The sequence below is a fragment of the Desulfomicrobium macestii genome (genome assembly GCF_014873765.1).
Classification (GTDB): Bacteria; Desulfobacterota; Desulfovibrionia; order Desulfovibrionales; family Desulfomicrobiaceae; genus Desulfomicrobium; species Desulfomicrobium macestii.
Window position 1 is genome coordinate 57,672 of sequence record NZ_JADBGG010000005.1, and the last position, 114,578, is coordinate 172,249.

General features: G+C 61.7%; 109 protein-coding genes and 1 tRNA gene (1 of these 110 only partly in view). 71 read left to right on the forward strand and 39 right to left on the reverse strand.

The window, feature by feature from the left end; all coding sequences use genetic code 11:
- The 4 genes from H4684_RS04730 to dut form a co-directional block, all read right to left on the reverse strand.
- Positions 1-165, reverse strand: the beginning of a protein-coding gene (locus H4684_RS04730; protein ID WP_092190888.1) for an endonuclease III domain-containing protein. It extends 534 nt beyond the left edge of the window; 165 of the gene's 699 nt are visible here — the first part of the coding sequence; the start codon lies at positions 163-165; its stop codon lies off the left edge, out of view.
- The gene (prmA, locus tag H4684_RS04735; RefSeq protein ID WP_192623002.1) at positions 162-1,016 is read right to left on the reverse strand and encodes a 50S ribosomal protein L11 methyltransferase; all 855 of its coding nucleotides are present in this window, start codon (positions 1,014-1,016) and stop codon (positions 162-164) included. Before prmA ends, H4684_RS04730 begins: the two co-directional genes overlap by 4 nt.
- Before the next feature lie 101 nt (positions 1,017-1,117).
- Positions 1,118-2,311, reverse strand: coding sequence for an aspartate aminotransferase family protein (locus H4684_RS04740; RefSeq protein WP_192623003.1), 1,194 nt, complete (start codon positions 2,309-2,311; stop codon positions 1,118-1,120).
- A gap of 26 nt (positions 2,312-2,337) precedes the next feature.
- Positions 2,338-2,814, reverse strand: a complete 477-nt coding sequence (gene dut, locus H4684_RS04745) for a dUTP diphosphatase (protein WP_192623004.1) — start codon at positions 2,812-2,814, stop codon at positions 2,338-2,340.
- 75 nt (positions 2,815-2,889) lie between these two features.
- On the opposite strand from dut, the gene glgP reads away from it, so the two are divergent.
- The 6 genes from glgP (at position 2,890) to H4684_RS04775 (ending at position 9,668) form a co-directional block, all read left to right on the forward strand.
- Complete coding sequence (glgP, locus tag H4684_RS04750) at positions 2,890-5,478, forward strand: alpha-glucan family phosphorylase (RefSeq protein ID WP_192623005.1); 2,589 nt, start codon at positions 2,890-2,892, stop codon at positions 5,476-5,478.
- A 4-nt stretch (positions 5,479-5,482) separates the two neighbouring features.
- Positions 5,483-6,229, forward strand: a complete 747-nt coding sequence (locus H4684_RS04755; RefSeq protein ID WP_092190448.1) for a TlyA family RNA methyltransferase — start codon at positions 5,483-5,485, stop codon at positions 6,227-6,229.
- A gap of 76 nt (positions 6,230-6,305) precedes the next feature.
- The gene (locus H4684_RS04760) at positions 6,306-6,911 is read left to right on the forward strand and encodes a TrmH family RNA methyltransferase (protein WP_092190886.1); all 606 of its coding nucleotides are present in this window, start codon (positions 6,306-6,308) and stop codon (positions 6,909-6,911) included.
- A gap of 25 nt (positions 6,912-6,936) precedes the next feature.
- Positions 6,937-8,001, forward strand: a complete 1,065-nt coding sequence (aroC, locus tag H4684_RS04765) for a chorismate synthase (RefSeq protein WP_192623006.1) — start codon at positions 6,937-6,939, stop codon at positions 7,999-8,001.
- The gene (locus H4684_RS04770) at positions 7,998-8,780 is read left to right on the forward strand and encodes a YdcF family protein (protein WP_192623007.1); all 783 of its coding nucleotides are present in this window, start codon (positions 7,998-8,000) and stop codon (positions 8,778-8,780) included. Before aroC ends, H4684_RS04770 begins: the two co-directional genes overlap by 4 nt.
- Positions 8,781-9,668, forward strand: a complete 888-nt coding sequence (locus tag H4684_RS04775; RefSeq protein WP_192623008.1) for a rhomboid family intramembrane serine protease — start codon at positions 8,781-8,783, stop codon at positions 9,666-9,668.
- Between the two features lie 44 nt (positions 9,669-9,712).
- On the opposite strand, the gene H4684_RS04780 is transcribed toward H4684_RS04775, so the two are convergent.
- Genes H4684_RS04780 through rfbB form a run of 5 tightly spaced genes read right to left on the reverse strand, consistent with a single transcriptional unit; the run spans position 9,713 to position 13,577 of the window.
- Positions 9,713-10,078, reverse strand: coding sequence for a CoA-binding protein (locus tag H4684_RS04780; RefSeq protein ID WP_192623009.1), 366 nt, complete (start codon positions 10,076-10,078; stop codon positions 9,713-9,715).
- A 4-nt stretch (positions 10,079-10,082) separates the two neighbouring features.
- Complete coding sequence (gene grpE, locus H4684_RS04785) at positions 10,083-10,628, reverse strand: nucleotide exchange factor GrpE (RefSeq protein WP_092190884.1); 546 nt, start codon at positions 10,626-10,628, stop codon at positions 10,083-10,085.
- 50 nt (positions 10,629-10,678) lie between these two features.
- Positions 10,679-11,695, reverse strand: a complete 1,017-nt coding sequence (gene hrcA, locus H4684_RS04790) for a heat-inducible transcriptional repressor HrcA (protein ID WP_192623010.1) — start codon at positions 11,693-11,695, stop codon at positions 10,679-10,681.
- Positions 11,692-12,555: a dTDP-4-dehydrorhamnose reductase gene (gene rfbD / locus H4684_RS04795; RefSeq protein ID WP_192623011.1), complete on the reverse strand. Its 864-nt coding sequence runs from the start codon at positions 12,553-12,555 to the stop codon at positions 11,692-11,694. Before rfbD ends, hrcA begins: the two co-directional genes overlap by 4 nt.
- A complete protein-coding gene (gene rfbB, locus H4684_RS04800) occupies positions 12,552-13,577 on the reverse strand; it encodes a dTDP-glucose 4,6-dehydratase (RefSeq protein WP_192623012.1) in 1,026 nt (341 codons plus the stop codon). Before rfbB ends, rfbD begins: the two co-directional genes overlap by 4 nt.
- 122 nt (positions 13,578-13,699) lie before the next feature.
- Between rfbB and H4684_RS04805 the strand changes: the two genes are divergently transcribed.
- Complete coding sequence (locus H4684_RS04805) at positions 13,700-14,176, forward strand: tRNA (cytidine(34)-2'-O)-methyltransferase (protein ID WP_092190432.1); 477 nt, start codon at positions 13,700-13,702, stop codon at positions 14,174-14,176.
- Between the two features lie 15 nt (positions 14,177-14,191).
- Entirely contained in the window at positions 14,192-15,163 is a 972-nt protein-coding gene (gene cbiB / locus H4684_RS04810; RefSeq protein WP_192623013.1) for an adenosylcobinamide-phosphate synthase CbiB, read from the forward strand.
- A gap of 70 nt (positions 15,164-15,233) precedes the next feature.
- On the opposite strand, the gene H4684_RS04815 is transcribed toward cbiB, so the two are convergent.
- The 5 genes from H4684_RS04815 to ndk form a co-directional block, all read right to left on the reverse strand.
- Positions 15,234-16,097, reverse strand: a complete 864-nt coding sequence (locus H4684_RS04815; RefSeq protein WP_192623014.1) for a class I SAM-dependent methyltransferase — start codon at positions 16,095-16,097, stop codon at positions 15,234-15,236.
- Between the two features lie 61 nt (positions 16,098-16,158).
- Positions 16,159-16,234: transfer RNA gene (locus tag H4684_RS04820), tRNA-Val, on the reverse strand.
- A gap of 68 nt (positions 16,235-16,302) precedes the next feature.
- The gene (locus H4684_RS04825) at positions 16,303-16,833 is read right to left on the reverse strand and encodes a GNAT family N-acetyltransferase (RefSeq protein ID WP_092190426.1); all 531 of its coding nucleotides are present in this window, start codon (positions 16,831-16,833) and stop codon (positions 16,303-16,305) included.
- 23 nt (positions 16,834-16,856) lie between these two features.
- Positions 16,857-17,648, reverse strand: coding sequence for a pyrroline-5-carboxylate reductase (gene proC, locus H4684_RS04830; RefSeq protein WP_092190423.1), 792 nt, complete (start codon positions 17,646-17,648; stop codon positions 16,857-16,859).
- Positions 17,648-18,064, reverse strand: coding sequence for a nucleoside-diphosphate kinase (ndk, locus tag H4684_RS04835; RefSeq protein ID WP_192623015.1), 417 nt, complete (start codon positions 18,062-18,064; stop codon positions 17,648-17,650). Before ndk ends, proC begins: the two co-directional genes overlap by 1 nt.
- Before the next feature lie 190 nt (positions 18,065-18,254).
- Between ndk and H4684_RS04840 the strand changes: the two genes are divergently transcribed.
- The 16 genes from H4684_RS04840 to H4684_RS04915 all read left to right on the forward strand — a co-directional run bounded on the left by H4684_RS04840 (position 18,255) and on the right by H4684_RS04915 (position 33,727).
- Positions 18,255-18,815 (forward strand): GAF domain-containing protein, encoded by a 561-nt coding sequence (locus H4684_RS04840; RefSeq protein WP_092372970.1) that lies wholly within the window; start codon positions 18,255-18,257, stop codon positions 18,813-18,815.
- A gap of 10 nt (positions 18,816-18,825) precedes the next feature.
- Positions 18,826-19,845 carry a type I glyceraldehyde-3-phosphate dehydrogenase gene (gene gap / locus H4684_RS04845; protein ID WP_192623016.1) on the forward strand — a complete coding sequence of 340 codons (1,020 nt, stop codon included), beginning with the start codon at positions 18,826-18,828 and terminating at the stop codon, positions 19,843-19,845.
- A gap of 243 nt (positions 19,846-20,088) precedes the next feature.
- Positions 20,089-21,996 (forward strand): molecular chaperone DnaK, encoded by a 1,908-nt coding sequence (gene dnaK, locus H4684_RS04850; RefSeq protein ID WP_092190415.1) that lies wholly within the window; start codon positions 20,089-20,091, stop codon positions 21,994-21,996.
- Between the two features lie 136 nt (positions 21,997-22,132).
- Complete coding sequence (locus H4684_RS04855) at positions 22,133-24,067, forward strand: type 1 periplasmic-binding domain-containing protein (RefSeq protein ID WP_192623017.1); 1,935 nt, start codon at positions 22,133-22,135, stop codon at positions 24,065-24,067.
- A gap of 2 nt (positions 24,068-24,069) precedes the next feature.
- Positions 24,070-24,354 carry an Asp-tRNA(Asn)/Glu-tRNA(Gln) amidotransferase subunit GatC gene (gatC, locus tag H4684_RS04860; protein WP_092190411.1) on the forward strand — a complete coding sequence of 95 codons (285 nt, stop codon included), beginning with the start codon at positions 24,070-24,072 and terminating at the stop codon, positions 24,352-24,354.
- A gap of 41 nt (positions 24,355-24,395) precedes the next feature.
- On the forward strand, positions 24,396-25,862 hold the full coding sequence (gene gatA, locus H4684_RS04865) for an Asp-tRNA(Asn)/Glu-tRNA(Gln) amidotransferase subunit GatA (RefSeq protein ID WP_192623018.1): 1,467 nt from the start codon (positions 24,396-24,398) through the stop codon (positions 25,860-25,862).
- A 30-nt stretch (positions 25,863-25,892) separates the two neighbouring features.
- The gene (gene mnmA, locus H4684_RS04870; RefSeq protein ID WP_192623019.1) at positions 25,893-26,936 is read left to right on the forward strand and encodes a tRNA 2-thiouridine(34) synthase MnmA; all 1,044 of its coding nucleotides are present in this window, start codon (positions 25,893-25,895) and stop codon (positions 26,934-26,936) included.
- Positions 26,926-28,215 (forward strand): MiaB/RimO family radical SAM methylthiotransferase, encoded by a 1,290-nt coding sequence (locus H4684_RS04875; RefSeq protein WP_192623020.1) that lies wholly within the window; start codon positions 26,926-26,928, stop codon positions 28,213-28,215. Before mnmA ends, H4684_RS04875 begins: the two co-directional genes overlap by 11 nt.
- Positions 28,212-28,775, forward strand: coding sequence for a DUF4416 family protein (locus H4684_RS04880; protein ID WP_092190403.1), 564 nt, complete (start codon positions 28,212-28,214; stop codon positions 28,773-28,775). Before H4684_RS04875 ends, H4684_RS04880 begins: the two co-directional genes overlap by 4 nt.
- The gene (locus H4684_RS04885; protein ID WP_192623021.1) at positions 28,760-29,641 is read left to right on the forward strand and encodes a YicC/YloC family endoribonuclease; all 882 of its coding nucleotides are present in this window, start codon (positions 28,760-28,762) and stop codon (positions 29,639-29,641) included. The genes H4684_RS04880 and H4684_RS04885 overlap by 16 nt, the downstream gene beginning before the upstream one ends.
- A gap of 3 nt (positions 29,642-29,644) precedes the next feature.
- Entirely contained in the window at positions 29,645-29,902 is a 258-nt protein-coding gene (locus H4684_RS04890) for a DUF370 domain-containing protein (RefSeq protein WP_028576869.1), read from the forward strand.
- A complete protein-coding gene (gene gmk, locus H4684_RS04895; RefSeq protein ID WP_192623022.1) occupies positions 29,895-30,542 on the forward strand; it encodes a guanylate kinase in 648 nt (215 codons plus the stop codon). The genes H4684_RS04890 and gmk overlap by 8 nt, the downstream gene beginning before the upstream one ends.
- Entirely contained in the window at positions 30,539-31,252 is a 714-nt protein-coding gene (pyrF, locus tag H4684_RS04900; RefSeq protein ID WP_092190882.1) for an orotidine-5'-phosphate decarboxylase, read from the forward strand. The genes gmk and pyrF overlap by 4 nt, the downstream gene beginning before the upstream one ends.
- Before the next feature lie 18 nt (positions 31,253-31,270).
- Complete coding sequence (locus tag H4684_RS04905) at positions 31,271-32,056, forward strand: tetratricopeptide repeat protein (RefSeq protein ID WP_192623023.1); 786 nt, start codon at positions 31,271-31,273, stop codon at positions 32,054-32,056.
- Between the two features lie 27 nt (positions 32,057-32,083).
- Entirely contained in the window at positions 32,084-33,091 is a 1,008-nt protein-coding gene (locus H4684_RS04910) for a LuxR C-terminal-related transcriptional regulator (protein ID WP_092190394.1), read from the forward strand.
- Between the two features lie 90 nt (positions 33,092-33,181).
- Positions 33,182-33,727, forward strand: coding sequence for a hypothetical protein (locus H4684_RS04915; protein ID WP_092190392.1), 546 nt, complete (start codon positions 33,182-33,184; stop codon positions 33,725-33,727).
- Positions 33,728-34,086: 359 nt separating this feature from the next.
- Here the strand turns inward: H4684_RS04915 and H4684_RS04920 are convergent, their stop codons facing one another.
- Both H4684_RS04920 and H4684_RS04925 read right to left on the reverse strand, forming a co-directional pair.
- Positions 34,087-35,181, reverse strand: a complete 1,095-nt coding sequence (locus H4684_RS04920; RefSeq protein WP_192623024.1) for an SPL family radical SAM protein — start codon at positions 35,179-35,181, stop codon at positions 34,087-34,089.
- Positions 35,178-36,155 (reverse strand): hypothetical protein, encoded by a 978-nt coding sequence (locus H4684_RS04925; RefSeq protein WP_192623025.1) that lies wholly within the window; start codon positions 36,153-36,155, stop codon positions 35,178-35,180. Before H4684_RS04925 ends, H4684_RS04920 begins: the two co-directional genes overlap by 4 nt.
- A 268-nt stretch (positions 36,156-36,423) precedes the next feature.
- Here H4684_RS04925 and fusA point away from each other — a divergent pair, with 268 nt between their 5' ends.
- From fusA to rpe, 22 genes are all read left to right on the forward strand, one after another.
- On the forward strand, positions 36,424-38,484 hold the full coding sequence (gene fusA, locus H4684_RS04930) for an elongation factor G (protein ID WP_192623026.1): 2,061 nt from the start codon (positions 36,424-36,426) through the stop codon (positions 38,482-38,484).
- A 133-nt stretch (positions 38,485-38,617) separates the two neighbouring features.
- Positions 38,618-40,270: a ribonuclease J gene (locus H4684_RS04935; RefSeq protein ID WP_192623027.1), complete on the forward strand. Its 1,653-nt coding sequence runs from the start codon at positions 38,618-38,620 to the stop codon at positions 40,268-40,270.
- A 126-nt stretch (positions 40,271-40,396) separates the two neighbouring features.
- The gene (gene rpsB / locus H4684_RS04940) at positions 40,397-41,182 is read left to right on the forward strand and encodes a 30S ribosomal protein S2 (protein ID WP_092190382.1); all 786 of its coding nucleotides are present in this window, start codon (positions 40,397-40,399) and stop codon (positions 41,180-41,182) included.
- Positions 41,183-41,186: 4 nt separating this feature from the next.
- Positions 41,187-41,990, forward strand: coding sequence for a translation elongation factor Ts (gene tsf, locus H4684_RS04945; protein ID WP_092190380.1), 804 nt, complete (start codon positions 41,187-41,189; stop codon positions 41,988-41,990).
- 176 nt (positions 41,991-42,166) lie between these two features.
- Positions 42,167-42,886: a UMP kinase gene (pyrH, locus tag H4684_RS04950; RefSeq protein WP_092190880.1), complete on the forward strand. Its 720-nt coding sequence runs from the start codon at positions 42,167-42,169 to the stop codon at positions 42,884-42,886.
- Position 42,887: 1 nt separating this feature from the next.
- Positions 42,888-43,442, forward strand: a complete 555-nt coding sequence (gene frr / locus H4684_RS04955) for a ribosome recycling factor (protein ID WP_092190378.1) — start codon at positions 42,888-42,890, stop codon at positions 43,440-43,442.
- A gap of 9 nt (positions 43,443-43,451) precedes the next feature.
- The gene (uppS, locus tag H4684_RS04960; RefSeq protein ID WP_192623028.1) at positions 43,452-44,153 is read left to right on the forward strand and encodes a polyprenyl diphosphate synthase; all 702 of its coding nucleotides are present in this window, start codon (positions 43,452-43,454) and stop codon (positions 44,151-44,153) included.
- Positions 44,150-44,944, forward strand: coding sequence for a phosphatidate cytidylyltransferase (locus H4684_RS04965; RefSeq protein ID WP_092190374.1), 795 nt, complete (start codon positions 44,150-44,152; stop codon positions 44,942-44,944). Before uppS ends, H4684_RS04965 begins: the two co-directional genes overlap by 4 nt.
- A gap of 11 nt (positions 44,945-44,955) precedes the next feature.
- Positions 44,956-46,167 (forward strand): 1-deoxy-D-xylulose-5-phosphate reductoisomerase, encoded by a 1,212-nt coding sequence (gene dxr / locus H4684_RS04970; RefSeq protein WP_192623029.1) that lies wholly within the window; start codon positions 44,956-44,958, stop codon positions 46,165-46,167.
- Positions 46,161-47,228: an RIP metalloprotease RseP gene (rseP, locus tag H4684_RS04975; protein ID WP_092190370.1), complete on the forward strand. Its 1,068-nt coding sequence runs from the start codon at positions 46,161-46,163 to the stop codon at positions 47,226-47,228. The genes dxr and rseP overlap by 7 nt, the downstream gene beginning before the upstream one ends.
- Positions 47,203-47,949: a tRNA (adenosine(37)-N6)-threonylcarbamoyltransferase complex dimerization subunit type 1 TsaB gene (tsaB, locus tag H4684_RS04980; RefSeq protein ID WP_192623030.1), complete on the forward strand. Its 747-nt coding sequence runs from the start codon at positions 47,203-47,205 to the stop codon at positions 47,947-47,949. Before rseP ends, tsaB begins: the two co-directional genes overlap by 26 nt.
- Positions 47,950-48,096: 147 nt before the next feature.
- Positions 48,097-49,050, forward strand: a complete 954-nt coding sequence (locus H4684_RS04985) for a flagellin N-terminal helical domain-containing protein (protein WP_092190366.1) — start codon at positions 48,097-48,099, stop codon at positions 49,048-49,050.
- 138 nt (positions 49,051-49,188) lie between these two features.
- Complete coding sequence (fliD, locus tag H4684_RS04990; protein ID WP_092190364.1) at positions 49,189-51,243, forward strand: flagellar filament capping protein FliD; 2,055 nt, start codon at positions 49,189-49,191, stop codon at positions 51,241-51,243.
- Between the two features lie 18 nt (positions 51,244-51,261).
- Positions 51,262-51,672 carry a flagellar export chaperone FliS gene (gene fliS / locus H4684_RS04995; protein WP_092190362.1) on the forward strand — a complete coding sequence of 137 codons (411 nt, stop codon included), beginning with the start codon at positions 51,262-51,264 and terminating at the stop codon, positions 51,670-51,672.
- A gap of 84 nt (positions 51,673-51,756) precedes the next feature.
- On the forward strand, positions 51,757-53,640 hold the full coding sequence (gene asnB, locus H4684_RS05000) for an asparagine synthase (glutamine-hydrolyzing) (protein ID WP_192623031.1): 1,884 nt from the start codon (positions 51,757-51,759) through the stop codon (positions 53,638-53,640).
- 51 nt (positions 53,641-53,691) lie between these two features.
- A complete protein-coding gene (locus H4684_RS05005) occupies positions 53,692-54,627 on the forward strand; it encodes a zinc-ribbon domain-containing protein (protein WP_192623032.1) in 936 nt (311 codons plus the stop codon).
- Positions 54,627-54,800 carry a hypothetical protein gene (locus tag H4684_RS05010; RefSeq protein WP_192623033.1) on the forward strand — a complete coding sequence of 58 codons (174 nt, stop codon included), beginning with the start codon at positions 54,627-54,629 and terminating at the stop codon, positions 54,798-54,800. The genes H4684_RS05005 and H4684_RS05010 overlap by 1 nt, the downstream gene beginning before the upstream one ends.
- Before the next feature lie 144 nt (positions 54,801-54,944).
- Positions 54,945-56,138, forward strand: coding sequence for a 12,18-didecarboxysiroheme deacetylase (gene ahbC / locus H4684_RS05015; protein WP_192623034.1), 1,194 nt, complete (start codon positions 54,945-54,947; stop codon positions 56,136-56,138).
- A gap of 9 nt (positions 56,139-56,147) precedes the next feature.
- Complete coding sequence (gene hemB / locus H4684_RS05020; protein ID WP_092190354.1) at positions 56,148-57,125, forward strand: porphobilinogen synthase; 978 nt, start codon at positions 56,148-56,150, stop codon at positions 57,123-57,125.
- Positions 57,125-58,327 (forward strand): heme b synthase, encoded by a 1,203-nt coding sequence (ahbD, locus tag H4684_RS05025; protein WP_192623035.1) that lies wholly within the window; start codon positions 57,125-57,127, stop codon positions 58,325-58,327. Before hemB ends, ahbD begins: the two co-directional genes overlap by 1 nt.
- Before the next feature lie 11 nt (positions 58,328-58,338).
- Complete coding sequence (gene ahbA, locus H4684_RS05030) at positions 58,339-58,797, forward strand: siroheme decarboxylase subunit alpha (RefSeq protein WP_192623036.1); 459 nt, start codon at positions 58,339-58,341, stop codon at positions 58,795-58,797.
- Positions 58,794-59,462, forward strand: a complete 669-nt coding sequence (gene rpe / locus H4684_RS05035) for a ribulose-phosphate 3-epimerase (RefSeq protein ID WP_192623037.1) — start codon at positions 58,794-58,796, stop codon at positions 59,460-59,462. The genes ahbA and rpe overlap by 4 nt, the downstream gene beginning before the upstream one ends.
- 81 nt (positions 59,463-59,543) lie before the next feature.
- Here rpe and crcB read toward each other — a convergent pair whose 3' ends face one another.
- Positions 59,544-59,918 (reverse strand): fluoride efflux transporter CrcB, encoded by a 375-nt coding sequence (gene crcB, locus H4684_RS05040; protein WP_092190350.1) that lies wholly within the window; start codon positions 59,916-59,918, stop codon positions 59,544-59,546.
- Positions 59,919-60,234: 316 nt separating this feature from the next.
- On the opposite strand from crcB, the gene H4684_RS05045 reads away from it, so the two are divergent.
- The 7 genes from H4684_RS05045 to H4684_RS05075 all read left to right on the forward strand — a co-directional run bounded on the left by H4684_RS05045 (position 60,235) and on the right by H4684_RS05075 (position 70,819).
- Complete coding sequence (locus H4684_RS05045) at positions 60,235-61,020, forward strand: LytR/AlgR family response regulator transcription factor (RefSeq protein WP_192623038.1); 786 nt, start codon at positions 60,235-60,237, stop codon at positions 61,018-61,020.
- Positions 61,021-61,029: 9 nt separating this feature from the next.
- On the forward strand, positions 61,030-62,736 hold the full coding sequence (locus H4684_RS05050; RefSeq protein ID WP_092190346.1) for a LytS/YhcK type 5TM receptor domain-containing protein: 1,707 nt from the start codon (positions 61,030-61,032) through the stop codon (positions 62,734-62,736).
- A gap of 245 nt (positions 62,737-62,981) precedes the next feature.
- Positions 62,982-64,442: a carbon starvation CstA family protein gene (locus H4684_RS05055; RefSeq protein ID WP_092190344.1), complete on the forward strand. Its 1,461-nt coding sequence runs from the start codon at positions 62,982-62,984 to the stop codon at positions 64,440-64,442.
- Between the two features lie 464 nt (positions 64,443-64,906).
- A complete protein-coding gene (locus H4684_RS05060) occupies positions 64,907-65,872 on the forward strand; it encodes a carbohydrate kinase family protein (RefSeq protein WP_192623039.1) in 966 nt (321 codons plus the stop codon).
- A complete protein-coding gene (locus H4684_RS05065; RefSeq protein ID WP_192623040.1) occupies positions 65,869-68,025 on the forward strand; it encodes an HAD family hydrolase in 2,157 nt (718 codons plus the stop codon). The genes H4684_RS05060 and H4684_RS05065 overlap by 4 nt, the downstream gene beginning before the upstream one ends.
- The gene (locus H4684_RS05070) at positions 68,022-68,855 is read left to right on the forward strand and encodes an HAD-IIB family hydrolase (protein ID WP_192623041.1); all 834 of its coding nucleotides are present in this window, start codon (positions 68,022-68,024) and stop codon (positions 68,853-68,855) included. Before H4684_RS05065 ends, H4684_RS05070 begins: the two co-directional genes overlap by 4 nt.
- An 11-nt stretch (positions 68,856-68,866) precedes the next feature.
- Entirely contained in the window at positions 68,867-70,819 is a 1,953-nt protein-coding gene (locus tag H4684_RS05075; RefSeq protein ID WP_192623042.1) for an alpha-amylase family glycosyl hydrolase, read from the forward strand.
- An 87-nt stretch (positions 70,820-70,906) separates the two neighbouring features.
- Here the strand turns inward: H4684_RS05075 and H4684_RS05080 are convergent, their stop codons facing one another.
- Entirely contained in the window at positions 70,907-71,851 is a 945-nt protein-coding gene (locus tag H4684_RS05080) for a prenyltransferase (protein ID WP_192623043.1), read from the reverse strand.
- Entirely contained in the window at positions 71,848-72,267 is a 420-nt protein-coding gene (locus tag H4684_RS05085) for an HIT family protein (RefSeq protein ID WP_192623044.1), read from the reverse strand. Before H4684_RS05085 ends, H4684_RS05080 begins: the two co-directional genes overlap by 4 nt.
- A gap of 406 nt (positions 72,268-72,673) precedes the next feature.
- On the opposite strand from H4684_RS05085, the gene H4684_RS05090 reads away from it, so the two are divergent.
- Positions 72,674-73,843, forward strand: a complete 1,170-nt coding sequence (locus H4684_RS05090) for a Fic family protein (RefSeq protein WP_192623045.1) — start codon at positions 72,674-72,676, stop codon at positions 73,841-73,843.
- 29 nt (positions 73,844-73,872) lie between these two features.
- Here the strand turns inward: H4684_RS05090 and eutC are convergent, their stop codons facing one another.
- From eutC to H4684_RS05120, 6 genes are all read right to left on the reverse strand, one after another.
- Positions 73,873-74,688 carry an ethanolamine ammonia-lyase subunit EutC gene (gene eutC / locus H4684_RS05095; protein WP_192623046.1) on the reverse strand — a complete coding sequence of 272 codons (816 nt, stop codon included), beginning with the start codon at positions 74,686-74,688 and terminating at the stop codon, positions 73,873-73,875.
- On the reverse strand, positions 74,685-76,043 hold the full coding sequence (locus H4684_RS05100; protein ID WP_192623047.1) for an ethanolamine ammonia-lyase subunit EutB: 1,359 nt from the start codon (positions 76,041-76,043) through the stop codon (positions 74,685-74,687). Before H4684_RS05100 ends, eutC begins: the two co-directional genes overlap by 4 nt.
- Positions 76,044-76,115: 72 nt before the next feature.
- Positions 76,116-77,336: a glycoside hydrolase family 3 protein gene (locus H4684_RS05105; protein WP_225940251.1), complete on the reverse strand. Its 1,221-nt coding sequence runs from the start codon at positions 77,334-77,336 to the stop codon at positions 76,116-76,118.
- Positions 77,337-77,416: 80 nt separating this feature from the next.
- Complete coding sequence (locus tag H4684_RS05110; protein WP_092190317.1) at positions 77,417-78,742, reverse strand: TRAP transporter large permease; 1,326 nt, start codon at positions 78,740-78,742, stop codon at positions 77,417-77,419.
- A complete protein-coding gene (locus tag H4684_RS05115) occupies positions 78,739-79,275 on the reverse strand; it encodes a TRAP transporter small permease subunit (RefSeq protein ID WP_092190315.1) in 537 nt (178 codons plus the stop codon). Before H4684_RS05115 ends, H4684_RS05110 begins: the two co-directional genes overlap by 4 nt.
- Before the next feature lie 153 nt (positions 79,276-79,428).
- Positions 79,429-80,484 (reverse strand): TRAP transporter substrate-binding protein, encoded by a 1,056-nt coding sequence (locus H4684_RS05120; RefSeq protein ID WP_192623048.1) that lies wholly within the window; start codon positions 80,482-80,484, stop codon positions 79,429-79,431.
- Between the two features lie 715 nt (positions 80,485-81,199).
- On the opposite strand from H4684_RS05120, the gene H4684_RS05125 reads away from it, so the two are divergent.
- From H4684_RS05125 to H4684_RS05145, 5 genes are all read left to right on the forward strand, one after another.
- Complete coding sequence (locus tag H4684_RS05125) at positions 81,200-82,183, forward strand: BMP family protein (RefSeq protein ID WP_192623049.1); 984 nt, start codon at positions 81,200-81,202, stop codon at positions 82,181-82,183.
- Positions 82,184-82,227: 44 nt separating this feature from the next.
- Positions 82,228-83,757 carry an ABC transporter ATP-binding protein gene (locus H4684_RS05130; RefSeq protein WP_192623050.1) on the forward strand — a complete coding sequence of 510 codons (1,530 nt, stop codon included), beginning with the start codon at positions 82,228-82,230 and terminating at the stop codon, positions 83,755-83,757.
- Positions 83,754-84,803 (forward strand): ABC transporter permease, encoded by a 1,050-nt coding sequence (locus H4684_RS05135; RefSeq protein WP_092190307.1) that lies wholly within the window; start codon positions 83,754-83,756, stop codon positions 84,801-84,803. Before H4684_RS05130 ends, H4684_RS05135 begins: the two co-directional genes overlap by 4 nt.
- A 1-nt stretch (position 84,804) precedes the next feature.
- Positions 84,805-85,746, forward strand: coding sequence for an ABC transporter permease (locus tag H4684_RS05140; protein ID WP_192623051.1), 942 nt, complete (start codon positions 84,805-84,807; stop codon positions 85,744-85,746).
- A gap of 126 nt (positions 85,747-85,872) precedes the next feature.
- Positions 85,873-87,141, forward strand: coding sequence for an amidohydrolase family protein (locus H4684_RS05145; protein WP_192623052.1), 1,269 nt, complete (start codon positions 85,873-85,875; stop codon positions 87,139-87,141).
- A 23-nt stretch (positions 87,142-87,164) separates the two neighbouring features.
- Here H4684_RS05145 and H4684_RS05150 read toward each other — a convergent pair whose 3' ends face one another.
- On the reverse strand, positions 87,165-87,518 hold the full coding sequence (locus tag H4684_RS05150) for a GrlR family regulatory protein (RefSeq protein ID WP_192623053.1): 354 nt from the start codon (positions 87,516-87,518) through the stop codon (positions 87,165-87,167).
- Between the two features lie 239 nt (positions 87,519-87,757).
- Here H4684_RS05150 and H4684_RS05155 point away from each other — a divergent pair, with 239 nt between their 5' ends.
- From H4684_RS05155 to H4684_RS05170, 4 genes are all read left to right on the forward strand, one after another.
- Positions 87,758-88,894, forward strand: coding sequence for an MFS transporter (locus tag H4684_RS05155; RefSeq protein WP_192623054.1), 1,137 nt, complete (start codon positions 87,758-87,760; stop codon positions 88,892-88,894).
- A 7-nt stretch (positions 88,895-88,901) separates the two neighbouring features.
- Complete coding sequence (locus tag H4684_RS05160) at positions 88,902-89,798, forward strand: DMT family transporter (RefSeq protein ID WP_192623055.1); 897 nt, start codon at positions 88,902-88,904, stop codon at positions 89,796-89,798.
- A 121-nt stretch (positions 89,799-89,919) separates the two neighbouring features.
- Entirely contained in the window at positions 89,920-90,513 is a 594-nt protein-coding gene (locus tag H4684_RS05165; protein ID WP_092190289.1) for a MarC family protein, read from the forward strand.
- Positions 90,514-90,517: 4 nt separating this feature from the next.
- Positions 90,518-91,642: a (Fe-S)-binding protein gene (locus tag H4684_RS05170; protein WP_192623056.1), complete on the forward strand. Its 1,125-nt coding sequence runs from the start codon at positions 90,518-90,520 to the stop codon at positions 91,640-91,642.
- Here H4684_RS05170 and H4684_RS05175 read toward each other — a convergent pair.
- The 4 genes from H4684_RS05175 to H4684_RS05190 are packed head-to-tail and all read right to left on the reverse strand — an operon-like array spanning position 91,587 to position 97,513.
- Positions 91,587-92,621, reverse strand: a complete 1,035-nt coding sequence (locus H4684_RS05175) for a glycosyltransferase (protein ID WP_192623057.1) — start codon at positions 92,619-92,621, stop codon at positions 91,587-91,589. The two genes, H4684_RS05170 and H4684_RS05175, sit on opposite strands and share 56 nt — an antisense overlap.
- Positions 92,618-93,235 (reverse strand): methyltransferase family protein, encoded by a 618-nt coding sequence (locus tag H4684_RS05180; RefSeq protein WP_192623058.1) that lies wholly within the window; start codon positions 93,233-93,235, stop codon positions 92,618-92,620. Before H4684_RS05180 ends, H4684_RS05175 begins: the two co-directional genes overlap by 4 nt.
- A complete protein-coding gene (locus H4684_RS05185; protein WP_192623059.1) occupies positions 93,235-96,348 on the reverse strand; it encodes an efflux RND transporter permease subunit in 3,114 nt (1,037 codons plus the stop codon). Before H4684_RS05185 ends, H4684_RS05180 begins: the two co-directional genes overlap by 1 nt.
- Positions 96,349-96,388: 40 nt before the next feature.
- Positions 96,389-97,513 carry an efflux RND transporter periplasmic adaptor subunit gene (locus H4684_RS05190; RefSeq protein WP_192623060.1) on the reverse strand — a complete coding sequence of 375 codons (1,125 nt, stop codon included), beginning with the start codon at positions 97,511-97,513 and terminating at the stop codon, positions 96,389-96,391.
- A 264-nt stretch (positions 97,514-97,777) separates the two neighbouring features.
- On the opposite strand from H4684_RS05190, the gene H4684_RS05195 reads away from it, so the two are divergent.
- From H4684_RS05195 to H4684_RS05220, 6 genes are all read left to right on the forward strand, one after another.
- Positions 97,778-98,290 carry a lipocalin family protein gene (locus H4684_RS05195; protein ID WP_192623061.1) on the forward strand — a complete coding sequence of 171 codons (513 nt, stop codon included), beginning with the start codon at positions 97,778-97,780 and terminating at the stop codon, positions 98,288-98,290.
- A gap of 170 nt (positions 98,291-98,460) precedes the next feature.
- The gene (locus tag H4684_RS05200) at positions 98,461-99,999 is read left to right on the forward strand and encodes a PAS domain-containing protein (protein ID WP_192623062.1); all 1,539 of its coding nucleotides are present in this window, start codon (positions 98,461-98,463) and stop codon (positions 99,997-99,999) included.
- A 42-nt stretch (positions 100,000-100,041) separates the two neighbouring features.
- The gene (locus H4684_RS05205) at positions 100,042-101,472 is read left to right on the forward strand and encodes a phospholipase D-like domain-containing protein (protein WP_092190273.1); all 1,431 of its coding nucleotides are present in this window, start codon (positions 100,042-100,044) and stop codon (positions 101,470-101,472) included.
- Between the two features lie 140 nt (positions 101,473-101,612).
- Positions 101,613-101,831, forward strand: coding sequence for a hypothetical protein (locus H4684_RS05210; protein WP_092190271.1), 219 nt, complete (start codon positions 101,613-101,615; stop codon positions 101,829-101,831).
- 30 nt (positions 101,832-101,861) lie between these two features.
- Positions 101,862-102,032, forward strand: a complete 171-nt coding sequence (locus H4684_RS05215) for a hypothetical protein (RefSeq protein ID WP_192623063.1) — start codon at positions 101,862-101,864, stop codon at positions 102,030-102,032.
- A 199-nt stretch (positions 102,033-102,231) separates the two neighbouring features.
- Entirely contained in the window at positions 102,232-102,549 is a 318-nt protein-coding gene (locus tag H4684_RS05220) for a TusE/DsrC/DsvC family sulfur relay protein (protein WP_015775122.1), read from the forward strand.
- Positions 102,550-102,624: 75 nt separating this feature from the next.
- On the opposite strand, the gene malQ is transcribed toward H4684_RS05220, so the two are convergent.
- From malQ to H4684_RS05255, 7 genes are all read right to left on the reverse strand, one after another.
- Entirely contained in the window at positions 102,625-104,133 is a 1,509-nt protein-coding gene (gene malQ, locus H4684_RS05225; protein ID WP_192623064.1) for a 4-alpha-glucanotransferase, read from the reverse strand.
- Complete coding sequence (gene glgB / locus H4684_RS05230) at positions 104,130-106,031, reverse strand: 1,4-alpha-glucan branching protein GlgB (protein WP_192623065.1); 1,902 nt, start codon at positions 106,029-106,031, stop codon at positions 104,130-104,132. The genes malQ and glgB overlap by 4 nt, the downstream gene beginning before the upstream one ends.
- Before the next feature lie 129 nt (positions 106,032-106,160).
- The gene (locus H4684_RS05235; RefSeq protein WP_167364135.1) at positions 106,161-106,304 is read right to left on the reverse strand and encodes a hypothetical protein; all 144 of its coding nucleotides are present in this window, start codon (positions 106,302-106,304) and stop codon (positions 106,161-106,163) included.
- 120 nt (positions 106,305-106,424) lie between these two features.
- Positions 106,425-107,507 carry an aminofutalosine synthase MqnE gene (gene mqnE, locus H4684_RS05240; protein ID WP_192623066.1) on the reverse strand — a complete coding sequence of 361 codons (1,083 nt, stop codon included), beginning with the start codon at positions 107,505-107,507 and terminating at the stop codon, positions 106,425-106,427.
- A 92-nt stretch (positions 107,508-107,599) separates the two neighbouring features.
- Entirely contained in the window at positions 107,600-109,381 is a 1,782-nt protein-coding gene (locus H4684_RS05245) for a 30S ribosomal protein S1 (protein WP_092190263.1), read from the reverse strand.
- Between the two features lie 159 nt (positions 109,382-109,540).
- Positions 109,541-110,866, reverse strand: coding sequence for a 30S ribosomal protein S12 methylthiotransferase RimO (rimO, locus tag H4684_RS05250; RefSeq protein ID WP_192623067.1), 1,326 nt, complete (start codon positions 110,864-110,866; stop codon positions 109,541-109,543).
- The gene (locus H4684_RS05255; protein ID WP_192623068.1) at positions 110,863-111,897 is read right to left on the reverse strand and encodes an elongator complex protein 3; all 1,035 of its coding nucleotides are present in this window, start codon (positions 111,895-111,897) and stop codon (positions 110,863-110,865) included. The genes rimO and H4684_RS05255 overlap by 4 nt, the downstream gene beginning before the upstream one ends.
- Before the next feature lie 179 nt (positions 111,898-112,076).
- On the opposite strand from H4684_RS05255, the gene H4684_RS05260 reads away from it, so the two are divergent.
- The gene (locus tag H4684_RS05260; RefSeq protein ID WP_092190258.1) at positions 112,077-112,370 is read left to right on the forward strand and encodes an integration host factor subunit alpha; all 294 of its coding nucleotides are present in this window, start codon (positions 112,077-112,079) and stop codon (positions 112,368-112,370) included.
- On the opposite strand, the gene H4684_RS05265 is transcribed toward H4684_RS05260, so the two are convergent.
- Positions 112,357-113,130: a septal ring lytic transglycosylase RlpA family protein gene (locus H4684_RS05265; protein ID WP_192623069.1), complete on the reverse strand. Its 774-nt coding sequence runs from the start codon at positions 113,128-113,130 to the stop codon at positions 112,357-112,359. The two genes, H4684_RS05260 and H4684_RS05265, sit on opposite strands and share 14 nt — an antisense overlap.
- Complete coding sequence (locus H4684_RS05270; protein ID WP_192623070.1) at positions 113,127-113,735, reverse strand: hypothetical protein; 609 nt, start codon at positions 113,733-113,735, stop codon at positions 113,127-113,129. The genes H4684_RS05265 and H4684_RS05270 overlap by 4 nt, the downstream gene beginning before the upstream one ends.
- A gap of 106 nt (positions 113,736-113,841) precedes the next feature.
- Here H4684_RS05270 and H4684_RS05275 point away from each other — a divergent pair.
- A partial coding sequence (locus tag H4684_RS05275) for an aldehyde ferredoxin oxidoreductase N-terminal domain-containing protein (RefSeq protein ID WP_318779613.1) occupies positions 113,842-114,578 on the forward strand: 737 nt, incomplete at its 3' end.

Genomic DNA, 114,578 nt, shown 5'->3' on the forward strand with positions numbered 1-114,578 from the left:
GCGCAGGTTGTGCATCGCCTTCTCCACGTTGGCCCAGGCCGTGTTCTGGGTCAAGATGGCGCCAAGGGCGATTTCAAAAGGCGTGTCTCCCGGCCACCACCGGCTTGGGCCCAGCTCGGCCCGCATCGCGCGGTAGTAGTCAAGCAGCACGGCTTCCCGGTTCATGTCCGAAAAACGAGCAAGGTCCATTCCCCGGAGTAGGAGATCTCGGGGGCCGCAAGACCCTGCCCGATGTAGGCCTGCACGACGCGGTCCGCCTGCTCGCGCAGGATGCCGGACAGGATGAGCACTCCCGGCCGGGCCAGACGGGCACTTATGTCCTCGGCCATGTCGATGAGCGGATTGGCCAGGATGTTGGCCAGGATGCAATCAAAGCGCTGCTCCGAGGGGATGTCCGTGACGCTCCCGGTGGCGGCTGTGAAAGCGCCCCCCACCGCGTTCAGGACCGCGTTTTCGCGGGCGTTGTCGATGGCCACGGGGTCGATGTCCAGCCCCTGGCCGACGAGTCCGAGCTTGACGGCGGCGATGCCCAGAATACCCGAACCCGTGCCCAGGTCGAGGAAAGACTGCCCCGCCGCCAGCACGCCCTCCGTCGCCAGGCGATCCAATGCCTCAAGACACAGGGCCGTGGTCTGGTGATGCCCCGTCCCGAAGGCCATCTTGGGCTCGATCAGGATGGGCTGGGCCGTGCAGGGCTCGTCCTTGAGCCAGGCCGGCAGGACCACGAACCGCGACCCGATGGGGATGGGCGTGAAATATTTTTTCCAGGCGCTGGTCCAATCCGCGTTGTCCACGCTGGACCTTTCGAGCCGCACCTCGGGGCACGCGGCCTGAAGCGCGGCCTCGGTCTCGGCGGACTGCTCAGGGCGGTCGAAGTGCACGGTCAGGTGGCGCAGGCCGTCCTTTATGCCGCCGTCCTCCCAACCCCACGGGGTGTGCAGAAACAGCAGGCCGGTGACAAGATCCTCGTTTTCCGGGGCAAAGGCGAGGGCAAGGCGGGCGAGTTTGTTTGACATGTATGAACCTGACAACGGGATAACACCGTTGGAATTTGAAGTTTGAAAAAAGGGCCCGCTCCCCTCGGGAAAAGGGCCCAAGAACAAAAACTCGGCAAGGACTAACCCTTGGCCAGGATGGATTCCAGAGCCAGGCAGAACGCCTCAAGCTCTTCCTCGGTTATGACCAGCGGCGGCAGCAGACGCAGTACCGTGTCCTGGGTCAGGTTCAGGACAAAGCCCTGCCCGAGCAGTTCCTTCCAGACCTCGGCCCCGGGATGGGTCAATTCGATGCCGACCATCAGGCCATGCACCCGCACCTCGGCGATCTTCTCCGGGAACCTGCTCCTGATCCCTTCCAGCCGCCCGCGCAGCCAGTCGCCCATGCGCGCGGCCCGACCGCAGAGATCGTCGCGTTCGATGATCTCGATGACCTTGGACGCCACGGCGGAGATGAGCGCGTTGCCGCCGAAGGTCGTGCCGTGGCTGCCCGGAGGAAAACCCTTGGAGACCTCTTCGGTGCACATGACCGCGCCCATGGGCAGGCCCCCGGCCAGGCCCTTGGCCACGGTGACGATATCCGGCTTGAGGCCCGCGTGCTGGTGCGCCCAGAATCTTCCGGTCCGGCCCACGCCGGTCTGGATTTCATCGACGATCAGCAGCACGCCCTTGGCGGCGCAAAGAGCGGCCAGTCCACGGACGTAATCATCGGGCAGGGGTTTGACCCCGCCCTCGCCCTGGATCATCTCGATCAGCACCGCGGCTGTGCGCTCGTTCATGACCGCCTCCATGGCCGCCAGATCCGCAAAGGGCACGGTGATGAAACCCTCGGGCAGCGGCCCGAAACCGGTCTTGATCTTGTCCTGGCCCGTGGCCGTAAGAGTGGCCAGGGTCCGGCCATGGAAGGACCCGCCCAGGGTGATGATCTCGTAGCGTTCCTCGCCCCGGCCCTCGCGCATGTAGCGCCGGGCCAGCTTGATGGCCCCTTCGTTGGCCTCGGCGCCGGAGTTGCAGAAAAAGACCCTTTCCAGGTGCGAGGTGCCGAGCAGCCTTTTGGCCAGGGCGACCTGCTCTTCCTGATAGAAAAGATTGGAAACGTGAATGAGCTTGCCTGCCTGCGCGCAGATGACCTCGACCAGCTCGGGATGGGAATGCCCCAGGTTGCAGACGGCGATGCCTGCCAGAAGGTCGGTGTAGACGCGCCCCTCGGGGGTGTAGAGTCTGGTCCCCTCGGCCCGGCTCACGGCCAGGGGATAACGTGCATAGGTCCGGCACAGGGCCGAGGCTTCGCCTTGTTTTATATCTTCGCTGTTCATGAAATTCTCCTCGCAAATGAGTTGGATCAGATCGTGCCGGTGTGCCCGAATCCTCCGGCGCCGCGCGCGGTGTCCGAAAGAGTGTCCTGCGCAATGATCTCTGCGCGCACGACAGGCTGAAAAACGAGCTGGGCGATGCGCTGTCCCCGGGTCACGGTGCGGGTCTGGTCCGAAGTGTTCAGGAGGCTGACCAGGATCTCGCCGCGATAGTCCGGATCGATGACCCCAACCCCCTGACTGACGACCAGTCCATCCTTGGTTCCCAGGCCGCTTCGGGAATAGACAAAACCGGCCACTCCCGGCATCGTGCATTCCACGGCGATGCCCGTTGGAAAGCGGTGCCTTCCTCCGGGGGGGATCAAGACCTCCGCTTCCGCCATACAAGCCCGCAGATCAATACCGGCCGATCCCGAAGTGGCATAGTTGAACTTCTCCGGCGGGCACGTTTCCGATAAAAAACGGACCTTGACCGGCATGGTGACAATTCCGGAACAGGGATTCATTTCTTCTCCTTGGCATGCTAGCTTGTACTCCAAGCGCATGCAGGGATGCGTTACAAATTTATGACAGGGGGATTTATGCAACCATTGCATGTCTATACAGTTGTGCCCAAGCTTCCGGAAAAACTTCTGCCGCTCAAGACGCTGGCAAGCAACCTCTATTTTTCCTGGCAGCATGAAATCGAGGAGTTCTTTGCCCAGATAGACCGCGAACTGTGGGAAAAAAGCGAACACAATCCGGTCTGGTTCCTGAACCATCTGCCCCAGAGCACACTGGAAGAGCTGGGCGAGGATGAATTCTTTCTGGACCGTCTGTCAACCATTGCGGCGGGTTTCGAAAAATACATCTCCAAGCGCGGCCCCATGACCGGACTCGACGCCCTCGACAGCGGGCCGGTGGTCGCCTATTTCAGCGCCGAATACGGCATCGCCCAATGCCTGCCCGTGTATTCGGGAGGGCTTGGCGTGCTGGCCGGAGACCATCTCAAATCCGCCAGTGACCTGAACATTCCCCTGGTCGGCATCGGCCTTTGCTACCAGCGCGGATTTTTCCGCCAGTACCTGACCCACGACGGCTGGCAGCAAGAGCGCTACCAGCCCAACGATTTCGACCAAATGCCCCTCTTTCCCGTGCTCAACGAGGAAGGGCTGCCGCTCAAGGTCCGCTTCCAGATGCAGGGCAAGCCCCTCTATTTCCGCGTCTGGCGGGCCGACGTGGGCCGCGTGCCGCTGTTCCTGATGGACACCAACATCCCCGAAAATCCGCCCGAGCGCCGGGAGCTGACCTCCCAGCTCTACGGCGGCGATCTGGAAATGCGGCTCATGCAGGAATACCTGCTCGGCATCGGCGGCATCAAGGCCCTGGAGGCCATGGGCCTCTCGCCCCGGGTCATCCACATGAACGAAGGGCACTCGGCCTTTGCCGGTCTGGAAAGAATCCGCGTGCTCATGCAGGACCGGCACCTGTCCTTCGAAGCGGCCCTTGAACTGGTCGCCCAGAGCTCGGTCTTCACCACGCACACTCCTGTTCCGGCGGGCAACGACCGTTTCTCCCCGGACCTTATGGCCAGATACTTCCAGGAATACTCCGCGGACCTGGGACTCTCCTGGAAGGTTTTCCTGGCCCTTGGCCGTGAAAACACGCGCGACGATGCCGAGCACTTCTGCATGACGATCCTGGCCCTGCGCCTATCCCGGTTCAACAACGGCGTAAGCCGGCTGCACGGCAAGGTCTCACGCAAGATGTGGGCCAAGGTCTGGCCCCAGTACCCGGAAGAGGATGTGCCCATCGGCTGGGTCACCAACGGCATTCATTTCCCGACCTGGGTGGCCCCGGAAATGTCCGTCCTTTTCGACCGCTTTCTCGGCCAGTCCTGGCGCGAGGATCCGGACTGCGAGCGCGTGGGCGAAAAATTCGGGACCATCCCCGACATCGAGCTCTGGCGCACCCACGAACGCCTGCGCGAGCGGCTCGTGGACTTCGTCCGGCGCAGGCTGCAGCAGCAGATCATGTCCCGCGGCGGCCGGAGCTGGGAGCTGGAAGTGGCCGACAACGTCCTCAATCCCGAGGCCCTGACCATCGGCTTCGCCCGCCGCTTCGCGTCCTACAAGCGCGCCTACCTGCTCTTGAAGGACGATGACCGCCTGAAACGCCTCGTCACCGACCCGGCCCGCCCGGTGCAATTCGTCTTTGCCGGCAAGGCCCATCCCCGCGACAACGAGGGCAAGAAAATCATCCAGGAGCTCATCAGCCTCTGCCAATCCCCCGAGAGCCGCGCGTCCATGGTCTTTCTGGAAGACTACGACATGCAGGTCGCCCGCTACCTGGTCCAGGGCTGCGACATCTGGCTCAACAACCCGCGCCGCCCCCTTGAGGCCTGCGGCACCAGCGGCATGAAGGCCATGGCCAACGGCGTCCTGAACCTGAGCACCCTCGACGGCTGGTGGGACGAGGCCTGGTGTCCGGACAATTCCGTGGGCTGGGCCATCGGCAACGCCGAGGAATACGACGACGTCGAGTACCAGGACTTCGTGGAGAGCCAGACCCTCTACAACATCCTCGAAAAAGACGTCATCCCGCTCTTCTACGATCGCGTGCAGGGCTCTTTCCCGAGACGCTGGGTGCAGAAAATGAAGCAGGCGCTCAAAACCCTGGGTCCGGTCTTCAACGGACACCGCATGGTCGAGGAATATTCCAAGCGCGCCTACCTCCCGTCCAACATCAGCTACGGCAAGCTCTCGGCCAACGAGTACCGCCCGGTCGTGGAACTGGCCGAGTGGCGCATGAACCTGCTCACCCACTGGGGAGCGCTCGACATCCGAAACGTGCAGTGCATCACGGCCCACGAGATGTTCGTCGGCGAGAACCTGGAGGTCAGCGCCGAGGTCAAGGTCGAGGGACTCGGCATCCAGGACATCCGCGTGGAGATCTACACCGGCCCCCTCGATCACACCGGCAAGTTTGCCAGCAGGTCCACCTTCCTCATGAGCCCGGATGAACGCACTCCGGACGGCTGGTACGTGTATCGCGGCAAGGCCATGCCTATGGCCACCGGCAAGTTCGGCTTCACCGTGCGCATCCTGCCGCACCACCCATTGCTGCGCGATGCGCACAGCCTGGGTCTGATATTCTGGGCCGACGAGCCCGCGCCGAAACTCCAAGGGTAGAGGGATGGCCAAGAAAGTCGATCGGGCCGACGTGGTCCTGGCCGAGCAGGGGCTGGTCGAGAGCCGCGAGAAGGCCAAACGGATGATCATGGCCGGTCAGGTTCTGCTGCTCCAGGGCGAGGCCCGGACACCCGTGGCCAAGCCCGGGCAGCAGATTCCGCGCGATGCGCGGCTGGAGCTCAAGGAAGCGGAGCGTTTCGTGTCGCGCGGCGGCTACAAGCTGCTCACGGCTCTTGAGCATTTCGCCCTGGACGTGAGCGGCATGGTCGCCCTGGACGCAGGGGCCTCCACCGGCGGATTCACGGACTGCCTGCTGCAATTCGGGGCCGCGCGGGTCTACGCCGTGGACGTTGGGCACGCCCAGCTGCACTGGAAGCTGGTCACGGACCCGCGCGTCGTGAATCTGGAGCGGGTCAACCTGCGTCACGCCACCGCCGACCTCCTTCCCGAAAAAGTGGACCTGGTGGTGGCCGACTGCTCCTTTATCTCCCTGCGGCTCATCCTGCCCCCCTGCCTGCAATTCCTGAAGGACGAAGGACAGATCCTGGCCCTGGTCAAGCCGCAGTTCGAGCTGGGCCCCGAGCATGCGGTCAAGGGCGTGGTCCGTTCGGAGGAATTGCAACTCAGGGCCGTGGACGAAATACGGGAATTCGCCCGGGAGGAGCTCGGACTGCACGTCCTGGGCTCCGTCGCGGCAGGGATCAAGGGCCCCAAGGGCAACCAGGAATACCTGCTCCATTTGCGGCGCTGAGCTCAGACTTTGCCAAGAGAGGCCGATGCGGGTACAGACCGCGTTCATCGTCAACACTTCAACCAAATTCGAGCCCATGCCTGACAGATTTCTGACCGAAGACCGCAAAACCAAGCTCAGAAACGTACTGGCCAAACGCCAGCCCGACCTGACCCTGGTACTGAACAATATCCACGACCCGCACAACGTGTCCGCCATCCTGCGCAGTTGCGACGCCTTCGGGGTGTTCGGCGTGCACCTCTATTACACCAAGGAAAAATTTCCTTCCCTGGCCAACAGCTCATCCGGCTCCGCCAAGAAGTGGATCGACCTGACCCGCCACCGCGAAGCAGGAACCATGATCCAGGGCCTGCGCGACCGGGGCATGCAGATCGTGGGCACGGGCTTCAGCTCCACGGCAAGGCCCATCATGGATATCGATTTCACCAAACCCACGGCCATCATTCTCGGCAACGAGCACCGGGGCATGGACCCCGACGTCAAGATTCATGTGCCGGACGAAATCTACATCCCCATGTTCGGCATGGTTCAGAGCCTGAACGTGTCCGTGGCCGCCGCGACCATCCTCTACGAGGCCATGCGCCAGCGCCTGGCCGCAGGGATGTACGATCAAAGCCCCCTGGACGAGGAAGAGTTCGAAAACGTATACGCCGACTGGTGCAAGCGCGGCAAAGACTACTAGCCGGGGCCGGGCCCCTGGAGAACTGATGGCGGGAAACACTTTCGGCAGCATCTTCAAACTGACGACCTTCGGCGAATCCCATGGCCCGGCCCTGGGCGGGGTGGTGGACGGATGTCCCGCCGGGATCGCCCTCAATGAGGCCGCCATCCAGACGGAACTCGACAAGCGCAGACCCGGTCAGGGCGGCCTGGCCGTCACCGCCCGCAACGAACCGGACCGCATCCGGCTCTTGTCCGGCGTCTTCGAGGGCCGCACAACAGGCACGTCCATCGGCTTCGCCATCGAGAACACGGACCAGCGCTCCCGCGACTACGGCGAGATAAAAGACGTTTTCCGGCCGGGTCACGGAGACATGACCTACGAGGCCAAGTACGGGCTGCGCGACTATCGCGGCGGAGGCCGCTCCTCGGGCCGGGAGACCGTCTCGCGCGTGGCGGGTGGAGCCGTGGCCGGGGCGTTTCTGGAACCGCTCGGGATCACTGTCCGGGCCGCCGCCGTGGAACTTGGCGGCATCGCGGCCGAGAGCCTGGACATCAAAGGTGCGGAACACCGCCAATTCTTCGCGGCTGACGACAATGCTGTCCTGCGCTGGCAGGAACTGGTCAAAAAGGTCGCGGCCCAAAGCGACACGCTGGGCGGCATCGTCGAAATCCGCGCCCAGGGCGTGCCCGCGGGACTTGGCGAACCGGTCTTCGACAAGCTCGACGCCCGCCTGGCCGCCGCGCTCATGAGCGTGGGCGCGGTCAAGGGAATCGAGATCGGAAGCGGCTTCGCTGCCAGCCGCATGCGCGGCAGCGAAAACAACGACGCCATGCTGGATACGGGCTTTGCATCCAACAACGCCGGTGGAATCCTGGCCGGGATCTCAAGCGGCCAGGAGATCGTACTGCGCGCCGCCATCAAACCCATCCCGTCCATCGCGCTCGACCAACACACCCGCGACCGCTTCGGGGCAGCCCGGACCATCCGCGTCGGCGGACGGCACGACATCTGCGCCATCCCGCGCGTGGTCCCGGTGCTCTCGGCCATGGTCCGGCTGGTCCTGGCCGACATGGTTCTGCTGCAACGGCGCATGGGGGGCGGCACATGAGCGTCGGCGCGGGCTTTATCCTCAAGAAAGCCCTGGGCACGCTTTTCATGCCCCTGTCGGTCTGTCTGATTCTTTTCGCCCTCGGCATGGTCTACGTGCTGCTGCGCCGCTCCAAGGACGCCATCGCCCCCTTTGTCATGGGCGCGCTCCTGCTCTACGCCTTTTCCCTCAACTCCGTCTCCGGATACATGATCAGTCCCCTTGAGGACGCCCACCCGCCCCTGGATCTGACCAACGCGGAAATCGTCAGAAGGCCCGTCAAATGGGTGGTCGTGCTCGGCTCGGGGCATTGGACGGACAAGCGCCTGTCCCCCGGGTCCATGCTCGAAGAGGCGGCCCTGTACCGGCTCACCGAAGGCATTCGGGTGGCAAACCGGTTTCGGGGCTCCATCCTGGTTCTTTCGGGCGGAAAATACAAAGACGAACAGTCAAGCGCACAGGTCATGGCCGCCGCAGCCGTGGACCTGGGCTTCGACCCGGCCCGGATCATGCTCTCCGACAAGGCCCTCGACACCCACGACGAAGCGATGCACATAAGGGCCCTGGCCGGTTCCGACGCCTTTGTGCTGGTTACTTCGGCCTCGCACATGCTGCGCGCCGTAAAGCTGTTCGAAAACCAGGGCCTAAAGCCCATCCCCGCTCCGACCTGCTACCGTGACAAGGGCGAGCCCGAGAATTTCCTGCCCGGCGCGGACAACATCAAAACCTGCAACATGGCCGTGCACGAATACATGGGTCTGGCCTGGTCCTTCGTGCGCGGGCAGATATCAGTTTTCTAGGTGATCGACATCCTGCCCACCCTGGCCCTGGCCACCTCGAAGCACAGCCCGGACAAGGCCACCATCCGCGCCTGGGCCCTGGTCCTGTCCAGTCGAAGATTCCTGCACCGTTTCGATAAAGGAACGCTGCTGGTCGCGCCCGCCTTGGCGCCGCTCGCGGTGCGGGAAATCATCGCCTACGAAGAGGAAAACCGGCCCAGATCCCGCCCGGCTCCCCTACCCGACAACTCCTGGGTCAGCCTGCTGGTCATCGCCATCTTTCTGGGCCTGACCATGTGGTTCGACGCCCAGGGGCTCGGCAGGCGCATCTCGTGGCATGTCGCGGGCCGGGCCGACGCCGGACTCATCCTTGAAGGACAGTGGTGGCGCTGCGTGACCGCCCTGTTCCTGCACGCCGACGCCGGGCACCTGCTGGCCAATGCCGGAGCGTTGGCGGTGCTCGCCTCGCTCCTGGCGCGCCGCATCGGATCGGGTCTGACCTGGGGTCTCTTTTTGCTCTCGGGTGGCCTCGGCAACGCCCTGAACGCCTGGGCGCAAGCGCCTGATCACCTGAGCGTGGGCGCGTCCACGGGCGTATTCGGGCTGATCGGCGTTCTGGCCGGAGGTGCGGGCCGGGCCGAACGCGGCTCACGGGGACAGGTCCTTCTACTGGCCCTGGGCTTCGGTTTCAGCCTGCTGGCCATGCTTGGCGCGGGAGAGGAACGCGTGGACCTGGGAGCGCATTTTTTCGGGATGTGCTGTGGTCTGCCCTTTGGATTGCTGGTCGGCGACTGGCACGGGGCAACGGGATGGAAGGCGAGGGTCGGGGCTGTGTGCGGCGCGGCGGGGCTGGCCCTTGCGGTCTGGGCCTGGACCTTGGCCCTGGAAAACGGCGCGCTTGCGGGATGAGGGGTCGAGGAGCCGCAGGGGCTCCCCGATCAGAGATGTGTCGTCTAGAACTGTCCGGTTCTGAGCATGACCAGAGTGCAGGCGTGCTCCCAGGGAATGCCCGCTTCGGTCAGGGCCTGCTCCAGGGTCGCCGATTCCGTGCCGGGATTGAGGATCACACGCCCGGGCCTTAGCGCCAGGATGGAATCCTGCAGCTGCGCGCTGCGCTCCGGCCCGACATAAAGGGTCAGGGTGTCCACCTTGCGATCGATGGCGTCCAGACTGGACACGACGGGCAGATCCTCGATGACGGATCGACCCGGCGTGACCGGGATGACCGAATGCCCGTGCTCCTTGAGCATGCGCACGGCCTTGTTCGAGTAACGTTCCGGCTTGTGGCTCGCTCCGAGCACCGCGACAATCTGTGCCATGGCCTCAGGCTCCCGCCTTGCGGCTGACCATGACCTTGGCCGGACGCAGCAGTCTGTCCTTGAGCATGTAGCCCTTCTGCAGCATCTGACAGACCGTGTTTTCCCCGACATCGTCCCGCTCGACCTGCCCCAAGGCCTCGTGGCGCGCGGGATCGAAAGGCACATCCACTTCGGCGATCTGCTCCAGCCCATGCTTCTTCATCGTGTCGAGAAAAATGTTCATGGTCATCTCGACGCCCGTGACCAGATCCTTGCAGGCCTCGGTCTGCTTGCCGTGGGCCAGGGCCAGGTCGAGGTTGTCCATGACCGGGATAATCTCCTCGAGGATGGCGGAGGTGGCAAATTTGAAATAGTCTTCCTTTTCGCGCAGCAAACGCTTCTTGAAATTCTCACTGTCCGCCAGGACGCGCAGGTTGTCTTTTTTGAGCTCCTCCACGTCGGCCAGGGCCTGGGCGTACTTCTCCTCCAGGGTCAGCTCCGGCGTTTCTTCGGTCTGCATTTCGGTCTGCACTTCTTCCGGGTTCTGGCCCTCTTTTTCCTTATTGGACATGAAAAACTCCTGATCCTTGAAATATTTGATAAAACGCTTCACGAATATCCTTAGAAGCGGGATTTGAGGCACTGACTAAGTATTTGAGCGGCAAAGTCAACCACGGGCATGATGCGTGCGTAGTTCATGCGCACCGGCCCAAGCACTGCCAACGTTCCGTGATTGGTGGAAAAAGCGCTGTAGGGAGAGGCCACCAGCGAGCATCCCGCGAGTCCGGGCATGTCCTGGGACAGGCTGACCGAGACGGACTGGCTGGCCGAGGTCTTGTCCAGGAGTTCAAGCAGGCGCGAACGCTCCTCGATGAGTCGCAACAGCTCCTGGATGGTCTCCAGCTCCGTGAATTCGGGCTGATCCGTGAGATGGCTCGCGCCACCGACGAAAACCTCGGGCTGTTCTTCCTCGGCCAGGGCTTGCGCGGCCAGCTCCCAGGCCCGGCGATAGGCATCCAGCGTTTTGCGCACGTTGTGCAGCTGACGCTCGATCTCACCGCGCACCTCATAGGTGGTGCGCCCCTCGAACAGGCTGTTCAGGTAATTCCCGTAGCGCACAAGCTCGTCGGCGCTCAGGCTCTCGTCCATCTGCACCAGACGATTGCTGACCAGCCCGCCCTGCATGACCAGCACCGCCATGATCATGCCCGGCCGCAAGAGGACGAAATCTATCTGCCGCCAGCGGGCCAGATCCTGACGCGGAGCCATGATCACGCACACCTGACGGGTCAGGGACGAGAGGGTCCGGACGGCGCGACGCAGGACCTGGGGCAAATCCCCCGCACCCGGCTGGATGTGGTCGTGCAGGCGGGACTGTTCCCTGCGCGGCAGGGGCCCGAGCTTTAATACCTCATCGAGATAATAGCGAAAAGCCGGAACCGTTGGAGCCCGCCCGGCGGACGTATGCGGCTGTTGCAGATATCCTTTCTCGGTCAGGGCGGCCATGGTTGACCGCAGCGACGCGGGGCTCAGTCCAAGGCCCACGGCCAGAGCCTGGGACGACACGGGCAGGGCGGTCTCCACATAGGTCTCGACCACTGCGGTGAGGACTGCGGTTTCGCGCTTGCTCAGGATCATGACAGGCAATCTTCCCGGGAGAAAAGAAATTCGCGCAGGGCCTGCACCCACGGACGCGGAGCAATGCCCGTCACGGCCGTGAAGGCGCTCAGGTCCAGGACCGAATACGCCGGACGGCAGGCCTTCTGAGGGTATTCGGACGAAGGGATGGGCTTGATCCGACAGGCCAGATCCGCCCCCCGGACGGCCTCCGTGGCCAGTTCGCACCAGCTTGCCTGTCCCGCGTTGGCCAGATGAAAGATGCCCGTCGCGCCCTTGTCCAGCAGCGCCAGCGAACCGGCGGCCAGATCCGGGGTGTAGGAGGGGCTGCCGATCTGGTCGTGGACCACGGAAAGCTCCGGCCGCGTCGCGGCCAACTCCAGGATGCGGGTCACGAAATTGGTCTTGCACGGTCCAAAAAGCCACGAGGTGCGGATGATGAGCAGATTCGGCAGATCAAGAGCCAAAAGTTCCCGCTCGCCCAGCAGCTTGGTCTGGCCGTAGACCGAACCTGGCGCGGGCTGATCCCCGGGGGTGTAGGGACTTGTCTTTCTGCCGTTGAAAACGAAATCCGTGCTGTAGTGGACCAGGGAAACCCCGGCGTTCTGCACGGCCTTGCCCAGAACCAGCGGCAGCTGCCTGTTCAGTCTGGAAGCCTCGGCCGGTTCGTCCTCGGCCTGATCGACCTTGGTGTAGGCCACCGTATTGAAAAGCACCGTGGCTCCGGTCCGGGCCAGGTATTCCTCCACGGCCGGACGCTCGAACAGGTTCAGCTCGTCGCGCCCCGGTGCATTCACGGTCCATCCCTGCCTGGACAGGGCCAGACACAGCGCCTGCCCGAGCAGGCCGGTCTTTCCGCCCAGCACGACCGCGCTCTTCATGCCTGCCTCGTTTGGTACCATGCATCCATGAACTGGCGATAGGCGCCGCTCTGCACTTCGTCAAGCCAGGCCTCGTTGGCCTTGTACCAGGCCAGGGTGCGGGCCATGCCGTCCTCGAACGAGTGTTGCGGGGTCCAGCCCAGATCCGCCGTGGAGCGCTCGAAAGCCATGGCGTAACGGCGATCATGGCCGGGCCGGTCGGTGACATGGGTGATGAGCTCCTCGCTCCTGCCCGTCAGCCGCAGTATGAGGCGCACCACTTCCAGATTCGTCCGCTCGGCGTCCCCCCCGAAATTGTACACCGCGCCGGGCATGCCCTTGAAAAGCGTGGCCTCCACGCCCCGGCAGTGATCCATGACGTAGATCCAGTCCCGAACGTTCAGCCCGTCGCCGTAGACGGGGATGGACTCGTTGCGGGAGGCCTTCAGATAGACCAGGGGGATGAGTTTTTCCGGAAACTGGTAGGGACCGTAGTTGTTGGAGCAGCGGGTGACCATGACGGGCATCCCGTAGGTGTGGAAATAGGCCCGGGCCAGAAGGTCCGAGGAGGCCTTGGACGCAGAGTACGGGGAGTTGGGCGCCAGGGGGGTGTCCTCGGTGAACTGCCCGGTGGGTCCCAGAGTGCCGTAGACTTCGTCGGTGGAAATGTGCACGAAGCGCGGAATTTCAGCCCGCCTTGCGGCCTCCAGCAGGTTCTGCGTGCCCAGTACGTTGGTCGTGACAAAGGGAAAGGGGTCGCTTATGGAGCGGTCCACGTGCGACTCGGCCGCGAAATTGAGCACCGCATCGAAGGCAAAGCGCTTCATGAGCTCCGGCACGAGCTCCTGGTCGCAGATGTCGCCGTGCACGAAATGATAGCGGCGGCCCATGTGCCGGGCCTCTTCCTCGGCCAGATTGCGGCGGTTGCCCGCATAGGTCAGTTTGTCGAGGTTGACGATGACCACATCGTCGTGCGTGGCAAGCATGTGCTGGATGAAATTGGAACCGATGAAGCCGCAGCCTCCGGTGACGAGCAGATGCATGTGTTCTCCTGACTTCGCGGTTCTTGACGGAAGCGGGTTTGAAAGCCAAGTGGATGACGAGTCGGCGGCGCGTCAGTGCACCGACCGTGACAGCCATGAAAAATACTTAAAGAGACTCCAAGATGCAAATCGCCCTTTACGAGCCGGAAATCCCGCCCAACACCGGAACCATCGCCCGGCTCTGCGCCGCCTCCACCACCCGTCTGAATCTCATCGAGCCGTTGGGCTTCAGCCTGGACGACAAGTACCTGAAGCGGGCGGGCCTTGACTACTGGCCCCACGTGGACAAGCGCATCTGGCCGTCCTGGGCCGCCTTCCTGGAGGGCCGGGACCCGGGGCGGCTGGTTTTCACCAGCGCGCGCCAGGGAGTGGCCTATCACCGTTTTTCCTTCAGGACCGACGACATCATCGTGCTCGGCCCCGAGACCCGGGGCCTGCCCCCGGAAGTCCTGCATGACGCCACGGACATCATCCGCATCCCCATCTGGGGAGAGGTCAGAAGCGTCAACCTGGCCAATGCCGCAGCCGTGCTTCTTTACGAGGCCTATCGTCAGACCGGGGAGCTGGACCTGCGCGAGGACCGGCCGGACGCCCCGTAACCACCGGAGACGCGCATGCCCGAAACGCTCTACAATCTGCCGCTGAACCTGTCACTGCTTGTCTTTCTGCTGGGCTGCGTGGCCCTGGACCTGCTCTTCGGCGATCCTCGGGACTGGCCGCACCCGGTGCGACTCATCGGCAAGCTGTTTGAACGCCTCGAAGGCTGGGCAAAATCCTTTTTCCTCGGGCCGCGCATCGGCGGAGCACTGAGCGTCGCCGCCGTGGCCCTGGGCTGCGCGCTGATGGTCCGGCTGCTGACCGGACTGCCCCTGGTCGGCGAAATCCTGGCCCTGTATCTCGGCTATGCGGGCCTGGCCCTTGGCTGCCTGGTGCGGGAAACAAACACCGTTCTGGCCCTGCTCGAAGGCGGGAGGCTGGCGGCGGCCCGCGCGCATCTGGCCGGACTGGTCAGCAGGGACACGGAAGACATGACCGAGGACGAGGTCTGCCGCGCCCTGGGCGAAACCCTGGCCGAAAACTTCAATGACGGCTTCGTGGCCCCCCTCTTCTGGCTCTGCTTCATGGGTCCCGCCGCGCTGTGGGCCTACAAGGCCGTGAGCACCGTGGACTCCATGTGGGGCTACCGCACGCAGCGCTTCGAGGAACTCGGCAAGGCCGGGGCGCGGGCCGACGACATCCTGGCCTGGCTGCCCGCCCGCCTGGCCGCGATCTCCATCTGGGCCACGGGGTGGCTGCTGCTGCGCCCCGCCGCCTGGGAGCGCATCGCGCGGGACGCCCGAAGCATGGACAGTCCCAACGCGGGCTGGCCCATGAGCGCCGCCGCCCACGTGGCCGGAGTGAGCATGGGCGGTCCGACCCGCTACTTCGGGGAAATCAAGGACAAGCCCTTCCTTGGGCCGCTCGGAGTGAGCTGGTCCCCGGCGCGCATTCGCGGCATGCTGCGCACCCTGCTGCCCGCAGCCCTGCTGTGTACCGTGTTCCTGACCATCACCGGCAGCTATCTTGGCTGGTGGAACCTGGGCTGACGCGATCCGCGATCCGTGACCAAAAGCCGGGGTCTTGACCCACCGGATTTCAAATCCCGAAACTGAAATCTCAAATGTCGGAGCGCTTTGCTTCCCATCGTCCCCATGTGCCGCTGGGCAGATCCAGAACCTCCTCTGCGCCATGCAAAAGCATTTCTCCGCACGCCAGCCTTCCTTTTCCAAAAGTCTGCTCCAGCAGATTCCTGAGCACGATGGGCGAAAAACCCGGCGTGTGCGATGTCAGGATGACGAAAAGCGGCTCGTCGCTCAAAACCTGGCGCACCAGATCAAGAGTCTCCTGCACGTTTTTTTCGACCTTGTAGAGTTCCCCGCGCTTGCCGCGCCCGAATGAAGGCGGGTCGAGAAGAACGCAATCGTATTTGCGTCCGCGCCGCACCTCGCGTTTCAGGAAGGCACCGACATCGTCAACGATGAACCTGGTCCCCGAATCCTGAAGACCGTTCAGGGCCGCGTTGCCGCGCGCCCATTCGACCATGCCCTTTGACGCGTCGAGGTGGCAGCACTGCGCCCCGGCCAGGGCCGCCGCCAGGGTCGCGCCTCCGGAATAGGCGAAGAGGTTCAGAAAACGCGGCGCCTCCCTGCGCTCGGCAGCGCCCTGCCGCACGGCGTCGGCGATCCACTCCCACAGATCAAGCGTCTCGGGAAAAATGCCGAGGTGCCCGAAATCCGTGGTCGAAAGACGCATGCGCACCCCGCGCACGGTCACGATCCATTCCTCGGGAAGGCGTTCCCGGCCGTGCCAGTTGAGCCCGTCCTTGCGGTCGAAGGTGGCGCTGGCGGACTCCCAGAGCGCGGGCAGTGAAGGCTCCCATACGGCCTGGGCGCATGGGCGAGCCAGGATTACGGGCCCGAAGCGTTCCAGTTTCTGTCCATTTCCACTGTCGAGAAGTTCGTAATCGTCCTGTGTCTGCATGGATGCTCCATAAGCGAAAAAACCCTTCCGGGCGGGTGCCTGAAAGGGTTTGTGCGGTCGGTGGTGGGCGATACAGGATTTGAACCTGTGACTTCCACCGTGTGAAGGTGGCACTCTCACCGCTGAGTTAATCGCCCGAGGAGTTGCGTTTAGCCCCGCCCCCCGTGTCATGTCAAGATATTACCGCCGACTGATCCGTCCGGGATCACAGATTTTTCTGCAGTTCCAGGAAAGCGTGTCTGCCGGGGCCGAAAAAACGGTCGCCGCTCATCCCGGTCACGTGCATGAAACCAAGCCTGATCCAGAACCTCAGGGCATTCCAGTTCTTGAGCCCCACCCCCACCCGCACCCGAGTCATGGGCCCCGGACGCAGCATGGCCTCAAGGCTGAGATAAGCCTCCCGGCCCAGACCGATGCCCTGAAATTCGGCGCTCAGAAACAGTTCGCCGACATAGGCGACATCGCCCTTGGGATATCCGGTGTACAGGCTCAAGAGCCCGATGACATCGCTGTCCATGGGTTCGCGCAGAATGAGATTGTGCAGGGAGGACGGACAGCCGCGCGGCGGCAGGTTCTGGTGCTCGACAAAGCGGCGGGCCAGGACCGGAGGATCGTTTTCGCGGTCCAGAAGGAGCAGCAGCTCCCTGTTTCCGGCATAGACAGCCTCTATTTCCGGAGTCTCGGCCCTGGTCACGGGCTGGGCGAGGATGCGTGCGCTACGGAATGAATACGGCATAGAAAAGGCGGCTCGTGGCCGCCCTAGTCCGCAAGTTCCTTGCTGCGCTCGGCGGCCGCCCGGACCGCCCGGCCGATCGCGAACTTGAAGCGGTGTTCGTCCAGGGCGTTGAGGCCCGCGATGGTCGTCCCGCCGGGCGAGGTGACCATTTCCTTCAAGAGCGTCGGGTGGGCGCCCTCGGCCTCGGCCATGAGCGCCGACCCCGAGACCAGCCCCGCGACCATGCTGGTGGCCTGGGCCCGTGTCAGCCCCAGGGTGACGCCGGCGTCGATGAGGCCTTCCATGAAAGCGTAGACGTAGGCGGGGCCGGAACCGATGAGGCCGGTATAGGCGTCGAAGAGCTTTTCCGGCAGCACGTGGGCCTGGCCGATGGAGGAAAAAACGTCCAGCATGGCCTGCCTGCGGTCCTCGTTCAGGAGTTCATGGTCGAAGCACAGGGCGTACACGCCCTTGCCGACCATGGCCGGAGTGTTGGGCATGACGCGCACCACGGGACATTTCCTTCCCGACCATTCAACCAGCTGGTCCAGGGTGACCCCGGCGGCGATGGAGACAAGACAGGTTTCGGGTCCAAGGGCCGGGACCAAGCCGGTCAGCACCGGACGCATGACCTGCGGCTTGACGGCCAGCAGGACATAGTCCGAATTCCTGGCCAGCTCCAGGGCAGTCGGATGGATGGTCATGATGTCCGCATTCCTGCGGCACATGCCCTCGCTGGGATCAAATCCGTGCAGGGCGAAAGCTCCGCCCGAGGCCAGACCCCTGGCGATGGCCCCGCCCATGTTCCCAAGCCCGATGAACCCGAATCTGTTCATTATCCCACCAGCTCCAGTGCGTTGAAGAAGTATGCGATTTCGACCGCTGCGGTATCCTGACCGTCGGAACCGTGGCAGGAGTTCTTTTCGATGTCCAGCGCGTATTTCTTGCGGATGGTGCCTTCGGCGGCGTTGTCCTTGTTGGTCGCGCCCATCAGGTCGCGGTACTTCTGCACGGCGTTCTCGCCTTCAAGACACATGACCACGCACGGGCCGGAGCACATGTACTCGACAAGACTGCCGAAAAAGGGGCGCTCGCTGTGCACGGCGTAGAAGCCTTCGGCCTGGGACTTGGTCAGCTGGATCATCTTCATGCCCACGATGCGCAGACCCGCGCCTTGGATCATGGCCATGATTTCGCCCTGAAGGTTGCGGGCGACGGCGTCGGGTTTGATGATGGAAAAGGTGCGTTCCATAAATACTCCTGTAAAAGATTTTGGGGCCTCGTATCCTCTGCATGTGGAAAACTCAATACACGCCGGGAAAAAGTCACTCTTGTTTGATCGTTCAATTCGCAATTTTGATCCACAAGCGAAAAGGTGTTGTTCTCTTGCGCATTTGTCATGTATGGCTTTCGCGAAGTTTCAGACATGAACGGAGGAAATCATGAGTAAAAAACGCCTCTATGAAATTATTTACGAAGTCAGCCGGACAGTGAACTCGAGCCTCGACCCGAGCGAGGTCTTGAGCCGGATCGCGGAACAGGTGACCCGGGCCATGGGCGTCAAGGGATGCTTCATCAGGCTCCTCGACCGCAGCGGCAAGGTCCTGAAGCCCGCAGCCTATTTTGGCCTGAGCGAACGCTACGCCAAGAAGGGCGTGGTCGAGGTGGCCAAGAGCGGCCTGGACCGCGAGGCCTTCACAGGCAAGGTGGTCCAGATTGCCGACGCGGGCTCCGATCCGCGCTTTCAGTACGGCGACGAAGCGGCCAAGGAAGGGCTGGTTTCCGTACTGGTGGCCCCGCTTTTCGTTGAAGGCAGCCGCCCCATCGGAGTGCTTCGGGTCTACACGGGAGAGCGCCGCGAGTTCGACGAGGAAGAGATCGGCTTTTTGCAGGCCATCGCCAACATTTCGGCCATCGCCATCGAAAACGCGCGCATGCACCAGACATTGAAGCGCCAGATGGAACTCATAAACGCTTACGACTACCAGGTTTTTGAAGACTAGGGAGCACCTTATGGAAAAAACACGAATAGGAATAAACGGCTTCGGACGCATCGGCCGGCAGGTGCTCAAGACCATCTGGCAACGCCACCGCGACACCCTGGAAGTCGTGGCCATCAACGACCTCTTCGACACGCAGACCAACGCCCACCTGCTCCGTCACGACACCTCCTACGGGCACTTCGCGGCTCCGGTGGAGGCAGACGCGGACACCATCCGGGTGGGCGGCGAGTGGGAGATGAAGAGCTTCGCCCAGCGCGATCCCAAGCTCATCCCCTGGAGGTCGTGCGGCGTGGACATCGTCATCGAATCCACGGGCATTTTCCGCACCGGGCCCACAGCAGGGCAGCACCTTGAAAGCGGAGCCAAAAAGGTCATCATCACCGCGCCTTCCAAAGACGAGGATCTGACCGTGGTCATCGGCGTGAACGAGGACAAGTACGATCCGGCCATCCACCACATCGTCTCCAACGCCTCCTGCACGACCAACTGCCTGGCTCCTGCGGTCAAGGTCATGCATGCCAAATTCGGCGTGGCCAAAGGCGTGCTGACCACGGTCCATGCCTACACCAACGACCAGCGCATCCTCGATCTGCCGCACAAGGATCTGCGCCGGGCCAGGGCCGCCGCCTGCAACATGATCCCGACCTCGACCGGCGCGGCCAAGGCCGTGGCCAAGGTCATCCCCGAGATGGCCGGGCGCTTTGACGGCTATTCGGTGCGCGTGCCCGTGCCTGCGGTGTCCCTGGTGGATTTCGTGGCCGTGCTCGAACGCGACACGACGGCCGAGGAGCTTAAGGCCGCTTTCAAGGAAGCCTCCGAAAATGAACTCAAGGGCATACTCGGCTACGCCGAAGAGGCCCTGGTCTCCTCGGACTTCATCGCCGACCCGCATTCGGGCGTGGTGGACGCGGACTTCACCACGGTCCAGGCCGGGAACCTGGCCAAGGTGCTGATCTGGTACGACAACGAGTGGGGCTATTCCTGCCGCGTGGCCGACTTGGCTCATCTCATGGCGCAAAAAGGCCTTTGATCCATCCGGCCTGAACGATCCAAATCAAGGCTCCTGCCGCAATGCGCGGCAGGAGCCTTTTCACGTGCCGCCCACGCGCCCACTTTCGCCCCCTTGAACATCTTCCAGAACGCGCGCCCTTTCACGCCCGCGAACCCTTCGGTCCAAAAAAAATGCAGCCCCTGCCCTTTACAAGCAATTTTTAGGCGTTAATTTGTGCCCGATTTTTACATAATTATTTCAAATACCGCAGAGGAGACCACAATGGGTAAGATTATCGGAATAGATTTGGGTACGACCAACAGCTGTGTCTATGTCATGGAAGGCAAGGAAGCCAAATGCATCACTAATCCCGAAGGCGGGCGCACGACTCCTTCCATTGTGGCGTTCACCGATCAGGATCGTCTGGTGGGTGAGATCGCCAAGCGCCAGGCTGTCACCAACTCCGACAAGACCATTTTCGCGGTCAAGCGTCTCATGGGCCGCCAGATCGACGATCCCAAGCTCAAGAGCTGGATCGCCAAGAGCCCCTACAAGATCGTGGCCGGAGCCAACAATGACGCCTACGTGGAAATCGGAGACAAGAAGTACAGTCCGGCCGAAATCTCCGCGCTCATCCTGCAGCGCCTGAAAAAAGACGCCGAAACCTACCTGGGCGAGACCGTGACCGAAGCGGTCATCACCGTCCCGGCCTATTTCAATGACTCCCAGCGTCAGGCCACCAAGGACGCCGGCCGCATCGCCGGCCTCGAAGTGAAGCGCATCATCAACGAGCCCACCGCCGCCTCCCTGGCCTACGGCTCCGACAAGAAGGCCAACGAGAAAATCGCCGTGTTCGACCTCGGCGGCGGCACGTTCGACATCTCCATCCTCGAAGTGGGTGACAACGTGGTCGAAGTGCGCGCCACCAACGGCGACACCTTCCTGGGCGGCGAGGATTTCGACCACGAGATCATCACCTACCTGGTGGCAGAGTTCAAAAAGGAAAACGGCATAGATCTGTCCAAGGACAAGATGGCCCTGCAGCGTCTGAAGGAAGCCGCCGAAAAGGCCAAGAAGGACCTGTCCTCCTCCATGGAGACGGACATCAACCTGCCCTTCATCACCGCCGATCAGAACGGTCCCAAGCACATGACCATGAAGCTGTCCCGCGCCAAGCTGGAATCCCTGTGCGAAGCGCTGGTAGGCCGCACCATCGAGCCCTGTCGCAAGGCCCTGGCCGACGCGGGCCTCAAGACCGGCGACATCAACGAAGTCATCCTGGTCGGCGGCATGACCCGCATGCCGCTGGTGCAGAAGAAGGTCGGCGAATTCTTCGGCAAGGAGCCCAACCGCAGCGTGAACCCCGATGAAGTCGTGGCCATGGGCGCGGCTATCCAGGGCGGCATCCTGGCCGGCGACGTGAAGGACGTGCTGCTCCTCGACGTGACCCCGCTGTCGCTGGGCATCGAGACCCTGGGCGGCGTGTTCACCAAGCTCATCGACCGCAACACGACCATCCCGACCCGCAAGAGCAACACCTTCACCACGGCCGCCGACAACCAGCCGTCCGTGTCCATTCACGTGCTGCAGGGCGAGCGTCCCATGTGCTCCGACAACATGACCCTGGGCCGCTTTGAGCTGACCGGCATCCCGGCCGCTCCCCGCGGTGTGCCGCAGGTCGAGGTCACCTTCGACATCGACGCCAACGGCATCGTCAACGTCTCGGCCAAGGATCTGGGCACGGGCAAGGAACAGTCCATCCGCATCACGGCCAGTAGCGGCCTGAGCGACGCCGACATCGAGCGTCTGGTCAAGGAAGCTGAAGCCAACGCCGAAGAGGACAAGAAGAAGCAGAAGCTCATCGAAGTCCGCAACAGCGCCGACACCCTGATCTACACCACGGAGAAATCCATCCGCGATCTGGGCGAGAACATCGACGCAGCCATGAAGGCGGACATCGAAGGCAAGGCCGAGGCCCTGAAGAGCGTCCTGCAGAGCGAAGACACCGACGCCATCCAGAAATCCATGGACGAACTGGCCCAGGCCTCGCACAAGCTGGCCGAAAAGCTCTACGCCCAGAAGACCGACGCCGGAGCCCATGAAGGCCCGCAGGACGCCGGACAGGGCGGGGGCGCCAAAAACGACGACGAAGACGTGGTGGACGCCGACTACACGGAAGTGAAAAAGTAAGTACGAAGCACGGCAAGCATTGGCTTGACACGGCAATTTGCCGGTCCCTATACTCCACGCCTGGCCCTTGACGGGGCCAGGCTTTTTTTTATTCAACCGGGACACCCCGTCAGACCCGTGTCAGGCTCCATACCTTATGAAAATCCGACCACTTTATTCCTGCATTCTCATCTTGGCCCTGCTTCTCGGCTCCGCCTCCTGCGCCAAGAAAATCGTGTACTCCACTCCAGGCGCAAAGCCCGCCTCCGGGCTGCCCGGACACAAGGCGGCGGACCCGCAGAAAGCTCTCCAGCGCTACACCAAATATCTTGAGACAAGCCGCGTGGGCGATCCCGGCCGAAGCGAGGCCTGGCGCAATACCGTCGGCAGCGCGGTGCAGCTCGGGGAATACGATTTGGCGGAAAAGAACCTGCAAGCCTGGCAGGCGGAAAACAAAACCGCCACGTCCTCCTGGGACTGGAACCAGGCCAACGCCCAGCTTCTCCTGGCGCGCAAGGGCAAGGACGCCTATGTCGGCTACCTCATCGACCTCGCCGGTCGCACCGACCTTGACTGGACCACGCGCGAGGCGGCCGGGATGGAGCTTGTCGACCATTTCTGGGCCATCCCCGAATACGGGCTGGCCTTTGACACCATGAGCTTTATCTACAAGGCCGCTCCCGACGACGGAACCAAGAGCGCGCTGGAAGCAGACGCCCTGCGCCGGGCGGAATCCTTGCAGGCAGATGAGCTGCACAAGATCCTGGCCGGCGCCCTGGACGCCGACCCGAGCGCCTATCCCTGGTCCATGGTGGTCTGGGCGCGGAGCATGAAACTTCTGACGCAGGACAGGGACAACTGGCCGGCCGTCTGGCCCAGCCTGTCCACCATCGTCCGCGGCGGAGGTCTTGCCAACAAGGAGTTCTTTGCCGCCCAGCTGCGTGCCCTGGAGCAGCAAATGGGCGTGGTCAGACAGAGTCTGGTCCTGCTCCTGCCCCTTTCCGGCCCCTACTCGCAGGTAGGCTGGAAGATCGCCAAGGGAGCAGACACGGCCTGGCGCGAAAGCCGGGCCCAGACCGAGGCTCCGGCGATCAAGCTCATCAACACCGAATCTCCGACCTTTCTGGAGGAACTGCGCGCCGTGAGCGGCGTGCCCATCATCGGCGGACCGCTGCGCAAGGAAATCTGGGGCCAGATCCGTCTGGCGGGCCTGCACCGCACATCCAGATTCCTGACCTTTATGCCCAGCGTCGAAGACGAGGGCAAGGAGGCCTGGCGTTTCTTCAGCACCCCCGCCGACCAGGTCCGGGCCGTCATCCGGGGCTGCGAGCAGCTGGGAATCACGTCCTACGCGATCCTGCACCCCCAGGACCGGTTCGGCACGGCCATGGCGGACATTTTTCGCGAGCAGGCCGGAATTCTGGGCGCGCGCATAGCCACGACCAGAGGCTACGACATCCAGAATCCGCCGACCTGGGGCAAGGCAGTGGCCGCCATTCTGGGCGCCAGCGGAGCCAAGGACACCCTGAATCCCGAACCTCCCTTTCAGGCGGTTTTCCTGCCCGATTCCCTTTTTCGCGTGCAGCAGCTGGCCCCGCTCTTCCATTATTACGAAGAGACGCGGCTCATTTTCCTGGGACCGCAACTGTGGGGGCAGAGTCTGAACGAGTCCAACCTGGAAACGCAATACTTCGATCTGACGCTCTTTCCCGGAGCCTGGAGCACGGACCTTGCCTCGCAGAGCGCCCAGAGCCTGAAACGCGGCATGGAAGAGAGCGGCGGGGAAGAGGCGGACATGTGGGCGGCACTGGGATACGACTTCGTGCGCTTCACCGCCCTGCTCGGAGGAGGCCAAAGCTCCGTCTCGGCCTTCAATCAGGCGCTGGCCGAAGCCGCCAGCCGCATGCCCTGGACCCTGGCGCCCATGCATTGGGACGCAGGCCAGGCTTCCCAGGACCTGTTCCTGTTCCAGCCAACACGCTCGGGCATGATCCGGGCGGACATGGACAAGATTCGTCAGGCCAGGGAGCAAAGGCAGATCCGCCGCGAAGAACGCCGGATCCAACTTCAAAACAAGAAGCAGCAAGGATGAGCATGAAAATAAGCCCTGAAAAAGCCCTGGCCATCGCCACCCTGTCCCGGCTCGAAATCAGCCCCGAGCAGGCCGCCGGCCTCAGCGTCCAGATGGATGACATTCTTGGCTACATGGACAAGCTGAACGAACTGGACACCAGCAGCATCGAGCCCATGTACACCCCCGTCGAGCAGCCCGGCTTCCTGCGCGAGGACGAAGTCCGCAAGGATTTCGAACGCACCGAGATCCTGCGCAACGCTCCCGAGACCGACGGCGAATACTTCATCGTGCCGCGCATCGTCTGATCGGCGGCGCATTTCCGAACAGCTCCAAGAGGAAATTTTTCATGTCACAGCTTTTCCATCATTCCCTGACCGAGGTCCGCGATCTCCTGCGCGCGGGTGAAGTCACCGCCCAGGAGGCGACCGCCTCCTGCCTGGAGCGCATCGCCGCGACCGAGCCACGGCTTGAAGCCCTCCTGCACGTCTCCGGGGAAGAAGCCCTGAGCCAGGCCGAAGCCATGGACAAAAAAGGACCGGACGCAGCCAGGCCCCTGTGGGGAGTGCCCGTCATCATAAAGGATGTCCTGGCTACCGTGGGCATGCCCACCACCTGCGGCTCCAGGATTCTCGAAAACTTCGTTCCGGTCTACGACGCCGACTGCGTGACCAGACTTAAAGACGCCGGGGCCATCATCCTCGGCAAAGCCAACATGGACGAATTCGCCATGGGCTCGTCCACGGAGAATTCCGCCTTCAAGGTCACCAAGAATCCCTGGGACACGTCACGGGTTCCGGGCGGCTCCAGCGGCGGCTCGGCGGCCAGCGTGGCGGCGGGGCAATGTTTCGCCTCCATCGGAACGGACACGGGCGGCTCCATCCGCCAGCCCGCCAGCTTCTGCGGCATCGTGGGCCTGAAACCCAGCTACGGGCGCGTCTCGCGGCGCGGCCTCATCGCCTACGGCTCCTCCCTGGACCAGGCCGGTCCCATGACCCGCACCGTGGCCGATGCGGCGGAAATCCTGCAGGTCATCGCCGGTCACGATCCCAAGGACTCCACCAGCGTCAACGCGCCGGTGCCCGACTATCTTGCAGCCATGGGCCAGGGCGAATCCCTGAAGGGCCTGCGCCTGGGACTGCCCGAGCAGTACTGGGGCGAGGGCCTTTCGGCCGAGGTGGACGCGGCCTGTCGAAGCGCCGTCGAACTGGCCGCCTCCCTGGGCGCCGAGATCGTGCCCGTGTCGCTGCCGCACACCGAATACGCCATCGCCACCTACTACATCCTGGCCATGGCCGAAGCCAGCTCCAACCTGGCTCGCTTCGACGGGGTGCGCTACGGCCGCCGCAGCAGCCAGACCCAGGACCTTGCGACCATGTACACCCGCTCCCGCTCCGAAGGCTTCGGAGAAGAGGTCATGCGCCGCATCATGCTCGGCACCTACGTGCTCTCGGCCGGATACTACGACGCCTACTACAGGAAGGCAGCCCAGGTCCGGCGCCTGATCCGCCAGGATTTCCTGAACGCTCTCGGCCAGTGCGACCTGATCTGCGGTCCGGCCTGTCCGACCACGGCCTTCGCCATCGGAGAAAACACCTCCGATCCGCTGCAGATGTACCTGACGGACATCTTCACCATCTCCCTGAACCTGAGCGGATTGCCGGGGCTCTCCCTGCCCGTCGGGCTCGGGAAGGACACCGGCATGCCGGTCGGCCTGCAACTCTTCGCCGGCAACATGGAAGAAGCTGGCCTTTTGAGTGCGGCCCAGACTCTGGAAACGCATCTGCCAAAGCTGCCCGAACCGCCACTTGCTTAACCCGGGCCGGATCTTCCGGCCTTTTTTTACATGCACAAAACCGCGATCGCACTGAGCGGAGGGGCCGATTCCCTCATGAGCCTGCTTCTGCTCCGGGAAACCGGGGCCGAGGTCATGGGAGTGCACGCCCGTTTTCTGGGCGCGGACGACGAAGCCCTGCACGAACGGCTGCGCGATCTGTGCGCCACCCTTGCCGTGCCCTTTCATCTGGTGGACCTGCGGCGCGAATTCGAGGAACTGGTCATCGTCCCCTTTGTTCGCGCCTATCAGTCCGGGCTGACCCCCAACCCCTGCGCGACCTGCAATCCGGCCATAAAATTCGGCCTGCTGCTGGACAGGGCGCGGGAACTGGGCGCGGATCGGCTGGCTACGGGCCACTATGCCCGCCTGCTGCACACCCCGCAGGGCCCGGCCCTGTACAGGGGACTCGATGCGGACAAGGATCAGAGCTATTTCCTGTCCAGGGTGCCCCGGAAGCGCTTCGAACACGTCCTCTTCCCACTGTCCGGCTGGACCAAGAACGCCGTGCGCCTGGCCCTGGCCGAGCGCGACATGAATCCCCCGGCCGGACGGGAAAGCCAGGAGGTGTGCTTCATTCCCACTGATTACAGGGACTTTCTGCGGGAAAGAAACGTCCGGCTCGGCGGGCCCGGCCCCATCACGCTGGCCGACGGCACGGTCCTGGGCCGCCACGCGGGCCTCTGGAACCACACCCTCGGGCAGCGCAAGGGGCTCGGCATCGCCTACAGCGAACCCCTCTACGTGACGGGCAAGGACTTCGCGCACAACCGGCTTCTCGTCGGCCCCAAAGCAGAAGCCATGTCGTCCGGCTGCCGCACGGGCATCCCCAACCTGCTCCTGCCGCCCGAACTCTGGCCCCATGAGGTTCTCGTGCAGACCATCTACCGCCAGCGCCCCGAACCTGCGCACGTGACCGTGGACCAATCAGGCATGACCATCGCCTTCCCCGGGCCGCGAGCCATTCCCACCCCCGGACAGGTGGCGGCCGTGTATTCGCCGAAAGGACAGGTCCTGGCCGGCGGCGTGATCCAGGAGACAATCCATGCGGCGTGAACCCGGACAGCTATTTTTTCTGACCACCCAGGGCTGCAAGGTCAACCAGTACGAATCCCAGGCCATCCGCGAAGCCCTTGTAGCGGACGGACTGATGGAAACCGACGACCCGTCCCTGGCCGACATCGTGCTCATCAACAGCTGCGCCGTGACCGAACGCGCGGTGCTCGATCTGGCCAAGCTGGTCCGGAGCCTTGCCTCGGCCAGTCCCAAGCCGTGGATTGTCGTGGCGGGCTGCGCCGTGGAGGCCGACCGGGAGCGCATCCTGGCCATGGACGCCGTCGACGAGATCATCGCCCAGAAAGACAAGACCCTGCTTGGCAGCCCGAACCAGACAAAAGCCCCCTTTCCCGCGCTGGCCATCTCCGGCTACAACCGCGCCCGGGGCGTGATCAAGGTCCAGGACGGCTGTTCCCACGGCTGCACCTACTGCATCATCCCCACCACGCGCGGGCGCTCCGTCAGCCGCCCTGCCGAAGAGATCATAAGCGAAGCGTCGCGCCTGCTTGACTCCGGCATCCGCGAAATATCCCTGTGCGGCATCAACCTGCGCCACTACGGCCGGGATCTGCCCGCAAAAGAGGATTTCTGGGATCTCTTGACCGCGGTGGACCAGGCCCTGTCCCCCCGCTGGGCAGGCCGGGCCCGGCTGCGGCTGGGCTCCCTGGAACCGGGGGACCTGAACGCCAAGGCGCTCTCCACCCTGGCGCAAAGCCGCCTCATGACTCCGCACCTGCACATCTCCCTGCAGAGCGGCAGCCGGGAAGTGCTGAGACGCATGGGCCGGGGGCACTACGGGACGGAACAGATATTCGATTTTCTGCGAGACCTGCGTGAAATCTGGCCGGTCTTCGGCCTTGGCGCGGACCTCATCGCGGGCTTTCCCGGCGAGACCGGGGAGCACGCGGACGAAACCCTTGAGGTCGTGCGGCGCCTGCCCCTCTCCTACGCCCACGTCTTCCCCTATTCCGAGCGCCCGGGCACCCCGGCCGTGGACTTCAAGGGCTCCGTGCCCGGTCACATCCGCCGGGAGAGGGCCAAGGCCCTGCGCCGGGAGGTGTCCCTCAAACGCGCTGATTTTCTGCTCGAACTGCTCAAACTCCCGGCCATGGACGTGGCCCTGGAAGACGGCGGCACGGGCATGAACGAATTCTATGTCGAGTGCGCGGTCAGCGACGCGCCCTCCCGGGCCCGGGAGCTTTTGCGCGTCGTCCCGACGGGATTGACCTCTTCGGGACTAACGGCCAAGCTTGCCGGAGAGCAGCGGGAGGGAGCGTGAGCATCCCGACACCACCCTTGCCGGGCCGCGCCTTCCTGTCTGTGCTGAGCGCCCGCCGTGACGAGGTCTGGCCGGAGCTTCGCCCCTGCCTTGAAGAGATCATGGGCCGCATCGATTACGAGTCGCAGCCCATCCCCTTCAACCGGACCAGCTATTACGATTCGGAGCTGGGAACGCCCATTTTCCGTTACATCCTGTCCTTTGAACGCCCCCTGCCCCTCGACGGCCTGGCCGAAATCAAGCTGGGCACGAACAGGCTGGAGACTCGCTGGGCGCATGACGGCAGGAGGCTTTTCAACCTCGATCCGGGCTACATCACCCAGGAACGCCTGGTTCTGGCCACGGGCAAGAATTTCACGCACCGGGTGTACCTGTCATTGGGAATCTGGGCCGATCTGACTCTCATCTTTCAACAGGGAGACTGGTGTGACCTCCCCTGGACCTTCCCGGACTACGCCGCGCCCGAGGTCAAAAAGCACCTGACCCGCATTCGGGACATGTACAGGGACTCCCTCAAGCATTTAACATCATCAGAGGATACGCCATGCCCAAAAGTATGACCGGCTACGGCCGCGCCGGAACCCAGGAGGAAGGTTGGACCCTGTCCTGGGAAATCCGCAGTCTCAACAACCGCCACCTGGACCTGAAGTGGAAGATTCCGCCCACCCTCTACGCCCACCAGAAAACCTGGGAGAACGAGGTTCGCGCTGTCGCCAACCGGGGCGGAGTGGAGCTTTTTCTCGGACTCAAGATCAACAACCCCGAATTGCAGTCCCTGAGCCTGGACAGGACCATGGCGGCCTCCATGCTCCAGGAACTTGAGCGCCTGGCCACGTCGATGCAGATCCCGCACACACCGGACCTGAACCGGCTGCTGAACATCCCCTCCCTGTGGAAGGACTCCGGCAGCATCGACAACCCGCAGCTCATCGAGAGCCTGACCGGAACCCTGAAAAAGGCTCTTGAAGATTGGGACGAAGCGCGGGTCCGGGAAGGTCTGGCCCTGGAGGAAGATCTACGCGTGCGCTTTGCGCGCCTGACCGTGCTGGTGGAGGAGATCCGCGTCCTTGCGGCCCAGACCGCGTCGGAACGATTCGCCCTGCTGCAGGAGCGGGTCGCCAAGCTGCTCCTCGACAGCGGTGCCCAGATAGATCCGGACCGCATGCTGCAGGAACTGGCCACCATCTCCGACCGGGTCGATGTGTCCGAGGAGCTGACGCGCCTTGAGATTCATCTCAAGGGCATCGACGGGTACTTCAACCAGACCGAACCCGTGGGCCGCAAGCTCGACTTCATGGTCCAGGAGTGCTTCCGCGAAATCAACACCTGCGGCAACAAGAGCCAGAACACGAGCATCAGCCAGCTGGTGGTGACCTTCAAGGCCGAACTCGAAAAATGCAGAGAGCAGATCCAGAATCTGGAGTAGGCAGTGGAAAAGAAAAAACTCCTGAACATCGGCTTCGGCAACGCCGTGGTCATGAACCGGGTGGTGGCCATCGTCGGCCCGACCTCCTCCCCCATGCGACGCCTGCGGGAGGAGGCCAAACAGGCCGGGCGGCTCATCGACGCGACGCAGGGCCGCAAAACCCGTTCGCTCATCATCACCGATTCGAACCACTGCATCCTGTCCGCCATCCAGCCCGAAACAATCAGTCAACGCTTCACCGCCGGAGGCAGTGATGAATAGCGCAAGCACCCATCCCCCACAAACCAACGTGGGCATGATGCTCGTCATCAGCGCCCCTTCGGGCACGGGGAAAAGCACCCTCATCCGGCGCCTGACCGCTGAATTCAGCGCCTTCACCTTTTCCGTGTCCTGCACCACCCGCGCCCCCCGCCCGGGAGAGCTCGACGGCCGGGAATATCATTTTTTGACCCGCGATGAATTCGAACGCCGCCGGGACGAGGGATTTTTCGCCGAATGGGCCGAAGTCCACGGCAACCTCTACGGCACCCCGAGGCAGACCACCATGGACCTGCTGGCCAACGGGCGCGACGTCATCTTCGACATCGACGTGCAGGGCGCGCGCCAGATCAAGAGCAACATGGGGCAGGGCTGCTACGTGTTCGTCTTCCCGCCGTCACGCGAAGTCCTGGAGGCGCGCCTGAACGGACGGGGCACGGACAGCGAGGCCACCATCATCCGTCGCCTGGCCGCCGCCCGGGACGAAATCGCGGACAGCCAATGGTTCGACCACTGGATCGTGAACGACGACCTGAACCTGGCTTACGAGCAGCTGCGCGCCATCTATGTGGCCGAGAAAACCAAACCGGCCTACCAGGAATCGTGGCAAGCCGCCCTGATCCGTCAATGGGGGATCTCATGAAAACCTCACCGGCCCTTGTCGTGGCCCTGGACTTTCCCGAGACGGCCCAGGCCCTGTCCCTGGCTTCCCGTCTGCAAGGCGTCGTGCCATGGGTCAAGGTCGGCCTGGAACTGTACCTGAGTGCAGGGCGGGAGCTGATCGCCCGGCTCAAGGATATGGGATTTAAGGTTTTTCTTGATCTCAAGTTCATGGACATCCCCAACACCGTGCAGGCGGCCACGGCCCAGGCCACGCGCATGGGCGCGGACATGCTGACCATCCACGCCCTTGGCGGACGCGCCATGTGCGAAGCGGCGGCGGCAGGCCGGGATCAGGGCCTTGCGCCCGGACAGACACCGCCCAGCATCCTGGCCGTGACGCTTTTGACCAGCCTTGGACCAAAAGATCTGGCCTGGAACCCGGGGGCGACCGATGAGGATCTGCGTGATCTGACCGTTCATCTTGCCCGGAGCTCCCAAAACTGGAAACTCGACGGCGTGGTCTGTTCAGGCAGGGAAGTTCGTGTTATACGTCAGGCATGTGGAGCATATTTTCAGCTTCTCACTCCCGGAATTCGCCTGCCCGATGCCGACTCCGGAGACCAGTCCCGTGTCTGCACGCCGGCTCAGGCAGCCCTTGACGGCAGCGATTACCTTGTCGTCGGCCGGCCGATCACCCGGTCGGACAACCCTGTGCAGGCAGCTCGGGACTACTTGAAGACAATAACATAATTTCTGCGGGGGACGCCCATGTCGGAAACCGAGAATCAACGCGCACGGATCAAGGGGGTTTTTTCCTCCGAAAAAATTGCCAAGGTCGGTGCGGGTGCGACCGTCCGCAAAACCACGCAAACCATGTACTGGTTTGCAGAGGAAGATGACCAGGGCGTGATCACCATTCAACCCCTGAATCCGAACTACGTCCCCTCGGGTCCCAAGCAGGAAATCCCGAAAGAAGAGTTTCTGGAACAGTACGCTCCCGAACCCGAGTTCTATTCAAGCAAGGTTTATCCAAGCATCCGCAAACTCAACCAGACCATCGCCAAGGCCGAGCGGCATCGGGTCAACGGCGACAACTACAGCGCGGAATATGAATTCGGCAACGCCCTGCGCGTCGATGAAGAAAACATCAGGGCCAATTTCGGTCTGGGTCTGACCTATCTGGACCGGGGGGAAACAGGCAAAGCCGACAATATCTTCCAGCGTCTGATCAAGATGGAGGCGACCTTCGAGGCCGAGCACAAGCATCTCTTCAATGATTTCGGCATCAGCCTGCGCAAAAATGAAATGTACGAACAGGCCACCGAATACTATTCCAAAGCCCTGGAACTTTCCCCGGCCGACGAGAATCTGCACTACAACATGGCTCGGGCCTGCTTCGCAAAAGCCGACATCCAAAGCACCATCGAACATCTGCGCACGGCCCTGCGCCTCAACAACAATTTGGAAATTGCCAAGAAATTCCTAGCGTATCTCAAGAAAAACAATCTGTTGCCGCAAGATATCTCCGCCGCGGAAGCAAAAGTATCGGACTAACACGTTGCGAAGCCGCACGGAGGAAACATGAACAACAGTACGGCGTCCAAAAAGGATAATCGACGCGGAATTGAACGTTTTTCCATGAGCATCCCCTCGAAAGTGAGCTCGATCATGCATGATTATTCGGACCAGGAGCTGGCGACGACAAACATTTCCGCTGGCGGGGTCTTTTTCGAAACCGGACAGACATATCCCGCCGGCACGGCAGTGACGCTCAACATCTCCCTTGATTTCGGCGGAATGAAAGCAGGCCACCCGCAAGCCAGATTCCGGGTCGAGGGCACCGTGGTGCGCACGGAAAAAAGCGGCATGGCCATCGCCTTCGATCCAACCAAAGTCACTTCCATCCGCGTCAACACGGGTAAAAAACCCGGCCAGGCAGGACCGGCCATGCTCGGGATCGTCGGAGACGATCCGCTCCTGAACGACCTCTTGGCAGCCAGACTCAGCCAGGAGACCGGCGTAAGCTGCAGCCACTCCCCATCGCTGCCCAAGATTCTTGAAACCGCGCGGCCCGATCTGACCCTGCTGGACTGCACCGGCATGTCCATGGAGGAACTTCTGCAGGAGGCAAACGGCGAGGACTCACCGTTCATGTCCACGTCCGTGGCCCTCTTCAATGTCCCCGAAGACCGCTCCCTCGAACTTGAAGCCATCAATTCCGGCATTCGCGGCATTTTTTACCGCAATTCCCCGTTCAGGCTCATGGTCAAAGGCGTGAGCGCCATGCTCGAAAACGAGCTCTGGTTCTCTCGCGAGGCCATGTCCGCGTTTCTGCTCGGCAAGCAGAACCGCCCCGCCGAATTGATCGCCCCGGAAGACGGACAGGCGGAACTGAGCCAGCGTGAACAGGAAATTCTACTCATGCTCGCCGCCGGCGCCACCAATAAGGATATCGCGCAGAAGCTTTTCCTGAGCCTCAACACCGTCAAATCGCACATCTACAACATCTACAAGAAAATCGACGTGCCCAACCGGCTCCAGGCCTCGCTGTGGGCGGCCAGACACCTTGGAGCAAGAGAAAATCCTTGAGTTTCACGCGCAAGTATATCAAGGACCAATCCACGCCAAGGCCCCGACGTCCGGCTTCCCAGACACCCTAGACCACAGGTTCGAGTACCCATGAAGACTTTATCCATCACGCAACTGCCGGTGCAGCCGGAGTTCGATTTTCCCACGTTTCTTTTTCTGTCCCAGATCGACGAACTCGGCCCGCGCGACATGATCGCCGTGCTCGACGTTTGGGAAAAATGGCTGCCCATGCTCAAGGTCTACAAACTCGGCGACCGCAAGGAGCATGTGGTTGTTTTTCTTGAGAGCGCGGTGGAGGATCAGGTTGACGAAATCTGGAAGCAGTCCCCTTCCGAGGGATTCAAGCACGAGGCCATCGCCCAGACCATGATCATGGGGACCTTGAAGGCGCTGATGCCAGAGCTGGGAGAAAAGCAGTGCGCGCCGGTTCCCGAACCGACCAAGCCCCTGTGCCGGACGCTTGAGAAGATCGGCCTGAACCTTCAGGATTCAGGGGCCCTGGACCGCAAATACGCGACCATCACCCCCTATCCCCACCGCTACGGATGCGAACGCTGCCATCTTAAGGACAGCTGCATAAAGAACATGAATCTGGATCTGGGCGGCATCATGAAGCCACAACCCAAGGCGGAATGATTTTTTAGTTCCGGCGGCCCTCAAGCCCATGGCGACACAGGGCCGCGTTCCGCCAAGCAAAAAAGCCACCACCCCGGACCACACCTCACTCTTCTCCCTCTTCACCAAAAAAAACCTTCCCTCAGCGCCTCAAGGCCCGGTGTCGCCATGGTCTTGAGGCGCGTCGGCTGTCTGACTGAGCCCGGCATCGTTTGTTGAATCGTTGCCGGGCGTACTGCTCAAAATTTTTCGCTCCGCACGCAACGATTCAACTCTACGAGGCCCGCGAAGGAGTTCCGGCGGGCCTCAAGGCCATGGCGACACCGGGCCGCGTTCCGCCACTCAAAAAGCCCCCCAGCCTGACGCCCCCTTCCTCTCCTCTATTCGCCAAAAGCCTGCGCCATCAGATGCCGGTAAAGCCCCCCCAGATCCGCCGGTGTCCGACCAAATACGGCCTGCCAAACCTCGTCCGACTCCATGCACAGATACAGCTGCCGATCGAGCCCGCCCCGGCGCAGCGCGTCGGCCAGAAAACGGAACTGCTCGACCCGCAAGGGACGCAGCAGGCGCTGTTTGCCGTCGATGCCGGTTATGAACTCTCCGTGAATGTAGCCTGACCCGGGGAAATTCTCGATGATGCAGCGCTTGAGGTCCGGCATGTGCCGAAAGGAGCCCATGCTTACATAGGCGATCTCTTCGGGACGCAGATGGTCGAAGATCATCTCGACGGTGCGGGCATAGCCTTCCTGCCAGCCGGGAAAATGGATCATGGGGTCAAAATGCAGGCAGACCCGAAAACCTTCCCTGGCGCAGGTCCTCGCCGCGGCAAGGCGCTCTTCCAGGCTCGCGCACTCGCCCTGTTCCTCATGGTCGGCGATGGCCGGCGCGTTCATGGACCAGGCCGGCAGAACCCGGGACGGATCGCGCACCACGTCCATCCAGGACAGGTCCACGACCTTGGATTTGAGTTCAAGGCAGACTTGCGGATAGCTCCCCAGGAATTCGATCAGGTCCCGGCTGTAGCCGGTCAGGGCTTCAAGGACCAGTGAATCGGTAAACTCCCCGGTGCCGACCCGATAACGGCGATCCGGATTTGCGCTGAAGGCCTGGTCAAGCTCGCGCCACAGATCGTCCTGGTTGGCCCAGACCTTGAGCACGCGATCCTGAAAATAGGCCTGCAGGATGCAATACGAGCAACGCAGCGGACAATTCTCGCCGATGTGCACGATCTGGTACCCGCAACAGCGATAATGACTGGTGCCGGGACAATGACGCAAAAAACGCCCCCGGTACCGCTTCAGATAAAGAATGTCTTCGCGCGCCAGCCCGGAGGAAAGGGCTTCGCCCTCGGCCAGCACTTCCGCCGTCAGGTGGGGCAGCTTCTCGCGCACGCGCTGCGCCACGGGGGAATCGGCCACGGCCGCATCGACAACCACCCGGCTGATGCCCTGCAGATAGGTGGGCAGCGTCTTCATTTGCCACCCAGCGGAAAAAGGCCGTCCAGATCTTCACGGGCCGCGATGCGAGCAAGTTCGGCGCTGACGGCGCGCAGCCCGTCCGGGCTCGTCAGGCGCACGCTCAGTTCCACCGCGTTGCTCTCGAACACGTCCGGCTGCACAATCCTCCAGCGCGTTCCGGCCGAAACCCGGCGGACGGTGTCGATAAAATCGCGCTCCATGTCCGACAACACCGGGTAGCGCCGCAGGCGGATTTCGTGGAGGATACGGGTCATGGCGTCCTTGGGTGAGAGCCCGGCCGCCAGAATCTCCGTCAAGCCCGCGCCCTCCAGCACCTGCGCCACGGAAACGCCATCACGGGCGCGGATTTCGCGAATCCAGGTCAGCACGTTGACCGCGTTCCCGCGCGACCAGGAGAGCGTTGCAAAGAGCGCCTCAAGGGCTTCGAGGTCAGCGGCGGCAAAGGCTTCCAGCAAGTCCGAGCAGGCCAGGGGGACGGCCCCCGCGACCAGAAGCGCATCCCAGCGCGCAGGCAGCGTCAGCCAGGAACGGACCAGACGCAGCCGCTTGGAGCGAGCCTCAAGGCCGAGCGCCTCCAGAACCCGCTCCATGTTCACGTCCGGCAGGGCGTTGAAATAGCGCAGGGCACGGACGAGCTGCCCGTCTGTCAACTCCGCTCCGGCGTTGGACTGTACATAGGCCAGCCCTCTGTCCTCGGCGCTCAGGGGCCCCAGATCCATGCACAGAATTTCACGGCCAAGCTCCGCCAGGGCGGCCACCCGGGCCGCGCCCGCAACGAGCACGGGCCGCGCGCCTTTGCCATCGACCAGCACTGGCACAAGCTGCCCATGGTCCTTCAGGCTGCGGCAGAGGGCCGGGGATGGCGGATTGGACCAGAAAAGCCAGGCCCCATCGGCATCCATATCCTCGGCGCGGCAGCGCAGAAGCGTGGCGCATGCAGGATCCAGGGGCAGTGAGTCGACCGTATTCATGATTTTCTCTCAACGATTTTGAAGAATTACGCAGTGCTTAAAATCCCATTGCCCTTGACAACTTCCAAGCCCCCTCCCTATAGGGGTATTTCTTGAAAAAGTTCAGGATCGCAGACGGGTTACAAGCACCCAGAGGTTATAGAGCGTGGGACTTTCATCCAATTTCTTCTCTTTTGCAAGCGAATTCCCGTCCTTCATCCCGAAAGGCAGGAACGATCTTATACCCTGTAGCCATATGGTTGCGTAATACTTTGCATAAGGGGGCTGTATGCAGGATCAACTTCAAAAACAGAGGACTTTCGCCCTGATAGGGCATGGAGGAACCGGAAAGACTTCAGTGGCCGAAATGCTGCTGTTCGCCGCCGGTTCCATCACCAGGTTGGGCAAGATCGACGAGGGCTCGACGGTCCTCGACTACGAACCCGAAGAAATCAAGCGCAGGGGCAGTATTCAACCCGGCTTTGCACAGCTCCCCTGGAAAAAGAACCTGAATTTCCTTATCGACACGCCCGGCGACAACAATTTCATAGGCGATCTCCCCTATCTCCTGCAGGGCGCGGACAACGTGATCCTGGTCATCGACGCCATCGACGGGGTCAAGCCGCTGACCAAGAAGATCTGGTCCGAAGCCGTCAAGGCCTCGCTGCCTGCCATGGTATTCATCAACAAGATGGATCGTGAACGCGCGAATTTCCAGATGGCCTATCAAGGTCTGATCGACGTCCTGGGCATGAAGCCCGTCCTCCTTTTTCTACCCATCGGCAGCGAAGCCGACTTTCGGGGACTGGTCGATGTCCTGGCCGACAAGGCCTACGCCTTCGATGAGAATGGCGGCCTGACTCCCATCGACATGCCCGAAGACCTGGCCGACGAAGTCACCATGACGCGTGAAATCGCCATCGAGAACATCGCCGAGAGCAGCGAAGAGCTGATGGAGAAATACCTGGAGGAAGGTTCGCTCACGGACGAAGAGGTGGCCACCGGCCTGCGCGCAGGCATCGCCGCACGCATGCTGGTCCCGGTCTGCGTGGGTGCCGCCATGCAGAACAAGGGCGCGGTCACGCTCCTGGACACCATCCAGAATCTCATGACCTCGCCGCTTGAGCACGAGCCCTGGCTCGACGCCGAGGGCAACGAACGCCCGTCGAGCCCTGACGCCCCGTTTGCCGCCTTTGTCTTCAAGACCATCGCCGACCCCTTCGCCGGACAACTCTCCGTGCTGCGCGTGCTCTCCGGCGTGCTCTCCCCCGACGCCAGCGTCCTCAACGCAACCAAGGACGAAAAGGAAAAGATCGGCCAGATCCTGTTTCTGGAAGGCAAAAAGCAGACGCCGTGCAAGCAGGAGGTCGGACCCGGAGCCATCGTGGCCGTGGCCAAGCTCAAGAACACGGCCACCGGCGACACCCTGTGCGCGGAAAAGGCCCCCTTCATCCTGCCCAAGCCGGCCTTGAGCCCATCCATCATTTCCTATGCCCTGGCCGCCGAGGAAAAAGGCGAGGAAGACAAGGTTTTCGCGGCGGTTCAGAAGCTGCTGGACGAAGACATCAACCTGCATCTGGTCCGCAACGATGAAACCGGCGACATGCTGCTCACCGGCATGGGGCAGCTACACATCGAACTGGCCGTGGAAAAGGTCAGACGGCGCTACAAGACAAACATCCTCCTGAAGACCCCCAAGATCCCCTACCGCGAAACCATCAAGGGCAAGGCCCAGGTCCAGGGCCGACACAAAAAGCAGTCCGGCGGACGCGGCCAGTTCGGCGACTGCTGGATCCGCATGGAGCCCAACGCCCGCAGCGCGGGCTACGAGTTCCTGGACGAGATCGTCGGCGGCTCCATCCCGCGCAACTACATCCCGGCGGTGGACAAGGGCGTCCAGGAAGCGGCGGCGCGGGGATTTCTGGCCGGTTATCCCATGGTCGATTTCAAGGTGGCTGTTTACGACGGCTCCTACCACAACGTGGATTCCTCGGAAATGGCGTTCAAGATCGCGGGTTCCCTGGCCTTCAAGAAAGCCGTCGAGATGTGCAACCCGATCCTGCTCGAACCCATCATGCTCACGGCAGTCTTCATCCCCGACGAGTTCATGGGCGACGTCATCGGCGACCTCTCCAGCAGGCGCGGCCGGGTTCTTGGCTCCGATTCCATCGGCGGCGTGACCGAAGTCAAGGCTCACGTACCCATGGCGGAAATGATGAAATACGCCCCGGACCTGCGCTCCATGACCGGCGGCCAGGGCACCTTCACCATGGAATTCGCCCATTACGAGGAGTGCCCACCCAACGTGGCCGAACAGGTCATCGCCGACAGCAAGAAGGAAGAAGATTAATTCCGTCTTCCGCACAAAAAAGGGCCGCTTCACCGCGGCCTTTTTTTTGGTCTTGTCCTTGGGCTCCACTTCCCTTAGTTTCCGTCAGGATGCGCAAGCATCACATCACACCTCAACATACCGGAGCCCCTTAATGCCCGAATCGCACGTGACCCTGACCCCTCTTGGCGGGCTGGGAGAAATCGGCAAGAACTGCATGGCCCTGGAGACCGAGCAGAGCATGATCCTGGTGGACTGCGGGCTCATGTTTCCGGATGTCATACTCTATGGAGTAGATGTGGTCATCCCCCGCATGGACTTCATCGTCAGCCGCAAGCACAAATTGAAGGGCATCATTCTGACCCACGGGCATGAAGACCATATCGGAGCGCTGGCCTGGCTTGTTCCCTATCTGCAGGAGGTTCCCCTCTACGGTTCGGAGTTCACCCTGCGCCTGGCCCTGAAACGCCTGCAGGAGCGCAATCTCGACTCCCACGTGAAGCTGCACCCGGTGCGCGCGCGGGAGCGGGTCGATCTGGGCGAGTTCGCCGTGACCTTCATGCCGGTCTGCCACAGCATCATCGAGGGCTTTGGCCTTGGCATCGAAACTCCGGCCGGACGCATCGTGCACACCGGGGATTTCAAGATCGACCGCAATCCCCAGGGCGCGCACGCCACCGATCTTGATGCCTTCAGGAAATTCTCGGACGACGGCGTGCTGCTTCTGCTGTCCGACTCGACCAACGTGGAGCGGGAAGGCTTCTCCCTGACCGAACAGGAAATCCAGGACTCCCTGGACGAGGTCTTTGCCGATGCCAAGGGCCGCATCCTGGTGACCCTGTTCGCCACGCACATCCAGCGCATGCAGGAAATTTTCGATCTCGCCGCCAAGCATGGCCGCAAGGTGGCCTTCACGGGGCGCAGCCTGGTCACCAACATCGAGGTCGCCAAGGATCTCGGGCACCTGCGCTTCAACCGCGAAAACTCGTGCGACATGGAAGAACTGGCCTATCTGGACGACAGCCGGATCGTGATCCTGCTGACCGGCTCCCAGGGCGAACCCCTCTCGGCCCTGAGCCGCGTGGCCCGGAGCGAGCACCGGCAGATCAACATCCACAAGGGCGACACCGTGGTCATGTCCTCGCGCTTCATCCCGGGCAACACCAGGGCCATCACCCGCGTCATCAACGACCTCTACCGGCACGGGGCGAGCGTCCTCTACGAGAAGGTGCAGGCCATCCACGCCTCGGGGCACGCCCATCAGGAAGAACTCAAGATCATGCTCGACACGGTCCGGCCCAAGTTCTTCGTGCCGGTGCACGGCGAATACCGCCACCTCTTCAAGCACGCCGAGCTGGCCGTTTCGCGCGGCATCGCGCCGGAACGGGCGCTGATCCTGGAGAACGGTCAGCCCGTGACCCTTTCGTCCTCGGGCATCCGCCTGGAGGAAGCGGTCTTCGCCGAGTCCATCCTCGTCGACGGCAAAGGCGTGGGCGACGTGGGCCAGAGCGTGCTCAAGGAACGCCAGATCCTGGGCGGGGAAGGCCTTGTCATCGTGCTCCTGGTGCAGGACGAATTCGGGACCATCGTCTTCGGCCCCAGCATCCAGTCCAAGGGCTTCATATTCGAGCAGCATTTCTCCCACATCCTCGAAGACGCCAAGTGCATCATACTTGATGTCATGGAAGGCAACCCCGGCTGCGAGGCCTACAAGCTGGAAGAGAAGATCAGGTCCTCCCTGCGCCGCTTTTTCCGCAAGGTCCTGGAGCGCGACCCCATTGTCATTCCCCTCATCGCCCGGGTGTAATTTTTTCTTGCCAAGCATAAAGCTCTCGCGTACCGACTTCAGTTCCCAAACACTCCACACGTCCGCATTTTTGGTTTGGCCCATTCGGGCTCCTGCGGACGGAGGAATAAAACCAAGGAGATTACCATGCCTTATGTCAGTATGAAACAGATGCTGGAAACCGGAGTTCACTTCGGCCACCAGACCCGCCGCTGGAACCCCAAGATGCGCCCCTTCATTTTCGGCGCGCGCAAGGGCATTCACATCATCGACCTGCAGCAGACCGTAAAGCTGTACCGCAAGGCCCACGATTTCATCGCGGACACCGTTGCACGCGGCGGCAAGATCATTTTTGTCGGCACCAAGCGCCAGGCCCAGGACGTGATCAAGACCGAAGCCGAGCGCTGCGGCATGTACCACGTCACCAACCGCTGGCTCGGCGGCACGCTGACCAACTACCAGACCATCCGCACCAGCATCACCCGCCTGAAAAAGCTCGAAACCATGTTCGAAGACGGCTCCGTGAGCCGCTTCCTGAAAAAGGAAGTCGTGCGCATGGAACGCGAGGTCACCAAGCTGAACCTGACCCTGGGCGGCATCAAGGACATGGAAGAGCCGCCGGCGGCCGCCTTCATCATCGATCCGCATCGCGAAGAGATCGCCGTCAAGGAATGTCGCAAACTCGGCATCCCGATCGTGGCCGTGGTCGATACCAACTGCGATCCCGACCTGATTGACTATATCATCCCCGGCAACGACGACGCCATCCGCGCCATCAAGCTTTTTGCCGGCGCAATGGCCGATGCCTGCATGGAAGGCGCCGCCAGCACCAAGGACGCAGTGGAAGAGCCCAAGACCACCAAGGTTCCCGAAGTTGAGCTTCCGGCCGGTTCCGCAGAGCCAGAATCCGTAGATACAGACGAAGAGGTATAATACGATGAGCATTACCGCAGCGATGGTTAAGGACCTGCGCGAACGCACCGGCGTGGGCATGATGGATTGCAAAAAGGCACTGGCCGAATGTGATGGCGACGAAGAAAAGGCCATTGCATGGCTGCGCGAAAAGGGGCTGTCCAAGGCCGCCAAGAAAGCCGGCCGCGCCACTTCCGAGGGCCTGGTGACCGTTGTCGTCGCCGCTGACGGCAAATCCGCCGCCATGAGCGAACTCAAGTGCGAGACCGATTTCGTGTCCAAGAACGAGGAATTCATTGCCCTGGCTGAAGGCCTGGCCAATCTCGCCCTGGAAAAGAAGACCGACGACCTGGAAGCGCTGCCTGCCGAAGCCTCCGATCTGACCGGCCTCATCGGCAAGATCGGCGAGAACATGCAGGTCGGCCGCCTGGCCTACGTGTCCTTCACCGGCGACGGAGCCATCGGCACCTACGTCCATTCCACCAAGAAGCTTGGCGTCCTGGTCGAACTGTCCGGTCAGGCCACTCCCGAGCTGGCCAAGGATGTGGCCATGCAGATCGCGGCCGCCAATCCCCTTTGCGTCGGCCCGGATCAGATCCCGGCCGAAACCCTGGCCCAGGAGAAGGAAATCTACCTGAACCAGGCCAAGGAAGAAGGCAAGCCGGCCCAGATCGCCGAGAAGATCGTCGAGGGACGCATCCGCAAGTTCTATCAGGAAGTATGTCTGCGCGAGCAGCTCTTCATCAAGGACGACAAGAAGACCATCAAGGACCTTCTTGGTAAAAACGCCGACATTGTCCGGTTCTTCCGGTTCGCCATCGGCGCATAAGCAAAGGGCCGCAAGGCCCTTTTTTTTGGCCCTCAGATCGTCGAAACCCGCATCTGTCCCGCTTCACGCCTGCTGTTGCAGCGGATGCGCGAAATGGATATACGATCATCCGAGAAGGAGGCTTGGTCATCCCGGCCTCCTTTTCGTTCACCGCTTACCCAAGAGGTACCTATACAATGGAGAAACTCCGATACGGCAGAGTCATGCTCAAGCTGAGCGGAGAGGCCCTGGCCGGAGAGCAGGGCTTCGGCATCGAACCCCAGACCATCCAATCCATCTGCCGAGAGCTTGCCGAGGCGGCCTCCATGGGCGTGCAGCTCAGCATGGTCATCGGCGGCGGCAACATTTTTCGTGGAATTTCCGTCTCCTCCAAGGGCATGGACCGTGCCTCGGCCGACTACATGGGCATGCTGGCCACGGTCATGAATGCCCTGGCGGTTCAGGACGCCCTGGAAAAACTGGGCATCACGACCCGCGTCATGACCGCCATCGACATGAAGGAAGTTGCCGAGCCCTACATCCGGCGCCGCGCCATCCGTCATCTCGAAAAAGGCCGCGTGGTCATCTGCGCCGCCGGAACGGGTATTCCCTATTTCACAACGGACACGGCGGCGGCGCTCAGGGCCATGGAACTCAAATGCGAGGCCATCTTGAAGGCCACCAGGGTCAACGGCGTCTACGACAAGGACCCCGAAAAGCATTCCGACGCCGTCATGTTCAACAAACTGACCTACCTGGACGTCCTGCAGCGTCGTCTCAAGGTCATGGATTCCGCGGCCATATCCCTTTGCATGGACAACAAACTCCCCATCGGGGTCTTCAACCTCTTTGTACCCGGCAATATCCAGCGGGTGGTCAGAGGCGAGGAAGTCGGAACAATTGTTCAAGGAGAATGACATGGAAAAGCACACACAGGATTGCACCAACAGGATGCAGAAAAGCATCGACAGTCTGGAAAAGGATTTCTCCAAGCTGCGCACCGGCCGGGCCTCCACGGCGCTGGTGGACAGCATCCGGGTCGATTACTACGGTACCCCGACCCCGCTCAATCAGGTTGCCTCCGTATCCATCCCGGACAGCCGCACCATTTCCATTTCCCCGTGGGATCGCAGCGCCTTCAACAGCATCGAGAAGGCCATCATGAAGTCGGACCTGGGACTCACGCCCATCAACGACGGCCGCGCCATTCGCATCAACATCCCGGTTCTGACCGAAGAACGCCGCAAGGACCTGGTCAAGATGGCCAAGAAGTATACCGAAGATGCCAAGGTCGCCATCCGCAACGTGCGCCGGGACGTCAACGACGCCCTGAAGAAAATGCACACCGCCAAGGAAATCAGCGAAGACGATCTGCACAAGGCCCAGGACGAAGTCCAGAAGACCACGGACAACTTCGTGAAGAAGGCTGACGCGGTCTTTACCGAGAAAGAAAAGGAAATCATGGAGATCTAGATCCAGTCCATGCCACCGCTCAATCATCTCGCCATCATCATGGACGGCAACGGCCGCTGGGCCCGCGCCAGGGGTCTTGACCGCAGCGCCGGCCACAAGGCCGGCACTGAAACCGCCCGCGAAATCGTCAAGGAATGCCGAAAGCTCGGCATTCCTTACCTGACGCTCTACACCTTCTCCAAGGAGAACTGGTCCAGGCCCAAACAGGAGGTCGGTTTCCTCTTCAACCTGCTCAAGGATTTTTTGACCGAGGAGCTTCCTTCCCTGCTGGAACAGTCCATCCGACTGAACGTGCTCGGCGATCTGGACGAACTGCCCCTGCCCACCAGGCAGGTGCTACGCCACGCCGTGGAAAAAACCGCCTCCTGCTCGGCCATGAACCTGAACCTGGCCCTCAACTATTCGGGGCGGCTTGAAATTCTGCGTGCCTGCCAGGCTCTACTGAAGAAGCAGGTCAAACCGTCGGAACTGACCGAGGAGATGTTCGCGGGCGAACTCTACACCTCGGGCATGCCCGACCCGGACCTGATCCTGCGCACCAGCGGCGAACTGCGACTCAGCAACTATCTGCTCTTTCAGAGCGCCTACAGCGAACTCTATTTCTCCGCCGTGCCCTGGCCGGATTTTCATGTCGGCGAACTGCACGCCGCCCTGGAGGACTACGCGTCCCGTCAGCGCCGCTTCGGGACCACGGGTGAGGAGTCCGCATGACAAGTCCGCATTTCAAACGCGTCCTGACTTCCCTGCTGCTGCTGCCCCTGCTGGGCTGGGCCATCTTGAGCGGCGACCCGGTCCTGAGCATCGGCGTCACGGCAGTGGCGGGCCTCGGTCTCATGGAGTTCTACGCCATGTTCTGGCCGGGACGTGAAAAGCTTGCTTTCAAAGCCCTTGGCCTCTTCTTCGCACTGGGCATGATCTGGGCGCCTCTGTCTTGGAGCGGCGGGGCCCTGGTCTGCATGGCCATGCTGGGCGTGGCCGTCTCATTTCTGATCGCCCACGACAGGCTAAAATCTCCCGACGCTTTTAAGGACAGCCAGACACTGCTCTTCGGCCTTCTGTATCTGCCCTTTATCCTGCGTCTCTTCCGGACCATTTCCGCTCCGGAAATCGGACTTGTGCTGCTGACCACCTTTGCCGCCGACACCGGGGCCTACTATGCCGGGAGCTTCATCGGCGGTCCCAAGATCTGGCCTTCGGTCAGTCCGAAAAAAACCTGGGCCGGCAGCCTCGGGGGCCTCTGCGCGAGCGTTCTGGTCTGCACCGCCATGGGCCTTTTCTTCGGCAGCGCGCACTGGACGAGCTTCGCCCTGCTTGGCGTGGCCCTGAATATTGCCGCGCAGATCGGCGACTTTTTCGAATCCGCCCTGAAACGCTGGCGCGGAGTTAAAGACTCCGGCAAGATTCTGCCCGGACACGGCGGCATTCTGGATCGCATCGACAGTCTGCTCTTCACCCTTCCCCTGTACTGCGGGCTGACCGCCTTGTTCTCCTTTTTCGCCTGAGACAAAAAGCCATGAAGTACATTTCCGGCCTCTCTTCCCCGGTTTTCGACCGCCCCGGCCAGCGCAGCCTCGCCATTCTGGGCAGCACCGGGTCCATCGGCACCAGCGCGCTCAAGGTCGTGGCCAAGAATCGCGACGACCTCAATGTCGTGGCCCTGGCCGGAGCACGGAACATGGAGCTGCTGGCCAGGCAGGCCGAGATCTTCCGTCCGAAATACCTGGGAGTCCTGAACGAGGAAAAAGCAGACGAACTCTCCGTCCTGCTCCCTGCTGGGTACAACCCGCGCATTCTCGTTGGACAGGAAGGGTACACGGCCATGGCCACCCTGCCCGAGGCCGACCTCATCCTGGCCGCCCAGGTCGGCGCTGCCGGGTTGGTCCCGGCCCTGGCCGCTGCCGAGGCCGGCAAGGTGCTGTGCCTGGCCAACAAGGAGGCCCTCGTTCTGGCCGGAGACCTTTTCCGCAGTGCCTGCCGGACCAGCGGAGCCGCCATTCTTCCTGTGGACTCGGAGCACAACGCCCTGTTCCAGGCTTTCGCAGGCCATGAAGGCAGACAAGCCTGTCGCCTAATCCTGACCGCGTCAGGCGGACCGTTTCGCACAAGAAGCCTGCAGGAAATCCAGGCCGTAACTCCTGCCCAGGCCCTAAGGCACCCGAACTGGTCCATGGGCGCAAAAATTTCCATCGACTCCGCGACCATGATGAACAAGGGCCTTGAGATCATCGAGGCCGTGCATCTTTACGGCGCGTCCCTGGACGAGGTGGACGTGGTGGTCCATCCCCAATCCATCGTCCACTCCCTGGTCGAGTACGAAGACGGCTCGCAGCTGGCCCATCTGGGCATGCCGGACATGGAGATCCCCATCGGGTACTGCCTCGGCTATCCCAAAAGACTGCACATCGGCCTTGAGCGCCTCGATCTGGCCCGGATCGGCACCCTGACTTTCGAGGCCCCCGATCCGCTGCGCTTTCCCTGTCTGAATCTGGCGCGCGAGGCGCTTTCCGCCGGCCCCAGCCACCCCGTGGTGCTCAATGCCGCCAATGAAATCGCGGTTCAGGCATTTCTTGACGGGCGCATCTCTTTTCCGGGCATTGCCCGGCTCATCGAGATGATGCTGGGCAAACATTCCTTGACCTTGATGCATGATCTGGGGGACATTTTGGACCTTGATGCGCAAACACGAACTCGGTCCGAAGAGGCCATAGGAAAAGGCGAATGGTAACCAGTATTCTGGCTGTGGTGGTGGTCCTGGGCGGACTGATCTTCTTTCATGAACTGGGTCACTTCGTGGTCGCTCGCGGCCTCGGCATGGGGGTCAGCGTCTTTTCCCTGGGATTCGGGACGCGGCTTTTCGGCTTCACCCGGGGCAAGACGGACTACCGGGTCTGCGCCTTTCCCCTGGGCGGATACGTGCAGCTCGTGGGTGAATCTGTCGACGCCGAACTTCCCGAGGGATTTGGCCCGGAGGAATCATTTTCGCGCAGACCGCCCTGGCAACGCATGCTGGTCGTGCTGGCCGGGCCCGTATTCAACTTCATCCTGGCCTGGTTCATTTTCTGGGGCTTGGCCTACAGCCAGGGCGTGCAGGAGCTGTTACCCGTCATCGGCCAGGTGACCAACTCAAGCGCGGCCGAAGAAGCCGGCATCGTCCCCGGAGATCAGATCATCGAAATCGATGGCGTGCGGATCGAGGTCTGGGAAGACCTGGTCGATCGCATTGAGACCAATGAAGGCGATTCGATGTTCCTGACCGTGCAACGGGGCAGCGAGCTCTTTTCCGTGCACGTCACTCCGCGATTGCAGGAAAAGCGCAATTTGTTCGGCGAAATCAAGACCATGCCCATGCTCGGCATCGCCCCCAAGGGCGAAATCCTGAGTCGCGAGCTTGGATTTTTTGACGCCGCGGTTCAGGGCGCCCGTCAAATCCGGGAAGTCAGCGGGCTGATGGTCATGGGCATCGTCAAACTCATCGAGCGAGTCATCCCCATGTCGGACATGGGCGGAGTCATCCTCATCACCGAGATGATCCACAAGGAAGCGCAAAACGGCATTGTCAATCTGCTGGCCCTGACCGCGCTGATCAGCATCAACCTTGGGATCCTGAACCTGCTGCCCATCCCGGTGCTGGACGGCGGGCACATCCTCTTCTTCTTCCTGGAAACCGTCACCGGCAAACCCCTGAGCCCGCGAGTTCAGCAAGTTGCCCTGAAGATCGGCATGATGCTGCTGCTCATGCTCATGATCCTGGCCACATTCAATGATATCCTCCGACACTTCAAGTAGCCGCTATCTCGCGCTGAACTGCGCCGAGGAACGCATTCAGGTTGTCCTTGGCAGCCCCCCCGAGGTCATGTTCAGCGAAGAGATCCTCTGTCCCGGGCAATCCATCCGCCACCTGCCCACGGCCATCGCGCGCGCCCTCGGGGTGCAGGCCATGGGCGCGGGCGGGCTTTCCGGCATCGCCTGTGTGCGCGGGCCGGGATCGTTCACGGGCCTGCGCATAGCCCACGCGGCCATGCACGGGCTGTCCCGTCCGCACGCCATCCCCATGGCCGGCCTGCAATATCCGCAAATCCTGGCCGCCCAGGCCGAACCATTCGTGCGCGACACAGAACTTTGGGTCCTGACTTACGCCCGCAAGGGTCAGGTCTACATTCAGGGCTTTAAGGCCGGCATGCCTCTGGCTCCTGTCCGGCCGCTGCCGGTTCCCAAGGCTCACGAACTGCTGCAGTCACGTCCGGCGGGCATCTTTCTGCTCGGCAGCGGACTGCGCAAAAATCCCGAACTGTTGGCCTTGCCGAAGGCCACGGTCCTGCCTCAATTTCTCGATACGCCCCTGCCGTCCTCTCTGCTGGCCGCTGCATGCGCGGCGGAGTATTCAAGCCAGCCCCCCCAGCCGCTGTATCTTCGCAAGTCCGACGCCGAGGACAACCTGGAATCCATCGCCATTTCGCGCGGCATTCCGACCACCGAGGCCCGCAAGCACATCCCCGATTTCGAATAATCTTTGTCCGACATGCGATGTTGGACAAAATTCCTCTAAAGAAATTCTCCGTCCGGCCGATTTACTCATCAAGAACAATGAGCAAGGCCCGCAAACTGCTCGATTCAAAGGCAAGGACGCCGCTAATCTTTCAAGGAGGAATTTTTTATGTCACTCATTATCAACCACAACCTGATGGCCATGAACGCGAACCGCAACCTGGCATCCGCGTACGGCAACCTGTCGACATCCGTCAGCCGCCTGTCTTCGGGCCTGCGCATCACTTCGGCCGCCGACGACGCGGCGGGCCTCGCCATTCGCGAGCTCATGCGTGCGGATATCGCATCCCTGAACCAGGGTGTCAGAAACGCCAATGACGCCATCTCCATGATCCAGACCGCCGACGGCGCCCTTGGCGTCATCGACGAAAAGCTGATCCGCATGAAGGAACTGGCCACCCAGGCGGCCACCGGCACCTACGCTTCGGACCAGCGTCTGATCATCGACTCGGAGTACCAGGCCATGGCCTCGGAAATCACCCGAATCGCCAACGCCACGGACTTCAACGGAATTTACCTGCTGAACGGCAACCTCTCCGCATCCAGCACAAACGCGGCCGTTGCGAATTGGAGCAAGGAGCACTCGGGCAGCGGATTGGCCTCAACCGGCCCCCTGAAGGTTCACTTTGGCACGGGCAACGACTCCGCGGAAGATTACTACTACATCTCCATCGGCAACTCCACCGCCTCAGCCTTGGGCGTAGGCAACGCTTCAGACGCCGCCAGGGCCAACGGAACCGGCAACGCGGCATCTGGAGGCTACAGCATCTCCACCCAGCAGGGCGCCCAGGAAGCCCTGGAGGCCCTCAACTCGGCCATCACCTCCAAGGACAACATCCGAGCCAACCTCGGCGCCTTGCAGAACCGTCTTGAGAACACCATCACCAACCTGCAGATCCAGGCAGAGAACCTGCAGGCAGCCGAGTCTCAGATCTCCGATGCCGACGTCGCCACGGAAATGACCAACTTCGTGCGCAACCAGATCCTGACCCAGTCCGCAGTGGCCATGCTTTCCCAGGCCAACAGCCTGCCGAATATGGCCATGCAGCTCTTGCAGGGATAATGACAGCTTCGTAAAACCTCTTTCCCGGCCGGGTCGCGGAAGCGGCCCGGCCTTTTTAACTCGATAATGTTGATTCTGGCACCAGGATTGCTCGAAGTGTGAATAGACTCGTCCAACCCAACGCACCAGAGGAATGACATGGCTGATGACCTGACCAGTTCGCTTATTTCCGGAGCCATCCGCTTCACGGGCCTCGGGTCCGGGACGGACTTCGACTCCATGGTGACCAAGCTCATCGAAGTCGAACAGACCCGAACCAAGCGGCTCGAGTACTGGCGGTCGGGATGGGAAGCCAAGAGTGAAGCCTTTGATTCGCTCTCTTCCAACATGCTTTCCCTCAAGGCGTCGCTGGATACCATGAACACCACGGACGAGTTCCTGATCAAGAACGCCATCTCTTCCAACACCACCGCCTTGACCGCAAAGGCGGGCAGCAACGCGGAAGAAAGTACCCACCAGGTGGATGTGTTGTCCCTGGCGACCAACGACATGCACATGGGGGCGGTAATTTTTTCCTCTCCGGATGACGTCATCAGCGGCGGCGCGGACGGGACATTCGTCTTCACGGCCGGCTCCCGGCAGGTCTCCGTGAACGTAACCAGCACCACGACCCTGAGTCAGTTCGCCAGTCTCATCAACTCCGACGCGGATAATCGCAACTACGTACGAGCCAGCGTGGTCAACGACGGCAGCGGTTACAGGCTGCAGATTCGAGGCATGGATCTTGGCGCCGGCAATGACTTCATTGTCGATGCAAACTCGACCTCGGCCAATCTGCTCACAAATTTCAGCCAAAGTCAGTTCATTGAAACCCAGAATGCCGCCAACGCAAAACTCCGGGTCGATGGCTTTCCTCTTGCCCCCACAGCCACTGCGGAAATACTGAAGGCCACCTTTACCGGCAAGACCACGACGGACACAATCACCACCGCCGACGGAACCTTCAAGTTCGCCTACGGCGGAACGCTGTATTCCGTCGATGTCGCGGCCGCGGACACCTACGCTTCGCTGGCCGGAAAAATCAACACTGCGGTGGGCTCCACCATGGCCACGGCCACGGACGTGTCCGGCAATGTCGAGCTGACCCTGACCGGAGCGGCGGGATCGGACAAACAGATTTCCATCATCAATTCCCCCGGGACCACGGTCGGCGAACTTCAACCGGCAGCCTTCACACAGATCCAGGGAGCCACCGACGGCTACTTCGAGCGTAACTCAAACTCCATTTCGGACATCATCTCCGGCGTGACCCTGAATCTGGCCAGCATCGGCAGCACGACCATCACCACCAGCCTCGATCCGGAAGCGGTTACCGAGAAGGTGCAGACCTTTGTCGAGGCCGTGAATTCGGTGCTAAAGGAAATAAAAGACCAAACGCAGGTCACGACCGTCGGTGAAAATGTTTCCGGGTCCCTTTTGACCGGCAACTACGGCATGCAGATGATCCAGCAGAAGCTCAAGAATATCCTGGCGGAAAAAGGAGTCGGGTTCGACTACGACATGGACCCCATCGTTTCCCTGGGCAGCGTGGGCATCACCACGGACACCAGCCAGGGCTCCCCGACTTTCGGCATGCTCATTTTCGACCCCGGTGCCTTTTCCGCGGCGCTAAGCACCGACCCCGACGCCGTGGCCCGCCTCTTCAGCGCGGACCATTACCCGGCAACCAAGGAAATGGTGAACGGCGTCGCAGTGGAATCCTCGAATTTCAATTTCGACTCGTCCATCAAGGGCGTAACCCAAGCCGGGGAGTATTCCGTCAGCTACAGCGTGGATGCCGGCGGCAACATCAGCGCCGCGAGCATCAATGGATACCCGGCCAGCATCGACGGCACCAAGATCGTGGCCCAGGGGGATGGAAATGCGGCACGAGGCCTTTCCATCGAAGTCATCAACCTGACGGCCGGTTCCTATTCCGGCACGGTCCAGATCAAGTCCGGCAAGACCCAGGAGCTGATTGACGAACTCAAAAGGTTGACAGATTCAACGACCGGAACCCTTGAAGTCCTCAAGGACAACTACCAGGACATCATGGATTCCATCGACGACAAGATCGCCTATGAGGAGCGCCGTCTGACTCTTCTGGAAAAGAACCTGCGCCTGCGCTTTGCCAAGCTTGAAGCCGTCCTTGGTACGTACAACAACATTTCCACCCAGATCAGCTCGCAAATCAGCAGTTTGTCCGGCAAGTGATAGAAAGGAGTTCGCACAGTGCACAAAGCCGCCAACGCCTACATGCAGACCCAGGTCACCACCACAACCCCCGGCCATCTCGTGGTCTTGCTTTACGACGGTGCCATCACCTTCCTGGAGCAGGCCAAGGGAGAGATAGAGGCGAAAAACTTTGCCAAGAAGGGCATCCTCATTTCCCAGGCTCTCGATATCATAGCCGAACTCGACGGCTCCCTGAACGCGGACAAGGGCGGGGAAATCGCCCGGAACCTGCACAAGCTCTACATGTACTGCAGCACCCGCCTGCTGCAGGCCAACCTCAAGATGGATATAGACATGGTGGACGAAGTAATCGGGATCCTGTCCTCTTTCAGATCCGCCTTTTCGGAAATCTCCAAGAATCCGGCTCACCAGGCACCTCCCAGGGCGGCCGCCTATTACGCCAGATAGGCCGGGGCGCCCAGTCCTGGCCGGCATGTAAGGCACGCATTCTGCAAACGCTTTCCCAGATCACACTTCAACAGGAAAAGCGACATGTGCGGCATAGCCGGTTTTTTCAATCCGAGCGGAATCTCTCCGCAAGATAACGTTCTTTCGTCCATGGCCCAAGCCCTGGCCCATCGCGGGCCGGACCATCAGGGCCTGTTCCAGGACCGCTGCTGTGCCCTGGCCTACAGACGGCTTTCCGTCATAGATCTGGCAGGGGGCAACCAGCCCGTGGTCCATGAACCGTCCGGGGCGGTCCTGGTTTTCAACGGCGAAATCTACAATTACCAGCCGCTTCGGGCCGAACTTGCCAGCCTTGGCCATGTTTTCCGCACCCACTCGGACTCTGAAGTCCTGCTCGCGGCCTACCTGCAGTGGGGCGACAAATGCCTGCGCCGCCTGGTCGGCATGTTCGCCTTCGCGGTTTGGACCCCTCGGACGCAAACGCTGTTCCTGGCCCGGGACCGCATGGGCAAGAAGCCGCTTTTTTACACGATCCTGCCCAACGGAACCCTGATCTTCGCCTCCGAGATCAAGGCCATCCTGCACTTTCCTGGCGTGCAGCGCGCCATGAACCCCTTGGCCATGGACCGACTGCTGGACTATGGATTCAACCTGGCTCCGGATACGTTTCTGCAGGGAATCAGCCAGGTTCCGCCCGCCCACGCCCTGCTGGCCGACGGCAACGGACACCGGACCGCCCCCTACTGGGACATCCCCATGGACCGTCCCGTGGCCAAAATCTCCGAGGACGAAGCCGCCGAGGGTCTGCGCCATCATCTGGTTGAAGCCGTGCGCGATCGCCTCGTGGCCGACGTGCCCGTTGCCTCGTACCTCAGCGGAGGCATCGACTCCAGCAGTGTGACCGGCCTTTATGCGCACCTCTCGAACGCCCCCGTGCACACCCTCTCCATCGCCTTCGAGGACGCGGGCTATGACGAGCGCCATTTCGCGCGCATGGCCTCAAGCTCGTTCGGAACCAGCCATCACGAATTTCTCTGCACCATCGCCGAGAAGGAAATCGAAAAACTGGTCTGGCATCTGGAGAGCCCGATGGTCACCCTCCTGAATCTGCCGCTCTATCTTTTGTCCAAACAAATAAGGGATATGGGTTTCAAGGTAGTCCTGTCCGGAGACGGGGCAGACGAAATCCTGGGCGGATACGACTATTTCAAACTCTTGAAGCTCATGGACTTCATCGGCAGGAACGAAAGCGTCGGCCGCGCGAACCTGCTGCGCCGGGTCTTTCCCGGCATCACGTCACAGCAGCAGGCCTGGATGCAGTATGCCGCACTCAAAGGTTATCCGGCCGCGCATCCGGCTCTGCCCTACAGATTCCAGGCCTTCCAGTTCAAGGGACAGCTCATGAGCGACGCCTTCGTGAACCGCCTGCTGCCCGTGATCCAAGAGCGCGACGAAGAACTGCCCACCGTTCCGGGTGACAGGTCCCTCATGGACCAGGCCCTGTACCTGGAGACCAAGATGCGCCTGCCGAACCTGACCCTGGCTCTGGCCGACACCATGAGCATGGCCAACTCCGTCGAACTGCGCTCGCCGTTCATGGATCACCGGCTGGTGGAGTACGTCTTCTCCCTGCCCAGTCATCTCAAGATGCGCGGCCTCAATGAAAAGTACCTACTCAAAAAGAGTTTCCGCACCTTCCTGCCCCCCGCCATCAGCCAGCGCCGCAAGCAGCCTCTGGCGCCTCCGAGCAAGTGGTTCGTGCGCATGTTCAGAGACATGATCGGCGACGTTCTCTCTGCCTCCACCGTGCGCGACAAGGGCTATTTCAGGCCCGAATTCACGGACCACATGCTACGCGAGTTCGATGCGGACAGCCTCATGGACTACAGCGGCGTGATCATTGTCGCCCTCTTCGTGCATCTCTTCGACGACCTCTTCGTGTCCGCCAAATCCCCGCGCGGTTGCTAATCGAGACAAGAGCAGGTATCAGCCTTCTCGCAAGAGGAGAACGCATTTACCATGAACATCATCTGTCCCAAGTGCGGATTCGGACGCACTGTCAACGAAGAGAAGCTGCCTCCGAAAGCGGTCATGGCCACTTGTCCCAAGTGCCGGAATCGCTTCAAATTCCGTGAAATAGCTCCGCTCGAACATATCGAACCAACAACCGATTCTCCGCCTCCGGCACCAGCGTTCGCCCCTGAAAACCGGGACACGCAGGAAGAGGCCCAAGGCCCGGTGCAACCGGAGCAGACACCTTCCGGGCCCGTCGAATCGCCCGCGCCGCCGCATGACGAAGACCTTTGGAACGAACTGGCCGCGCTCAAAGAGGACGAGGACGAAGATCCCCACACCGAGCACCAGCCGGAACCGTCCCTGCCGCTGTGGGAGAGGGCCGAATCCGGCTATCCGCGCGCCTTCGCCCAGACCTTCCTTGAGGTGCTGGCCAATCCCAAGGGCTTTTTCTCGGCCATGCCCGTGGGATACGGGATGGTCAAACCGCTGCTTTTCTTCCTGATCATCGTCCAGGCCGTGGCCCTGTCCCAATCCGTCTGGCAACTCTTGGGCATCATCCCCCCGAACGCGCTGACCGAGAATCTGGACAACACGTTGCAGGCGGCTCTCTCGCTCATCCTGTACCCGATTGAAGTCTGCGTCTTCCTGTTTCTCGACACCGCCATGAACCACTTCTTTCTGCGGCTCTTCAAGGCGGACACCAAAGGCTTCGAGGGCACCTTCAGAGCCGAGACCTACAGCGCGGCGCCCATGCTGCTCATGATCGTCCCGTACATCGGCCTGCCCTTGGCCATGATCGGCGTGGTCGTGTACAAGTTTCTGGGACTGCGCCATGTGCACGGCGCCACGAACAAACAGGTGCTGGCCGTCCTGATCCTGCCCATGCTGCTGGCCATAACCGTCGCCATCGTCCTGACGCTGTTGACCGGAGGGATCTGATGCGCAACTTCAAAGCCTGGTGGCGCACGGCCCTGAACAAGCCGAAGGATCCCCGCAAGCCCCGCGGCGGCGCGGACAATCCGGCGGCAAGACGCGAGCCCATCGCCGGGGATTCCAAGGACCACACGGCATCGCTTTTAAACGCCGAGCCTCCCACCCACACCCTGCAGTAGGCGTTTTTCACCCCTTGACTTGACAATGGCAACCATTAGGACAAGCCTTCGGCTTTCTCGTTTTTTACGGACCCGGCCGCACCTTCCGGCGCGGCCGGGATCGCACATCACCCCGACGAACCCCAGCGTTCACATGAGGCAACCATGATCGGTATTTCAAAATTATACTGCGGCACGGTGGAACCTTCCGATGCACTTCGCTACGGACGCGATTCCGCCCAACTCCCCTCTCACCTGCTGCAGTTCGCCAAGGACAAGAAGCCCGTTGTGGTCTGGAACATGACCCAGCGCTGCAATCTCAAATGCGTGCACTGCTACGCCCACGCCGTGGAACCGAGCAATCACAAGGACCCCATCTCCACGGATCAGGCCAAGGCCATGATCGACGACCTGGCCAAGTTCGGCGCGCCGGTCATCCTCTTTTCCGGCGGCGAACCTCTGGTACGCGAAGATCTGGTGGACCTGGCCAAATACGCCACCTCCACGGGCATGCGCGCGGTCATCTCCACCAACGGGACGCTCATCACCAAGGCCAAGGCCCGCGAACTCAAGGAAGTCGGACTGTCCTACGTCGGCATCTCCCTTGACGGCGCCGAGACCGTGCACGACCAGTTTCGCGGCGTGACCGGCGCCTACAAACTGGCGCTCAAGGGCATGGAAAACTGTCAGGCCGAAGGGCTCAAGGTGGGACTCAGGTTCACCATCAACAAGCGCAACGCCGCCGAGATTCCGCACCTCTTCGATCTGGTCGAATCCCTGGAAGTGCCGCGTATCTGTTTTTATCATCTGGTCTATTCGGGCCGCGGTTCCGAACTGATCAAGGAAGATCTGGATCACGCCGAGACCCGCGCCGTGGTCGACCTGATCATGGACCGCACCCGCGCCCTGCATGACAAGGGCAAGCCCAAGGAAGTGTTGACCGTGGACAACCACGCCGACGGCCCCTACGTCTACTATCGCCTGCTCAAGGAAGATCCGGCCCGCGCCGCCGAGGTCATGGAACTTTTGAAGATGAACGAAGGCAACTCCTCGGGACGCGGCATCGGCTGCATCTCCTGGGACGGCGCCGTGCACGCGGACCAGTTCATGCGTCACCACACCTTCGGCAACGTCTTGGAGCGCCCCTTCTCCGAGATCTGGGTCGACGAAAAGATCGAACTTCTGCACAAGCTCAAGGACAAGCGCCCGCATGTGAAGGGCCGTTGCGCCACCTGCCGTTTCCTGAACATCTGCGGCGGCAACTTCCGGGCCCGCGCCGAAGCCTTTTACGACGACTTCTGGGCTCACGATCCGGCCTGTTATCTGACCGACGAGGAAATCAGCGGCGAAAAGCTCTAGGAGAACGGCATGAACACCTTTCATCGCGGCCGCCGGCTGCGTTCAAGGAGCGTCCTGCGGGACATGGTGAGGGAGAGCCGGCTGGGACGGGAGGACCTGATCCAGCCGTATTTCGTGGTCGAATCGGACCCGGACTTCAAGAAGCCCATCAGCTCCATGCCCGGACAGTTCCAGCTGGGCCTGAACCAGCTCCTGAGCGAAGTGGGTCCGGCCGTGGATGCGGGTCTCAAAAGCCTCATCCTCTTCGGCATCCCCGTTGAAAAAGATCCGGCCGGCACCCAGGCCTATGCCGAAAACGGCATCGTGCAGGAAGCCATCCGCCGCATCAAGAGCCGCTGGCCCGAGCTGATCGTGGTCGCGGACACCTGCCTGTGCGAATACACCTCCCACGGGCACTGCGGACTGGTCTCCCCCGAAGGCGTAGTCCAGAATGATCCGACCCTGGCGCTGCTGGCCCGCACGGCAGTGGCCCAGGCCCAGGCCGGCGCGGACATCATCGCGCCCTCGGACATGATGGACGGTCGGGTGGCTGCCATCCGGGAAGCCCTCGATGAAAAGGGTTTCCTGGACACGCCCATCATGTCCTACGCGGTCAAGTACTCCTCGGCCTTTTACGGCCCCTTCCGCGACGCGGCCGAAAGCGCGCCCAAATTCGGAGACCGCAAGACCTACCAGATGGACCCCGCCAACTGGCGCGAGGGCCTGCGCGAAGCCGCCGCCGACGTGGAAGAGGGCGCGGACATCCTCATGGTCAAACCGGGCCTGCCCTATCTGGACATCATCCGTCTGGTCCGTGACAACTTCGACCTGCCCGTAGCCGCATATCAGGTCAGCGGGGAATACAGCCAGATCAAGGCAGCGGCCATGAACGGCTGGATCGACGAAACCGCCGTGGCGCTCGAAAGCCTCATCGCATTCAAGCGGGCCGGCGCGGACCTGATCCTCTCCTACTTCACCCAAGACCTGCTCAAGGCGGGACACGTATAATGCAAAAAAATCCTCATCACGGCGCAGGCCATTCGGGTCTGGACGGGCCCCCTGCCGGGCATCCGGGTGGTCACCCGGGTGGACATCCCGGGGGCAAACCCGGCGGACACCCGGGCGGCATGGTCACGACCCTGGCCGACGGCACCCCGGCCTGCAAGCTCATCGCCTGGGAAGTGACCCGCTCCTGCAACCTGGCCTGCAAGCACTGCCGGGCCGAGGCGCACCTGGAACCCTACGAGGGCGAGCTGGACACGGCCGAGGCCAAGGCGCTCATCGACACCTTTCCGCAAGTCGGCAGCCCGATCATCATCTTCACTGGCGGCGATCCCATGATGCGCGCCGATGTCTATGAGCTCATCCGCTACGCCACCGACAAGGGCCTGCGCTGCGTCATGTCGCCCAACGGGACGCTGATCACCCCGGAAACCGCGCAGAAGATGCGCGAGTCCGGAGTGCAGCGCTGCTCCATCTCCATCGATGGTCCCGACGCGCAAAGCCACGACGAGTTTCGCGGCGTGCAGGGCGCGTTCGACGCTTCCATGCGTGGCATCGAGTACCTGAAGGAAGCTGGCATCGAATTCCAGGTCAACACCACCGTGACCCGTGCGAACCTGAGCAGCTTCAAGAAGATCTTCGACCTTTGCGAACACATAGGCGCCGTGGCCTGGCACATCTTCCTGCTGGTGCCCACGGGCCGGGCCGCCCAGCTCGGAGCCGAGGTCATCACGGGCCAGGAATACGAGGACGTGCTCAACTGGTTCTATGATTTCCGCAAGACCACGAACATGCACTTAAAGGCCACCTGCGCCCCGCACTACTACCGCATCATGCGTCAGCGGGCCAAGGCCGAGGGCGTGCCGGTCACACCCGAAAACTTCGGCCTCGACGCCATGACCAGGGGCTGTCTCGGCGGAACCGGCTTCTGCTTCATCTCCCACGTCGGCCAGGTCCAGCCCTGCGGCTACCTGGAGCTGGACTGCGGCAACATCCGTACCACCCCGTTTCCGGAAATCTGGCGTTCATCGAAGCAATTCAAGCAGTTTCGCACCCAGGAAGATTACGAAGGCAAGTGCGGCATCTGTGAATACCACAAGGTCTGCGGCGGCTGCCGTGCCCGGGCGTACTCCATGAACGACAACTACATGGGCGAAGAACCGCTGTGCACGTACATTCCCAAACTCGCCGAACGGCGCAAAGCCTGATGGGTGGAAGCATGGATGATTTTGACAAGAAGATCCTGGACATGATCCAAACGGGCTTCCCCCTCGAAGCCCGTCCCTATGAAGAGATCGGCCTCAAGGTCGGCCTGACCGAGGCCGAGACTCTGGCCCGCGTGCGGGCGCTGACGGAAAAAGGCGTGATCCGCCGCATCGGGGCCAACTTCCAGTCCAAGAAGCTGGGCTGGCACTCGACCCTGTGCTCCGCCGCCGTGCCCGAGTACAAGCTGGACGAATTCATCGCCGAGGTGAACAAGCTCCCAGGCGTTACGCACAACTACCTGCGCCAGCACCGTCAGAACATCTGGTTCACCTTCATCGGTCCGTCCTGGGAAGATGTGCAGGAGACCCTGGCCGGAATCACCCGCAAGACGGGCATCTCCATCCTGAACCTGCCTGCGACCAAGATGTACAAGATCCAGGTCGACTTCAAGATGGGCGACAGGGAGGAATGATGCGCGAATTCATCCTCTCGCCGTCCCTTTTGTCCTCGGATTTCGGCGCGCTACGCTCCGAGCTGACCGCCCTTGAAGAGGCCGGCCTCAAATGGGTGCACTGGGATGTCATGGATGGGGCCTTCGTGCCGAACATCACCTTCGGCCCTCCGGTCATCAAGCGCCTGCGCAAGACCTCCCGGCTCTTCTTCGACGTGCACCTCATGATCGAACGCCCCGAGCGCTACATCCAGGAGTTCGCCGACGCGGGCGCCGATCTGCTCTGCATCCACGCCGAAAGCACGCTGCACCTCGAGCGTACGGTCAGCGTCATCCGCGAGGCGGGCATGCAGGTCGGCCTGTCGCTGAATCCGGCCACGCCGCTGGGTGTCGTCGAGTATCTGCTGCCCCAGCTGGACATGGTGCTCATCATGAGCGTGAATCCGGGTTTCGGCGGCCAGTCCTTCATCCCGTTCTGCAAGGACAAGATCGCGACCCTGTCCGGCATGATCCGCTCTCGCGGGCTGTCGACACTGATTCAGGTCGACGGGGGCGTGACCCTGGACAATGCAAAAGAGCTCTTCGACCTTGGAGCCGACGTCCTGGTCTCCGGCTCGGCCTTCTTCGGGTTTCCCCCGTATGCCGAGCGGCACAAGGCGTTTCAGGATGCCGTGCACGCGAAATAGACGGCCTGCATCGCTCCCCGTTTCCACGCAACCCTCGCCACGGCGGGGGTTTTCTTTTTCATGCACGTGCGGGCTTTACCCCTAAACGATCCTGCCCAGTCCCGTGCCCAGGTAAAGGGCCGCGAACCCCACCACATTCTGCCCAGCCAGATTGAGGGCCAGCTTGAGCCACTGGCCGTCGTCAAGGATGCCGCCGCTTTCGAAGATGAAGGTCGAGAAGGTCGTGAACGCGCCCATGAAGCCGGTGAGAATCAGGATGCGGGCCTGCGCCGACAGGAGCCCCCGCTCCTCGGACAGAATCCAGACCAGCCCGAACAGGAAGCAGCCCGTGATGTTCACCGCCCAGGTGCCCCAGGGAAAGTCCCGCCCCATGACATTGTAGACCAGCCCCGAAAGCCAGTAGCGGCACAGTGTTCCACACGCCCCGGCCAGGGCGATCAAGGCAATTTTCGACATGAGTTTTCCTCGCGGTTGATTCGCTTGTTGCATCGACGCTCCTGGACAGTCGCATGCACAAGCGGGAACGCCATGCTGATCCGCCGTGAAAAGCCCCGGCTGATCCGGAACGCTCGGGGTTCGGCATGGCGAAGACTTCGCTTATCAAAGCCCCGGATGATTGTGGAGCGCTATCCCGCCCGGAACAATTATTTCTGCCGCAGAATCGGATGGACATCAATGCGGGCTGTATCTCATTTCAAAACAGAGAGTTACGTCCTTGATGCGTTTTGTGCACGATTCTGATAAAGGCGCGGCAAACACCATGAGAGCCCCCATGACATCACCTATCCGCTGCCTGCTTGTCGATGACGAACCGCCCGCCCTGGACGAACTGTCCTATCTTCTGTCCGGCTTTGAGGATGTGCGGATCGTCGGCACGGCCATGTCCGCATCGCAGGCCATGGAGGAAATCGTGCGACTGCGCCCCGAAGTGGTCTTTCAGGACATCCAGATGCCGGGCGCGACCGGCTTTCATGTTCTGGAGCGGGCGCTCAAATGCCCCGAGCCGCCGCTCTTCGTCTTTGCCACGGCCTATGACCAGTATGCCATCCGCGCTTTCGAGGAGAACGCGGTGGATTATCTGCTCAAGCCCGTCTCCCGCGAACGCCTGGCCAACTGCCTGGGGCGGCTGCGCAACCAGTTGCGCCACATGAACCCGGGCCGGGCCGCGCAGCCGAAGCTGGAAGAACTGCTGAAGGGCATGGGACTCGGCCAGCCGCTGGTGCGCATCTCCGTGGAGCATCGGGGGCGCGTGCTGCTGCTCGGGCACGCCGATGTCGTCCTCATCCGCACGGAAGGGCGCCGCACTTTAGTGCACACGCGCGACACGCAGTATGTGCACCACGGCCCCGGCACCTTGGATCGCCTGGAGGAAAAACTCGCAGCCCTGTCCTTCTTTCGCGCCAACCGGGGCGAGCTCGTCAATCTGGCGCAGGTCAGGGATTTCGCGCCCTGGTTCAACGGCAAATATCTTTTGACCATGCGCGATCACGCGGCCACCGAAATCACCGTCAGCAAGGCCAGGGTGCGCGATTTTCGCGACCAGCTCGGCCTTGCGTAAAGGATAACCATGAATTCCGACGCCCTCATCCTGGCCCTGGCCGAACGCCTCGGCCTCATCGTGGCCGGAGCCTTCCTGCTCCTGACCATCACCCCCATCCACAAGATGCGTCTGCGCCAGGGCCCCTCGTGGCGTTCGACGCTGCTGCAGATCCTCTTCTTCGGCGCGGCAGGAATCCTGGGCACCTACGGAGGCAACCTCGTCTCCCAGTCCGTGGCCAATCTTCGGGCCATGGCCGTGATCACGGGCGGCCTCTTCGGCGGCCCCGTGGTCGGCATCGCTTCCGGACTGATTGCCGGAGGGCACCGCATCCTCATCGATATCGGCGGATTCAGCGCCGTGCCGTGCGGCCTGTCGACCATGATCGAAGGCGCGGCCGCCGGGCTGCTGACCCTCTATCTCAAGGAACGCAGCGTGGACTGGCGCTGGGCGGCCGGACTGGCCCTGGGCGGCGAGACGCTGCACATGGGCATGGTCCTGGCCCTGTCCCACTCCTTTGCGGAAGCAGTGGAACTGGTGCGCATCATCGCCGCGCCCATGATCATCCTGAACACCCTGGGCGCGGCCACCTTCGTACAGGTCATCAACGTGGTCTTCCGCTACCGGGCCAGGCAGGATTCGGTCCAGGCCCAGGAAATCCTCGACATCGCCAACTCCACGGTCAGTCACTTGCGCTCCGGGCTGACCCCCGAGAGCGCCCTGGCCACGGCGCGCATCATCCACAGCCGGGTCGCGGTCGGCGCCGTGGCCATCACCGACGAAACCAACGTCCTGGCCCACATCGGCGTCGGCGACGACCATCACCTGGCCGGACGGCCCATCGTCACCGAGGCTACCCGGACCGTGCTCGAGACCGGGCAGCCCATGTTTCTGAGCGCAAAGGAGGGCATCGGCTGCGGACACCCGAACTGTCCCTTTGCCTCGGCCATCATCGTGCCCCTGACCAAGGGCGGAAGCGTCGCCGGGACGCTCAAATTCTATGGCACGGCCAACAAATCCCTCGACCTGCTGCTCTTCGAGCTGGGCAAGGGGCTTGGCAACCTCTTTTCCACCCAGCTCGAACTGGAAAACATCCAGATCACCGAACGCATGCTCGCCCATGCCGAAATCCGGCGCCTGCAGGCCCAGATCAATCCCCACTTCCTGTTCAACTCCCTGAACACCATCACCTCCTTTTGCCGCACCAGTCCCGAAAAGGCCCGCAGCCTGCTCCAGGACCTGTCCAGCTATCTGCGCAAGAGCCTGGAGGCCAGCCGGGGATTCGTGCCCCTGTCCGAGGAACTGGACCAGATCCGCTGCTATCTGGCCATCGAACAGGCCCGCTTCGGTGAGCGCATTCGGATCGACTTCGACGTGCAGGAAGGATGCGAATCCTGGCCCATCCCGCCGCTGATCATTCAGCCCCTGGTCGAAAACAGCGTGCGTCACGGCATTCTGGCCCACGAAAACGGCGGCGAGATCCGCGTGCAGGTGCGCAAGGAAGGCGCGTGCCTGCATGTGGAGGTCAAGGATGACGGGGTAGGGATGGATCAGTCCCAGGTGAACCGGCTGTTCGCCAAGACCAGGCTGGATTCCCGGTCGGGCGGAATCGGCGTGCGCAACTGCTTCCAGCGGCTGGAACAGATCTTCGGCCCGTCCTATCTCCCGCAGGTCGTCAGTGCGCCCGGCCAGGGCACCTGCATCGACTTCATGCTGCCCATGCCGGCCCGGGTCTAGCTCCCGTTTCTTCATCGGCGCCGACAATTCCGATCACGAACAAGACGTTTCGGCTCTCCTGGCGAACGCTTCAGGCGCTGAAAAAGACATTTTAAACGAGACTTCTTGTCCCCTTGCATCCTGTTGGCCTAAAGCGCGTCATATCCGCCGAGTTCGACCCGGCAAACCATCCCGGTCATGGCAGCATGACCGAAAGTTGATTTGAAGAGATCTGGCGCAACCAACTTTTTTCCAAGGAGGGACACTTGTTTTACTTCTTCTTCGCCGTCGCGGCGCTTATCACCGGCTATTTCGTTTACGGCAAGATCGTCGAATCCAGTTTCGGCGTCGACAGCTGCAAGGCCACCCCGGCCTGCCGACTCGCGGACGGAGTCGACTATGTCAAAATGAACCCAAAAACCATCTACATGGTGCAGCTCCTGAACATCGCGGGACTCGGGCCCATTTTCGGCCCCATACTTGGCGCCCTCTACGGCCCGGCCGCACTGGTCTGGATCGTGCTCGGCAGCATCTTCGCAGGCGCGGTGCACGACTACTTCTCCGGCATGATGTCCGTACGCTATGACGGCAAATCCATCCCCGACGCCGTGGGTCACAACCTCGGCAACTTCGCCAAACAGTTCATGAACGTCTTCTCCGTCATCCTGCTGCTCCTGGTCGGCGTGGTCTTCATCCTCGGACCGGCCAAGCTGCTGGCGGTCAAAATCGGCTTCAACCTGGACAAAAACGTGGCCGTCGTGGTCTGGACCGGCATCATCTTCGCCTACTACTTCCTGGCCACCATCCTGCCCGTGGACAAGATCATCGGCCGTCTCTATCCGCTCTTCACCGCCTGCCTGCTGATCATGGCCTTCGGCCTCTCGGCCATGCTCATCGTGGACGGCTACACCTTCTTCCCCAACGGCGTGGGCCTGGCCAACGTGCATCCCAAGGGCCTGCCCATCTGGCCGCTGATGTTCATCACCATCGCCTGCGGAGCCATCTCCGGTTTCCATGCCACGCAGTCGCCCATGATGGCCCGCTGCATCCCCGATGAAAAATGCGGCCGCCCCATCTTCTACGGCGCCATGATCGGCGAGGGCATCATCGCTCTGGTCTGGGCCACCCTGGGCATGACCTTCTACCAGACCCCCGAAGCCCTGCAGGCCACCCTGGCCAGCGGCGGCCCCGCAGCAGTGGTCGACCAGGTCGCCACCACGCTGATGGGACCCATCGGCGGTTTCCTGGCCATCATCGGCGTCATCATCCTGCCCATCTCCTCCGGTGACACGGCCTTCCGCGCCGCGCGCCTGATCATCGCCGACTTCAGCAAGGTCGAGCAGAAGTCCGTCATCAAGCGCCTCATGATCGCCGTGCCGCTGTTCGTGATCGGCTTCATCATCACCAAGACGGAATTCAACGTCATCTGGCGCTACTTCGGCTTCGCCAACCAGACCCTCGCCACCATCGTGCTCTGGGCCTCGGCCATGTACCTGGTCCGTCACGGCAAGGCACACTGGATCGCCAGCGTCCCCGCGACCTTCATGACAGCGGTCTGCTCCACCTACCTCTGCGTGGCCCCGGAATTTCCGCTGCACCTGAGCTCCGACTACGGCTATCCCATCGGCATCGCCGTGGCCGCGGCCTGCTTCGTCTGGTTCATGCTCGCGGCGCGCAACACGCCCATTGAAGAAAACCCCGTCGACTCACCCGGAGTCATCGGCTGACCTGATCAAGCATAAGACATGAAAAAAGGGAGCTCACGGCTCCCTTTTTTCATTCTTCTCCAAAGACCAACCGAGCCAAAAGCCTTCGCCAGACTTGAACCTGTCTCCCGGTCGCCCTCCAGGACATCCTTCCAGACAGGCCTCGAACATCCAGCGCCAGAACTTCCACACTTTGTCCACATCCGCATCTGTCATGCGAGAAATGGATAGTTCCTGCTTTTATTGACATCATTCGCATAAAGAATGTAACAAAAAAATTTACATCTGCTTTTTTATTGATCCGCTAGCTACACTTCCCTTAAAAAAACATCTCGAATTCATCGACATGATAAAACGTCAATCAGCTTTCCAGACATTTCACTGGATATGAAGTTACAACAGCAAATACTGATTAAAATCATTCATCAATGAGACATGAGGCACACAAACATCCTGTAAATTCGACATAATGACGAGACATCCGTATGAAACTCACGACAAGCCCTCGGCAACCCGCCGCGCATCAAGGCCCCGCCCCTGAAGGCCAAAGCCCTGCCGTCATCCTTTTCGGAGAAATTCTGGCGGACGTCTTTCCCGATCGCGCGGTTCTCGGCGGCGCGCCCTTCAATGTCGCCCGGCACCTTGCGGCCTTCGGGCTAAGACCGCTCATGATCTCCCGCCTGGGAGACGACGCCCTTGGCACCAGAATTCTTGCCGGCATGAAGGAACGGGGCATGGATGTCTCGGGAATCCAGATCGACGACAACCTGCCCACGGGACAGGTGCGGGTCCATCTCGAAGACGCGGGACACCGCTTCGAGATTCTCCCCCGGCAGGCCTATGACTTCATCGACCCGGCCGACGCCACGGCTGCGGCGATGGCGGCCGAAGCACCAGGACTCGTCTATTTCGGCACCCTGAGCCAGCGCCATCACGTTACCCGGCAAGCGTTGTCGGAGATGCTGCAAAACATCAAAGCCCCACAGTTTCTGGACATCAACCTGCGCGAACCCTGGTTTGACGAGGACACGGTCCGGTTTTCATTGCAGAGTGCAGACATCGTGAAGCTGAGCGACGAGGAATTGCGCACCCTGGCGGACATGTTCAAGGCGGGCGAAGGGTTGGCGCAAGCGCAGGGAGCCGAACTCAAGCGCATGTTCGACATCGACCGCCTGATCGTGACCTGCGGAAAATACGGAGCCTGGCAACTGGACAGGGACAATGAGCTCTTTATCGCCTCCCCCGGGAAGGAGCCCTCGCGCATCGTGGACACGGTAGGCGCGGGAGACGCCTTTTCCGCCGTGTGCATCCTTGGCATGCTGTCGTGCTGGCCAGAAACCACCGCCCTGAAGCGTGCCGACGACTTTGCCTCCGCCATCTGCGAAATCCGGGGCGCTGTTCCCGAAGATTCTGAATTTTATCAAAATTTTACCAAGGAGTGGACACGGTGAAGACACGCGGACAGCCCGTCAAAAAACCGCTTTTTATCGTGTTGATCAGCATTCACGGACTGGTGCGCGGACATGACATGGAGCTGGGCCGCGACGCGGACACCGGCGGACAGGTCAAATACGTGGTCGAACTGACCCGCGCTCTTGGCGAACGCCCGGATGTGGAAAAAGCCATCCTGCTGACGCGCAGGGTCATCGACGACGCCGTCAGTCCCGACTATGCGCAGGTGACCGAGCCCCTGTCCGACAAGGCCAGCATCGTGCGCATCGAATGCGGAGAGGAAAAATACCTGCGCAAGGAGCTCCTGTGGGACTCGCTGGATAATTTTTCCGACAACGTCTTCACCTTCCTCAAAAGCCAGGATCGCATCCCCGATCTCCTGCACAGCCACTACGCCGATGCGGGCTATGTCGGAGCCAGGCTCTCGCACCAGATGGGCATTCCCCTCGTTCACACCGGACACTCCCTGGGGCGCAGCAAGCGCCTGCGGCTTCTGGCCAGCGGCAGTTCGCGGGGACAGATCGAAGACACGTACAAGATGTCCCGGCGCATCGAAGCGGAGGAGACCACGCTCAGCGCGGCCGAGCGCATCATCACCAGCACTGGGCAGGAGATCGAGGAACAATACGGCCTCTACGATTTCTACCAGCCCGAACGCATGTGCGTGATTCCTCCGGGCACGGACCTCAGCCATTTCTATCCGCCCCGCGAGAGCGAAAAAAACACCGCCATCGCCAATGAACTGAAACGCTTCCTGCACCGCCCGGCGCGCCCCATGGTGCTTGCGCTCTCGCGGCCGGACCCGAAAAAGAACATCGTGACCCTCATCGACGCCTACGGAGAATCCCCCCATCTGCAGGAAGCCGCCAATCTGGTCATCGTGGCCGGCAACCGCGACGACATCCAGGACATGGATGAAGGTGCGCGGGGCGTCCTGAACGACATCCTCCTCGCCGTCGACCGCCACGATCTCTACGGCAAGATCGCCTACCCCAAGCATCACCGGCCCGAGGAAGTAGCCATCCTTTTCCGCTTGGCCGCCGCATCGCGCGGTGTTTTCGTCAACCCCGCGCTGACCGAGCCCTTCGGCCTGACCCTGCTCGAAGCCGCTGCCTGCGGGCTGCCCATCGTGGCCACGGAGGAAGGCGGCCCCATCGACATCATCAAAAACTGCCGCAACGGTCACCTCATCGATCCCCTCGACAAGGAGTCCATGGCAGAAACGATCCTGCGCACCCTGATCGATAAAAAAGAGTGGCGCACCTTCGCCAAGAACGGCCTGTCCGGCGTGCGCCGTCACTATTCATGGCAGGCGCACGTGGAAAAATATCTGGATGTTGTCCGTCCGCTGGTGGAAAAAACCGCACCGCTGATCCGCATGGCTCCGATCCGACGCAGGGGCATTTCCCGCAAACAGGCGCTCTTCGCGGAACTGGATCTGAGCCTCATCGGCGAAAACTACTCGCTCACGGCGCTCTTGCAGACCCTGCACGCCCACCGCAAGACCGTCCTCTTCGGCATCGTCACCGGACGCCGCCTGGACAACGCCCTGGCCACCTTGCGCAAGCACAAGATTCCCCAACCCGATGTGCTTATCTCCGGCCAGGGGACGGAAATCCATTACGCACCGAACCTCACCCAGGACACTATCTGGGAACAACACATCAACCACCTCTGGGATCCTCGGGCAGTGCGCAAGACGCTGCGCGACATTCCGGGCCTGTCCCTGCAGCCCAAAAAGCACCAGAGCGCGTTCAAGATCAGTTACTACATCGACACCTCCGTGATCAGCGGGCAGCAGGTTCGCCAGCTGCTCCAGCACAACGAGCAGGCCGTGAACGTGCTCGTCTCCTTCGGCCAATACCTGGACGTGCTGCCGCTTCGGGCCTCCAAGGGGCTGGCGCTGCGCTGGTGCTCCGAGCAGCTCGACTTTCCGCTGGAAAGCACCCTGGTGGCCGGAGTCACCGGAGCCGACGCCGACATGCTGCGCGGCAATACCTTGGGCACCGTAGTGGACAACCGGCACATCACCGAACTGTCCGAGCTTGCGAACATCGAGGGCATCCACTTCTCGGAGGCCTCCTTTGCGGCCGGGATTCTCGACGCCATGGCCCATTACGGATTTCCCGCCCAGGAGGAAGGCGCGTCATGAAACGGTTTCTGCTCTGCACCGACCTGGACCGAACCCTGATCCCCAACGGCCCAAATCCCCAGTGGCCGTCGGCCAAGGCCCTGTTCCGGAAGCTGGCGGCACGCGAGGAGATTTGTCTTGCCTACGTGACCGGACGCCACCGTGCCCTGATCGAAGACGCCATCGCGGAGTTCGATCTGCCGTGTCCCGACTTCGCCATCGCCGACGTCGGGGCGAGCATCTATCAGATCAGGGCGGAAGAATGGCTACCATGGAGCACATGGGAACGGCACATCGCGCCGGATTGGGGCGGCATGCACTCCGAAGGTCTTGCGAGCCTACTGCGCGGCTTCCCTGAGCTGCACATGCAGGAGCGGGAAAAGCAGGCCTCCTTCAAGCTCAGCTATTATGTTCATCTGGACGTGGACTCCGGCGCGCTGACGGCCCGCATGCGCGAACGCTTGCAACGCGAGGGCATCCGCGCCAACCTGATCTGGAGCATCGACGAACTGGCGCATATCGGCCTGCTCGATGTCCTGCCGCAAAGCGCCGGAAAGCTGCACGCCATTCGCTTCATGATGGAGCGGCAACACTTTTCCCTGCACGACACCCTCTTCGCCGGCGACAGCGGCAACGACCTGGATGTGCTCTTGAGCGACATTCCGGCGGTGCTGGTGGCCAATGCCGACCCCGAAATCAAATCGAGGGTGGCGGCAACAGGACGCGAAGCGCTGTACATCGCCACGGGCGAATATCTCAGCATGAACGGGAACTACAGCGCAGGAATTTTGGAAGGAGTCGCGCATTTCTGGCCCGAGGCCGCTGCGTGGCTGCAAGAATCTGAATCATAAAGGATGAATACATGTACGAACAAGCTTCCCATGCCCTGCTGAACGAAATCCTGGCCGGACTCAGGCCCGAAATCGGCAAATTCCGGCTGCGCCATTTCTATACCCGGCTGGGCGCGAATTTTTACGCCATATATTCCCTCTTCAAACTCCTCTATGGCGACCGTCCGGACTTCAAGCAACAGATGGTTCGTCTGGTCGAGACCCTTGCCCTGCGCTACATGGAGCGCACCCCCGCCCTGCGCAAATCCGATCTGGCGCGTGAAGTGCAGTACAACTGGTTCCTGAACCAGAAGTGGGTGGCCATGGCCCTGTACTGCGACCGCTTCGCGGACAACCTGCAAGGCCTGCGCGAAAAACTCCCCTATTTCCAGGAACTGGGCGTGAACATGCTGCACGTCATGCCCATCCTCGACTGCCCGCCGGAAAACAATGACGGCGGCTATGCGGTGCGGGACTTCCGCAAGATCGACGCCCGCTACGGCACCCTGCAGGATGTCGAGGAACTGGCGGCCACGCTCAAGAACCGCGAAATCCTTCTGGTCCTCGACATCGTGGTCAACCACACCTCCGACGAACACGAATGGGCGACGCGGGCGCGCCAGGGTGAAAAGAAATATCAGGACTACTACTACGTCTTCGACAACCGCGAAACACCCGACGCCTTCGAGGAGGGCATGCCCGAAATCTTTCCGGTCACCGCTCCCGGAAACTTCACCTGGGACGAGACTATGGGTAAATGGGTCATGACGGTTTTCAACAACTACCAATGGGATCTGAACTACCGCAATCCGGCGGTGCTCATTGAAATGCTCGACATCATCCTCTTCTGGGCCAACAAGGGCGCGGACATCCTGCGCCTCGACGCCGTGGCCTTCCTGTGGAAGAAGATCGGCAGCACCTGCCAGAACGAGCGCGAAGCCCATCTGCTGCTGCGGCTCATGAAGGACTGCTGCCAGGTGACGGCTCCCGGCGTGCTGTTCATCGCCGAGGCCATTGTCGCACCGGGTGAAATCGCCAAATATTTCGGCGAGGACGCGATCTATTCCAAGGAATGCGAGATCGCCTACAACGCATCTCTCATGGCCCTGCTCTGGGATGCCGTGGCCACCAAGAACGCCAACCTGCTCAACCTGGGGGTCAAGAACCTGCCAAACAAGCTGGAGCGGGCGACCTGGCTCAACTACGTGCGCTGCCATGACGACATCGGCCTTGGCTTCGACGACAGCGACGTGGCGCAGGCAGGATACGATCCGACCCTGCACCGGGCCTTTCTGGTCGATTATTACACGGGCAAATTTCCGGAGTCACCGGCCAGGGGCATGCCCTTCGGCACGAATCTGAAAACCGGCGACGCCCGCATCTCCGGTTCGCTGGCTTCATTGGTCGGTCTGGAATCGGCGCTGGAGTCCGAGGATGAGGATGCCATAACCGCCGCGATCAAGACCATCGCGCTGCTGCACAGCGTAATACTCTCTTTCGGCGGCCTGCCGCTCATGTATTACGGTGACGCCATCGGCACGCTGAACAATCTGGAATTCCTGTCCGACCCGGCCACCCAGGACGATTCGCGCTGGGTTCATCGTTCCCGTTTCGACTGGGACAAGGCCGAAAAACGCCATCAGAGCGGCACGGTCGAACAGAGGATCTTCTCTTCGCTCAGGAAAATGATCGCCCTGCGCAAGGAAATCCCGGCCTTCGCGGATTTCGACAATCGTCACCTGCTGCTCATCGAGAACCCGAATCTGCTGGTCTTCTACCGTACGGACCCGGAAAATTGCCGCAGTCGGGTGCTCGTCATCAACAATTTCAACGTCGAAGCGCAGCCGCTTCCCGTTGACGCGCTGACGCCGCACGGATTCTTCACACACGAAAGCATGACGGATCTGTGCACCGGCGAGCGCGTGCCTGTGGAGGACGGCCAGCTCCTGATCCCGGCCCTCTCTTTCTACTGGCTCAAGGATTGACGGCCGGGAAATTCTCCGAAAATTCCCGGCCGTGATGATGCCTCAATAAAGGCGAAGGATGATCGGCCCGACGGTGCGAGGCAAAAATCAGGAAGCCAGAAACAGGATCGCCAGGCCGATCATGGGCGTCAGGGAGAAGGCCACCTGGGCGGTCACAAAGACGAGCATGCCGCGCTCTCCCGGCCGGGCCCCGGCCAGGATCAGGCTGACCAGACAGAGGATCAGACACGGCAGGGCCAGCGCTGCCCTCGCGAACAGCGTCACCCCCGGCAGCGGCACGAACACGAACCAGACCAAAGCCAGGGCGTTCAGCCGCAGGATGAACCGCTGAGTGGCCGAAACGCCGGATTTCACGGCGTGCGTGCGCTTGCCGTCGGCCCTGTCGGAGGGCTCGTCGGGCAGGGCCGTGGCTATGGCGCAGGACAGGGACAGGAAAAGCATGAGCGGCATGAGTGCCAGGGGCAGCCCTGTCAAAGTCCCGGCGTGGGCGCTGAAGCCGATCATGGGCAACACGAGCCCCACGCCGACCATCTGTAGGTATTCCCCGCCGCCCCGGTAGGACAGGCGCAAAGGCGGATAGCTGTAGGCCCACAGCAGGGCCAGGCCGAAGAGAATGAGCGGCAGGGGCAGCCAGGTGCCATGCCGAACCCCCAGAAAGACCCCGGCCAGAGCCGACAGCACGGCGCACAGGACAGCCGCCCGAGCCAGCTGCCGCCGCGACAGCAGCCCATCCACAAGGACCCTTGAGCCACCGGAAAAAGGGGTGAAGGTAAAATTCCTGCGGTCCGTGGCCATGTCGGCCACGTCGTTGGCGAAGACGATGTAGAGCTGGCTGGCCAGCCCGTAGAGATGGCAGGCGAGCACGACCTCCCAGGAAAATCCGTCGCCCATGGCCAGGGCCTGCCCCAGGAGCAGGGGCCAGAAGATGTACATCTGCGAAGGCAGGCGCGCCGCCTGAAGCCACGCCCGCCAGGCGGGCGTGGTGGGCTTCGGAAGAGCATCCTCGGGGTCGGGACGGGCGGACGCGGTCATGCACCGCTCCCCTGCAGGCATTCCAGAGCCCGCTCCTTCACGCGTCCGATCTCCCCGTCGGTGTACACGCACCCCGGCACGACCCTGCCCCAGACGACGCCCGGCCAGTAAGGATCGCTCCGCCAGCGCCCGATGACGTGGAAATGAAACTGCGGCACCAGATTGCCGATGGCGGCGACATTAACCTTGTCGCAGGTGAAGTCTGACCGGAGCATGGCCGACAGGGCGGACGAGGCCGCGACCAGCCGGTCCCGGAGGCCGCCGGGCAGCTCGTGCCAGTCCCCGGCCGAGGTTTCGGGCACCAGGATGAACCAGCGTACCTGGGCGTCCCGGTGCAGCAGAAGGCGGATGTCCCGCCAGCCTCCGAGAACATGGCAGTCCGCGGCCAGAGTGGGGTGAAGCGTGAAATCATTCATGGACACACGCTACGGCAGGCGGGTTCGGGCGGCAAGACACTCCTTTTGCATCCCGAAACATTCGCCATCTGTTCGACAAGAATATACAAATCTGTCTGCGCACAATAATTCCCAATAAGCGTAAAAAGACGAGTATGTTACAGAAAACGCTATCAGGTGCTAGACGCAGTCCGTGGCGTCATATTTCCTGCAAAATACGTACGGAGGTATCTGAGCGTGCGCATCTGGGCACTTTGCCTCGTTCTGCTGATCGGATTCATGGCCCCCACGGCCTTCCCCCCCTGACGTTATGCAGTCACTGGCGATGCACAGAAAATGGTCCTTGCCTTTCCTCTTTGCGCTCATTATTTTACGTTAACGAATAAACGTAAAATAATGAGTATTCTTATTTGAGGATAGCAAGCGGATGAAACGCTCCCTCCAGGGCAGATACGTGACCACGACCACGGTCGGCGAAAAGGTCAGGGCCTTTGTCCCCACGCCCCTCCCGCCGCGACCGCCCATCGACTGGACGCCGGAGCTGCGCGGCAGGTTCGACGAGGCGCTGCTGGCCCTGGGCCGCCTGGACAGCGTCTCGGAACAGCTGCCGGACACGGCGCTGTTCCTGGACATGTACGTGCGCAAGGAGGCGGTGCTGTCCTCCATGATCGAGGGCACCCAGTCGTCGCTGGCCGACCTGCTGCTGTTCGAACTGGAGCAGGAGCCGGGCGTGCCCCTGGACGACGTGCAGGAGGTCAGCAACTATGCCGCCGCCCTGGCCCACGGCCTGATACTGCTGGCGGAAGGGCTGCCGCTGTCGCTGCGGCTGTTGCGGGAAATTCATGGAGTGCTGCTGAGCAAAGGCCAGGGCAACCGTCAGGCGCCCGGGGAGTTCAGGCGCAGCCAGAACTGGATCGGCGGCACCAGGCCTGGCAACGCGGCCTTCGTCCCCCCGCCGCCCGAAAAAATCCTGGACTGCATGGGCAGCCTGGAGCTTTTTCTGCATGAACGCCCCGAGCCGACGCCGCCCCTGGTCAAGGCCGCCCTGGCCCATGTGCAGTTCGAAACGATCCACCCCTTTCTCGACGGCAACGGCCGCCTTGGGCGCCTGCTCATCACCCTGCTGCTATGCGACGGGAAAGTCCTGCGCGAGCCCCTGCTCTATCTCAGCCTCTTCTTCAAGGCCCACCGCAGCCGCTACTACGAGCTGCTCAACGCCGTCCGCCTGACGGGCGACTGGGAAGCCTGGCTCGACTTCTTCGCCGAGGCCGTCATCGTCACCGCGGGCCAGGCCATGGAAACGGCCCGCCAGCTCCACGGCGTCGCCGCCGCCGACCGCGACGCCATCGGCAGCCTCGGCCGCGCCGCCGCGTCCACCCTGCAGGTGCACCGGGCGATGATGGAACACCCCATCGCCACCTCGAACTGGCTGACGAAAAAAACGGGCCTCACGGCCGCCACCGTCAACAAGGCCCTCGGGCACCTGGAACGGCTCGGCATCGTCAGGGAACTCACGGCCCGGAAGCGCAACCGGCTGTTCAGCTACGCGGAGTACATCCGAATCATGAATCGCGGCACGGAGTTGCCGGAACGTTGACCGACGCAGCCTGACCCTGCCCTGTCCCCTCAGCTTTTCACCATCCCGTCCGTAATCGCCGACTCCGGAAGGCCGAAGGGCAGATAGCCGGCAGCCATCCTGTCCTTGAGCCCCACCCCGCTCACTCCGAGCCTCAAAGCCTCCTCCACCAGATACCCCAGCTTGCGCACGCCCTCCGCCAGGCTCAAGCCGCCCTCGCGCACGTTGGAGATGCAGTTGCGGGCCTCGTCCGTGGTGCCCGTGCGGGGGTTCATGGTCAGGTAGACGCCCATGGAGTTGGGCGAGGAAAGGCCCGGACGTTCGCCGATGAGGATGACGGACAGGCGGGCCCGCAGGATTTCCCCGATCTCGTCGGCCACGGCCACCCGCGCGTTTTCCACCAGACAGACCGGGGCCACGCTCAGCCCGGCCTGGCTGAACATGCGTACGCAGGCCGGCACGAAGTCCGGGGCGTTCTCGTGGATGGCCCGGGCCGAGAGGCCGTCGCCCACCGCCAAGCAGATGTCGAAGCCCGTGTCCAGCCCCTGCAGAACCGCAACCGACCGTTCGCTCAAACGCCGGCCCTTGTCGGGGCGGGTCAGGTATTCTTCCCGCCCGCCCACTCCCGACTCCAGCTCGACGCAGGCGATGCCCGCCCCGCGCAGGCTCTCAGCCAGCTCCGTCCGACGGAACGGCGTGTGCACGGCATCGCGGGCCCGGGCGTGATCGAGCCTGAAGGACAGGCTCTCGGCCAGGGGCAGGCTCGACCCGCTGCGCCCGACGGCGATGCGGGCCGCCGTGAACCGCCTGAGTTCCGCCCAGGGGTCTGCGCAGACCGTAACGGGCGCCGTGGTCCTATCGCTCATGATTCCTCCCGTATGGCGCCCGGCAGGCCCAGCAGGCGGTTGCCTTTTTCGATGGGCACGAGCCGCCCGCCCCCGTCCATCACGCCCGAAGACTCGAGCCAGGCCACAAACTCCGGCGCGGGCTTGCGACCCAGAAGTTTGCGCAGATAGGCCGCGTCATGAAACGACGTGGACTGGTAGTTGAGCATGATGTCGTCGGCCCCGGGCACGCCCATGACAAAGGTGCAACCCGCCGCGCCCAGCAGGGTCAGGAGCGCATCCATGTCGTCCTGGTCGGCCTCGGCGTGGTTGGTGTAGCAGACGTCCACGCCCATGGGCAGACCCAGGAGCTTGCCGCAGAAATGGTCCTCCAGCCCCGCTCGGGTGATCTGCTTGCCGTTCAGCAGGTACTCCGGCCCGATGAACCCGACCACCGTGTTGACCAGCAGCGGCTCGAACCGGCGGGCCACGGCGTAAGCGCGGGCCTCCAGGGTCTGCTGGTCCACGCCGTGGTGCGCCCCGGCCGAGAGGGCGCTGCCCTGGCCCGTCTCGAAGTACATGACGTTGTTCCCCACCGTGCCACGGCCCAGGGACCGCGTGGCCTCCAGCGCCTCCTGCAGCAGGGGGAGCGACACGCCGAAGCTCGCGTTGGCGGCCTCGGTCCCCGCGATGGACTGGAAGCACAGGTCCACGGGCGCGCCGCGTTCGATGGCCTCCATGGTCGTGGTCACGTGGGTCAGCACGCAGCTCTGGGTCGGGATGGCGTAGCGGGCGATGAGTTCGCCCAACATGTCGGAGATGCGGCAGATGTTGTCCAGGCTGTCCGTGGCCGGGTTGACGCCGATGACCGCGTCCCCGCAGCCGTAGCACAGGCCGTCCAGGGTCGAGGCCGCGATGCCCGAAAGGTTGTCGGTGGGATGGTTGGGCTGCAGGCGGACCGAAAAGCTGCCAGGCAGGCCGATGGTGTTGCGGAAGCGCGTCGTGACCCGGCATTTGGAGCCGACCAGCACCAGGTCCTGCAGGCGCATGAGCTTGGACACGGCCGCGGCCATCTCCGGTGTCACGCCGGGGGCCAGCCGGGCCAGCGTGGCGCTTTCGGCCGCATCGGTCAGGAGCCAGTCCCGGAACTCGCCCACGGTGAAGCCGCGGATGGGCGCGAAGGCCTTCTGGTCGTGCGTGTCGACAATCAGCCGCGTGACCTCGTCTTCCTCGTAGGGGACGACGTGTTCTTCCAGAAAGCGGGTCAGGGGCACGCTGGCCAGCTCCATCTGGGCCAGCACCCGCTCCTCTTCCGTGGCGGCCGCCACGCCGGCCAGAACGTCGCCCGAGCGCAGGGGCGAGGCCTTGGCCAAAAGCTCCTTCAAAGTTCGTTTCATTTCATGTCCTGTCGGGCAAGGCAAAGCCGTGCACCTTTGGTCTTTCTTCACGCCCGCAAATCGCGGACGCTGTCATGGCTGTACCTGTGGCCCCCAGGCAAGGCTGGTCAGGAGCTGCTGCTTGGCGGCCTGAATGCGCCGATGCGAGGCCTCGATCCGTTCGGCGGAGAGGCGTCCCTCCTCCACGGCCTTGACCAGGACATCGACGGCCTTGGGCACTATGTCGGGGTCGTAGTCCAGATTGTTGCCGAAAACCAGAATATCCACCCCGGCCTCGACAGCCAGGAGGATCGCTTCGTCCTGACCGTAATGTTCAGCGATGGCCCTCATCTGCATGTCGTCGGAGACGATCACGCCCTCGAATCCCAAACGCTGCCGCAAAAGCCCCGTGAGCACGGCACTGGACAGGGTGCTCGGATGGTTCTCGTCGAACCGGCGCAAAAAAAGGTGTCCGGTCATGATCAGGGGGCTGGCCTTGAGCGGGATCAGCAGCTCATAGGGGCGCAGCTCCGCCGGGGTCCAGGTCTTGCTGATGTCGGTCAGCCCAAGATGCGAATCCGCCGTGGCGCTGCCATGCCCAGGGAAATGCTTGAGACAGGGCAAAACGCCCTGCGAGAGCAACCCCCGGCTGAAGGCATGGGCATGGAGCGCGACTTGGTCCGGATCAGCGGAAAAACTGCGCTCCAGGGCTCCGATGGCCGGACTTTGCGGATTGACGTCCACATCCGCCACGGGCGCGAAATTCAGGTTCACGCCAAGGCCCGCCAGAAGCTTCCCGGTCCGTTCGCCTTCAAGTCGTGTCTGCTCCGGACTGCCCTGCCCCATGGCCTTGGCCGAAGGACTTGGCGCAAAGCCCCGATCCTCCCGGAAGCGCCGCACCCTTCCGCCTTCCTGGTCCACGGCGACAAAAAGCGTGGTCCGGGCGTTGGCCTGCAGGCTCGCGGTCAGCGCCCGAACCTGCCTGGGGCCTTGAATGTTGCGCTCCGTGCTTTTTAGCTGCACGTCGCGGTCAAAGAGGATCACGCCCCCCAGATTGTGCTCCCGAATGTCTCGCAGGATGGGCGAGTCGTTGTTCACCGTCGTCCCGCGAAAACCGACCAGCAGCATCTGCCCCGCCATGGCCCGAAGCGCGGACGTGTCCATGGCGAACCCGGACGAGGCCGGGATCAGGAACAGCATCACTCCAAGAAAAAAAAGCATCCCGGTGGATGTTATGCCGTCATGAAAAACACCGGCAGGCCGTGGCTGCCGCACTCCGTTGAAAAGACGTTTGCCCGCCGGCCTATCAAACATCCCCACCATCCCTCGAATCATGTCGTTCCCCCCTTTGCTGATGGCCGGGAGGGAGCCTCCCGGCCGTGTTCGCGCTTGTGTTACTTGGGAAAGTACAGCTCCGGCAAGTAGAGGGCGATCTGCGGAAAGGTGATGATGAGGCCGAGGCCGATCACCATCAGGGTGACGAAGGGTACGATGGAACCGTAGATGTCCACCAGGGTGACTTCCTTGGGAGCCATGGCCTTCATCAGGAAGAGGTTGTAGCCGAAGGGCGGCGTCATGTAGGCAATTTGGCAGGTCACCGTATAGAGCACCCCGTACCAGATGGGGTTGAATCCTAGAGCGATGATGAGCGGAATGTACAGCGGCGCGACGATGACCAGCATGGCCGTGTCGTCCAGAAACATGCCCATGATGATGTAGGAGACCTGCATCATGATCAGCACGCCCCAGGGGGACAGGCCCCATTTTTCCAGAAACAGGATCTCGATGGCGTGCACCGCGCCCAGCCCGTCGAAAACCGCTCCATAACAGAGGGCCGCAAGGATGATCCACATGAACATGCAACTCACGGACAGGGTCTTGTGCAGCGAGGCGTCGAGCACCGGACGGCTCAGCCGTCCCTTGGCCATGGCCGCGATCATGGCCGCGGCCGCGCCCACGGCGGAGCTTTCGACCAGACTGGTCACGCCCAGCATGAAAAGGCCGGTGACCATGAACACGATGGCTATGGGGACGATACCCGCACGCAAGAGCGCGATCTTCTCCCGGCGGGAAATGCTGGAACGCTCCTCGAAGGAAAGGGAGGGCCCGAGGGCCGGGTTGAGCTTGCAGCGGACCACGATGTAACCAATGAACAGCACCGCCAGCAAAAGCCCCGGAAACACTCCGGCCAGCCAGAGCTGGCTGACGGGCTGACGCGCGATCATACCGTAGAGGACCAGCACGATGCTCGGCGGCACCATGATCCCGAGCGAGCTTCCGGCCTGGATCACGCCGGTGATCATCTTCTTGTCGTAGCCGCGCTTGAGCATTTCCGGCAGGGCTATGCTCGTGCCGATGGCCATGCCCGCGACGGACAGCCCGTTCATGGCCGAAATGGCGACCATGAGCACCACAGTGCCGATGGCCAGGCCGCCGTTCAGGGGCCCCATCCAGACGTGGAACATCTTGTAGAGGTCGTTGGCGATGCCCGATTCGCTGAGCATGTAGCCCATGAAGATGAAAAGCGGCAGGGTCAGGAGCGGAAACCAGTTCAGGAGCACCATGCTCGCGTTGAAAGGCATCTCCGAGCCGCCGTCGCCCCACAGCAGGAGCGAAGCGGCCGCACCGACGAAACCCACCGCGCCGAAAACCCTCTGGCCGGTCAGAAGCAGCACCATGAGGGTCGTGCACATCAAAAGAGCGATCATTTCATAACTCATGGCATCACGTCTCCGTAGGTTTTGAGCATGTCCACGCCCATGAATTTGGAGATGTCCTTGATGAGACGCGACACGCATTGCAGAATCATGAGCACGATGCCCACGACCATGATGATCTTGATCGGCGAGAGCGGCGGAGCCCAGGCGGAATAGTTCTTCTGCCCGTACTCAAGGGAATAGGCGGTGCTCGATATGCCGCCGTAGAGCAGCATGCCGAGATAGAAGAGCAGGAAAAAAGACGTGAGCGCATCGATGATGGCCCGCGTCTTTGGCGACCAGGTGCTGTAGAGCACGTCCATGCGCACGTGCCCGCGCAGAATGACCGAATAGCCCCCACCAAGAAGGTAGTAGGCGGCCATGGTGAACTGCGCCATCTCCACGGCCCAGACCACGGGAGAGTTGAGCATGCTTCGTGAAAACGACGCATAAAGAAGAATGAACATCATCACGAACATCAGATACATGGCCACCTTGCCGACCAGACGGTTCAAGGCGTCCACGTATTTCGTATATGTCACCAATGCTTTGAACACAGGGCACCTCGCAAAGGATTATGGCTGATCCCAGAGCGGCGGCCTTTCAGGGCGCACCGGGGGAATCGGTCCCCGAATCCGGGGAGCGGGAAAGGCCCGGCTCCATCGGGAGCCGGGCAGGTTCATTTCCGATCTGCTGTCTTGTTTGCGGTGTTAGGCGTAACGGTAGGGCTTGCCCGCCTTTTTCATGGTCTCGGTGTAATCCTTGAGGATCTGGACAACCTTGGCGCAGCGGGGGCTGGTGGCCGCGATCTCGTCCCAGTACTTGATGGCTTCCGCCTCGACCTGGGCCCATTCCTCCTCGGGGATGGTGGTCAGCTCAAGCTTTCCGCCCTTGGTGCGGTAATGCGCCTCTCCCCACCAGTACCAATGCTGACGGTAGTAGTTGGAGCTGTCCATGGTGACCTTGAAGAGAGTCTTCAGATGCTCGGGAACCTGTTCCCACTTGTCGGAATTGGCGAAATAGGAACCGACCCAGGCACCGTTTATGTTATTGGTCAGATAGTATTTCGTCACATCGGCCCAGCCCACCGTGTAGTCCTCGGTGATGCCCGACCAGGCGATGCCGTCCAGCTCTCCGGTCTGCAGGGCCACTTCGACGTCTTCCCAGGGCAGGGTCACGGGCACCACGCCGAAACGCTGCATGAACTTGCCGCCGGTGGGAAAGGTGAAGACCCGCTTGCCCTTCAGGTCGGCAAGGGAGCGGATGGGCTGTTTGGTGGCGAAGTTGCACGGGTCCCAGGCGCCGGCGCCAAGCCAGGTCACGCCCTTGACTTCGCTGTAGGCCTCCTGCCAGATTTCGTTCAATCCGTAATGGTTGAAAAGGGTGGGCACATCGAGGGAGTAGCGCGTGGCGAAGGGAAAGTAGGCGGCGAAGACGGCCACATCGACGGGCGCGGCGATGGAGTCGTCGTCGCTCTGCACGGCGTCGATGGTTCCGCGCTGCATGGCCCTGAACAGTTCAGGCGTGGGCACGAGCTGGTCCGCGTTATAGAGTTCGATGACCATGTCGCCGCTTGCGATCTTGTTGAATGCGTCGATCTGCGGCTTGATGACATGCTCGGCCAGGGCAGGTCCGGCATAGGTCTGAAGACGCCAGCGGATAGGCGTTTTTTTGGACGCGTGCACAAAAGGCGCGTTGACCACGGTTGATGCCGCAGCGACCGTGGCTCCAAGGCCAGCCATTTTGACGAAATCTCTTCTTTTCATGAGTCCTGCTCCGTGTTGACCGTTTCTGTATAAAAACCAAAAATTATCGCTTTTTTGGCGTTCCATGAATGGCTTTCCATTCTCATGACGCTTGCGTCAGCGCATGTCCCTGCTGACAAACCTGAAAAAAGCAATAACTCGGCCAATACTTTTCAATTTTGAATTTAACTCATGATTACGATAAGTAATGACTTATTAATCTATCAAAAAACTCGTATTTCCAGAATAAATGTCGTATTTTTTGCCCAATTGAGTCACATTTCAAGATGTTATTTTACAAAATTGAATAAAATTGTCATACACGCTCTTTGCGCACCAACTCGGGACACCCGAAACTGGTTCGAGAGGAGCCGAAAACAAGCGCCAAAACATCCCTCCCCGCCCTTTGGAAAAAAATCCTTTCGGAATCGCACAACATTTTCACTTGTGACCAAAAATTATCCATTTTTGTAATTAATAATTTTCGGAATTGACCCGTACCGCCCACGAGTACCTGCGAAACCGATCGGTTCCGAGCGGCGGAGACCCTTTTTTCATGGACAAAAGTTGCGCCATTGGGCATCAGCCGTATGACACAAAGTCCGGTCTTTCACCTCTCGCGGACCGGGTGCGGACCGAACGCAAAGCGCACCGTGCCTGCCTGAATCCTCTGGCATGCATACTGCTAATACCGGTCTGGCCCTTCTCCACACAATCTTGAAACACGAGGACACAAATGAAACGTACCCTGTTCCTGGCCGTGCTCGGCCAGGCATTGTTCATGGGCACCACGGCCATGGCCGAAAAAATCAAGGTCGCGGGCATTTACACCCAGCCCATCCAGCAGAAATGGGACGCGACCCTGCACAAGGCTCTTTTAAACGCCGAAGCGGCCGGTGAAATCGAATATGTCTGGAGCGAAAAAGTCTCCAATACCGACTACATCCGTGTCCTGCGCGAATACTCCGAAGCCGGCGTGCAACTCATCGTCGGCGAGGCCTTCGGCATCTCCCGCGACGTGCGCAAGGTGGCCAAGGATTACCCGAACGTGGCCTATCTCATGGGTGACACCTTCGGTCCCGACGGCGCAAATCTGTCCGTCTTCGACAACTACATCCACGAGCCCTGCTACCTCATGGGCATGATCGCGGGTTCCATGAGCAAATCGGGCAAGATCGGCATGGTCGGCGGCTACCCCATCGGTGAAGTGAACCGCCTCTTTCACGCCTTCATGGCCGGTGCCAAGGCCGTCAATCCGGCCGTCCAGTTCAAGGTCTCCTTCATCGGCTCCTGGTACGATCCGCCAAAGGCCAAGGAATTTGCCTACGCCCAGGTCGAGTCCGGCGTGGACGTGCTCTACGCCGAACGCTCCGGAGTGGTCGATGCCGCCCGCGAAAAGGGCATCATCGCCTTCGGCAACGTCAATGACATGAACAAGGAAGAAAACGGCCAGGGCGTGGTCGTGACCTCCGCCCTGTGGCACATGGAAGCGGCCCTGAACCACGCCATCGAGCGGGTCAAGGCCGGAACCTTCGCCGCCGAGGATTATCGGGAATGGACCATGATGGCCAAGGGCGGAGCCTCCCTGGCGCCCCTCCACGACTTCGAGGACAAGGTCCCCGCCGGCGTCAAGGCGAAGATCGCCGAGACCGAAGCCGCCATCAAGGCCGGAACCCTGGTCATCGAAATCAACGACGACGAACCCAAATCCACCTTCTGATCCCAAGGGGGCCGAAACCGTTCGGCCCCTTTTTCCGGTCAATCATGTCCACCACATCCTTGCTGAAACTTTCCGGCATAACCAAGAATTTCGGTGCTCTCAAAGCCAACGACGACATCTCCCTGACCCTGGCCCAAGGCGAAATGCTGGCCCTGCTCGGAGAAAACGGCGCAGGCAAGACCACCCTCATGTCCATCCTCTTCGGACACTACGTGGCCGACACCGGCAGCGTGGAGGTGCAGGGCAAACCCCTGCCCCCGGGTTCGCCCCGGGCCGCGCTCGAAGCGGGCGTGGGCATGGTCCACCAGCACTTCACCCTGGCCGGGAACATGACCGTGCTCGAAAACATCATGCTCGGCACAGAATCCCTGTGGGGGCTGCGCCGGGGCTCGGCGCGCGCCCTGGCCAAGCTGGGATCGCTCATGGACCGCTTCAGACTGCACGTAAATCCGCACGCCTTGGTACGCGGCCTGTCCGTGGGCGAACGGCAACGGGTCGAAATCCTGAAGGTCATGTACCGGGACGCACGCATCCTCATCCTCGACGAACCCACTGCCGTGCTCACCCCGCAGGAAAGCGACCATCTCTTCGCCACCCTGCGCGGCCTCGTCGAGCAAGGGCTGAGCGTCATCTTCATCACCCACAAGCTGCGCGAAGTCATGGCCGCCAGCGACCGCTGCGTGGTGCTGCGTCATGGTCGCGTGGTGCTTGAGGCTCCCACCGGACAGACCTGCGCCGAGGAACTGGCCAAGGCCATGGTCGGAGCCAACATCCCGAAGGCCACACGCGGGAAGCTCACGCCCGGCGAGGAGGTCCTTTTTCTGGATCGCGTCCGCGCCGACGCCCCGGACCGGGGACCGGGCCTGTGCGATCTGTGCCTTTCCGTAAAGGCCCACGAAGTCCTCGGCATCGCGGGCGTCTCCGGGAACGGTCAGGCGCTGCTGGCGGACCTCTTGTCCGGCCTTGTCGCCCCGGCCGAGGGCAGCGTGGTACTGCGCGGACAGACCGTGAGCCGCCCAAGCCCGGCGACCATGATCCGCGCCGGCGTCGGCCGCGTGCCGGACGACCGCACCGGAACGGGCCTGGTGGCGGACATGACGGTCATGGAAAACCTGTCCACGGAGATCTACCGCCTGCCCGGTTTCTCCAGGCGCGGCATGCTCAACTTCAAGGCCCTGTCGTCCCGGGCCGCGCAACTCATGGACGTGTTCGACATTCGCTGCTCGGGCAAGGACGCCCCGGTGCGCAAACTTTCCGGCGGAAACATGCAAAAACTCATCCTGGCCCGGGTCCTGTCGCAGGGGCCCCACCTCATCCTGGCCAACCAGCCGACCTGGGGCCTTGATGTCGGGGCCACGGCCGCCGTGCACCAGCATCTTCTGGACGCCGCCCGGCGCGGGGCCGGAGTGGTCCTCATTTCCGAGGACCTGGACGAACTCTTCCAACTCTCCGACCGCATCCAGGTCATGTACCAGGGCCGTCTTTCCCCTCCGGAAAACACGGCCACCGTGGACCGGGCCAAGCTCGGACTCATGATGAGCGGCCAAACCTTCGACCACAGGGGGTTCGCATGAGATTCGAACCCCGCGAATCAGTAACCCTCGGCTGGCAAGTCGGCGCGCCGCTCCTGGCCGTGCTCGGTTCCATGCTGCTCTGCTCCGGACTCATCCTCTGGGCCGGAGCGGACCCCTTGAGCGCATGGCGGCTCCTCATCAAAGGGGCCATGGGTTCAACCTTCGCCCTGACCGAGACCCTGACCCGCGCCACCCCGCTCATCTTCACCGGCCTTGCCGCGGCCGTGGCCTTCAGGGCCAAGCTCTGGAACATCGGCGGCGAAGGCCAGTTCTATGTCGGGGCCTGCATGGCCACCTGGCTCGGAACGGGGATAATCACCCTGCCCGCCTGGCTCATGATCCCCTTTCTCTTCCTGTCCGGTGCCCTGGCCGGAGGCCTGTTCCTGCTCATCCCGACCTGGCTCAAGACGCACCTCAAGGCCGACGAGGTGGTCACCACCCTGCTCCTCAATTTCGTGGTCCTGCTGGTCGTCAACTGGCTGGTTTTCGGCCCCTGGAAAGACCCCATGGCCATGGGCTGGCCCCAGGCCGCCCCCGTCATCGACCAGGCCATGCTGCCCATCCTGATCCCCAAGTCGAGCCTGCACCTCGGATTCATCCTGGCCCTGGCCTGCGCCCTGGCGGTCTGGTGGATGATGCGCTTCACCATCTGGGGCTTCGAAATCCGGGCGGTCGGCGCAAGCCTCAAGGCCAGCACCTTCGCGGGTATGCCCGTGCAGGCCACCATCATCCGCACCGCGCTCCTGAGCGGCGGACTCGCCGCCATGGCCGGGGTCAGCGAACTGTGCGGCGTGAAGGGCTACCTGACCCTCGATCTGTCCCCGGGATTCGGCTACTCCGGCATCGTCGTGGCCATGCTGGCCGCCCTGCATCCCCTCGGAGTGGTGCTCTCGGCCATCTTCATCGCCGTCATCTACATCGGCGCCGATTCCATGAGCCGCGCCATCACCATCTCCAACTACATCGCGGACGTGACCACGGCAGTGAGCCTGCTCATGGTGCTCCTGGCCATGTTTCTGACCCGCTACCGCATCCGCTGGAAATAACATGGACATCCTCTCCCTTTTTCTCGAAACCGGATTCTGGCTGGCCACCGTGCGCATGGCCACCCCGCTCATCTTCGGCACCATGGGCGAACTCATCTGTGAACGGGCCGGAGTCCTGAACCTCGGCATCGAGGGCATCATGGCCGCCGGATGCATGTCCGGCTGGACCTGGGTCTTCCTGGGCGGAACCCTCTGGGGCGGCGTGCTCTTCGCCGCCATGGTCGGCGCATGCCTCGGCCTCCTGCACGCGGTCTTCACTGTGCATCTGGGCCTCTCCCAGCATGTCACCGGCCTCGGCATCACCATGCTCGGCGCGAGCTTAAGCTCCTTCGTCTTCCGCATGCTCCTGCCCCAGGTCACCACCCCGCCCAAGATCACCCCCTTCGCGCCGCTGGACATCCCGGTGCTCTCCGCCCTGCCCTTCATCGGCCCAGTCCTCTTCAGCCAGACCGCGCTGACGCTCCTGGCCTTCGTCCTGGTCGGCGTCACGGCCTACGTGCTGCTGCGCACACCGCTCGGCCTGGCCCTGCGCATGGTCGGCGAACACCCGCTGGCCGCCGAGGCGCAAGGCCTCTCGGTCCTGGGCCTGCGCACCGGCGCGGTCATGGTCGGCTCGGCCTTCATGGCCGTGGGCGGCGCATTCCTGACACTGGCTGCCTTCGACGCCTACTACATCGGCATGGTCAACGGCCGGGGCTGGATCTGCATCGCGCTGGTCGTCTTCTCCTCCTGGAAACCCGGCAAGGCGCTCCTCGGCGCGCTCCTCTTCGCCGCCTTCGACGCCATCCAGATGCGCGTGCAACAACAATCCATGACCGGCATCCCCTACCAGTTCTACCTGATGCTGCCCTACATCTGCTCCATCCTCGCCCTCATCGTCATGTCCCGCAAAGCCGCCTACCCGAAGGCTTTGCTGGTTCCCTTTCGCAAAGGTGAGAGATAGGTGAGGGAAGAAGAGACGCGGGGCGCCGCCCCACATCCCGCAAGGGACTCGTCCCTTGACCCGATTATGGGGTGCAGGGGATCATCCCCTGCCCGCCGGAGGCACTCTTAATACGAGGTGATTACAATGCTGGATCTGCTTATCATCAACGCCGCCCTGCCCGGTCAGGATTCGCTGACCGAGATCGGCTGCAAGGACGGCCGGATTGTTGCCGTCGAACCGAGCATCAAGGCCGAGGCTGCCGAGACCATTGACGCCAAGGGATATCTAGTCACCGCGCCTTTCGTGGACAGCCATTTTCACATGGACGCGACCCTGTCCGCGGGGCTGCCGCGCAGGAACGAGACCGGCACGCTGCTGGAAGGCATCCGCATCTGGGGCGAGCTCAAGCCCGATCTCACGGCCGAGGCGATCAAGGACCGGGCCATGAAGCTGCTGCATTGGTCCGTGGCCAAGGGAAACCTGGCCATCCGCACGCATGTGGACACCACGGACCCGAGCCTCATGGCCGTGGACGTGCTTTTGGAAGTACGCGAAGAGATGAAGGATTTCGTGGACATCCAGCTGGTGGCCTTTCCTCAGGACGGAGTGCTTCGTTCGCCGAACGGGTTGGAACTGCTGGAACGGGCGCTGGACAAGGGCGTGGATGTCGTGGGCGGCATCCCGCATTTCGAGCGGACCATGGACCAGGGGCGGGAGTCGGTACGGGTGCTGTGCGAGCTGGCCGCAAAACGGGGGCTCATGGTGGACATGCACTGCGACGAGTCCGACGATCCGCTCTCAAGGCATGTGGAGAGCCTGGCCCATGAGACCCAACGGCTGGGACTGCACGGCCGGGTCACGGGATCGCATCTGACGAGCATGCATTCCATGGACAATTATTACGTGTCGAAGCTGATGCCGCTCATGGCCGAAGCGCGGATGCACTGCGTGTGCAACCCGCTGGTGAACATGAATCTGCAGGGCCGACACGACACGTATCCCAAGAGGCGGGGGCTCATGCGCGTGCCGGAGCTGATGGCCATGGGCATCAACGTGGCCTTCGGCCACGACGACGTCATGGATCCGTGGTATCCCATGGGCACCCACGACATGCTCGAAGTGGCGCACATGGGGGCGCACGCCCTGCACATGACCGGAACGGAAGGGCTTGAAAAGATGTTCGCGGCGGTGACCACGAACGGGGCCAAGGTTCTGGGGCTGAACGGTTACGGACTTGAGCCCGGCTGCAAGGCGGACATGGTCATCCTGCAGGCGGCAAGCGAACTCGAAGCGCTGCGCCTGCGTCCGGCGCGGCTGTGGGTCATTCGCCGGGGCAAGGTCATAAGCCGGACCCCGGAAGTGGTGGCGAGCGTGGACCTGGGCAAGGGCGAAGAACTGGTGGACTTCACATAAAAGGGGGATGGCCTTGGCGTCCTTCACCGAGGCCCTTCATCCGTCAATTCTTCGAGCCACTGCCCGCTGATGCGCAGATGTACCACATGGTGCCCATGCGCGTGCCCTTCCAGCTCGAAAGAGCGGGACGATGCATCATGGCGACCATCAATGGCCAGATTGCCCGCCTTGAACATGCCCAGATCCGGCGGAGCCTGTGGATTCCATTTGCGCACGACCAGATTCCCGCGCACGGCCCCATCCAGCACTGTCAACCGCCCCTGCCAGACATAACCCGGCCCGCCGCCGTTCACGAATCCCTGCCTGACGACCGCCACGCCTTCTTCGGACTTGTCGTATGCCTCAAGGCGCAGCCAGTACATCCCATCCTGCATCATAAACCTCCCTTGTTTTTCCGGCAGGCATATGCCGGCCGGCAGGACCTTGCATTGTGCCGCATGGTTGCCGCAAAAGCAAACCGGCGAGAAATTCACCCGATCCCGAACTTGACACCCGCCGCCAACCGTCTCATGCCGTTCCCTCGACCATGCGCCCGGCCCCATGAGACGCGGCGTCCGGTCATCTTCACGGCAATGAACAACCATCCACGCCTGACGGCGCATCGGGACATACGCCCATGAACACCCCGCAAAACCGGCCCATGTATCTCTTCCTCATCGGGCTTGCCGTTCTGAGCGCCCTCGGCTTCCAGGGCTGGCGCACGCTTTTCAACAACTACGCCGTGGAAATCGCGCAGGTGACCGGCCAGCAGATGGGCGTCATCCAGGGCCTGCGCGAGGTACCGGGCTTCCTGGCCCTGCTCGTGATCTACCTGCTGCTCTTCGTGCGCGAGCATCGCCTGGCGGCGCTCTCGCTCATGGTCATGGGCCTGGGCGTGATCATGACCGGCCTCATGCCCACCTACACCGGTCTGGTCGTGGCCACCCTGGTCATGTCCTTCGGCTTCCACTACTATGAAACCCTGAACCAGTCCCTGACCCTGCAGTACTTCGACATCACCCAGAGTCCCGTGGTCATGGGCAGACTGCGCGCCGTGGGATCGGCCGCGAACATCGTCATCGGGCTCATCTTCCTGCTGGTCGTGAATCATGTCACCTACCAGACCCTGTACGTGACCCTGGGCATCTTCATCATGGGGGGCGCCGCGTTCTTCCTGCTCGTCAATCCCACTCGCAAGGATCTCCCGCTGCAGCGCAAAAACATGGTCCTGCGCTCGCGCTACTGGCTCTTCTACGTCCTGACCTTCCTGTCCGGGGCCAGGCGGCAGATCTTCGTGGCCTTCGCCGTGTTCCTGATGGTCAAGAAGTTCGGATACACAGTCTCGGAAGTGGCCATGCTTTTCATGCTCAACAACGCCGTGAACTACTTCCTGAGCCCCATGATCGGCCGCGCCGTGAACCGCTTCGGGGAGCGCAGGGTGCTGACCCTGGAGTACGCCAGCCTGTTCTTCGTCTTCCTCGGCTACGCCTTCACCGACAGCAAACTCATGGTGGCCGTCCTCTACATCCTCGATCACATCTTCTACAATTTCGCCATGGCCATCCGCTCCTTCTTCCAGAAAATCGCCGACCCGCGCGACATCGCGCCGAGCATGGCCGTGGGCTTCACCATCAACCACATCGTGGCCGTCGTCATCCCCATCGCCGGAGGCCTGCTCTGGATGGTGGACTACCGCATCCCCTTCGTGGGCGGCGCGGTACTGAGCCTCGTTTCCCTGGCCTTCGTGCAGTGCATCCGCACGGAGAAGGGGTGAGCCCGGCATGAAAAACCAAACACCCCCGAACTCCCTGCAGGGAATCCTCTTCGCCCTCGGCGCGACCGTCATCTGGTCCGGCAACTTCATCGTGGCCCGCAGCCTGAACCAGAGCGTCGAGCCCGCCACCCTCTCCTTTTTGCGCTGGAGCACGGCCTTTCTGGGCCTGCTGCCGTTCGCCTGCCGCGCGGCATGGTCACAGCGCGCGGCCATCAAGCAGAGCATGCCGGCCATGATTCCCATGGCGCTCCTCGGCGTCACGACCTTCAATGCCCTGCTCTACAAGGCGGCCCACACCACCTCGGCCCTGAATCTTTCGCTCATCGCCACCTCCACACCGGTGTTCATCATTCTCCTGGCCCGCATCTTTCTGCGCGAAAGCCTGACCGTCCGAAAAATGACCGGCCTGACCGTTGCGCTGGCAGGGGTCGTGTTGCTCATTACCGGTGGCGACCCAAAGCGCCTGACCAGCCTGGAATTTTCCATCGGGGATCTGTGGATGAGCCTGGCCGCCGTGATCTTTGCAGCCTACAGCATTCTGGTGCGCCGTTTCCCGGGCGGCCTGAGCCAGTCCGTGTTTCTGCTGACGCTTTTCGGCACGGGCATCATTTTCCTGATCCCCTGGGCAGGATGGGAGATCTTCACTCATGGACTCCCGTCGGTCACCCTCGGCGCGGCAGGCGCCATCCTCTACGTTGGCCTCGGCGCGTCGCTGGCCGCCTACGCCATGTGGAACAGCGCCGTGACCTCCATCGGCCCGTCCCTGGCCGGGCTCATCTACTATACCCTGCCGCTTTTCAGCGGAGTCTCGGCCTTTGTGCTGCTTGGCGAACCCATGGGCCTTATCCATCTGGCCAGCGCCGGCTGCATCCTCGGCGGCATTCTGCTGGCCACGCGCGGATAAAGATTCTAGGGTCTCTCCCGGTATTGCCTTTCCTCGACACCGGTTCTAAAGACGGCTCGTCCCGGCATCCGGCCGGGAACCAAACGAACAACCGCGCCTCGCGGCGCAGATGGATACAGCCATGATCACCCTTTTCATCAGTTTGAGCATGAAACTCTTTTTCCTGCTCACCCCCTTTTTCGTCCTAACCGTGTTCCTGTCCATGACCGAGCACATGACCAAGGCCGAGCAGCGCAAGGTGGCCATCCGCACCACCATGGCCGTCATGGTCATCAGCCTCATCCTCTACTTCGCGGGCAACCCCATATTCTCGACCCTGGGCATCACCCTGGACGGATTCCGCATCGGCGCGGGGAGCCTGCTCTTCCTCTCGGCCGTGTCTCTTGTCTCGGGCAAGCGTTCCGCCCAGGAGGCGGCTCCCGACGTGGATTTCGCCGTGGTGCCCCTGGCCATCCCCATCACCGTGGGCCCGGCAACCATCGGTACCCTGCTCATCCTCGGTGCGGAGTTGGGCGGTGCCGCGGAACAGGCCGTGGGCGCAGGGGCGCTGGTCTGTTCCTGCCTGGCCGTGGGAGTGTTGCTGCGTTCGGCCAGGCCCCTGAAAAAGCTGCTTGGCTCCGTGGGCCTGTCCGTCATGACCAAGATCACGGGGCTGGTCCTCTCGGCCATGGCCGCGCAGATTGTCTTCACGGGGATCAGAAACTTCCTTCAGTAGGTCCATGAATATCCCGAAGCTGACTCCAGAACTGCTCACGCTGGCCCGGAACATTTCCTCAAAATGCACGCGGTGTCTGGCCTGCCAGATCCGCTGCGCGTTCCTCAAGGAGCACGGCACGCCCGGAGAGCTTGCCGAGCGTCTGCTCGCAAGCGGCATCGGCCTGGCCCGCGCCTATGAATGCAGCCTGTGCGGGCTGTGCCAAGCCGTCTGCCCCCTGGGCCTGCCCCTGCCCGACTTTTTCCTGGCCATGCGCCGGGCCGCGCTGAAGGGAGGGCGGGGCAGCCTGACTCCATACCGTTCAATACTGAACTATGAAGCGGTGGGAGCCTCCGCCCTGTTCCGTCTTTTCAGATTGCCGGACGGGGGCCACACCGTCCTTTTCCCCGGCTGCGCCTTTCCCGGCGCCCACCCGGACACCGCCCTTGCCCTGTACAGGCACCTGCGCGCGAGCGACCCTGCCCTGGGCCTGGTTCTGGGCTGCTGCTTCAAGCCTTCGCACGACCTTGGCCGGCAAAAATTCTTCGAGAAACGTTTTGGCGCATTGCGCGCGAACCTCCTGGCGCGCGGGGTGCGCACGGTGCTCACGGCCTGCCCCAACTGCTTCAAGATATTCGACCAGTACGGAGACGGGCTTGCCGTGCGCAGCGTGTTCGAGTCGCTGGCCGAAAATCCCCCCATCGGCCTGCCCCGGCTGCACGGCACGGCCATTGTGCACACGCCGTGCCCCTTGAGATTTGAAAAAAAGGTGCAGGACGACCTTCTGGGATTAGCCCGCGAATCGGGGCTGGATGTAGAGAAGACAAGACAGGATGGATCCCTGGCGCCATGTTGCGGGGCCGGGGGCGCCGTCAGCGCGTTACGGGCGGATTACGCGGAAAATTGGACCGGGGACATAAAGACACGCGCGCAAGGACGGATTGTGCTGACCTCATGCGCGGGGTGTGTCCAGACCCTCGCGCAAAGCACACGCGCCATCCATCTGCTGGATCTGATTTTTTTCCCGCAGGCGGCGTTGCGGGGAACACTCGCCAGACCCAAGGGCCTTGGCAGTTATCTGCACCGGCTACTCTTCAAATGGAAATTCTGGTCGCCCCGGAACCGGCCTTCTCTTCGAACTCGCGGATAAGTCCGGTCAGAATCCGGGACACGCGACGCGGCGAAAACCTCTCGGCCACGGCGCGGGCCCGTTTACACATGCCCGGGTCAGGGCCGCGGCGCACCAGGCGCAGCATCTCCCGCAGCAGATGCTCCTCGTCGACCCGAGCCCATAGCATCTCGGGCCGAAAATGGGGCAGCATCCTCGACATGCGCTCCCCCACCGGCTCCAATTCGAAACGCAAGGGCACGGAGTTGCGCTGGTCCATGAACTCCATGTTCCCGGACCAGCCCGTGGCCAGGACCGGCACCCCGTGGCTCATGGCTTCGCTGAGCCCCAGCCCCCAGGCCTCGCCCCGATGCGGGGCGACATAGGCCAGGGCCCCCGAGTGCAGGGCGGCCATGCGGGCATCGCTCACGCTCTCCCCTATGCTCACAATCTGCGCCCCCCCGCCGAAAGATACGCTCATCCGATACTGCTTGAGAACAAGGACTACATCCGGATTGGAATGCGCCAATCGAGCAAAGACCCGCAACAACGCATCGAGGTTCTTGCGCGGGTTGATCGCATCGACAATGCTGAAAAAATAACGTCCCCTGGACTGCACGCCCAAGCGTGTGCGCGCCCACTCCAGGTCCTCGGGCGCAAACGTCGCAAGCTCGACCACATGCGGCAGCACCTTCACCTGGACATGACCCTGGCCGAGCGCCTCTGCGGAAAACGCCGACGCCGTCCAGATCTCGTCCACCAATGCAAATCCCGCACGATAGACATCAGGCAACGCAAGCCCTTCCCAGACCGCAAATCCGACTTTGGGCTTCGCGCGGGCGGCAGGGTATCGCTCCAGGATATCGGACCAATTCATCGGGTCATCGTGCAGCACGGCCAGATCCGCCTCCTCGGGCCGCTCCACGACCTCAAATCCGGCCAGGACCAGGCATCTCCTGTAGGCCTCGCCGGCCCTGCGATGGCTGATGTAGTCCGAAAGGTGCCACCAGACACGCTTCATCGCTTGCCATCCCCGCGACGCGGCCAGGGAAAGAACATGGGCGTTCCGCGCTGGTAGTCCCGGTAGGCCTGGCCGTGAACATGGAGGAGCTTGCGCTCCTCAAGCCAGGCGCCGACGAGCACGTATCCGGTCAAAACCAGACTCGTGACCAGCTCCGCCGCATCGAAGGTTCCCGTGCGTGTCCAGAGCAAAAGAAGCGCTCCCCCGTACCACGGGTGGCGCACCCGCCTCAGGATGCCCGTGGTACGAAGCTCCTCGGCGTACGGGCTGCCGGCAAAGGAGCAGCTCGACCGCAGCTGCGCCAGACCGCCGACCACGCCAAGATCGTATTCCCGGGCCCCGGCCCAGAACAGCCACAGGGCCGCGCCCAGCAGCAAAAAACGCGGCAGGGCCAGGACGCCGCCCCACCCGAGGAACGCGTCACCGGCCAGCGCCTCCTTGAAGTACAGCAGCGGAAGGATGCTCAGGACCGCCAGGACGTTATAGCCCAGCCGGTACCATGGACAAAGCCGGGGAAAGCGGTTCGAGACCAGCCGCATCCAGGACGGGCTGATGAGCAGGCTGTGCAGGCCCCCCCACACTACCCAGCCCAGGGCGAGGAGGACAAGGGGCATCACCCCGCCTGCCCCTCTTCCTGAAGATGCAGCGAAACCTCGTCGTTCTTCCTGTCCGCGGAGTGGTCCCTGGCCACCAGCACGTAGATGGACGGGATGACGAAGAGCGTGAAGAGCGTGCCGGTGGTCATGCCGCCCACCAGGACAAGCCCTATGGAGTTGCGGGCCGCGGCCCCGGCGCCGGAGATGAGCACCAGCGGAAAGAATCCGGCGATGGTCGAACCGGCGGTCATGAGGATGGGCCGCAAGCGGGTCATGGATGCCTCGTGCACGGCCTGCAGCTTGGGCATGCCGCCGAGCTGGAGCTGGTTGGCGAACTCCACGATGAGAATGCCGTTCTTGGCCACCAGCCCGACCAGCGTGACCAGCCCGACCTGGGAGTAGATGTTCAGGGTAGTGGTCCAACCCTCGGTCCAGAAGGCGACGTTGGGGTCGGGCATCTTCAGGAAGGTGAAGATGAGCGCTCCGAACATGCCCAGGGGCACGGACCCGGCCAGGATGATGAAGGGATCGCGAAAGCTGTTGAACTGCGCCGCGAGCGTCAGGAAGATGAGCACCACGGCCAGGCCGAAGGAGAAGAGAAAGGTGTTGCCCTCGGTGCGCAGCTGGCGCGAGTCACCCGTGTAGTCGAGAACGTATCCCTGGGGCAGGATCTTCACCGCCTCGTCCTCCAGAAAGCGCAGGGCCTCGTCCAGGGGACGCACCGCCACACCGCTGATCTTCACGGCGTTGAGCTGCTGAAAGCGGTTCAGGGAACGGGCCACGGTGGTGTTCTTGATGGTCGCCACCGAGGACAAGGGCACGAGCTCGCCATTTGGTCCGGTCACATGAATATTTTTCAGCTGCTCGGGGTTCAGGCGATCCACGCGCTGGACCTGGGGGATGACCTTGTAACTGCGCCCGTCGATATTGAAGCGGTTGACATAGGCCCCGCCGAGCATGGCCGACACGTCACCGCCCACGGATGCGAGGCTCAGTCCCATGGCGGCGACCTTGTCGCGATCGATGATCAGCTCGGCCTGGGGCTTGTCGATCTTCACGTCGATGAGCGGCGGAAAGGCGAACATGCCGCTCTGCATGGCCTTGAACTGAACCTGTTCTGCAAAGGCCAGGATCTGCTCCGGGTCGGCCGTGGACGCGATGATGAACTCCACGGGAAAATCGCCGCCGCCCGGCAAGGCCGCCGGGGTGACCGGGAACATCCGGATGCCCGGAATGGCGGCCAGACCGGCCTGCACCTCGGGCAGGATCTGCGCGACGGTCCGCTCGCGCTGTTCCCACGGCTTGACCACCAAACCGCCGAATCCACTGGAAGGAAAGGTAATCTGAAACGTGAACTCGGCCTCGGGCGTGCTCATGAATACATCGTTGGCCGCCGCCGCGAACTGCCTGGTCTGATCGAGGGATGCGTCGGCCGAGGCATCGAGGATGCCGAAGATGACGCCCTGGTCCTCGGAGGGAGCTAACTCCTTGGACGACATCATGAACATGGGCACGGTCAGCACGGCGATCAGGACCCAGACCAGATACACCGCCGGCCGGGAGTTGAGCGTCCCGGCCAGGAGGCGACCGTAGAAATTCTTGAGCCGGTTGAAATCGCGATAGATGCGCCCGGACAGCCCCCGCTCCTCTATGCCCGCGACGAGGATGCGCGAGGCCATGAACGGCGAGAGCGTCAAGGCCACCACCCCGGACATGGCCACGGTGCCGGCCAGCGTGAAGGCGAACTCCCGGAAGAGCGAACCCGTCAGCCCGCCCTGCAAGCCGATGGGCGCGTAGACGGCGATGAGCACCACATTCATGGCGATGATGGGCCGCACCAGCTCGCGTGCGCCGATCAGAGACGCTTCAAGGGGCGTCTTGCCCTCGCTCAGGTGCCTTGAGACATTCTCGACGATGACGATGACGTCGTCCACCAGGACGCCCACGGAGAGAACAAAAGCAAGCAAAGTCAATAGGTTGACCGTAAATCCGAAGACCTGCATGAGAAACACGCCCCCGATGAGAGAGATGGGGATGGCCACGATGGGAATGAGCACGGACCGCACCGACCCCAGAAAAAGGAAAATGATGACCACGACGATGGCCAAAGTTTCCACCAGCGTGGTGCGCACCTCTTTCAGGGCGTTGTTGATGTACTCGGTGGCGTCGTACCCGACCCGGCCCTCCATGCCCGTGGGCAGGGATTTCTGGATATCCTTCATCTCGGCCTGCACCAGCTCCAGCACTTCTATGGAATTGGCGTTGGGCAACGGCCAGACGCCGATGAATACGGCCGTCTGCCCGGTGAAGCGAACCTCGGCCCCGTAGTCCTCGGCGCCCAGGACCACGTCGGCGATATCGCCAAGACGAACCACCGCACCGTTCTGCGAACGGATGGCCAACCGGCGGAACTCCTCGGCGGAGCGCAGGTCCGTATCGGCGGTCAGGTTGATCTGGATAAGCTGACCCTTGGTCTGCCCCAGGGCCGCAAGGTAGTTGCCCGCAGCCAGGGCCTGGCGCACGGCGGCGGGGCTGACGTTCAGGGCGGCCATGCGGTCGGGCTTGAGCCAGATGCGCATGGCGAATGTACGCGCGCCCAGGATGTCGGCCCGCTGCACCCCTTCCAGGGCCGAGAGACGCGGCTGGACCACGCGCATGAGATAATCTGTGATCTGGTTCTGATCCAGATCAGGCGATGTGAAGCTCAGGTAGGCCGAGGCGAACTGGCTGTCGGCCGACTCCACGTTGATGATGGGCACCTCGGCCTCGGGCGGCAGGTCGCCCCGGACCTGGTCGACCTTGGAGCTGATCTCGGACAGCGCCTTGATGGGATCGTAGTTGAGCTTGAGGCGCACATTGATGGTCGAGAGATTTTGCGTGCTCTCGGACTGGATGTAGTCAATGCCGTCGGCCGCTGCGATGGCCCGCTCCAAAGGCGTGGTGATGAACCCGCGCACGAGTTCGGCGCTGGCCCCGACATAGGTCGTGCTGACCGAGACCATGGCGTTTTCGCTACGCGGGTATTGTCGCACAGTGAGGGTGAAAGCGGCCTGGAGTCCGGCGATGACGATGAGCAGGCTGACGACGATGGCCAGGACCGGACGGTGGATAAAGATATCTGTAAATTTCATGAAGTAGTTCCGTATCGGAGCTCTTTCCCGGCGGCCCGCATCAGGAATTTTCCGGCGTGGGAGAGATGTTGAATTCCGGGGCCAGGGAGTTGTCCACGACCACGGACTGCCCGTTGCGGTACTTGAAGACGCCGGTGCTGACCACGCTTTGACCCGGCGCAAGTCCCCTGGCCACGGCCACGAAATCTCCACGCCGCTCGCCCAGGGTCACAAACTGCTGCCTGAGCACAAGGCCTTCCGTTCCGTTCCCCTGCGCTTGCTCAACGATGAAAACCGAATCGCTGTACGCGGCATAGAGCACCGCCGTGGCCGGAATCAGGACCAGTTCCCGTTTCTCAGGCAGGACCACGTCCACATTGACGAACATGCCCGGCCGCAGGATCTCCCCGGAATTGGCCAGTTCGGCCTGCATGCGCACCGTGCGCGTGGCAGTGTCGGCCAGAGGTTCCACGGCCGAGAGCCGCCCTTCGATTGTTTGCCCCGGAAGGGCGTCGCTGGTCACGCGCACCGTGGCCCCGGGCAGAACCGCGCCGACCTGCTGCTGCGGCAGGGCGAATTCGACATGCACCCGGTCCAGGCGCTGCAAGCTGACAATGACGTCCGAATCCCCAAGATTCTGCCCCAGGTTGACCTCACGGATACCAAGGACGCCCTGAAAAGGCGCGCGGATGGTCTTTTTGGCGATGACGGCCCTGAGCGCATCCATCTGGGCCAGAATCTGACGGTGTTCGGCCAGGGCCGCGTCATATTCGGACTTGGCCGTGGAGCGCTGGGCCACCAGGGACTCGATGCGCCGCAGGTTGAGGCGGGCCAAGTTTTCCGTGGCCTCCAGAGCCCGCAGCCGGGCCGCCTCCTCGGAAATATCGAGCTGTACGAGCACATCCCCGGCCTCGACCCGGTCCCCGGACTCGAAATCGATGCGCACGACCTTGCCCGGAGTCTCGGCGGTCATGGTCACGCCTTGCACGGCGGTGACGGAACCCACGGCGGTAAAAACCGTATCCCAACTGGCGGAAGTGGAGTTCACCGTGGAAACCACGGCCGGGGGCATGGAGAAGGATTCTCCCTGGGCGATCATTGCCCTGATCTGCATGGCCTTGATTCCGACAAGGACACCGGCCACGACGGCCACAAGCAAGATGGCGATGAGTATTTTTTTGATCATGACATTCCGGGGCTTGAGTTGATGCGATCCGCCCAGTGCGGCCAATTTGGGCACTTACATTCAATCCCACTCATCGTAAAGAACCCACCCACTCAGCATCGCAATCTTCGTACAGGTTGAACGCATTTCGTTTTAAAAAAATACGAACTAATGCGTATCCAAAATCCCCGCCACAATTGACATCTCCCCAATGCCGGGGGAAGTTCTCAACGTCGGCAAAAGGATTTTCGCCATCTCGATATAAATACGACTCCCGGAGGAACCATGAAAACACTCGTCGCGATTCTCGCCCTGCTGCTTGGCGGATGCGTAGGCGTGCCGGACACAGTGCGCCCCGTCGGAAATTTCCAGCTGGAGCGTTACCTTGGCACTTGGTATGAGATCGCGCGCCTCGATCACTCCTTCGAGCGGGGTCTGAGCCGCGTGAGCGCCGAATACAGCCTGCGTGAGGATGGCGGGGTTCGGGTTGTCAATCGCGGCTACAACGCCAAGACAGGAAAATGGGAGCAAGCCGAAGGGAAGGCGTTTTTCGTTGAAGACCCGCAAACGGGATTCCTCAAGGTCTCCTTTTTCGGACCATTCTACGGCGCCTACGTGATCTTTGAACTTGATCACGAAGGCTACCGTCATGCCGTGGTCAGCGGGCCGGACACATCCTATCTCTGGATACTGGCCAGGGAAAAGCGCCTGGATGAAGCGCTAAGACGCGAACTCGTGGCCAAGGCCGCCGCACGCGGCTTCGACACGAGCGCCCTGATCTTTGTCGAACACGATTGATCCGCATTTTCCGCGTCCCGTTTGCGGGAGTTTGAGGACAAGGCCTGCAAATCCCCGCAAACCGGGGGTTGGTAAAAAATTGCTGGCCCTGCTCGGGGCAAAATGCGTATTGAGAGGGGAACGACGGCAACCGAAAATGATGAACCCGTCGGGAATCAGGAGCACGGGGCATGAACGGATCTTGTTTCGAAGAAGCGAATTTGCTGAATGTCTGCCTGGACAGCATCGACTACCAGGGCATTGTCAGACACATCAACGACGGTGTGCTCATCCTGCGTGAAGGCAACATAGTCTTCACCAACGGAGCGTTTTGCGAAATCGTCGGATCCAATCTGGAAGGGCTTCTGGGCAAGCCATTTGCCGACTTTGTCATTCCCGAAGACCAGAATCGCGTCATCCGGCACTGCGTCGACAAGCTCTACACCTCCGACCTCTCGGACCGGATCGAGTTTTCCATCTCACGGCCCGGCGAAGACGCCATCGTGGAGATGAAGCTGACCGTGGTCGATTGCGGAGGCGCACCGGCCATTCTGGCCGCCATCACGGACATCACCGAACGCCGCAAGACCCGCATCGAGCTTCAGCGCGTCAAGGACAGGCTGGAAAGCATCCTGCACGCCCTGAACGACGTGGTCGTGTCCATCTCTCCCACGGATCATTCCATCCTGGCCATCAACCCCGCCGCCGAAGCCCTCTACGGCATCCCCAGACGCGCCTTCAACGCCGGGGAAATGCAGCTCATGCATTTCGTCCATCCCGAGGACCGGGAGGCGGTGAGCAAGTACTACCGGTCCTTGGTGGACGACGAGTTCGGGGAAATGCAGTACCGTATCATCAGCAGCAACGGACGCATCAAATGGGTGCACGACGAAGGGCATCTGGTCTACTGCACCACCAGGTCCATCCGCCGCCTCGATCACGTCATCCGCGACATCACCGAGCAAAAGGAAGCCCTCGACGCCCTGACCCGCAGCGAGGAAAAATATCGCGACTTCTTTCAGAGCACCAAGGACATGGCCTACTCCGTGACTCCGGACGGCACCTTCATCGACATCAACGAGGCCGGCATCCAGATGCTGGGCTTTTCCAACCGCGAGGAGGCGCTTAGTGCCAACCTCAAGGATTTTTACGAGAATCTGTCCGAACGTGCCGACCTGCTGGCCCAGATCAACGAAGAGGGTTTTGTCACGGACAAGCACATCCGCTTCCGCCTCAAGGACGGAAGATCCATCGAGGTGGCCATCACGGCCCGGGCCAAGACCGATGAATCCGGATACCTGCTCTATTACGAGGGCATCGCGCACAACATCACCCAGGCCATGGAAGACCAGAGCAACCGGGTGCTCAGAAACGCCGCCGGGGGCATGTGCCACTATCTGAACACACACCTCATGCACATCGTCAACGCCAAGGACGGCATCCGGGAAGAGATCGAGAGCCTGGACGAAACCGCCAAGGCCCTGCCCGAAAACACCAGGGCGACATGGACAGCCGCCGCCTCTTCCCTGCACGCCTATTGCGAGGGGCTCGACCTTGCCTACCGCAAGATCACGGCCGTGACCAAGGCCTTCAACTCCGCCTTCCTGACCTACAAGGAGGAATCCTATCTGGACAAGGCAATCCTCGACATCTTCAATTCCTGCCTGGGAGACCCGCTGGAATGCAGCAGGCAAGCTCTCCCGGACAGAAAAAAGGATGCACATGAATGACGCACGCGGCTTCTCCACCCTGCCGAACCTGGTGAGCGAGGCATGCACGTCCTGAACTGGCTCGGCCTGCTGCTCCTGGCCGCCCTGGCCCTGGGCGCGGCCGGGCACGCCCTGCTGCGCAAAAGCGATTCCCGCTCGGCCCTGGGCTGGGTTGGCGTCTGTCTGACTTTTCCTCTGGCCGGCCCCATTCTGTACATCCTCTTCGGCGTGAACCGAGTCCGGCGCAGCGCGTCGCGCATGCGGAAGGAAGTCGACGCCCTGTCCGCCAACGTTCCGCCGAGCGTCCCTTCGTATCCGAGCGCGGCCATCAATCCCACGGTTTTGCACCACGCGTTCCAGCGCCTGGAACGCGTCGGGCACAACATCCTCGGCACGGAACTGGTCGGGGGCAACTGCGTCGAGCCCCTGTTCAACGGAGACGAGGCCTATCCCGTCATGCTGCGGGCCATGGAAGACGCCAGGCACAGCATCTATCTGACCACCTACATTCTCGACACCGACAACCTCGGCCTCAAATTCATCGACGCCCTGGCCCGGGCCGTACAACGTGGAGTGGACGTGCGGGTGCTCATCGACGGGGTGGGCGAGAAGTACTCATGGCCCCGGGCCTCCCGGATGCTCGCGAAGAAAGGCGTGCCAAACGCCCTCTTCATCCCGCCCCGCCTCTTCCCGCCCGACCTGCACTTCAATCTGCGCAATCACCGCAAGATCCTGGTCGTCGACGGCTGCCTTGGCTTCACGGGCGGCATGAACATAACCCAGAAGCATGTGCTTGAAGCAAAACCGCCCTGGCCGGTCAAGGATCTGCATTTCATCGTACACGGCCCAGTCGCGAACCTTTTGCAGGACTCCTTTGTCGATGACTGGTTTTTCGCAACCAAGGAACGCATCCACCCACCCGTTCTCTTCACGGAACCGACGGGTGACTGCCTGTGCCGCACCGTTGTCGACGGACCCAACCTCGGTGAAGACCACCTGAAGACGCTGCTGACCGGAATCATCTCCGCCGCGACGACGAGCATCAGGATCATGACCCCCTACTTCCTTCCCCCGCGCACGTTCCTGAGCGCCCTGATGTCGGCCCGCTACCGTGGGGTCACGGTCGAGATCCTGCTGCCGGGCCGCAACAACATCCCCTTTGTGCACTGGGCTTGCAGACACATCCTCGACGAACTGCTGCGCGCCGGAATCAGCATCGCCTTCCAGCCCGCGCCCTTCAATCACACCAAGCTCATGCTCGTGGACGGCTGCTATGTGCACCTTGGCTCGGCCAATCTGGACAGCCGCAGCCTGCGGCTCAATTTCGAACTGACCCTGGAAGTCCTGGACCAGCACCTGGCCATACAGTTGACGCGGCATTTCGACACCATCATGGCCAAGAGCCGTCCGGTGACCCGCCAGGAACTCAATGGACGCTCCCTGCCCGTGCGCCTGCGGGACGCTTTTTTCTGGCTTTTCTCACCGTACCTCTAGTCAGGTCCGCATGGGGCGGACAAACCGCTCCCGGCAAGGACCTTCCGGGGCTTATCGGATTTGACTTTGACGCGCACGCCGCGAGTACTTATGAGTCATTCATCCCAGATACAGATTCACCATCCAAGAGGAGAAACTCCGTGACCAAGGAATTCACCGTATCCGCCACCTGCCCCGAGTGCGGACATCGCACCGAGGCGCATCACACGAAAGAAGCCATGCAGGAAGCGTTCGGCAATGATGCGACCATCAAGATACTGTGCGCCCATTGTCAGGCCAGTTTCGAACAGCCCGTGGGCTTGGCCTGCGCGGAGTGGGACGAGTACTGTCATGAAATCCCCCTGCCCGCCGACGTCTAGGGCGTAAACTTCATAAACCACGGAAAAAACATGATTTTCGTCGTGACCAAATGCGCGAATTGTCCCTTGCTCAGCTATGTGGAAGGTCAGCGGGTCTGCAATGTCGGGCCCCCGAGCCAGCGTCCCATCCCTGAAGCAGACGAGCGCCCCACCTGGTGCAGAATGCGCAAGGAACAGATAATTATCCGGGATTTCAAGTAGCCTCTCCCCCGGGTCGACTTTCGTCTTTCCTGTTGAAGTGTAGTCCCCTATCTGCTAGAGAGGCCGGTAGTGTTGACTTGACGGGGAAGGATGCCGACTCTCATTGACAAAAATAGTCCTTCCCCATAGGGGGAGTCTTTGCAAACTCTTTTTCCGGAAGGAAAAATTTTGAGGAACAACATCTAAGGAGGAATTGAGCATGGCAATGATCGAATTCAAGGGTAAAAGTTTCGAGATCGACGAAGACGGTTTTCTGCTGAAGTTTGAAGACTGGGGTCCGGAATGGGCTGAATACGTCAAGGAGAGCGAAGGCATTTCCGAAATCACCGAAGCTCACCAGCAGATCCTCGACTTCCTGCAGGACTACTACAAGAAGAACGGTATTGCCCCCATGGTCCGTATTCTTTCCAAGTCCACCGGCTACAAGCTGAAGCAGATCTACGAACTTTTCCCCTCCGGCCCCGGCAAAGGCGCCTGCAAGATGGCTGGCCTGCCCAAGCCCACCGGCTGCGTTTAATTCAGCTGTTTTTCCAAAAAAAGCCCTGCTCACGCAGGGTTTTTTTTATGCTTTGGCCAGCCCGGTACGCATGGATCAGCCTTCCGTGCGTCCATAAATCCGGGCCATAAAAAGCATTCTTTCCGCCAGCTCCCTCGTGGCCATGTCAGGCCGCAATCTCCAGCCCCAGTTGCCACCCGCGACTCCCGGCATGTTCATCCGACCATCCGCGCCAAGGTTCAAATAATCCTGCATGGGAATGACGCAAAGGGCCGCCACGCTGCCGAGCGCCATGCGGATCATGACGTCGGTCGCGCTATCCGCAGACACCTGTCGCCCTGCATAATCGCAAAATCGCCTCCGCCCCTCCTCGTCCAGTTCATCCGAAAACCAGCCCCGAGTGGTGTTGTTATCATGAGTGCCGGTATAGACCGCGCTTTGCACGGGCATGTTGTGCGGAATGTAGGCGCTTTTCCCCATGTCCGGTGAAAATGCGAATTGCAGAATCTTCATGCCGGGAAATCCGAATTCGCTCATGAGCGCGACCACGTCCTCGGTGATGACGCCCAGGTCCTCGGCCAGAATACACAAGCCCGGCACCCGCTCCTTCATGGCATTGAAAAACCGCGCCCCGGGACCAGGAATCCAGAGTCCGTTTTCCGCCGTGGGCTCACAGGCCGGCACCTGCCAGAACCCGCAAAATCCCCGGAAATGATCAAGCCTGATCATGTCGAAACGCTCGCTCTCGTGTCGCAGCCGCTCGGCCCACCATGAAAAACCGTCCTTTTCCTGAAAAGCCCAGTCATAGACGGGATTGCCCCACATCTGCCCGGTTTCGGAAAAATAATCCGGGGGCGCGCCGGCGCAATAGATGGGCAGGCCTTCGCGGTCGAGCTCAAAAAGCTCCCTGTGCGCCCAGACGTCGCTGCTGTCGAGGCTGACGTAGATGGGCACATCCCCGAGCAGGGACACCCCGCGCGTGGCCGCATAATCGCGCAGATTTTCCCAGTGCAGGCTGAAAAGGTACTGAAAATAGCGTTCCCGCAAAATATCGTACCCAAGGCGCTCGCGGGCCCGCTCCAGGGCGTCAGGCTCCCGCAGACGCACACCGCGCGGCCAGCTCAGCCACGGCACCCCGTTGTGCTCACGCTTCAGGGCCGCGAACAGGCAGTAGTCGTCAAGCCAGAAATCCGCCTTGCGGCAGAAGGCGTCAAAGCCCAAGTCCGCGCGCAAGCCGGGAAATGCATTGTCAAAGGCCTGCTCCAGAATCTTTTCACGCCAGGCGGCAGCCGCCCGGTAGTCCACACGGTCCTGGGGAAAATCCGGCGGCGGCTCCACGTCCCGGGACCGGAGCACGCCCTGGCGCACCAAAAGCTCGGGGCTTATGAAAAGCGTGTTCCCGGCAAAGGCCGAGTAGCTGCTGTATGGAGAATTGCCTGCTCCGGCATTGATGGGCGCAAGAGGGAGCATCTGCCACACCTCCTGCCCGCCATCGGCCAGAAAATCGATGAATTCATGGGCGCGGGGGCCAAAATCACCGACCCCGTGCCGATTTGGCAGGGAAGAGACATGCAGCAGCACCCCGCATCTTCGCGCAAGAGTCATGCGCCACCCTCCGCCGGTTGAAAAAAGAGCACACTCAGGGGCGGAAGGATCAGGTTCACGGAGTAGGCAAACCCGTGCACGGGAATGGGCTCGGCCCGGACCTGCCCCATGTTGCCCGCCCCGCTGCCACCGTAGGCATGGCTGTCGGAGTTCAGGATCTCGCGCCACGTGCCGCCTGTGTCCACGCCCACTGCATAGTTTTCGCGGGGCACCGGGGTAAAATTGCAGATCACCAGGACCGACCGCCCCGCCTTGTCCTTGCGGAAGAAACTCAGCACGCTCTGGTCGGAATCATGACAGTTTTCCCAGGCAAACCCCTCCGGGCTGAAATCAAGCTCGTGCAGGGCCCCGCATTCCCGGTAAACCCGGTTCAGGTCCCGGACCCAGGCGCGGATTCCATCATGAGCCGGAAAATTCAGCAAATCCCAATCCAGGGAAAGATCGTGATTCCACTCGCGCCATTGTCCGAATTCCGCGCCCATGAAGAGCAGCTTCTTGCCCGGCAACCCGTACATGTAACCGAAAAGGGCCCGCAGCCCAGCCATCTTCTGCCAGTAATCCCCGGGCATCTTCGAAAGCAGCGACTTCTTTCCATAGACCACCTCGTCGTGGGAGAGAGGCAGGACAAAGTTTTCGGCGTAGGCGTACCACAGGGCAAAGGTGAGCAGGTTGTGGTGGAATTTGCGAAAAATCGGATCAAGCTCCATGTAGGTCAGGGAATCGTTCATCCACCCCATGTTCCATTTGAGCCCGAACCCCAGCCCCCCCAAGTAGACGGGCTTTGAAACCATGGGCCAGGACGTGGATTCCTCGGCTATGGTCTGCACATCGGGAAATTCCTCGTAGATGGCCTTGTTCAGTTCCTGCAGAAGCTCAATGGCAGCGAGATTCTCGCGCCCCCCGTAGCGGTTGGGCACCCAGTCGTCATGCGGGCGCGCATAATCAAGATACAGCATGGATGCCACACCATCGACGCGCAGCCCGTCGAGGTGAAACTCGCGGATCCAGTACATGGCGTTGCAGATGAGAAATCCAGCCACCTCGTAGCGACCGTAATTGAAGATTGCGCTCTTCCATTCGGGGTGAAAACCCTGACGCGGGTCGGCGTGTTCGAACAGGGCCGTCCCGTCAAAGTTGGCCAATCCATGGACATCCGTGGGAAAATGTCCGGGGACCCAGTCCAGGATGACCCCAATCCCTTCGCGGTGCAGGACATCGACCAGGTAACGGAAATCCTGCGGGCTGCCGTAACGGCTGGAGGGCGCAAAATAGCCCGTGCTCTGGTAACCCCAGGAGCCGTAAAAAGGATGCTCCGCCACGGGCATGATCTCCACGTGGGTGAAGCCGGCATCCTTGACGTAGGCCGCCAGATCATGAGCCATTTGGCGATAGCCGAGAAAGTTCCCGTGCTCGTCGCGCCGCCAGGATCCCAGGTGCAGCTCGTAAATGGACCATGGGCTGTCAAGGGCGTTGCGTCCGGAGCGGGTTTGCATCCAATCCCCATCCTCCCAGACATAATCCAGGTCCCAGATGATGGAAGCCGTGGCTGGAGGCTCCTCGCTTAAAAGGGCAAAGGGATCGGCCCGCTCCCCTTCACCGCCAGGCCAGGAAAGATAGTATTTGTAGCGCTGCCCGTGTTTCGCCTTGGGCACGAAGCATTCCCACACTCCGGAACTGTCCGCGCGCATGGTCATGGGCGCGGCGTTGCGGTCCCAGGCATTGAAATCCCCGATGACCGAGACAAACGCGGCGTTGGGGGCCCAAACCACGAAACGTGTTCCTGCTGATTCCGGCCCCAGGGACTCTGGGTGCGCTCCGAAATGTTCGTACAGGCGGGTATGCCGCCCCTGCTTGAAGAGATAAATGTCGAGATCGCCGAGACTGTGCCTTGCGTCCATGAATAACCTCCGATGATTCTGACTATCACGATAGGGAAGAGAGAGGTCTATTGGCAAGGCCGGATGAGGATCGGACATAAAAAAAGCGCGGACAGAGCCGCGCTTAAAAAATCCCGCAAGGAAGCCTTTCTAATGATGGCCTTCCTTCATGCCTTCCTTGATGCGGTAAATCGCCGCAATGACAATGGCCGCGAGATACGTGAAAATCCCGATGACCCCGATGAAGCCCTGCACCGTACTGTGCAGCATGTTCCCAAAAAGCTCACCCAGCATGACTCCCTCCTCGTAACGTGTCCCAGAAATTCGTATGTGGAACTTTTCACAACCATATCTTGACCAAAAAAGTCAAGGAAAAACGCCCGATCCGGCCTGTGGCGACGGGCAGACGGAAATCTACAGTTCGTTGAAGAAGGTATCCCGCTCAACCGGGGTAAAACCCGTGGCCGAGATGGTCTCGACCAGCTCGGAGATGGTCATACCCGTGGGCGAATCGGCGCCCGCCGCATGACCGATCTTCTCTTCCACTATGGTGCCGTCGAAATCGTCGGCTCCGGCCCACAGCGCCATCTGCGCGGCCTTGATGCCGGAAAACGCCCAGTAGGCCTTGATGTGCGGGATATTGTCCAGAAAGAGGCGTGCCACGGAAATGGTGCGCAGGTATTCCTCGCCCGTGGGGCCGGCGGCACCGAGTTCGTTGTTGTGCGGCTGATAGGCCAGGGGAATGAAGACGATGAAGCCGGGCTTCTCGTCCTCTGCGGCGCGCAGGCGTTCCATGTGATGGATGCGGTCCTCCCAGGACTCGATGTGCCCGAAAAGCATGGTGGAATTGGTCTTCATGCCCATGTCGTGAGCAAGGCCGTGAATGTGCAGCCAGCGATCGGCGGTGACTTTTTCCGGGCACAGCCGCTCGCGCATGGCGGGGGAAAAGACCTCGGCGCCGCCGCCGGGCAGGGCATCCAGCCCCACAGCCATCATCTCGCGGAGCACCGTCGCCTCGTCCGTGCCCAAAGTGTCGGCGAAGTGAGCCACTTCCACGGCGGTGAAGGCCTTGACCACGGCCTGAGGGCGCACTTCCTTGCACAGGGCCAAAAGATCGAGGTAGTACTGATAGGGCAGATCCGGATTCAGACCGCCCGTGATGTGGATCTCGCGGATGGGCTCGTGGATGCGGTCCATGAGGCGCTTTCTGGCCTCTTCCAGCGAGTAGGTGTAGCCCCCTTCCTCCCCGGCCTTCTTAAAAAATGCGCAGAAGCGGCACTGGTTACGGCACACGTTGGTATAGTTCAGATGCTGGTTGTAGACGTAGTAGGCCTTGTCCCCGTGCCGCGCCCGGCGCTGCTTGAGGGCCGCCTCGCCCAGCTCGTGCACCGAGGCGTCGCGTGCAATTTTCAGGGCGAACTCCGGGTCGATGCGCTCTCCGGCTTTCAACGTGGCCAGCCGCTTTTTGGCGGCGCTGTCGAGTCTGCTTTCAATCATCTTCATGGTCCTTTAAAAAAAAGCGAGGCCGCACCCTTTACGGATGCAGCCTCGCGTCATGCTTGGATATCGGGCACGAAGCTGCCGTCAGGCTATTCTTCTTCGGTCCCGGCTTCGGTCTCGGCTTCGGGCTCGGAGCCGTTTTCGGCATTCTCTTCCATCTTCTGACGGATCATGTCGCCGAGGTTGCTGCCGGTCATGGAACCGCTCTGAGTGGTGCGGAATTCACCGGCGCCACCGCTGCGCTTGCGCTCGGGCTCCTGCGCCTTGAGGGAGAGACCCAGACGGCGCTCATCGGCGCTGACATGGATGACCTTGGCCTCGATGGAGTCACCTTCGTTGAAGGCTTCCTTGGGGCTCTTGATCTTCTTCTTGCTCATCTCGCTGACGTGAACCAGACCTTCGATGCCTTCCTCGACCTCAACAAACAGACCGAAGTCCGTGATGTTGGTGATGGTGCCGGTCAGCATGGTGCCCACGGGGTAGCGGTTGGGCACGTCCAGCCACGGATCGTCGGCCAGCTGCTTGATGCCCAGGGTAAACTTCTCGTTCTCCTTGTCCACGGTCAGAACCTTGGCGCGGACAACGTCGCCCACCTTGTAGAGCTCGTTGGGGTGACGGATCTTCTTGGTCCAAGACAGGTCGGACACGTGGATCAGGCCGTCGATGCCGTCCTCGATGCCGATGAACAGACCGAATTCGGTAATGTTCTTGACGCTGGCTTCAAGGATGGTGCCCTCGGGGTACTTCTCGGCCACCAGATCCCAAGGATTGGGAGCGACCTGCTTCATGCCGAGGGAGATGCGCTTGCGGTCCACGTCGACGCCAAGGATGATGACATCCACTTCGTCGCCGGGACGGACCATCTGGGAGGGGTGACGCAGCTTGCGGGTCCAGGACATCTCGGAGATGTGCACCAGGCCTTCGACTCCGGCTTCCAGCTCCACGAACGCACCATAGTCGACCAGGTTGGTGACCTTGCCGGTGAGCTTGTGGCCCTCGGGGTACTTCTCGGAGATGTTGGCCCAGGGGTCCATGACCAGCTGCTTCAGGCCCAGGGAAACCTTCTTTTCGTCCTTGTCGAAGGAAAGAACCTTCAGGGTCAGCTCGTCGCCCAGCTGGACCATTTCCTTGGGATGCTTGATGCGCTTCCAGGACATGTCGGTGATGTGCAGCAGACCGTCGAGGCCGCCGAGGTCGATGAACACACCGTATTCGGTGATGTTCTTGACCACGCCGCTGACGGACTGGCCCTCTTCGAGGGTGGTCAGCAATTCGCCGCGCTTGCGGTCGCGATCTTCTTCAAGAAGCACACGACGGGAAACAATAACGTTGCTGCGGCGGCGATTGATCTTCAGCACGCGAAATTCGAAATCCTGGTTGACCAGGGCATCCATGTCCGGAACCGGACGAAGATCTACGTGGGAGCCGGGCAGGAAAGCCTCGATCCCCTTGATTTCAACAACATAGCCGCCCTTGATGCGGCGCACGATGCGGCCGACCACGACATCGCCGGAGTCGAGCAGCTTTTCCAGTTCGTCCAGGACCTGCATGCGCTTGGCTTTTTCCCTGGACAGGACAATGGAGCCTTCACGCTCATTTTTACGGACAACATATACGTCGACTGTGTCGCCAACTTTGACGGTCACCTGGCCGTTTTCCATGAACTCATCGAGCGGAATCTGACCTTCGGACTTAAAATTGACATCCACGAGAATGTAGCTGTCATCAATCTTCACGACCTCGCCCGAAACGATCACTCCCTCTTCGATGTCACCGAAATCGGAGTTGAGATAGTTCTCGAGTTGAGACTCAAAATCCATCTCCATGTCGAAATCATTCATGGACTCTGGCGTGGTTTGAGTGTTGTTCATATGTTTACCCCCTAACAAAATAAATTTGGGCAGTCCTAGCAGAGTGAATCTACCTTGACAACCAGAATAATCTCCGGAAAAATATCCAAATCATGCATATAATACATTGAGATCAAAAATCATTTTAGCGAAAAACGCATTTCATACCCCTTTCGGCGCTTACGCCAGGGCCACCAGATCGTATGTCTTGACCTCCTCGATCACGGCCCGGACCATCTTGCCGGGCCCGACAATATCGCCGCTGACATAGGTGATCCCGTCCACCTCCGGGGCCTGAAACCAGACCCGACCTTCGTAAAGCCCGGGCCACTCCTCATGAGCCCGGTCCACCAGTACGTCAAGCTCCTGCCCCTCGAATCCGGCGAGCAGGTCCTCGCTGATTTCGGCCTGCATCTGCATGATGCGGTCCCGGCGCTCTTCCTTGACCTCGTCAGGCAGCTGCTCCGGCAGGAGCGCCGCCTCGGATCCGTCCTCGGCGTAGTAGGGGAAAACCCCCAGATGCATGAACCTCGCCTCGCGCACAAAAGACTCCAAAGCCCGAAAACGCTCCTCGGTTTCTCCGGGATAGCCGACGATGAAAGTCGTGCGCAGCGCCGCCTCGGGGAAAAATTCACGGACCTGCTCCACGACGGCCCGGGGATCGCGCTGGAAAGGGCGCCCCATGGAGGCCAGGATGTCCGGGTGGGCGTGCTGCAGCGGGATGTCGAAATAGGGTATGAAAGGCTTGCCAAGCTCGGACAGAAAGCGCAGCAGGTCGCCGTCAAGCCCGGCCGGGTACAGATACATAAGCCGCATCCATTCAAGCCCGTTCAAGGGCGCAAGCTTTTCAAGCAGGCCACGCAGTGCCTTGTGCCCCCGATCCCGGCCATAGGCGGTCACATCCTGGGCAATGAGCACCAGCTCCTTGCGGCCCTGGTCCAGACAGCGACGCGCATCGTCGAGAATCCGCGCCTCGTCCCGGCTGACCAGCGGGCCGCGGATGGAGGGGATGGTGCAGAAGCGGCAACGGTTGTCGCACCCTTCCGCGATCTTCAGATAGGCAAAGCTTGGCGGCGTGGTCAAAAGACGCGCCGCCGAAAACCCGCCAAGAGCGGACTCAAGTCCCGGCCGCACGTTTTCCCGCAGTGCGGCAAGCTCCTGCAACCGCTGGCCTAGCTCTCCCTGGCGTCCGATTTCCAAAAAAAGGTCCACTTCCGGCAACTCGCCGCGCAGATCCTGGCCGTAACGGGAGACCAGACAACCCGTGACCACGAGGCTGGGCCGGGGATCAAGGTCGGTCAGATGCTGCGCCATGTCGAGAATGACCTGAAGGGATTCGCTGACCGCGGGCTCGATGAAGCCGCAGGTGTTGATCAGCACAACGTCCGCGTCCTCGGGTTCGGCGGCGTTGACGAAGGACGAGCCGAACCCGCCCAGCATCCACTCCGTGTCCACCTGGTTCTTGGGACAGCCCAGGCTTATGGTATGTATACGCACTTGTTTCATTGTTCCTCCAATTCCAGGGCAATGTCCGGCTCGGACCAGAAATTCACGTTTTCCCTTACGATGCCAAGCCGGGCCAACGCCTCGGCATTGACCCGGCCATGCCCCCAAAGCTCGCCACCGAAACGTAAGGGCAGAAAAATTTTTGTCACCCGCCCAGCCCGACCGGCGAGCCTCTCCTCCAGGAAAAGCCTCAAGGCCAGAGAGCGCGCCATGTTGCCGAAGGCCGGATGCCAGGGGCCTGCCAGGAGGCGTTCGAGCAATCCCGGTTCTCCGGCAAGGCCCAGACGGATGACCCGCACTCCCGCCTTCCAGAAATCAAGCAACGCACGACCGGTCTCTTCCACGGCAGCCTCAAGCGGCCAGGGCGCGTATTCGCCGCGAAGGTACATGTCCGCAAGGCCCGTGCCCCGCACCACCACGCACGGATAGATGCGCACCACGTCCGGGCCCAGGGGCAGGGTCTTGCGCACGTCCTCCCGCCACAAGAGCGCATCATGTCCGGGCAGCCCCGGCAGAAGCTGGATGCCAAGCTCAAGGCCGGCCTCCCGGACCATGGCGCAGGCCCTTTCGGCCACGGCCCCGTCGTAGCCGCGCCCGCTCGCCTCCAGCACGGACGAAGAGAAGGTCTGCACGCCAAGCTCGATCATGGACACGCCGTGCTCGCGCAACCGCCCGAGGGATTCAAGGTCCACGCGATCGGGGCGCGTGGAGACGCGCAAATGAACCAGGCCACCCGGCCCCGCGAAACGCGCCGCAAGCTCCAGAAACCGTTCCTGCCAGGCAGGATCAAGGCCCGTGAACGTGCCCCCGAAAAATCCCAGCCCAAATGGCCCGCTTTCCAGGGACAGACGTTCGCTCAGCGCATCCAGGGCGTCTTCAAGCCGAAGGCCCCCAAGCCCTGTCTGGGCATGCTGATCGCAGAAAACGCAACGGCTGGGACAGCCGGCAAAAGGCAAAAAAACCGGAAGAAGCCTGAGTCTCTTTTGCGACGGTTCAGGATGGGAAAAATGATGCCTGGAAATTTTTGTCATATTTGCCAAAAAGAAAAAAAAACAAGCTGTTAGGCTTGAAAAAAAAACCTACGTTGGATATTGCACATTCAAGAATAGCCATTTCAAGCGGCAACTTACGACCATTCTTCCAAAAATCGCATTTATTTCAGGAAGATAGACATATCGTCATCCGGGAGCTTCCCGGACCAGGAGGACTGATGAGCAACAATACGCTGACGAAAGCAGAAATTGTCGACAACATTTACGAAAAGTCGGAGCGCAATCGTGCCGAGGTCAAGGCGCAGGTTGAAACCATGCTCGACATCATGAAGGAAGCGGTCAAGAAAGACCACTCCCTTCTCATCAGCGGATTCGGCAAGTTCGAAGCCTACGAAAAAGACGCGCGCAAGGGCCGCAACCCCCAGACCAGCGAATCCATAATCCTGTCCGAGCGCAAGGTTGTGGTCTTCCGCATTTCGCGTAAGCTGCGAGCCGAGCTCAATCCGCAATAATAAAGCACCCCGGGCTTTCTTTGGTCAAACGCAGCCGCATCGACTCCGCTTCGCCAAGGCTGGAGAAAGCCCCGACCTGCACCCGCCAGAACGTAGTGCCGTGCAACTCGCCTTTCGCGATCCTGGTGCCCGCAAAGCCCCGGGAAACAAGACGCGATCTGAGTCTGCGCGCATTTTCCTCGACCACGAACGCCCCATACTGCACATAGAAAGGTCCCACATACTGAATGCGCTGTCCGGCAATGGTCTGCAAACTGACCCGCGCCGTGCCCGGGCCGACAACTCCCAGAACGCTCGCCGCCGCATATGACAGATCGATGATGCGATTGCCCACGAACGGGCCGCGGTCGTTAACCCGCACCTCGGTCGTGCGCCCGTTGTCCAGATTCCTGACCACCAGACGCGTGTGCATGGGCAGGATGCGATGCGCGGCCGTCATCTGATACATATCATAGCGCTCGCCGTTGGCCGTCTTCTTGCCGTGAAAATCCGAACCATACCAGGAGGCGACCCCCGTTTCGGAGTACCCTTCGGCGGAACCCAGCGGATAATAGGTCTGCCCGAGCACGGTGTAGGGCTTGTATGTTCCTCCCTTGCCGGCAGGCGCGGGAGGGGTCTTCTTCGATGGGGCCGGAGGAATGCTGATTCCGGGAACATACTTCGAGCCGCATCCGCTCAGACCCGCGCACAAAAGCGCGATGGCCAGCAACGCGGCCAGCCATCCGCAACCACCACGTCCCCGGAACATGTCCGGGATCATGCAGCGTTCATCCTTACCACAAGGGTTATGTCCTCGCACGCTCCAGCCAGAATCTCGCGCACCTCGGAGGGACTCGCGGACGATCCGTTCCACTCGCAATCGCATTCTTGCAGATCGATCTGCTGATCGTCCACGTATTGCAACACAGCCTGCGGGGAGACGACAACCCCGCGCTTCAGGACCGGCTTGAAGCAATCCAGCGCCACGAAATTGAACATCTTGACCACGGCCACTCCGCCCTTGCTTTTCTCATCGTCGTGCCGGCTGACCAGGTCGGGGCGAAAGGCCCGGATGGGACTTGACCGGCGCAGGGCGATGCCGCACAGGCCCGGCATGGTCCCGCTCATGCCCAATTCGTCGCCGTCGCCGACAAGCTCCTCGCGCCATTCGTCAACGGGCGCGTTGTTGAGAAAGAGCCCCGGTACGCTGTTGGTCGCATAGTCCAACTCCATACCAAGAATTTCGGTCATGAAATCACGAACGCTGACCGCCTGTTCCAAAAAGATGCCCACCCCGCGTCTGAGCAGGCCGTGCCAGATTTTGGCGGAAGTTTCCGGGATGGTCAGAACCAATTGATTTGACGCCGCACAAGTTATGCCTTCCATGACATAAACCCCCTTTTTTCTTGACTTTCCATGAAGACTGTCTGCTAACATGCACCTAAAAGCAAGTTCAACACGCGCAACCGCGCTCAACCTTCAAGGAGTCTTCATGAAAATCCTACGCATCAATACCAGAACCAAAAGCTTCAAGTTTGAAGAACTCGGCGAGCTGGCCGGTCTTGGAGGTCGTGCCCTGACCTCAAGAGTGGTCAATAAGGAAGTCCCGGCAAACTGTCACCCGCTTTCCGCCGAAAACAAGCTGATTTTCGCGGCCGGCGTGCTTGCCCCGACCAATGCAGCCAACTCCGGCCGCATTTCCGTCGGCGCCAAGTCGCCCCTGACCGGCGGCATCAAGGAGAGCAACTCCGGCGGACAGTTCGCGCACACCCTGCCCAAGCTCGATCTTCTGGCCGTCATCCTCGAAGACAAGCCCGAGGCCGGTTCCCCCATGCAGGAGATCTTCATCTCCGCCGACAAGGTCGTGTTCAAGGATTCTGCAGTGACCGGCATGCGCAACTACGCCGCCCAGGAAAAACTCCTGGCCGCTTACGGCGACAAGGCCGTTACCGCCCTGATCGGACCCGCCGGCGAGCAGTGCCTGTGCGCCTCCACCATCCAGTTCTCCGATCCCGAAGGACTGCCCTCCCGTTCCGCCGGTCGTGGCGGCCTGGGCGCGGTCATGGGTTCCAAGGGCGTCAAGGCCATCATCCTTGACGGCGACGCCAACGCCAAGACCGTCTATGGCAACGAGGAACTGTTCAAGGAAGCCCGCAAGGAATGGGTCGACGTGCTGCGCAATCATCCCGTTACCAGCCAGGGCCTGCCCGGATTCGGCACCGCCGTTCT

Coding starts and splice junctions, on each gene's coding strand:
- H4684_RS05085 (WP_192623044.1), bottom strand. CDS start 72,267: ATGAATGATTTCACGCTTCACCCCACTCTGGCCGCGGACTGCCATGTT.
- H4684_RS04915 (WP_092190392.1), top strand. CDS start 33,182: ATGAAGACTTTATCCATCACGCAACTGCCGGTGCAGCCGGAGTTCGAT.
- H4684_RS04805 (WP_092190432.1), top strand. CDS start 13,700: ATGCAAATCGCCCTTTACGAGCCGGAAATCCCGCCCAACACCGGAACC.
- ahbA (WP_192623036.1), top strand. CDS start 58,339: ATGGATGATTTTGACAAGAAGATCCTGGACATGATCCAAACGGGCTTC.
- prmA (WP_192623002.1), bottom strand. CDS start 1,016: ATGTCAAACAAACTCGCCCGCCTTGCCCTCGCCTTTGCCCCGGAAAAC.
- H4684_RS05160 (WP_192623055.1), top strand. CDS start 88,902: ATGAAAAACCAAACACCCCCGAACTCCCTGCAGGGAATCCTCTTCGCC.
- H4684_RS05235 (WP_167364135.1), bottom strand. CDS start 106,304: ATGCTGGGTGAGCTTTTTGGGAACATGCTGCACAGTACGGTGCAGGGC.
- H4684_RS05060 (WP_192623039.1), top strand. CDS start 64,907: ATGAAACTCACGACAAGCCCTCGGCAACCCGCCGCGCATCAAGGCCCC.
- aroC (WP_192623006.1), top strand. CDS start 6,937: ATGGCGGGAAACACTTTCGGCAGCATCTTCAAACTGACGACCTTCGGC.
- H4684_RS04780 (WP_192623009.1), bottom strand. CDS start 10,078: ATGGCACAGATTGTCGCGGTGCTCGGAGCGAGCCACAAGCCGGAACGT.
- eutC (WP_192623046.1), bottom strand. CDS start 74,688: ATGAGCGATAGGACCACGGCGCCCGTTACGGTCTGCGCAGACCCCTGG.
- H4684_RS05125 (WP_192623049.1), top strand. CDS start 81,200: ATGAAACGTACCCTGTTCCTGGCCGTGCTCGGCCAGGCATTGTTCATG.
- H4684_RS05045 (WP_192623038.1), top strand. CDS start 60,235: ATGACATCACCTATCCGCTGCCTGCTTGTCGATGACGAACCGCCCGCC.
- H4684_RS04885 (WP_192623021.1), top strand. CDS start 28,760: ATGCCCAAAAGTATGACCGGCTACGGCCGCGCCGGAACCCAGGAGGAA.
- gap (WP_192623016.1), top strand. CDS start 18,826: ATGGAAAAAACACGAATAGGAATAAACGGCTTCGGACGCATCGGCCGG.
- H4684_RS05245 (WP_092190263.1), bottom strand. CDS start 109,381: ATGAACAACACTCAAACCACGCCAGAGTCCATGAATGATTTCGACATG.
- H4684_RS05050 (WP_092190346.1), top strand. CDS start 61,030: ATGAATTCCGACGCCCTCATCCTGGCCCTGGCCGAACGCCTCGGCCTC.
- mnmA (WP_192623019.1), top strand. CDS start 25,893: ATGCACAAAACCGCGATCGCACTGAGCGGAGGGGCCGATTCCCTCATG.
- H4684_RS05265 (WP_192623069.1), bottom strand. CDS start 113,130: ATGATCCCGGACATGTTCCGGGGACGTGGTGGTTGCGGATGGCTGGCC.
- pyrF (WP_092190882.1), top strand. CDS start 30,539: ATGAAAACCTCACCGGCCCTTGTCGTGGCCCTGGACTTTCCCGAGACG.
- fusA (WP_192623026.1), top strand. CDS start 36,424: ATGCAGGATCAACTTCAAAAACAGAGGACTTTCGCCCTGATAGGGCAT.
- H4684_RS05170 (WP_192623056.1), top strand. CDS start 90,518: ATGAATATCCCGAAGCTGACTCCAGAACTGCTCACGCTGGCCCGGAAC.
- H4684_RS05185 (WP_192623059.1), bottom strand. CDS start 96,348: ATGAAATTTACAGATATCTTTATCCACCGTCCGGTCCTGGCCATCGTC.
- rfbB (WP_192623012.1), bottom strand. CDS start 13,577: ATGCATCTGCTCGTCACCGGAGGCTGCGGCTTCATCGGTTCCAATTTC.
- H4684_RS04815 (WP_192623014.1), bottom strand. CDS start 16,097: ATGCAGACACAGGACGATTACGAACTTCTCGACAGTGGAAATGGACAG.
- gmk (WP_192623022.1), top strand. CDS start 29,895: ATGAATAGCGCAAGCACCCATCCCCCACAAACCAACGTGGGCATGATG.
- H4684_RS05105 (WP_225940251.1), bottom strand. CDS start 77,336: ATGTTTGATAGGCCGGCGGGCAAACGTCTTTTCAACGGAGTGCGGCAG.
- pyrH (WP_092190880.1), top strand. CDS start 42,167: ATGGAGAAACTCCGATACGGCAGAGTCATGCTCAAGCTGAGCGGAGAG.
- H4684_RS04760 (WP_092190886.1), top strand. CDS start 6,306: ATGCCTGACAGATTTCTGACCGAAGACCGCAAAACCAAGCTCAGAAAC.
- dut (WP_192623004.1), bottom strand. CDS start 2,814: ATGAATCCCTGTTCCGGAATTGTCACCATGCCGGTCAAGGTCCGTTTT.
- H4684_RS05080 (WP_192623043.1), bottom strand. CDS start 71,851: ATGACCGCGTCCGCCCGTCCCGACCCCGAGGATGCTCTTCCGAAGCCC.
- H4684_RS05195 (WP_192623061.1), top strand. CDS start 97,778: ATGAAAACACTCGTCGCGATTCTCGCCCTGCTGCTTGGCGGATGCGTA.
- glgB (WP_192623065.1), bottom strand. CDS start 106,031: ATGGACGCAAGGCACAGTCTCGGCGATCTCGACATTTATCTCTTCAAG.
- H4684_RS04740 (WP_192623003.1), bottom strand. CDS start 2,311: ATGAACAGCGAAGATATAAAACAAGGCGAAGCCTCGGCCCTGTGCCGG.
- H4684_RS04905 (WP_192623023.1), top strand. CDS start 31,271: ATGTCGGAAACCGAGAATCAACGCGCACGGATCAAGGGGGTTTTTTCC.
- H4684_RS04925 (WP_192623025.1), bottom strand. CDS start 36,155: ATGAATACGGTCGACTCACTGCCCCTGGATCCTGCATGCGCCACGCTT.
- H4684_RS04755 (WP_092190448.1), top strand. CDS start 5,483: ATGGCCAAGAAAGTCGATCGGGCCGACGTGGTCCTGGCCGAGCAGGGG.
- H4684_RS05120 (WP_192623048.1), bottom strand. CDS start 80,484: ATGAAAAGAAGAGATTTCGTCAAAATGGCTGGCCTTGGAGCCACGGTC.
- dnaK (WP_092190415.1), top strand. CDS start 20,089: ATGGGTAAGATTATCGGAATAGATTTGGGTACGACCAACAGCTGTGTC.
- H4684_RS05155 (WP_192623054.1), top strand. CDS start 87,758: ATGAACACCCCGCAAAACCGGCCCATGTATCTCTTCCTCATCGGGCTT.
- hrcA (WP_192623010.1), bottom strand. CDS start 11,695: ATGATCCTGAGCAAGCGCGAAACCGCAGTCCTCACCGCAGTGGTCGAG.
- H4684_RS04910 (WP_092190394.1), top strand. CDS start 32,084: ATGAACAACAGTACGGCGTCCAAAAAGGATAATCGACGCGGAATTGAA.
- asnB (WP_192623031.1), top strand. CDS start 51,757: ATGTGCGGCATAGCCGGTTTTTTCAATCCGAGCGGAATCTCTCCGCAA.
- glgP (WP_192623005.1), top strand. CDS start 2,890: ATGCAACCATTGCATGTCTATACAGTTGTGCCCAAGCTTCCGGAAAAA.
- rimO (WP_192623067.1), bottom strand. CDS start 110,866: ATGAAACAAGTGCGTATACATACCATAAGCCTGGGCTGTCCCAAGAAC.
- rfbD (WP_192623011.1), bottom strand. CDS start 12,555: ATGAAGAGCGCGGTCGTGCTGGGCGGAAAGACCGGCCTGCTCGGGCAG.
- H4684_RS05070 (WP_192623041.1), top strand. CDS start 68,022: ATGAAACGGTTTCTGCTCTGCACCGACCTGGACCGAACCCTGATCCCC.
- H4684_RS05005 (WP_192623032.1), top strand. CDS start 53,692: ATGAACATCATCTGTCCCAAGTGCGGATTCGGACGCACTGTCAACGAA.
- H4684_RS05145 (WP_192623052.1), top strand. CDS start 85,873: ATGCTGGATCTGCTTATCATCAACGCCGCCCTGCCCGGTCAGGATTCG.
- H4684_RS05010 (WP_192623033.1), top strand. CDS start 54,627: ATGCGCAACTTCAAAGCCTGGTGGCGCACGGCCCTGAACAAGCCGAAG.
- frr (WP_092190378.1), top strand. CDS start 42,888: ATGGAAAAGCACACACAGGATTGCACCAACAGGATGCAGAAAAGCATC.
- H4684_RS05190 (WP_192623060.1), bottom strand. CDS start 97,513: ATGATCAAAAAAATACTCATCGCCATCTTGCTTGTGGCCGTCGTGGCC.
- uppS (WP_192623028.1), top strand. CDS start 43,452: ATGCCACCGCTCAATCATCTCGCCATCATCATGGACGGCAACGGCCGC.
- H4684_RS05100 (WP_192623047.1), bottom strand. CDS start 76,043: ATGAAACGAACTTTGAAGGAGCTTTTGGCCAAGGCCTCGCCCCTGCGC.
- malQ (WP_192623064.1), bottom strand. CDS start 104,133: ATGACTCTTGCGCGAAGATGCGGGGTGCTGCTGCATGTCTCTTCCCTG.
- rseP (WP_092190370.1), top strand. CDS start 46,161: ATGGTAACCAGTATTCTGGCTGTGGTGGTGGTCCTGGGCGGACTGATC.
- H4684_RS05255 (WP_192623068.1), bottom strand. CDS start 111,897: ATGACAAAAATTTCCAGGCATCATTTTTCCCATCCTGAACCGTCGCAA.
- ahbD (WP_192623035.1), top strand. CDS start 57,125: ATGCAAAAAAATCCTCATCACGGCGCAGGCCATTCGGGTCTGGACGGG.
- H4684_RS04985 (WP_092190366.1), top strand. CDS start 48,097: ATGTCACTCATTATCAACCACAACCTGATGGCCATGAACGCGAACCGC.
- H4684_RS05165 (WP_092190289.1), top strand. CDS start 89,920: ATGATCACCCTTTTCATCAGTTTGAGCATGAAACTCTTTTTCCTGCTC.
- H4684_RS05135 (WP_092190307.1), top strand. CDS start 83,754: ATGAGATTCGAACCCCGCGAATCAGTAACCCTCGGCTGGCAAGTCGGC.
- H4684_RS05205 (WP_092190273.1), top strand. CDS start 100,042: ATGCACGTCCTGAACTGGCTCGGCCTGCTGCTCCTGGCCGCCCTGGCC.
- proC (WP_092190423.1), bottom strand. CDS start 17,648: ATGAACAGATTCGGGTTCATCGGGCTTGGGAACATGGGCGGGGCCATC.
- H4684_RS05180 (WP_192623058.1), bottom strand. CDS start 93,235: ATGCCCCTTGTCCTCCTCGCCCTGGGCTGGGTAGTGTGGGGGGGCCTG.
- H4684_RS04965 (WP_092190374.1), top strand. CDS start 44,150: ATGACAAGTCCGCATTTCAAACGCGTCCTGACTTCCCTGCTGCTGCTG.
- H4684_RS04935 (WP_192623027.1), top strand. CDS start 38,618: ATGCCCGAATCGCACGTGACCCTGACCCCTCTTGGCGGGCTGGGAGAA.
- H4684_RS04825 (WP_092190426.1), bottom strand. CDS start 16,833: ATGCCGTATTCATTCCGTAGCGCACGCATCCTCGCCCAGCCCGTGACC.
- H4684_RS05215 (WP_192623063.1), top strand. CDS start 101,862: ATGATTTTCGTCGTGACCAAATGCGCGAATTGTCCCTTGCTCAGCTAT.
- cbiB (WP_192623013.1), top strand. CDS start 14,192: ATGCCCGAAACGCTCTACAATCTGCCGCTGAACCTGTCACTGCTTGTC.
- crcB (WP_092190350.1), bottom strand. CDS start 59,918: ATGTCGAAAATTGCCTTGATCGCCCTGGCCGGGGCGTGTGGAACACTG.
- hemB (WP_092190354.1), top strand. CDS start 56,148: ATGAACACCTTTCATCGCGGCCGCCGGCTGCGTTCAAGGAGCGTCCTG.
- H4684_RS04855 (WP_192623017.1), top strand. CDS start 22,133: ATGAAAATCCGACCACTTTATTCCTGCATTCTCATCTTGGCCCTGCTT.
- H4684_RS04840 (WP_092372970.1), top strand. CDS start 18,255: ATGAGTAAAAAACGCCTCTATGAAATTATTTACGAAGTCAGCCGGACA.
- tsf (WP_092190380.1), top strand. CDS start 41,187: ATGAGCATTACCGCAGCGATGGTTAAGGACCTGCGCGAACGCACCGGC.
- H4684_RS05130 (WP_192623050.1), top strand. CDS start 82,228: ATGTCCACCACATCCTTGCTGAAACTTTCCGGCATAACCAAGAATTTC.
- rpsB (WP_092190382.1), top strand. CDS start 40,397: ATGCCTTATGTCAGTATGAAACAGATGCTGGAAACCGGAGTTCACTTC.
- H4684_RS04920 (WP_192623024.1), bottom strand. CDS start 35,181: ATGAAGACGCTGCCCACCTATCTGCAGGGCATCAGCCGGGTGGTTGTC.
- tsaB (WP_192623030.1), top strand. CDS start 47,203: ATGATATCCTCCGACACTTCAAGTAGCCGCTATCTCGCGCTGAACTGC.
- H4684_RS05140 (WP_192623051.1), top strand. CDS start 84,805: ATGGACATCCTCTCCCTTTTTCTCGAAACCGGATTCTGGCTGGCCACC.
- gatA (WP_192623018.1), top strand. CDS start 24,396: ATGTCACAGCTTTTCCATCATTCCCTGACCGAGGTCCGCGATCTCCTG.
- H4684_RS05110 (WP_092190317.1), bottom strand. CDS start 78,742: ATGAGTTATGAAATGATCGCTCTTTTGATGTGCACGACCCTCATGGTG.
- ndk (WP_192623015.1), bottom strand. CDS start 18,064: ATGGAACGCACCTTTTCCATCATCAAACCCGACGCCGTCGCCCGCAAC.
- gatC (WP_092190411.1), top strand. CDS start 24,070: ATGAAAATAAGCCCTGAAAAAGCCCTGGCCATCGCCACCCTGTCCCGG.
- H4684_RS04770 (WP_192623007.1), top strand. CDS start 7,998: ATGAGCGTCGGCGCGGGCTTTATCCTCAAGAAAGCCCTGGGCACGCTT.
- fliD (WP_092190364.1), top strand. CDS start 49,189: ATGGCTGATGACCTGACCAGTTCGCTTATTTCCGGAGCCATCCGCTTC.
- H4684_RS05150 (WP_192623053.1), bottom strand. CDS start 87,518: ATGATGCAGGATGGGATGTACTGGCTGCGCCTTGAGGCATACGACAAG.
- H4684_RS05175 (WP_192623057.1), bottom strand. CDS start 92,621: ATGAAGCGTGTCTGGTGGCACCTTTCGGACTACATCAGCCATCGCAGG.
- grpE (WP_092190884.1), bottom strand. CDS start 10,628: ATGTCCAATAAGGAAAAAGAGGGCCAGAACCCGGAAGAAGTGCAGACC.
- mqnE (WP_192623066.1), bottom strand. CDS start 107,507: ATGATTGAAAGCAGACTCGACAGCGCCGCCAAAAAGCGGCTGGCCACG.
- ahbC (WP_192623034.1), top strand. CDS start 54,945: ATGATCGGTATTTCAAAATTATACTGCGGCACGGTGGAACCTTCCGAT.
- H4684_RS05090 (WP_192623045.1), top strand. CDS start 72,674: ATGAAACGCTCCCTCCAGGGCAGATACGTGACCACGACCACGGTCGGC.
- H4684_RS04875 (WP_192623020.1), top strand. CDS start 26,926: ATGCGGCGTGAACCCGGACAGCTATTTTTTCTGACCACCCAGGGCTGC.
- H4684_RS05075 (WP_192623042.1), top strand. CDS start 68,867: ATGTACGAACAAGCTTCCCATGCCCTGCTGAACGAAATCCTGGCCGGA.
- rpe (WP_192623037.1), top strand. CDS start 58,794: ATGATGCGCGAATTCATCCTCTCGCCGTCCCTTTTGTCCTCGGATTTC.
- dxr (WP_192623029.1), top strand. CDS start 44,956: ATGAAGTACATTTCCGGCCTCTCTTCCCCGGTTTTCGACCGCCCCGGC.
- H4684_RS05260 (WP_092190258.1), top strand. CDS start 112,077: ATGAGCAACAATACGCTGACGAAAGCAGAAATTGTCGACAACATTTAC.
- H4684_RS05200 (WP_192623062.1), top strand. CDS start 98,461: ATGAACGGATCTTGTTTCGAAGAAGCGAATTTGCTGAATGTCTGCCTG.
- H4684_RS05220 (WP_015775122.1), top strand. CDS start 102,232: ATGGCAATGATCGAATTCAAGGGTAAAAGTTTCGAGATCGACGAAGAC.
- H4684_RS05270 (WP_192623070.1), bottom strand. CDS start 113,735: ATGGAAGGCATAACTTGTGCGGCGTCAAATCAATTGGTTCTGACCATC.